This window comes from Polymorphospora sp. NPDC050346, assembly GCF_040655695.1.
GTDB classification, from domain to species: Bacteria; Actinomycetota; Actinomycetes; order Mycobacteriales; family Micromonosporaceae; genus Polymorphospora; species Polymorphospora lycopeni.
In genome coordinates, this window is record NZ_JBFAKM010000006.1 from 191,158 (window position 1) to 284,508 (window position 93,351).

Below are 93,351 nucleotides of genomic sequence, written 5' to 3' on the forward strand. Positions count from 1 at the left end.
GTGGTCGCGTTGACGTCGGTGGCGGTGTCGTCGAGCAGTGCCTGGGTGGCGTCGAGGTCGCCGATCAGGCTCGGTGCCGCCGACCAGATCAGCGCGATCGTGCCGGAGACGTGCGGGGCGGCCATCGAGGTGCCGTTGAACGCGGCGTACCCGTTGCCGTCCACAGCGGACCGGACGTTGATGCCCGGCGCGGCGATGTTCGGCTTGATGCCACCGTCCACGGCGGACGAGCCGCGGCTGGACAGGCTGCCGATGTTGTTGTTGATGTCGTACGCGCCGACCGCGTACGAGATCGGGTAGTCGCCGGGCGAGCCGGTGGTGTTGCAGCCCGGGCCGGAGTTGCCGGCGGAGAAGACGGGGAACATGCCGACCGTCCGCCAGGCGGCGACCGTCTGCAGGTACCACTCGTCGCCGCCGCCACCGCCCCAGGAGTTGTTGATGATGTCGGCGTGCAGGTCGGGGCGGGGGTTCTGGCCGTTGAGGTCGGTGGGGGCGAGCATCCACTGACCGGAGGCGAGCAGGGCGGCGTCGCTGCAGCTACGGCTCTCGCAGCCCTTCGCGGTCATCCACTTGGCGCCCGGGGCGACGCCGATCTGGTTGGCTTCGCCGTCGTCGCCGGTCATCGTGCCCATGGTGTGGGTGCCGTGGTCGTTGTTGTCACACGGCACGTCGCCGGGGCAGACGTTCGACGGGTCGAACCAGTTGTAGTTGTGGTCGAAGGTGCCGTTGCCGAGGTTGCCCCGGTAGCTGTTGACCAGCGCCGGGTGGTCGAACTGGGCACCGCTGTCGATGCTGCCGATCACGACGCCCTCACCGCGGACGCCGTACTCGCTCCAGACCCGGGGCGCCTCGACGTTGGTGATGTTCCACTCGACGGCGTTGGTGCCGGACCGGTCGGCGGTCGGAGCGTTGCGCTCCGGCTCGACCAGTTCGTACGTCCGCGCCGGCTCGATGCTCTCCACCTCGGGGCGAGCGGCGATCAGGTCCACAAGGGCCTTGTCGCCGGTGACCCGCAGCGCGTTGGCGATCCAGAACGCCTGGTAGGGCACCTTGCGCTCGTCGAGTTCGGCGCGCAGACCACGCTGGGTGCGCGACGCCGTGTCGGTGAGCTGCCGGTAGGTCTCGGCGGCCCGGGCGTCCGAGGTGGACAGCCGGGCGGCGCCGCCGAGCTGGGCGCGTTCCTTCAGGTAGACGGTGAATTCGGTGCTGCCCTCCCGGGCCAGTTCAGCCGCCAGTTCGGGGTTGACCTGGGCCTTCGAGGCGGCTGACGCGATCCCTGGCGTCCCGGTGAGGGCCAGGATGATCGCGGCGGCCACGGCCGTCGATCGGGTTACTAACGAACGGCGTCTTGAGCGATGTGACATAGGGTTCCTCTCCCGCAACCGTTTGAAGTCATGCTCTGGTGGGTAGAGGTAGTGATCAATGGATTCGGGCGGGCAGTTTTCGGGCAAGATTCTGGCCCGATTCAGGCGACCGTCAGAAAGTTGTCGCACATCGACGACAGACACTGTTGACTCTGTCGATGGAACGGCGTTGGCTGATGGTGCACGGCAGACCTGGGAGGATTCTGGGAGGACCGCGTTGGTCGATGGCGACGTTCCGCTGGTCGTTTGCGTATCAGCGGATCCGACGGTCCGCGAGCGGGTGGTACGGCGCCTCGACGACTGTGGCGCCGTCGTGCTCTGTGCCGACCTGACCGAGCTGCGCGCGCTGCTCTTCCCGGCGCAGCTCGTGACTCCGGCGGTCACCCCGGTTCCCGCCACCCCGGTGGCCGCCGCCCCGGTTCCCGCCACTGCGGCCGGCAACGGTCCGTCCCTTGTGCCATACCGGCCGGTCGGGCTGACCGGCGAGGTCCTGCCGGCCGCGGCACCCACGGTCGCGACCCTGTCCGGCCCGCCGATGCCCTGGCCGGCGCCGCCGCCCCGGCACGCCCCGGTGCCCCCACCCGGCCCGGTCACCCCGCTCACCGGCCCGCCGGTCCAGGTAGCCGACCAGGCGGCCCAAGCCGGCCCGATCCGGCTCGGCGAACTCACCATCGACGCCGCCGGGCACCTGGTCACCTGGCGCGGCGAACCGCTCGCGCTGACCCGGCTGGAACGGGCTGTACTCGCCGTGCTCGCCAGCCCGCCGCTCGCGGTGTGGACCTACGAGCGGCTCTTCGGCTCGGTCTGGGGCGGCGCCTACCTCGGCGACACCGCGATCCTGCACTCGGCCATGAAGAGGTTGCGCCGCAAGCTGCGCGCCACCGACGACGACCTGCGGGTGCAGACCGTGCGCGGGGTCGGCTACCGGCTGGCCGTACCGAACTGACCGGCCGCCGGCCGGCACCGGCACCGCGGACCCGCCGCCCGGCACCGCGGACCCGCCGGCCCGGCACCGCGGAGCCCGCCGGCACCCGGCACTGCGGGTCCGACCGGCGAACGTGCCACCATGGGCGGCGTGAGCATCGACCCGCCCCGGCAGCTTCCGCCGGTCGCACCGCCGCAAGTGCCGCCGCCCGGCGGCTGGCCCGCCCCGGCCGGTGCCCCGCCCGCACCCCGTCCCCGGCGCTGGCTCATCGCGGTCGGCGCCGCCTGGGCCGTGGTGCTGCTGGTGCTCGCGTACGTCTCCACCCGCACCGACGAGCCGACCGTCCGCGAGCAGCGCGGCATGGCCGAGGCCGGTCCGCTCGCCGACCGGGTGATCGGCGAACTCGTCGCCGCCGGCGGCACCGACGTGGTCGCGCAGCTCACCCCGATCCGCTACCGGACCGGGTGCCGGATCACCCCGATCCGTTCCGGCGCCACCCTGGAACGCGGCGTCACCTTCCGGACGACCGAGGCCGACGCGCCGGCCCTGCTCGACCGGATCGCCGACCGGCTGCCGCAGGGGTGGCGGGCCGGCACCCGGCACAGCGAGGGCGGCACCGTCCACTCGTTGCGCGCCGACGCCGGCGACTTCGTCGGCGTACGCGGCGGCGTCACCTCTCCCGGCGTGATCACCCTGACCGTCACCACCGGCTGCCGCCCCACGTCCGACGAGTACGACCCGACGGTCCGGCTGGCGATCGGACTTCCGATCGACACCGAGCCCGGCCGGATGCTGGCGGCGATCGGGGTCACCGCGGCCGGAGGGGGCGGGCGGGAGTCCGCCGTCTGCCCCGGCGGCGGGCAGGTCCACACCGCCTGGGCGACCGGAACCGGCACCCCGACCGGGCCGCTCGGCGACGCGCTCGCCGAGGTCCGGCCCGCCGACGCCGTGGTGGTGACCGACGCGCCGGACGGCTACGCCTACCGCGCCGGCGACACCGGCGTCGAGGTCCGGGTCATCGACGGCGAGGTACGGGCGACCGTGACGACGGGTTGCTGACCGACCGCCGGATCGGCGGTCAGTAGACGAGCGCCTGCGCGCCGTCGGCCAGCGACTCCTCGACGAAGACCGCCGCCCCGGCGATCCGTACGCCGGGCAGCACGTCGTCGGGGCCGATGTCGCGCCGGGCGGCGCACTGCGTGCAGACGGTGACCCGCCCGGCGGCCAGCACCGCGCCGAGCAGGTCGGTCAGCGGCGCCGAATGCGGCAGGTCGAACTCCGCCGCGCGGCCCGGCAGGGCGAACCACGACGACTCGCCGGTCAGCCACAACGACACGTCGACCCCGGCCGCGGCCGCCGTCGCGGCCACCGTGAACGCCTGCGCGCACCGCTCCGCCGAATCCGAACCCGCGGTGGCCTTTACGACGAGAGTGCGAGCCATACCGGTCAGCATAGGATGACCTTCGTGGTCACCGAGATCGGGTTCGTCAGCCTGCTGGTCGCGGGCTTCGGCGCACTCGCCGGTGGCCTGGTCTACCTAGCCGTACGCATCTCGAGAGGACGCTGGTGACTACTCCCGCGGACGAGAACCCGATCGGCCCGCCGCCCTGGCTCAACGCACCGCCGGTCGATCCGTACCCGTTCGAGGAGACGCACGACCTTCGGGTCGGGCCCGACCTGCACCCCGCGCTGCTGGGGCTGCTGCCGTACATCGGGGTCTGGCGCGGTCGGGGCCGTGGCGGCTATCCGACGATCGACGACTTCGACTACGCGCAGGAGATCCGGATCAGCCACGACGGCCGGCCGTTCCTGCACTACGAGTCGCGGGCCTGGCTGCTCGACGAGCAGAGCCGGCCGATCCGGCCGGCCGGCCGTGAGGTCGGCTGGTGGCGGCCGGTGTTCGACGGCGAACGGGTCACCGACGATCTCGAAGCGCTGATGATGACCCCGACCGGCATCATGGAGCTCTACCTCGGCCGGGTCAACGGCACCCAGGTCGAGTTGGCGACCGACGCGGTGCTGCGGACCGCCACCGCCAAGGAGGTCACCGGTGGCCACCGCCTCTTCGGCATCGTCGAGGGGGCGCTGCTCTACGCCCAGGAGATGGCCGCCGTCGGCCACGGCCTGACGCCACACCTGTCCGCCCGCCTCGTCCGCGTCGGCGGCTGACCCGACCCCGTCGGCACCCCGGACCGGTCGCCCGGCGGCCGGTCCGGAAGCCGCCAGGCTCCGCGAGCCGTCAGGAGAAGCCGAGCAGTTCGCGGATCGCCGCCGTGTGCGGCGACGGCGGCAACGCCACGCCGTCGAGCGACCGCACCTCCGCGACGCCGCGAACCGACGAGGTGAACCACACCCCGCCGGTCGAGTGCAGGTCGGCCGGCGTCACCATCCGTTCGTCGGCCGCCCAGCCCAGCTCCCCGGCCCGGGCCAGCAGCCAACCGGCGGTCACCCCGGGCAGGATGCCGGTGGCCGCGGCCGGCACCGTGCACAGCGTCGCCCCCTCCAGCCAGACCAGACTGGCGGCCGGCCCCTCCAGGGCGAACCCCTCCGTCGACGTCCACAACACGTCGTCGACCCCATTCGCCACCGCCCAGCGGCGGGTCGCCTGGCTGACCCCGTACGACGTGCTCTTGACCCCGGCGAGCAGCCACGGCGCGGCGGCGCGGGCGGTCGCGGCGACGCCGAGCGGCAGGGTCGCCACCGAGATGCCGGCGCGGCGGGCGCGCACCGCCGCCGGACCGATCCCGGACAGGGTGGCGAAGGCGGTCGGCGGCCCGCCGTGCTCCGGGCCGCGGGTGCAGACCAGCCGCACCGCCCCCTCCAGATCGGCCGGCCAGGCCGCGCAGACCAGGTCGATCAGCCCGGCGAGGTCGGGGAGCGGGGCGAGCGGCAGGTCGACCTGGTCGGCCGAGCGGGCCAGCCGGGCCAGGTGCGGGTCGCGTAGCCAGGGCTGCCCGGCACGGACGTGCATAGTCTCGAAGAGGCCGTCGCCGTGCAGCACACCCCGGTCGTCGGCGCGCACGACCGGGGCGTCCGGGGCGACCAGACCCCGGCCCAGTACGGCCACGAACTGCGGGCTGGACACGACTCCCGAGCGTAACGGGGATTCGAACTATGATCGGGCCGTGTCGGACACATCGCTCGCCGAAGTGCTGCGGTCGCGGGGGCTGCGGCTCACCGCGCAGCGGCAGCTGATCCTCGAAGCCGTGCACGACCTGGGGCACGGAACCCCGGAGCAGGTGCACAACGCCGTCCGTGAGGTTGCCGCGGGCGTGAACATCACCACTATCTACCGCACCCTGGAACTACTCGAAGAGCTGGGACTTGTTACCCATACGCACCTGTCGCACGGGTCGCCGACCTATCACCCGGCCGGCGCCGACCAGCACGCCCACCTGGTGTGCCGGTCGTGCGGCGAGGTCGACGAGATCGACCCGGCGACGCTGATGCCGCTGGCCGAACAGCTGGCGGCGCAGCGGGGGTTCCGGGTCGACATCGGGCACGTGTCGTTCTTCGGGGTCTGCGTGAAGTGTGGGGAGCAGGAATGATCGATCTACCGGGCGCCGTGGCGGTCGAGGCCATCGACGAGGAGTCACCCGACGCCGGCGTCGCCGCCCACTACGGCGACCCCAACCGGGAGCAGCGGGCGCTGGCGACCGACGTCGGACTGGTCGACCGCTCCAACCGGGGGGTGCTGGCCGTACCCGGCGAGGAACGGGTGAGCTGGCTGCACACCATCACCACCCAGCATCTCGCCGCGCTCGCCGACGGGCAGGGCAGCGAACTGCTCGTCCTCTCCCCGCACGGGCACGTCGAGCACCACGCGCTGGTCGCCGAACTCGACGGCACCACCTGGCTCGACACCGAACCCGGGCCGGCCGCCGGCGAACTGCTCGGCTTCCTGGAGAAGATGCGGTTCTTCACCCGGGTCGAGCCCCGCGACGCCACCGCCGAGTGGGCCGTGCTGTCGCTGGTCGGCCCGAGCGCGGCGCAGGCCGCCGCAACCCTCGGCGTCGACGGGCTCACCGACCCCGACACCCTCGACGTCCCGGCCGCCAAGTTCGCCGCCGGCTCCGTGCCACCCCGCCCCACCAGCCGATACGCCGTACGGCCGCTGCCCGGCGGCGGGTGGGCCCGGCGCGGGCCGCTCGGCGTCGACCTGCTCGTGCCCCGGGGGTCCGTCGACGAGGTGGTGGGCCGGCTGACCGCCGCCGGTGTGCCGGCCGCCGGGCTGTGGGCGTACGAGGCGATCCGGGCCGCCGCCCGCATTCCCCGGGTCGGCTTCGAGACCGACCACCGCACCATCCCCGCCGAGATCGACCTGGTGGCGCCGGCCGTACACCTCGACAAGGGGTGCTACCGGGGCCAGGAGACGGTGGCCCGGGTGCACAACCTCGGCCGACCGCCGCGCCGGCTGGTCCTGCTGCACCTCGACGGGGTGGCCACCGACCAGCCTCCCGCCAAGGGCACCCCGGTCACCACCGACGACGGCCGGACGGTCGGGTTCGTCGGCACCGCCGTACGCCACTTCGAGCTGGGCATGGTCGCGCTGGCCGTGGTCAAGCGCAACGTCGCCGACGACGCGCGGCTGACGGTCGGGGAGTCCGCCGCCGCCATCGATCCGGTGCCGGAGCCGAGCCGGGTGGCGTGAGATGCCAGGTGGCGGTGACCCGACATGGTTTCCGGCACCTGGGAAAACCGGCCCTAGTATCAGCGGCATGACGACAACGACGTTGATCACGGTGGCACCGACCGGTGCCGAGTCCAGCAAGGCTGACGTACCGGCGCTCCCGGTGACCATCGACGAGCTGGTGGTCACGGCGAAGGAGTGCGAGGCACTCGGCGCCGCCGTGATCCACGTCCACATCCGCGACGACGAGGCCCGGCCCACCCTCGACCTCGGCCGGCTGCGGGCCACGGTCGCCGCGCTGCGCGAGTCGACCGACCTGGTCGTGCAGCTGTCCAGTGGCGGTGCGGTCACCGACCCGGAGGCCGACCGGCTGGCCGTGCTCGACGCCGCGCCCGACATGGCGTCGTGCACGATGGGCACGGTCAACTTCGGCGACGACGTCTTCCTCAACCGCTGGGAGTTCATCGTCGACCTGCACACCCGGATGCAGGAGCGCGGCGTCGTGCCGGAGTACGAGATCTTCGACCTCGGCCACCTGACCGCCCTCCAGCGCCTCCTCGGCAAGTACGGCCTGCCGGCCGGCGGCCACGTGCACGTCGACTTCGTGATGGGGGTGCCGGGCGGGATGCCGGGCACGACCGAGGCGCTGGTGGCGTGCCGCCAGGCGGTGCGTGACCTGCCTGAGGGCACCACGTTCTCGGCCACCGGGGTCGGCCGCACCACGATCCCGGTGATGCTCGCCGCGCTGTCGACCGGCGGTCACCTGCGGGTCGGCATGGAGGACACCCTGACGTACGCCAAGGGGCGTCCGGTCGACTCGAACATGCAGCTCGTCGCGCGGGCGGTGGGCTTCGCCCGGCTCGCCGAGCGGCCGCCGATGACGGCGGCCGCGGCCCGTGAGCTGTTCGGCATCCCGGCCCGGCCGTGACTGACCCCGGCGGGTACGCCGGCGGCGTCCGGCTCGCCGAGGTGGTCCGGTCCGGCTTCGTGGAGGGCTTCCACCACGGCTCGGTCGTGGTGCTCGACGCGACCGGGGCGGTGTCCGACGCCGCCGGGGACGTACGGGGGCCGATCTTTCCCCGGTCGTCGGTCAAGCCGTTGCAGTCGGTCGGGATGTTGCGCGCCGGGTTGCCGGTGACCGATCCGGCCGACCTGGCGTTGATCTCCGCCAGTCACCACGGTGAGCCGTTCCACCTGGACCGGGTCGCCGGGCTGCTGCGCCGGGCCGGGCTGACCGAGGCGGACCTGCACTGCCCGCGCGCGATGCCGATCGGGCCGGCGGCGGCCGAGGCGGTGTTGCGGGCCGGTGGCGGGCCGACCCGGATCCAGATGAACTGCTCGGGCAAGCACGCCGGGATGCTGTTGACCTGCCGGGCGGCCGGCTGGCCGGTCGACGGCTACTGGCTTCCGGAGCATCCGTTGCAGCGGCGGCTGCGGGCGGCGATCGAGGAGTTCACCGGGGAACGGGTCGCCGCGACCGGGGTCGACGGATGCGGCGCCCCGGTGCTGGCGGTGTCGCTGACCGGGCTGGCCACCGCCTTCCACCGGCTGGTGTCCGCGGCGCCCGGCACGGTCGAGCATGCCGTCGCCGACGCGATGCGGGCCCACCCCGAGCTGGTTTCCGGGACCGCCGCGGAAGCCGAGGACAACCGACTCATGCGCGGCGTGCCCGGTCTGTTGACCAAGGTCGGGGCGGAGGGGGTGATGGCGGTGGCGCTGCCCGGGACCGGCGCGGTCGCCTGCAAGATCGACGACGGCGGGCAGCGGGCGCGCCCACCGGTGCTGGTCGCCGCGCTCCGCCGGCTCGGGATCAGCGCGCCGGTCCTGGACGAGCTGGCGGAGTCCGCGCTGTTCGGCGGTGGGGACCGGGTGGGCGGAGTCCGCGCCCTCTGGTGACCGATGCGTCTCCCGCGATTCCGCCACTTTCGGCGCGGCACCGCAGCCTTTTTCCCGTCATGCGGCGAAATGTCGGGTGAAGAGTGCGGGACTGCGGGAAACTGGAGACGCTGGCCGGGTGAAGTCGCTAACTCTGGCTAGCGTTTCGCTTGCAGGAGCAAGCAGTCGGCGCTACCTTCGGTTTCATGCCCAGTCGCAAGGACCTGCCCCGAGACATCGGCGGCTTCATCCGCGACCTGCGTCACAACGCGCGGATCTCGATGCGCCAGCTCGCCGACCAGGCCGGGGTGAGCAATCCCTACCTGAGCCAGATCGAGCGCGGGCTGCGTAAGCCGAGCGCCGAGGTGCTCCAGCAGCTCGCCAGCGCCCTGCGGGTCTCGGCCCCGATGCTCTACCTGCGGGCCGGCCTGCTCGATGCCGAGGGGGAAGGGGTGCTGGCGGCCATCGCCACCGACCCCGACCTGACGATCGCGCAGAAGCAGTCGCTGAGCCAGATCTACGAGACGTTCCGCCGGGAGAACGCCCGCCAGGCCGAGGAGGACCGGGCCGCCGGCCGGTCCGACGAGCCGGCCGACACGGAGCTGAACCGGCCCACGCCGGGTAAGGCCGACCTCGAGAAGACACCGCCCGCCGGGACACCGGCCGACGGCGTACTCGAATCCGTGGCCGTGACCGAGACCGGCGCCACGCCCGCGCCGACCACCGAGACCCCTGTGCCCGCGAAGAAGGTCGCCCAGAAGGCGATCAGCGAGGCCGCCGACCCGGCGGCCGAAGAGGAGAAGTCATGACCCAGCCGAAGACGACCCGGATTCCCACCCCGCTCTACGCTGCCGCCGGTGCGGGCGAACTCGCCTACCAGCAACTGCGCAAGCTGCCCGCCGTCGTCAACGAGCTGGGCGGCAAGGCGGTCGTCACCACCTTCGAGCTGCGCGACAAGGCCGCGGCCACCCTGCGCAACGCCAACGTGACCGCCACCACCCTGCGCGACAAGGCCACCGCGACCGACGTCGAAGTCGAGCGGCTGCGCGAGGCGGCCATGCGTAACGCCGCCGCCGTCGTGGCCGGCGCCCAGGCGGCCCAGGAGCGCGCGGTCGCCGTCTACGGGCTCCTCGTCGCCCACGGCGAGCGCGTCGTCGGCACCCGGGTCGTCCGGGCCGCCGACACGGTCAACGCCGACATCGAGGTGACCGAGGCGCCGGCCGAGGTGACCGCCACCCCGGCTGACCTCGCCACCCCGGCTGACCTCGCCGCCCCGGCCGACGTCGCCGCCCCGGCCGACGTCGCCGCCCCGGCCGCCAAGCCGGCAAAGCGGACCCGCTCCACCAGCAAGTGACGTATGGTCGACGGCCCCGGCCCGCGTGTTCCACGCGGCCGGGGCCGCCGGCATAAGCTGTTCCCATGGACCACGCCGCGCCGATCTTCATCTACGATGTGCGTACCGTCATCGAGCTGGTACTGCTCGTGTTTGCCCTGGTCGTGCAGGGGGTCGCCTTCGTCCACTGCCTCACCCAGCGCGGCGACGCGTTCCCGGCCATCGGCACCCTGCCCAAGGGCGCCTGGCTCGCCATCCTCGGCGTCTGCCTCCTGCTGACCCTGCTCTTCTTCCAGGCGATCAACATCTTCGGCCTGATCGGCATCGCCGCCTCCCTGGTCTACCTGCTCGACGTCCGGGCCGGCCTGCGGGATATGACCGACGGCAAAGGCTTCTGGTGAGGGATTTCCGCTGGCCACCGCCACCCGATGGCGGCCCGCGGACCTACGGCCCCGGGCCGAGCGCACCCCGCACCGGCCGGCCGGCGTTGCCCGAACCGGCGACCGAGATCGTCACCACCCCGCACGGCGTACGGCTCGAACGGCTGGTCACCGGCAGTGGACGGCCGGTGACCGTCTTCGCCCACGGGTTCGGCAGCGGCATCGCCACCACCCGGCCGCTGGGCAGCGCGGTGACCGGGAGCAAGGTCTTCTTCCAGTTCCGCGGGCACGGCCGCTCGGACGCCCCACCGGGGCCGTGGACCTACCGTGACCTGGCCCGCGACCTGCGGGCGGTCGCCGACCTGTCCAACGCCGGGCGGGCCGTCGGGGTCAGCCTCGGTGCCGGCGCGCTCGGCCGGCTGTTGACCGAGAGCCCCGAACGGTTCGAGCGGGTCGTCTTCTTCCTGCCGGCGGTGCTCGACGAGGCGAGGCCACCCGCCTCGACCGAGCGGCTGCACCACCTGCTCGACGCGGTGGGCGTGGGAGACATCTCGGCCGTCGCCGACGTGCTCTCGGCGGAGATCCCGCCGGCCGTCCGCAACACCCCGGCCTCCTGGGCCTACCTGCGGCAGCGCATCGACCAGTTGATGCGCGACGGGCTCGCCCCGGAACTTGCCGACCTGACCGGCGAGGTGGCGGTTCCCGACCGGGCCGCGCTGTCCCGGGTGACCGCCCGGTCGCTGGTGATCGGCTGCGTCGGCGACGACCTGCATCCGGTGGCGGCCGCCGAGGCGCTCGCGGCCGCCCTGCCGAAGGCCGAGTTGCACGTCTACGACCGGCCCGGCGTCTTCTGGACCAACCGCGCCGACCTGCGCGACCGGATCTCCACCTTCCTCAACTAGCCGGGCGGGCACCCTTCACCGGCGCTGGCAGGTGGTCGGCGCGTACGGCCAGCAGCCAGCGCTCCACGGCGGTCTCGTCCGGCCGGTCCGGCAGCGGGGTCCGGATCGCGTCGAACTCGCGGGTGGTCGACTCCAGCAGCCGTTGCGCCAGGTCGAGGTCGCCGGCGGCGACGCGCTCACCGAACTCGACGAAGCGGGCCGGCTCGGTGAGCCGGATCTCCAGCCGCCCGGTGGCGTAGAGCAGCCGTCCCTGGTGCAGCAGCCGGGCCAGGTGCCGGGCGTGCTTGGCCGTACGCCGGCGGGTGTCGGCGGAGAAGTTGCCGTCGCCCCGGCCGGCGAGTCGGCGGAACTGCTGGCCGGCGTAGCCGAGGTAGGCGTCGCGGACCCGGGGCGCGGACAGGAACGCCGTCCGGATGGCGATCAGTTCGTCGCCCCACGGCGTACGGGTGTCGTAGAGGTCATCGGGTAGCCAGGCGAGTTCGGTGGCGGTGGGGTTCCCGCTCAGGGCGAGCCGGCACCATTTGGCCGCTTCGTGCAGCGTGCTGTCGGGGGCGGTGGTCACGATCGACTCGCGGGGCGGGTGCAGCCCGTGGAAGGCGACCGTGGGGGCGGCGAAGACGCCGAGCCGGTCGACGTCCGAGCCGGGGCGGCTGAGGCCGTACGCGGTCGACCCCACCACTCCGGCAAGTAGTACGTGCATATCGGCCATGATGCCGTAACCTTCGGCACCCGAAGAACGGTGATTTAGTGTGCGTATACCACCGAAAGTGATATTCGGGATCATCGTTGTAATTGGCTTGCCGGTCGCGGTCTGGGGCGGCTGGATCTGGGCCGGTGAGGTTCCGGCGCCACCGGCCGAACGGGGCGGAGCCGGCACCATGGGCGCGGCGCCGACCCGCGCCGTGCCCCCGCCGAGCCAGCCGGTCTGGATACCGTCGCCGTCGGTGGTCCCCACCGAACCCACCCCAGACCCGAGCCCGACGGCGACCCCGGCCGAACCGTCGGAGTCGCCGGTCGAGCCGTCCCCGACACCGTCGTCGCCGGCCCCCACGACCAGCCCCGCGCCGGAGGTCACCGGCGAGCCGACCGGCACTCCCAGCAGCACGGCGTCCCCGGTGCCGTCGGCCACGCCGGCCCGGCCCTGAGTGGTCCGCGCTGGCCGAGGCGCGGGAGGATGGCCGCATGGAGATCGTCCTGACCGAGGGTGACATCACCGCGCAGCGGGTGGACGCGATCGTCAACGCGGCCAACTCGTCGCTGCTCGGTGGCGGTGGCGTCGACGGCGCCATCCACCGGCGGGGCGGCCCCGACATCCTCGCCGAGTGCCGGGCCCTGCGGGCGTCCCGGTACGGGCGCGGCCTGCCGACCGGGCAGGCGGTCGCCACCACGGCCGGCCGGTTGCCGGCCCGCTGGGTCGTGCACACCGTCGGGCCGGTCTGGTCGGCCGACGAGGACCGGTCGGCCCTGCTGCGCGACTGCTACGCCAACTCGCTGCGGGTCGCCGACGACCTCGGCGCCGCCTCGGTCGCCTTTCCGTTGATCTCGTCCGGCGTCTACCGCTGGCCGGTCGAGGACGCGGTCCGGCAGGCGCTCGCCGTGCTGCGCAACGCCGGGCCGGCACGGGTCACCTCGGCCCGGCTGGTCCTCTTCGACGCGCCGACGTACGCGGTCGCGCGGCGGGTGCACGCGGCCGACTGAGCCGCCCCGGACTCAGGCCGACTCGCGCAGCACCAGCTCGGTCGGCAGCACGACCGCGTGCCCGATGTCCTCACCGGCAGCCATCCGCAGCAGTTGGCGGGTCATCTCCCGCCCCATTTCCTGGATCGGCTGGCGCACCGTGGTCAGCGGCGGGTCGGTGTAGCGGGCCATCTCGATGTCGTCGAAGCCGACCACGGCGACGTCCTCCGGCACCCGGCGGCCGGCCTCGCGCAGCGTACGCAGCGCGCCGTGCGCCATCAGGTCGGAGGCGACGAAGACCGCGTCGAGGTCGGGGTCGTCGTCGAGCAGCTGCCGCATGGCCAGCCCACCGGACTCCCGGGTGAAGTCGCCGACCGCGATCAGCGATCGACGGCCCGAGTCGCGCAGCTCGTCCCGGTAGCCGGCGAGCCGGTCGATGCCGGCGATCATGTCCTGCGGACCGGCGATGGTGGCGATCCGCCGCCGGCCCGTCTCCAACAGGTGCCGGACCGCCTTCGCGACACCGCCGATGTGGTCGACGTCGACGTACGGCACCGGCACGGTGACCTGGCCCATCGGACGCCCGCTGCACACCACGGGGATGCCGGAGCGCACGAGGGTCGCCGGGAGCGGGTCGGCGCCGTGCACCGACGCGAACATCACGCCGTCGACGTGCCGCCCGGTCGCGTAGCGCTCGACCCGGGCGTGGCTCGCCGCCGAGCCGGCGATCATCAGCACCAGTTGCTTGTCGGCGGCCTCCAGCTCCTGGCTGACGCCGCGGATGATGCCGGGGAAGAACTGGTCGTCGGAGAAGACCCGGGTCGCCGTCTCGGGCAGCACCAGCGCGATCGAGTCGGTGCGCTGGGTGACCAGGCTGCGGGCCGCCAGGTTGGGTACGTACCCGAGTTCCTGGACCGCCCGGCGGACCGCTTCCTGGATCGGTTCGGCGACCGTGGTCGAGCCGTTGACGACGCGTGAAACGGTTGCCCGGGAGACACCGGCGCGGCGCGCCACCGCCTCCAGCGTGGGCCGTTCCCGTGCAGTCGTCATGTGGCTCTCATCCTTCCAGCCCGTTGCGGCGGATCACCTCCTGGAACCACCGCGCACTGTCCTTCGGCGTCCGCCGCTGGCTCAGGTAGTCGACGTGGACGATGCCGAAGCGCTTGTCGTAGCCCTCGGCCCATTCGAAGTTGTCCAGCAATGACCATACGAGATAGCCGCGCAGATCGACGCCCCGGGCGATGGCCTCGTGTGCCGCGCGCAGGTGTCCGTCGAGATAGCCGATCCGGTCCGGGTCCGGGACCCGGTCGCCCTCGGGCCGGTCGGGGAACGCGGCGCCGTTCTCGGTCACGAACAGCGGCACCCCGGGATAGTCGCGGCCGATGCGTTCGAGCAGCGCGGTCAGCCCGGACGGTTCGATCATCCAGCCCATGTCGGTCAGCGGTCCGACCGGCGGCAGGAACTCGATCCCCTCGGTGCCGGGGTAGGCGCCGTCACCCCCGGGGGCACCGGGGCGGGCCGCGACGTAGGTGGGCGCGTAGTAGTTGATGCCCAGCAGGTCGACCGGGCCACCGATGATCTGCTCGTCGCCGTCGCGCAGGAAGCCGAGGTCGGTGAACCGGGCGACGTGTTCGAGCACGTCGGCGGGGTAGCCGCCGCGCAGCAGCGGGTCGAGGAAGATCCGGTTGTGCAGGCCGTCGACGAGCCGTACGGCGCGCTGGTCGGCGGCGCTGTCCGGGTCGGCGGGGACCACCGCGGCCGGGTTGACGGTGATGCCGACGGTGGTCGCCCCGGCCGCCCGCAGCGCCTGCGCGCCGAGCCCGTGGGCGAGCAGCAGGTGGTGTACGGCCGCGAAGGCCGCCGCCGGGTCCTGCCGGCCCGGCGCGTGCACCCCGTTGCCGTAGCCCAGGTACGCCGAGCACCACGGTTCGTTGAGCGTGGTCCAGGTCCTGACCCGGTCGGCGAGCCGGCCGTACACGGCGGTGGCGTAGCCGGCGAAGTGCTCCGAGGTCTCCCGGTTGGTCCAGCCGCCCCGGTCTTCCAGGGGCTGCGGCAGGTCCCAGTGGTAGAGGGTGACGATCGGGTCGATGCCCCGACCGAGCAGTTCGTCGACGAGCCGGTCGTAGAAGTCGAGCCCGCGGGGGTTGACCGGGCCGCTGCCGTCGGGCTGGATCCGCGGCCACGCCACCGAGAAGCGGTAGCTGGCCAGGCCGAGCTCCGCCATCAGGGCGACGTCGTCGCGGTAGCGGTGGTAGTGGTCGCAGGCGACGTCGCCGGTGTGTCCAGCGTGCACCTTGCCCGGCGTACGGCTGAAGGTGTCCCAGATCGACGGACCGCGACCGTCGTCGCGGGCGGCACCCTCGATCTGGTACGCGGCGGTGGCTGCCCCCCAGACGAAGCCCTCGGGGAACCGGACGGCGGCCGGGGCCCGGTCGAGCAGTGCCTGGCCGGTGTCGCCGGACGTGGTCACTCGTTGGTTGCTCAAGCTTTCACGGCACCTTCCATGATGTCGCCGATGATCTGGCGGCCGAATACGACGAACACGAGCGGTGGCGGAGGCGAACGCATTGTGCCCCTTTGTCGTGGTGGTGTTCGACCTCCGGCATCGAGTATCTAGTAGGAGAGCGCTCTCACGAAAGGGTGGACCGAGCGTGGCCAGGCGTCAAGAGAGCGCTCCCAGAAAGTTGCCCGCGCGGTGCCGAAGAACCCGCCCACGAAGGGGCGGGTCCGAAGCGGGGGAAGAGGTCGGGATCAGCCGGTGCGCAGAGCGGTCAGGAGGGTCGCGTCACCGGTCACGTCGATCACGTCGAAGCCGATCCGGCCCCAGAGGGCGAGCAGCAGGTCGCTCGCCGTGCCGGTCGCGTGCAGCCGCGCGTGCGGGTCGTCACTGTCCAGGATCGTGTCGGTGTCGAGCAGTGCGACGCCCTCGCCCCGCAGCCGCAGGTACCACTCCTGGTCGGCGTCGGTCGCGACGAGTTGCGCCACACCGTGCCGCGGCTCGGTCGAGAGCCGCCGCCCGGCCGGCAGCCAGGTGTCCAGCAGTTCGGTCACCCCGTCGGCGGCGAGCTTGGCCTCGATCGGTTCGACCGAGACGATCGCCGTCTGGGCGTCCCACCGGCGAAGTGCGGTCTCGTGCGCGACGCGACGGTGCCAGAACCCGACCCGCTTCGGCTGCGGCGCCCAGTTCCACGCCGGCGCCTCGGCGTCGAGGCCGTCGAGCAGGTTGATGAGGCGGTCGAACTCCTGCTGCCACCAGTCGATCGCCGCGACCCCGGCCGGCAGGCCCTCCGGCCCGGCCGGTGCCGCCGGCTGCTCGGTGCTGCCGGAACCCACCACGCCGGCCACCCACCCGTAGAAGGATCCGAGGTGGTGCACGAGGTCGGTGACGGTCCAGTCAGGACACGACGGCACCGGCGCGGCGGGGTCGGCCTCGGTGATCGCGGCGCGGAATGCGGGGCCCTCGGCGCGCAGCCCGCCGATCCAGAAATCCTTGGTGCCGTGCAGTCTGCTCATCGCCATTTCCTCCAGGACGACCGACCGTCCGTGCCTCGCCAGGCTGCTTCCAGCCTAGGGTGAACAGCGTGCCCGACGTTAGTGCAGAAGCGCCGACCACCGGTGAACCGACCAGCCCCCGATCCCTGGCCGCCTACACGACCCTGCGGCTCGGTGGCCCGTCCCGCCGATTTTTAACCGTTGGCGACGCCGCTGAAACCGTGCAAAGCATACGAGAGGCGGCGTTCGACGATCAGCCGGTTCTGATTCTCGCCGGCGGCAGCAACGTGGTGGTCGCCGACGCGGGATTTCCCGGGCTCGTCGTGCTCGTCCGCTCGCGGGGAGTGCGGGTCGTCGCCGAGGACGCCGAGACCGTCACGGTACGGGTCGCCGCCGGTGAACCGTGGGACGACTTCGTCGCGTACACCATCGATGCCGGGCTGTCCGGTGTCGAGTGCCTGTCCGGCATCCCGGGGTCGGCCGGCGCCACCCCGATCCAGAACGTCGGCGCGTACGGCCAGGAGGTGGCCGAGACGATCAGCGCCGTCGAGGCGTACGACCGGCTGACCGACGAGGTGGTCCGGCTGGCTCCGGCCGGCTGCGGCTTCGCCTACCGGGGAAGCGTCTTCAAGCACAGCGACCGCCGGGTGGTGCTCTCGGTCGACTTCCGGCTGGCCCGCTCGCCGCTGTCGGCCCCGGTCCGGTACGCCGAACTGGCCCGGGCTCTCGGGGTGTCGACCGGCGACCGGGTGCCGCTGGCGCAGGCGCGTACGGCGGTGCTGGCACTGCGGGCCGGCAAGGGCATGGTGCTCGACCCGGATGACCCCGACACCCGCTCGGTCGGCTCGTTCTTCACCAACCCGGTGCTCGACGCGGCGGCGTACGAGGCTCTGCTGGGCCGGGCCGGCGCGGCCGGCGAACCGCCGTCCTGGCCCGATCCGTCCGGCGTGGTCAAGGTGAGCGCGGCCTGGTTGATCGACCGCGCCGGCTTCACCAAGGGGTACGGCGCCCCGGGCACCGTCGCGATCTCGTCCAAGCACACGCTGGCGCTGACCCACCGCGGCGGCGGGACGACGGCCGATCTGCTGGCGCTGGCCCGCGAGATCCGCGACGGCGTGCACGCCCGGTTCGGGGTGACGCTGCATCCGGAGCCGGTACTGGTCAACTGCGAGCTTTAAAACGGACTATTTGCTTATTTTGCCGTTGCCTGAGTTCGGTCGGCTCGTTGACGGTGGTTATGGGGAAGATCTCTGCCGTCCGTCGCGTCCTGTCCGCGACCGTACTCGCCGCCGTCGTGTCCGTACCGATCCTGCCGGTCGCCGCGGCCGCCCAGCCGTCGCCGCCCGCGCCGATCCTGCCCGGCCTCCCGGTCATCCCCGGCCTGACCGGTGACGCGCCCGCCGACGACGGGCCTGGGCCGATCCCGGGGACGGACACCGGCGAACCGGCGCGCGGCGACGGGGACCGCCCCGCCGCCACGACCGGCGACGCGGCCCAGGTGGAGGCCGCCCGTCCGCTGGTCATCACCAAGGCGGCCGACGCCGCCCAGGCCATGCCCGGCGCCAAGGTCAACTACCAGATCATCCTGCGCAGCGGGCAGGGGCTGGACGACATCGAGGTCGTCGACGACCTCACCGGTGTGCTCGACGACGCCGACTACGACGGCAACGCGACCGCCACGGCCGGCCGACTCGACTGGGCCGAACCGGAGCTGACCTGGACCGGCGACGTGCCGGCCGGCGAGCCGGTGGTGATCAGCTACTCGGTCACGGTGAAGACCGGGCAGCCCGGCGACCTGCGGATGCGCAACGTCGTCCGTGGTCCGGCCGAGAGCAACTGCGACCCGGCCTACCGGCAGGGCGGCTGCGCCGTCTCGTCGTTCGTGCTGGAGCCGGTGGCCCGGCCCAGCACCCCGCCGCCGCTGCCCAACACCGGTGCGCCGATCACCTGGCTCGCCGCCGTCGGTGGCGGCCTGCTCGCCGCCGGCGCCGTCGCGCTCGTGATCGCCCGGCGCCGCCGGGCCGCCTGACCGTCCGGTCAGCCCCCGGTCGCGGGGGCGACCGCCGACCACGGCACCGTCACCTCACCCAGCCGCCAGCGGGCTGGCCGGTCCGACACCGGCCAGCCCGCTTCGCGTATCGCCGCGACCGTGCGCATCCAGCGCTGCCGCGGCCCGAACGGCGCGTACGGCGCCGCGGCACGCCAGCCGTCGTCGAGCGCCCGCAGCAGGTCGTGCACCGGCTCGCCGGGCACGTTGCGATGGATCAGCGCCTTCGGCAGCCGTTCGGCGACCGTGCCCGGACTGTCCAGCCTGGACAGCTTGGCGGCGAGGGTCAGCGACCGGGGGCCGGCCGCGTCGAGCAGCACCCAGGACCCGAGCCGGCCCAACTCGTCACAGGTGCCCTCGACGACCACCCCACCGGGGGCGAGCGCGCCGGTCATCGTCCGCCACGCCAGCGCGACCTCGGCCTCGTCGTACTGCCGCAGGACGTTGAACGCGCGTACGACGGCCGGCCGGGCACCGGCCAGTTCGAACCCGCCCCGGGCGAACGTCAGCCACGGCGGGTCGGCGGCGCCCGCCGCGGCCGCCACCCGAACCGGATCGATCTCCAGGCCGAGCACCCGTACGTCGGGCCGTACCGCGGCGGCCAGCCGGGCACGCAACTCCACGGCGGTCACCGGGGTGGCGCCGTACCCCAGGTCGACCACGAGCGGGTCGGGGGCGTCGCGCAGCACGTCGGCGCAGTGCGCCGCGATCCAGTTGTCCACCCGGCGCAGCCGGTTGGGGTTGGTGGTGCCGCGCGTGACGGCCCCGAGCGGCCGACGCGGTCGGGTCATCAGCTCACCCGGTGCACCTTGTGCTGCGCGGCCTGGGCCAGCGGCCGGACCACGAGACGGTCGATGTTGACGTGGTGCGGGCGGGTGGCGCACCAGGCGACGCAGTCGGCGACGTCGTCGGCGACCAGCGGCTCGGCGACACCCGCGTAGACGGCGGCGGCCCGCTCCGCGTCGCCGTCGAAGCGGACCAGGGCGAACTCGTCGGTGCGCACCATGCCCGGATCGATCTCGACCACCCGGATCGGGCGGCCGTTGAGTTCGAGGCGCAGCGTGCCGGCCAGTGCGGTCTGCGCGTGCTTGGCCGCCGTGTAGCCGCCCCCGCCCTCGTAGACGCCGAGCCCGGCGGTGGAGCTGACGACGACCACCGTCGCGGCACCGGACCGTTCCAGGATGGGCAGCAGCGCCTTGGTGACCCGCAGCGTGCCGAGCACGTTGACGTCGTACATCCACTGCCAGTCGCCGACGTCGGCGTCCTCGATCTGGTCGAGGCCACGCGCCCCGCCGGCGTTGTTGACCAGCAGGGTCACCGGTCCGGGCAGGTCGCCGACCGCCTCGGCCAGGCCGGCGACCGACTCGTCGGACGTGACGTCGCAGGCCACCGTGGTCGCCCGGCCGCCAGCCGTGGCGATCTCGGCGAGCAGGCTCTCCAGGCGGTCCGTCCGGCGAGCGGCCAGGACGACGTGGAAGCCCTCGGCGGCGAGCCGCCGCGCGGTCGCCGCGCCGATCCCGCTCGACGCTCCGGTGACGATCGCGACAGGGGTCATGGCCCCATTCTTTCCCACCGGTCCGGTGCGGGGCTGCCGGGATGAGGTGGGTCACGTACGGGGTCGGCCTCGATGCATGGGGTTGCCTGAATCGGGAAGATGGCACGCGGTGCAGCGGTTGCTCTATGAGGCCGGTCGCGCAGAACGGCGCATAGCTGACTTTGAGGAGCAGATGTGGCGGAAATGCACACCGGCGTGGCGCGGCAGCGAGGTCTCCAGCCGTGGCCGACACCCAGACGGATCGCCACCCTGTCCGTGCACACCTCGCCGCTGCACCAGCCCGGCACGGGTGATGCCGGCGGCATGAACGTCTACATCGTCGAGGTCGCCCGCCGCCTCGCCGACGCCGGCGTCGAGGTCGAGATCTTCACCCGGGCCACCGCCGGTGACCTGCCCCCCACCGTCGAGATGGCCCCCGGCGTCAAGGTCCGGCACATCATCTCCGGGCCGTTCGAGGGGCTCGCCAAGGAGGAACTGCCGGCCCAGATGTGCGCCTTCACCACCGGCGTGCTGCGCGCCGAAGCGGCCCGCGCCCCCGGCTACTACGACCTCGTGCACTCCCACTACTGGCTCTCCGGTCAGGTCGGCTGGCTGGCCAAGGAGCGGTGGGGGGTGCCGCTCGTACACAGCGCGCACACCCTGGCCAAGGTCAAGAACGCCCAGCTCGCCGCCGGCGACCGCCCCGAGCCGAAGGCCCGGATCATCGGCGAGGAGCAGTTGGTCGTCGAGGCCGACCGGCTGGTCGCCAACACCCGCGTCGAGGCCCACGACCTGGTCGACAGCTACGGCGCCGACCCGACCCGGGTCGCGGTCGTCGAACCCGGCGTCGACCTCGACCGCTTCCGGCCACCCACCGCCGGGACCGAGGCCGCCACCCGCCTCGCCGCCCGCCGCCGGCTCGGCCTGCCCGAGCACGGGCACATCGTCGCGTTCGTCGGCCGGATCCAACCACTGAAGGCCCCCGACGTGCTGCTGCACGCCGCCGCCGCGCTGCGCGCCCGCGACCCGGAGATCGCCGACCGGCTCACCGTGGTGATCGTCGGCGGCCCGAGCGGCACCGGCCTGGACCGGCCGACCGCCCTGATCGACCTGGCCGCGTCGCTGGGCATCTCCGACGCCGTACGCTTCCTGCCGCCGCAGACCGGCGACGACCTGCCGGCCCTCTACCGGGCCGCGGACCTGGTGGCGGTGCCGTCGCACAACGAGTCCTTCGGCCTGGTGGCGCTGGAGGCGCAGGCGTGCGGCACCCCGGTCGTCGCCGCCGCCGTCGGCGGCCTGGTGACCGCCGTACGCGACCAGATCAGCGGCATGCTCGTCGACGGCCACGACCCGGTCGACTGGGCCCGGGTGCTGGGCGGCCTGCTCGCCGCGCCGGCCCGCCGGGCCGGCCTGGGCCGGGGCGCGGTACGCCACGCCCGCAACTTCTCGTGGGCGCGTACGGCCTCCGGGCTGATCGCGGTCTACCGTGAGGCGGTGGCCGAACACCGCAGCCGGACCCTGTCCCAGTTGACCGACGGGGCGGCGGCGATCAGCGCCGGTGCGTTCTAGTTGGGTGAGCGCGAGGAGTGCAGCGAAGCGGAGCCCCGCAGTCGTGAACCGGAAGGCAGGTTCGGTTCGCGCGAGGAGTGCGGCGAAGCGGAGCCCCGCAGTCGCGAACTGGAAGGCAGGTTCGGTTCGCGCGAGGAGTGCGGCGAAGCGGAGCCCCGCAGTCGCGAACGAAAGGCGATCCAGTTGGGTGTTCGGAGGCAGGTGGCGGCGCTGGTCGAGTCGGTGTGCACCGACCGGGAGTTGGAGTACGAGTCGACCGGCGAGTTCTCGTACGCGGTCACGCTGCCCGGCACCCACAAGCTCAAGACGGTCTGCAATCTGATCGTCGGCGAGCACTCGCTTCGGATCGAGGCGTTCGTCATGCGGCAGCCCGACGAGCGGCGCGAGGAGTTGTGGGCCTGGCTGCTCCAGCGCAATTCCCGCATGTACGGCGTCGCGTTCGCCATCGACCCGGTCGGTGACGTCTACCTGACCGGCCGGGTCGGCCTGGGTGGGGTCGACGAGGACGAACTCGACCGGCTGCTGGGCTCGGTGCTGACGTACGCCGACGAGTCGTTCGACACCATGCTCGAGATCGGCTTCGGTACCGCGATCCGGCGCGAATGGGAGTGGCGGGTCCGAAACGGCGAATCGACGGCGAATCTGCGGGCGTTCGCGCATCTCTTCGAGCCTTCGGCGGCCGGTGAGACGGGTTTGGACCGTCCCTGACGGGTATCGCTGTCGGGGCGGCCGGTGACCGTGCCGGGAACCGCCGCCCGCCGAGGACAGACTGTCGAGGGAGCGGGAAATGGCTCAGCGGAACAGTTCGGGTCGCGGCGGGTCCGCGACCGCCACGAAGAGCCGGTCGGGTTCGGCGGCGACCGAGATCAGGGAGAGCGACATCGCCCAGCGGCGGGTCGACGACCTGCGCGGGGAGTTGCGGCGCCGGGGGATCTCCGGCACGTCGGGCCTGCGCAAGGACGAACTGGTCAAGCGGGTCGTCAAGGAGATGCGGGCGGATCAGCGCCGGGGCGGTGCCGCCAAGGCCGGAACCGCGCCGAAGGCCGGCGCCGGCAAGCGTACGGAGTCCGCGGCCGGCAAGGCCACGACCGGACGGGGCGCCGGGGCGAAGAAGACCACGTCGGCCCGGAAGAGCACGTCCGCGGCCGGCAAGTCGTCGCAGGGAGCGTCCGGCCAGCCGCGGCAGGGCGGTGTCACCTCCCGGACGACGAAGTACGCCCAGCGCATCTCGTCGACCCAGGACCGGCCGGAGCGTGCGGGCCGCAGCCTGGTCACCACCGACCACGAGGTGATCAAGCGGTGGGCGCAGGCCCGCAACGCGAAGCCGGCCACCATCGAGAACACCGACCACGACGGCCATCTCGGGGTGTTGCGTTTCGACTTCCCGGGGTACCACCGTGGCCGGCCGCTGATGGAGGTGAGTTGGGCCGAGTGGTTGCGTACGTTCGACGAGCGGCAGCTCAATTTCATCTACCAGGAACAGATGCGCAGTGGGAAGCAGAGCAATTTCTTCCTGCTCGAGTCACCGTTGCGCGAAGACGGCTGAGAGTGGCCCCGCGCGCACGTACCGAGATTTTTCGGCCCTTAAACGCCGTGGATGAAAAAGTGACGGCGATCGCAGGGTGTGACCGGCAAGACATGGTATTAGGGTTGTCGGTCGCGCCGGCTCCGAACTAACGTGATCTGTACGCGCCAAGCTCGGAAATGTTCGGGGGAGCAGCGGATCGGTTCGATCCGCGCACGAGCTGGCGACGGGGACGGGTGGCATTCTGGGCCGTTGGGGGACGGCGCCACCTCAAGCCGGCGGTGTGCGCGGGCGACGCTTACGGGGGTGAGCGTCGCCCGCCGCCGCCGGGCCGACCCGTAGAGTCCCCCCTCATGAGCGGACCGCTGACCGGCCTGACCGTCATCGAGATCGCCGGTATCGGACCGGCTCCGTTCGCCGGGATGCTGCTCGCCGATCTGGGTGCCACCGTCGTACGCGTCGACCGGCCGGGTGAGCCCGGCCTGATCGCCGATCCCCGTCACGACCTGCTCAACCGCGGCAAGCTGTCGATCGCCGTCGACCTCAAGGATCCGCGCGGGGCCGCCGTCGTGCTCGCGCTGGCCACCGCCGCCGACGTACTGGTCGAGGGTTTCCGGCCGGGGGTGGCCGAGCGTCTCGGGATCGGTCCGGCCGACTGTCACGCCGTCAACTCGCGACTGGTGTACGGCCGGATGACCGGCTGGGGGCAGGACGGCCCGCGGGCGCGTACGGCCGGACACGACCTGACGTATCTCGCGGCGACCGGTGTGCTGCACGCGATCGGTCCGGCCGATGGTGCGCCGGTGCCGCCGCTGAACCTGCTCGGTGACTACGGCGGCGGCGGAATGCTGCTCGCGGCGGGCGTGCTCGCCGCGCTCTGGCAGGCCGGCCGTGGCGGACCCGGCCAGGTGGTCGACGCCGCGATCGTCGACGGCACGGCGCTGCTGGCCACCCAGCTCTTCGGACTGGTCCACGGTGGACTGTGGCAGGACCGGCGCGGCGCCAACCTGCTCGACGGCGGAGCACCCTTCTACGGCGTCTACCCGACGGCGGACGGCCGGCATCTGGCGGTCGGCCCGATCGAACCGAGGTTCTACGCGGAGTTCGTCGAGCGGCTCGGCGGCCTCGGCACCGAGCCACCCGACCAGTACGACGTCAGCCAGTGGCCACGGTTGAGGGCACTGATCGCCGAGCGGATCGCGTCGCGTACCCGGGACGAGTGGGTGGCGGTCTTCGCCGGCTCCGACGGGTGCGTGGCGCCGGTGCTGTCGCTGGGCGAGGCACCCGACGACCCGCACCTGGCCGCCCGGGACGTGTTCGTGGAGTCGTACGGCGTTCGGCAGCCGGCGCCCGCGCCGCGCTTCTCGGCGACCCCGGCCGGTCCGCCCGCGTCGCCGCCGCCCCGGCCCGGCGAGCACTCCGAGACGGTGCTGGCCCGCTGGTCGATTCCGGACGGCGCGGCACTGCTGCGGGACGGCATCGTGGTCCAGGACTGACCGCGCCGGCCGGCACTCCCCGACCCGGCACTCCCGGCCGTCAGGCGCCCCGCGGGGCGGCCGGTGCCGCCGTGGGCTTCCCGGTGGCCGGCCCGCCGGAGCGGGCGAGCCGGGCCGCGACCCGGCGCTCGCGGGGTGGTCCGGCCAGCAGGTGCCCGCCGACGGCGAGCAGTCCGGCGACGCCGGTGATGATCCAGTGCCAGTCGCCCAGGTATTCCAGGCTCGCCCCGCCGAGGGCCGGCGCGACGAACGACGCGGCCGGGAACGTCAGGTAGAACACCGCCTGGTATCGGCCGCGCAGCGCGGGTGGCGCGAGTTCGGCGTTGATCTCGGCGTTCGGGGGCGCGGCCAGCATCTGCCCGACCGTCCAGACGAACGCCGCCGCCAGGTAGGCGGCGAGATGGTCGGCGAACGCCAGCGAGCCGAAGCCGACGGCCAGCAGGCCGGTCGACAGCGCCAGCACGTGGTGCTTGCGGCGGCCGTCGATGAGCCGGGGCACGAAGAGTTGCCCGACCACGATCAGCGCACCGCCGACGGCGACGACGAGGCCGTACGCGCCGGGGCCGAGGCCGTCGGCGCGCATCGCCAGCGGCATGATCGTGGAGGTCTGGGTGACCAGCACCGCCAGTGCGAAGGTGAGCGCGACGAAGACGAGGAACGCCCGGTCGGTCAGCGCCGTACGCAGCCCCGGGCCGCCCCGGGCCCGCCGGGTCCGTCGCCCGGTCAGCGTCTCGGGCACCTTCCAGAGAATGATCGCGGCGGTGGTCAGCGTGGCCGCCGCGTCGACCAGGAACAGGGCGGTGAAGCTGGCCCCGGCGAGCACCCCGGCGAGCAGCGAGGCCGCCGCCATCCCCAGGTTGAACGCCCAGAACTGCAGGTTGAAGGCCCGCGACCGGCGCTCCTCGGGCACGATGTCGACGATCGCGGCGACGAACGCCGGGCCGGGCATCGAGTGGACGATCCCGACGAGCGTGGCGAGTACGGCGATCGTGCCGATGCCGCCCGCGAACGCCATCGCGATCATCAGGAGGCCGGCGACCAGGTGCGACCAGAAGAGCGTGCGGCGCCGCCCCCAGGAGTCGGCGAGCACCCCGCCGAGCAGCACCCCGGCCGCCCCGCCGATGCCGTACGCACCGACGACCAGGCCGGCGACCGCCGCCCGGGCACCCCGTACGTCGGTCAGGTAGAGCGACAGGAACAGCATCGCGAAGGCGCCGGTCCGGTTGATCAGCAGCCCGGTCCACAGGTACCAGTACGTCGCCGGGAGGCCGCCGGCCGTGTCGCGCAGCCAGGTACGCACGCGGCGCCCTCCGGGAAGGTTTGTTTCCAGTCGGTCGTGTAGACGTTAGGAAGTGGTGACCCGGTGCGCCAGCGTGTCGCTCGTCACCCGGTGGTGCTGACGCCCTTCCTGGTCGGCGTGATCGCCGCCGCGGTGACCTGGGCCGGTGGCAGCGGTGCCACCAGCGGCTCGGTGGCCGGTGCCGCGTCGTCGGGCGTACCGGTCGACGACGCGGCCGGGGTGTCCGGCTGCGCGGCCGGCGCCGACGCGGCGCGCAGGGCGGCGGCCCGCCGTTCGCGGGCCGGTCCGGAGAGCAGTTGGGCGATCGCGACGAAGCCGGCGAGCGCGCCGCAGCCGAGCCACAGCACCGAGTTGCCCAGGTTCTGCTGGACCCAGCCACCGGCGATCGGGGCGGCGAACGACGCGAGCGACCAGGACAGCGAGAAGACGCCGGCGTACCGGCCGCGCAGCGTACTCGGCGACAGTTCGGCGATCAGCGTGGAGTTGGACGGGGAGTTGAGCATTTCGCCGAGCGTCCAGATCAGCACGGTGAGCGCGTAGAACCAGGCGACCTCGGCGAACGCGGTGAGTCCGAACCCGATGCCGGTGATCAGGGCGGCCAGGGCGAGCACGTGGGACCGGCTCCGGCCCCGGATCAGGCGCGGCACGAAGAGTTGCCCGACCACGATCAGCACCCCGTTGAGGGCGATCACCGAGCCGTACGTCGCCGGGGACAGTCCGTCCTGGCCCATGGCGATCGGCAGCATCGAGATGTGCTGCATGAAGATCAGCGCCAGCAGCAGGTTCAGCCCCGCGAAGACGAGGAACACCCGGTCGGTCAGGGCGGTACGCAGCCCGCCGGGTGCCGCCGGCGTACCGGTGAGTTTCACGGCGGTCCGGGCCGGCGCCGACTCGCGGACCTTGCGGAAGATGATCACCGCGGTCGCCGTCGTGGTGACCGCGTTGACGACGAAGAGCAGCAGGTAGTCGGCCTGTGCGGCGAAGCCGGCGAGGATCGCGGCGCAGGCGAAGCCGAGGTTGAGGGCCCAGTAGTTGAGCGAGAAGGCGCGCAGCCGGTCCCGCTCCGGCACCACGTCGACCATCATCGCGGAGAACGCCGGCCGGGCCGCCTCGGCGAACATGCCGAGCAGGAACGCCCCGACGGCGATCGCCCACAGTTCGCGGGCGAGGCCGAGGCCCAGCATCATCGTCGCGGCGCCGAGATGTGCGGTGAGCAGCGTGGGCCGGCGTCCCCACCGGTCGGCGAGGGTGCCGCCGGCGAGGGTGCCGACCGTGCCGCCGGCGCCCCAGAGGCCGAGCACGACGCCGGCCTGCAACTCGGAGAAGCCGCGTTCGCTGGTCAGGTAGACCGCGAGGAAGATCAGGACGAAGGATCCGAGGCGGTTGATCAGCGTGCCGGCCCACAGGTACCAGAAAGTCCGGGGCAGCCCGCCGGCGGTGTCCCGCACCCAACCTCGTACGCTCCGCACGCCGCCGCCCCGTTCATTCGTACCGTAATGACCGCGTCCCGTGCGGTGCCTTACACAACCTAGTGCCGGCCGGTGTCCCGGGTCAGCGGCATTTCCACGTGGTGGTCGTCACCACCGGGTCGGGGCACCGGCGTCCGGCGGCTACGGCAGGATGAGATTCATGACTGTGGGGACGTTGGTGCTGCTGCGGCACGGCGAGAGCGAGTGGAACGCCAAGAACCTCTTCACCGGTTGGGTCGACGTCGACCTGAACGCCAAGGGTGAGGCGGAGGCCCGGCGCGGCGGCGAGCTGCTGCGCGATCATGACCTGCTGCCCGACGTGGTGCACACCAGCGTGCTGCGCCGCGCCATCCGCACCGCCGAGCTGGCGCTGCACGCCGCCGACCGGCACTGGATCGCGGTGCGCCGCTCGTGGCGCCTCAACGAGCGGCACTACGGCGCGCTCCAGGGCAAGAACAAGAAGGAAACCCTGGAGGCGTACGGCGAGGAGCAGTTCACCATCTGGCGGCGCTCATACGACACCCCGCCGCCGCCGATCGAGCCGGACAGCGAGTGGTCGCAGACCGACGACCCGCGCTACTTCACCCTGCCGCCGGAGCTGGCGCCGCGCACCGAGTGCCTGAAGGACGTCGTGGAGCGGATGCTGCCGTACTGGTACGACTCGATCGTGCCGGACCTGCTCGCCGGCCGTACGGTGCTGGTCGCGGCCCACGGCAACTCGCTGCGCGGGCTGGTCAAGCACCTCGACGGGATCTCCGACGAGGCGATCGCCAAGCTCAACATCCCGACCGGCATCCCGCTGCGCTACGACCTCGACCCGCAGCTGCGCCCGGTCACCGCCGGCGGCAGCTACCTCGACCCCGAGGCGGCCAAGGAAGCCGCCGCGGCGGTGGCGAACCAGGGCCGCTGAGCAGCCCGAACAACGGCGGGCGGTGCCGGTGGCACCGCCCGCCGCTCTATGTCCCGGGCCGTAGGTGGTCGGCCCGGATCAGTAGGGGTGTTCTCCGGTGACCAGGTAGTGCACCTGCCGGCCGGCGTTGACCGCGTGGTCGGCGTACCGCTCGTAGAACCGGCCGAGCAGCGCGCCGTCGATCGCGGTCTCCACCCCGTACGGCCACGCGTCGTCGAGCAGCGTGCTGAACAGGTTGCGGTGCAGCTGGTCCATGACGTCGTCGTCGCGCTCCAACTCGGCGGCCTGCTCGGCGTCGGGCTTCGACAGCACGGTGGCGATCTTGTCGGCGATCCGGTCGGCCACCTCGGCCATCGACACGAAGATCGGCCGCAGCTCGGCGGGCACCGCCGGCGACGGGTGCCGGCGCAGCGCCGTCTTCGCCACGTGGTCCGCGAGGTCACCCATCCGCTCCAGGTCGGCGGCGACGTGCAGCGCGGTGACCACCGTACGCAGGTCGGTGGCGACCGGGGCCTGCCGGGCGAGCAGGTCGGAGACCCTGGCCTCGACCTGCGCGTAGAGGCTGTCGATCTCGGCATCCCGGGCGATCACCGCCTCCGCCGCGGTCCGGTCGGCCGTCAGCAGTGCCCGGGTGGCGTTACGCATGGCGGCGCGTACGGCCTCTGCCATGTCCACCAGCAGTTGGCTGACGGTGTGCAGGTCGGCGCGGAACTCCTCGCGCATGATCACGTCCCTGTGCGTCGGGGCCGGCCGCGCGGGTGTGCGTGGCGGCCGTCGGGTGGGCCGGGCCAACCGTAGGTGAACGCGGCGGCGACGGAGTGAACAGCGGTGAACGACGCCGGGCGGGACAGTGAATATTCTCCGACGCGGCTGTGATTCGTCCCGTTATGCGAGGTCAAAAGGTTAACAGTGACCCTACGATCGCCTCGTGGATTGGGTGGTCGTGGCCAGTATTGCCGGCGCAGCGGTGGCCGGCATGGTGGCCGGACTCACCGTACTGCCGATTGTCCAACGCGCCTGGATACGCCACCGGACTTCCCGCCGGCCCGGCCGACCGGGCCGGTCGACCCTGGGGAGGGCTCAGATCAGCACCGACCAGCAGGCCGCCCTGACCGGGCTCGGCCGCAAGAGTCTCGATTCGCTGCGCGTCGGCGTGGTCGTGCTCGACGTCGACGACGTACCGGTCCTGGTCAACCCGGCCGCCCGGGCGATGGGACTGCTGCGGGTCGGACCGTCGCAGGGCACCGTCGCCGCCCACCCGATCATCCGCACCCTCGCCGGCCAGGTACGCCGCACCGGCGTACGCCGGGAGGTCGAACTCGACCTGCCAAGGGGCCGGGAGGGCGCCCAGGAGCCGCTCGGCGTGCACCTGCGCGCGGTCGGGCTCGGCACCAACTACGTCGCCGTCGAAGCCTCCGACGTCACCGAGGCGCACCGCGTCAGCCGGGTACGGCGGGACTTCGTCGCCAACGTCAGCCACGAGCTGAAGACGCCGATCGGCGCCCTCCAGTTGCTCTCCGAGGCGCTGCTGGACGCGACCGAGGCCGCGGAGTCCGCCGACGCGCAGGACATCGTCGAGGACGTCGCCGCCGCCCGCCGGTTCGCCGAGCGCATCCACCACGAGTCGACCCGGCTCGGCCGGCTCGTCAACGAACTGCTCGAACTCACCCGCCTGCAGGGCGCCGAGCCGCTGCCCGCGCCGGAGCCGGTCGCCATCGAATGGGTCGTGGCCGAGGTGATCGACCGTACCCGGACGGCCGCCGCCGCCCGGCACATCGAGGTGGCGGTCGAGGGCGACCGCCGGCTGACCGTCTACGGCAGCGACACCCAGGTGGCGACGGCGCTGTCGAACCTGGTGGAAAACGCCATCGCCTACTCCGGCGAGCGGACCCGGGTCACCATCACCCTCGGCCGCTCCGACGGATACGTCGAACTGGCCGTAAGTGACCAGGGCGTCGGTATCGCCCCGCACGAGGTCGAACGGATCTTCGAGCGGTTCTACCGGGCCGACCAGGCCCGCTCCCGCGCCACCGGCGGCACCGGCCTCGGGCTGGCCATCGTGAAGCACATCGCGAGCAACCATGGTGGTCGGGTCGACGTGGCGAGCACGCTGGGAGGAGGGTCGACGTTCACGCTGCGGCTACCGTCGAGCCCACCCGACGCGGCCCTTCCGCTACCACCATCGCTCGAGATCGACAACGGTCCGGCCGAGCTCCGGCAGGCCTGACGACCAGGAAAGGAAAGTCCCGTGGCCCGCGTACTCGTGGTCGAGGACGAGGAGTCGTTCTCCGACGCCCTGTCCTACATGCTGCGCAAAGAGGGATTCGAGGTGTCGGTCGCCGCGACCGGCCCCACCGCGCTGACCGAGTTCGACCGCACCGGCGCGGACATCGTGCTCCTCGACCTGATGCTGCCCGAGATGTCCGGCACCGAGGTGTGCCGCCAGCTGCGGCAGCGGTCGCACGTGCCGATCATCATGGTCACCGCCCGGGACAGCGAGATCGACAAGGTCGTCGGCCTGGAGATCGGTGCCGACGACTACGTGACCAAGCCGTACTCGCCGCGTGAACTGGTCGCCCGGGTCCGGGCCGTGCTGCGCCGGCACAGCCCGGAGAGCACCGACGTGTCGACCCCGACGCTGTCCGCCGGCCCGGTGCGGATGGACATCGAACGCCACGTGGTGACCGTCGACGGCGCGGCCGTGCAGTTGCCGCTCAAGGAGTTCGAGCTGCTGGAGCTGCTGCTGCGCAACGCCGGCCGGGTGCTGACCCGCGGCCAGTTGATCGACCGGGTGTGGGGTGCCGACTACGTCGGCGACACCAAGACCCTCGACGTGCACGTCAAGCGGCTGCGCTCCAAGGTCGAGCCGGAACCGTCCGCACCCCGCTACATCGTCACCGTCCGCGGCCTGGGCTACAAGTTCGAGCCGTGACCGGCCGCTGCCGGCCGTCGATCTGAGCACCAGAGACCTTTCCGACCCCGGATAAGGTCCCTGACGCTCAGATCGACAAAGGGCTGCCGGCTGACCGCCACGTCGCCTGGCACTCACGGCGTGACGGCGATGTTGGTCAGGCCGATCGTGGCGTTGGTGACGGTGTTGTCGGCGTACACCCGATTGAGGTTGCCGGGGCACTTCGACGTCGAGGTCACCCGGATCGCGTAGCCGCCCACGCCACCCAGGTCGGACCGGTTGCCGCGCCAGACGTTGCCGCAGCCGTAGCCGTCGAGCAGGTGGTGGGTCTGGTAGCCGTTGGCGAAGGTGCCGGGCGGGGCGTACGTGCCGGTGTTGTTCTCGAAGAGGTAGCCGTTGCCCTTGGCGTCGACCCACGAGTCGGCGGAGTTCTGTCCGGAGATGCCGCGCCCGTCGAAGGTGTTGCCGCGTACGACGCCACCCTCGGTGCCCTCCTTGGCGTCGATGTGTTCGGCGGTGACGTACGGCCCGATCCGGTTGTTCAGCACCTGGACCCGGTCGGACCGGTCGATGCCGCCGCTGTTGCCGTGGCAGCCGAAGTTGGACTGCGCCGATCCGATGTAGACGCCTTCGCCGTAGCCGGGCTGGACCAGGCCGGTGTGCTCGATGACCGAGTCGCGGATGACGCCGTCGGCGGACGAGCGGCGGAAGTGCACGCCCTCGTCGTCGACGTGGTGTACGTGCACCCCGGTGATGGTGACGTGTCCGGAGTTGTCCAGCACGATCCCCTTCTTGGATTCGGTGACGGTGAAGCCGGTCAGGTTCCAGTACGGCGCGTCGAACAGCCAGAGGCCGTACCCGGGGTCCCAGCCGGCGGTCGGCGCGGGGCAGGAGGGGCCGCTGCCGGTGGGGCCGTCGTTGATCAGGACCGCGGTGCGTGGCCCGGTCAGGGTGATGCGGGCGGTGGCGGTGCCGGGCCGGTTGGCCAGGAAGGCGCCGCGGTAGGTGCCGGTGGCGAGCCGGATGGTCTGGCCGGGCTGGGCGTTCGCCAGAGCGGTCCGTAGCTGGGCGCCGGTGGCGACGTCGATGACCGGGCCGGCCGGCGCGGTGGGCGTCGGTGTGGGGCTCGGCGTGGGCGTGCGGGACGGGGTGGGCGTGGGGGACGGGGTGCCGCCGCCGCACGGGTTGCCGTTGACCGTGCAGTTGACCGGTGTGCCCAGTCCGGTGACGTTGAAGCCGAAGGACCGCTGCGTGCCGGGTGCGACGGTGCCGTTCCAGGTGGTGTTGGTGAAGCGGTAGCGCTGGCCGGTCTGGGTGCGTACCGAACTCCAACTGCTGGTCACGGTCGAGCCGGCCGGCAGGTCGAACTCGACGGTCCAGCCGGTGGCGGTGGCGTCACCGGTATTGGTGATCACGTAGTCGGCGCCGTAGCCGGTGCTCCAGGTTGAGGTCTGGACGAACGCGGCGGTGAGTCGCGCGGTGGCGGCCCAGGCGGTGGGCGCGACCAGGGCCGCGAGGGTGACCACGGCGGCGGCGAGACCGCCGGCCACGGCGAGGCGGTGGGACGGGACGGATCTGCGCACCGGGTCCTCCGTCGGCGAGGGACCGTCGCCCGGCTGTGACGACTACCGTTAAGGTAGTTAACTGATAGTCGCCCGTCTATAACCTGCTCAGGCCGTTACGAACTGCTCAGGCCGTCCGCGTCGATGCGTCCGCCGACGGCAGCGCTCCCGCCGACGGGGCCGTGTCGCCGGCCGGCGACGCCGGGTGCGGTGCCACCATCCCGTGCGCGAGCCGGGCCGCGCACAGTTCGGCCAGTTTCGTGTATGCCGCCGATCCGATCAACGCGGTGAGTTCCGGCTGGTAGGAGACGTACATCGGCTCGGTGCCCACGTGCGCCTCCGGCGACGACGTGCACCACCAGTCGAGGTCGTGGCCGCCCGCGCCCCAGCCGCGCCGGTCGAATTCGGTCAGCGTCGACACCAGCACCCGGGAACCGTCCGGTCGCTTGGTCCATTCGTGGTCCCGGCGGACCGGCAGTTGCCAGCACACGTCCGGCTTGTACTCCAGCGGGTGTACGCCGTCGCGCAGCGCCTGGGCATGCAGCGCGCAACCGCCGCCCCCGGGGAACTCGGCGTCGTTGTGGAAGACGCACGGACCCTCGTCGCCCTGGGTGGCGGTGCGCCGGGCCGGATTCTCGCCGTCGACGGTGTCCATCTCGGTGTAGTTGTCGAACCCACGCCGATAATGCTGCCAAGTCTGCGGAGAGAGCCGCTTCGCGGCTTTCCGGACCCGCTTCTCGTCATCGGAGTCGGTGAAGAACGCACCGTGCGAGCAGCAGCCGTCGGCCTCCCGGCCGGCGATGATGCCGTGGCAGGCCTTGCCGAACACACACGTCCAGCGGGACAGCAGCCAGGTCAGGTCGGCCCGCACGAGGTGCTTGGGATCGGCCGGGTCGAAGAACTCCACCCACTCCCGGGGGAAGTCGAGCCCGACTTCCAGGCTGCGCGGGTCAGCGGGTTCGTCGACCAGGACACGCAGCAGTTTTCGGGTTGCCATCCGGCCAGCGTACGCCCGGTGTGACCGGCCGACCGGCCGGCACCGCACATCAGGGGCCTAATGTCTTTGTCCATGCGACTGGGTGTGCTCGACGTCGGATCCAACACCGTGCATCTGCTGGTGGTGGACGCGCACCGGGGCGCACATCCGTGGCCGGCGTACTCGGAGAAGGCCGTGCTGCGACTGGCGGAGCAGATCGGCCCCGACGGCGCGCTCACCCGGGCCGGTGAGGACGCGCTGGTCGCCGCCACCGCCGACGCGCGGGCGGCCGCGCTCCGGCTGGGCGCCGACGAACTGCTCGCCTTCGCCACGTCCGCGGTCCGCGACGCCACGAACTCGGTGACGGTCCTGGACCGGGTACGCCAGGAGACCGGCGTCGACCTGCGGGTGCTCTCCGGTGCCGACGAGGCCCGGATGACCTTCCTCGCCGTACGGCGCTGGTTCGGCTGGTCGGCCGGCCGGCTGCTGGTGCTGGACATCGGTGGCGGCTCGCTGGAACTCGCGGCCGGTATCGACGAGGAGCCGGACCAGGCGATGTCGCTGCCGTTGGGCGCCGGCCGGCTGACCCGGGAGTGGCTCGGGATCGATCCCGGCACGCCCGCCCCGCCACCGGCCCAGGCCGTCGAGGACCTCAGGGAGTACGTCGATTCCGCGCTCGACCCGGTCGTGGCGCGTCTCGGCGGGGTCGGCTGGGAGCGGCCGGTCGCCACCTCGAAGACGTTTCGCACGCTGGCCCGGCTGACCGGGGCGGCGCCGTCCGCGGCCGGGCTGTGGGCGCCGCGCCGGCTGCCGCTGACCGGCCTGCGGCAGGTGATCGGCTTCATCCGGCACATCCCGCCCGGCAAACTGTCCGAACTGGAGGGGGTCAGCGCCAGCCGGGCACACCAGTTGCTGGCCGGGGCGGTGGTGGCCGAGGCCACGATGCGCCGGCTGGGCGTCGAGGCGCTGGACATCTGTCCGTGGGCGCTGCGCGAGGGTGTGATCCTGCGTCATCTCGACCACCTGGGCACGGCGTGAGGCGGTAGGTTAAGGCCGATTTGCGGCTGCTTGTCCGTGGCCGGTGGGCTTCTTGGAGCTACCCTGGCAACCGTGACCTCCCGTGTTCCCGTGCTCCTGTCCAGTTCCTCGGTCTTCCCCGAGCCGACCGCCGCGGCGTTCGAGTTGGCCGCGTCGCTCGGCTACGACGGTGTCGAGGTGATGGTCTGGACCGACGCGGTCAGCCAGGACGCCGGCGCGCTGCGCGGCCTGGCCGCCCACTACGGGGTGCCGGTCCTCTCCGTCCACGCCCCCTGCCTGCTGGTCACCCAGCGGGTCTGGAGCCCCGACCCGTGGGAGCGGCTGCGGCGGGCGGCCGTGCTCGCCGAGACCCTCGGGGCGCCGACCGTCGTCGTGCACCCACCGTTCACCTGGCAGCGCGAATACGCCCGTACGTTCACCGCCGGCCTGAGTCGCCTGGTCACCAAGCACCCGGACGTCCGGTTCGCCGTCGAGAACATGTATCCGGTACGGATGGCGGGCCGGGAGTTCGTCCCCTACCAGCCGGGCTGGGACCCGACCGACACCGGATACGACTCCTACACCCTCGACCTGTCGCACTGCGCCGCGTCACACACCGACGCCCTGCGGATGGCCGACGCGATGGGCGCCAACCTCGCCCACGTGCACCTCGGTGACGGCACCGGTGAGGGCCGCGACGAGCACCTCGTGCCGGGCCGGGGCAACCAGCCGTGCGGGCCGCTGCTGGCGTCGCTGGCCGGGCGCGGCTTCACCGGCTCGGTCGCCGTCGAGGTGGCGACCCGGGGCGCCAAGAGCAGGGCGATCCGCGAGGCCGACCTGCGTGCCTCGCTCGAGTTCGCCCGGCAGCACCTGACCAGCGGCAACCCGTCGACACCGGCGGCGACCCGGGTCGACGCCTGACCGGTCAGCTCACCGCGCTGAGCTGCTTCTCCTCGACCGCCGCCCGCTTGCGGGCCCGGTGGGCGGCGACGTGTGAACGGGTCGCGCACCGTTCGGAGCAGAACCGCCGGCAGCAGTTCGACGACGTGTCCAGGTAGACGTTGCCGCACCGGTCGTCGGCGCAGACCCCGAACCGGGCGCTGCCGTACTCGCACAACCACACCGAAAGGCCCCAGACCGCCCCGGCCAGGTATTCCGCGCTCACCGACGCACCCCGGCTGCTCGCGTGCATGTGCCAGTCGCTGGAGTCGTGGCCGGAGATGCGCGGCTGCACCGGAAACGCCTCGAGCAGCCCGTTGAGTTCGACGACCGCCTCACCGTCGCGCCCGGTCGTGCCGTATTCGAACACGTCCCGAAGCCGCTTCTGGGCGCGTCGGAAGGTGGCCAGGTCGCGTTCGGCCACCTCGTCGCGCATCCACACGTTTTCGTCGGTGAACAACGATCTCAGGTCGTCTACGCCGTCCAGCGACGTGTTGACGAGGTCAACCGCGGTCCTGGCGTACGCGTCGAAATTCACTCGACAACCGTAGACGACTCACGCACCCTTCGGCGTGGACACGTAGTGGGGCAGGAACCGCGCGTAGCCGTCGGTGATGAGACTGGTGCTCTCCCGCAGCCCGGCCCCGACCGATTCGTCCCCTACGACCCAGCTCCCGAGGACCAGTCGGTTGCCGTCGAACGACGGCAGTGCCCGGAATTCCTGGTAGCACCAGCCCTCGTCGCCGTAGATGCCCGGATTCGTGATCTCTTCGGCCGGCGTGACGATCCGTACCGACGCGCCCTCCCGGCCGAGCAGCGGCTTGACGACGTACTCGGTCATCGAGCGGGGCGAGTCGAGGTAGGCGGGCAGCAGGTAGGGATGCCCGGGGTAGAGCTCCCACAGCACCGCCAGCAGCGCCTTGTTCGACAGCAGGAGCTTCCATGCCGGCTCGATCCAGGTCGTCGGGGTCCCCGGTTCGAGGGCCAGCGGGCCGTACGGCTCGGCGAGCATCCACTCCCACGGATAGAGCTTGAAGCAGGTGTTGACCGGGGTGTCGGCGGCGTCGCGGAAGCGTCGCCCGTCCCAGCCGATCTCCCGCATCGGGATCAGTTCGGTCAGCAGCCCGGCCTGGTGCGCCGTCTCGGCCAGGTAGCCGGCCGTCATGTGGTCCTCGCCGGTCTCCTCCTCGTCGGACCAGGCGACGTGCAGCAGCGGGTCGTGCAGGTCGGCGCCGATCCGCCGCCACGCGCCGACCAGCGCCTCGTGGATGCCGTTCCACTGGTCGTGCTCGGCGCGGGTGTCCTCCAGCCAGTACCACTGGGTGATCGCCGCCTCGACCAGCGCCGTCGGGGTGTCCGCGTTGTATTCCAGCAGCTTCGGCGGCCAGGAGCCGTCGTACCAGAGGTCGAAGCGGCCGTACAGGGTCGGCGGCTGTTCCCGCAGCGACCGGGCGACCGCGTCGGCCGCCCACTCCGGGATGCCGAACTCGGCGTAGCGCCGACGGTCGACGACGTGCCGCGCCGCCGCGACCGCCATCCGGTGCAGCTCCTCGGTCGCCTCCTCCAGCCGCAGCACCTCGTCGAGATCCAGCCGGTAGCAGGCCGTCTCGTCCCAGTACGACATCAGGCCGCCGTCGGGCAGTTCGGTGTCGATGTAGACCAGGCCCTGGGCGCGTACGGTCGCGTCCCAGTCCGGCCGGGGGGTCGACGCCTCCCGGCGCACCGTCAGCCGCCGCAGGAGGCGAGATGGGTGCCGAACCCGCCGCGCTCCGGCACGGCCGCGGTGCCGCGCTGCTCGCCACCGGCGGTCTTCGAGACCGGGTTCTGCAACGCCATCGCCACCGCGCCACCGCCACCGACCGGGCCCATCGCGCAGTCGTCGTCATCGTCGGAGTCACAGGCGGTCAGCGTCAGCGCGAGTGCGGTCAGGGCCCCCAACTGGACGCTGGCCGACCGCAGACGGCGGCGGGGTGTCTTGTGCACGCGTCTGTTGTAACGCATCGACGCAAGTCGGCTCGGACAGCTATCCTGCCTGGTCGCGGCAGCCACCTCCGATCGCGGGCGCTACGCTGCCGTCATGCTCCGTTCGGTCATCCTCGCCGCCTCCCGGTCATCCCGGGTGGAGCGGCTCGTCGAGACGGCACCGTTCACTCGGGATGTCGTCCGCCGGTTCGTCGCCGGCACCGCAACTGACGACGCCCTTCGTGCCAGCCAAGAGTTGGTGACGAACGGGCTGTCGGTGACTCTCGACCATCTCGGCGAGGACACCGTCACCGCGGAACAGGCCGTCGCCGTCCGCGACGAGTACCTGTCGTTGCTGGCGGCCCTTTCGGCGGCCGAACTCACCCCGGCGGCGGAGGTGAGTCTCAAGCTCTCGGCCATCGGGCAGAAGTTCGACGAGAAGTTCGCCTACGACAACGCGCGGGCGATCTGCGCCGCCGCGAGCGAGGCCGGCACGACGGTGACCCTCGACATGGAGGACCACACCACCACCGACTCCACGCTGGAGATCCTCGCCAAGCTGCGGGCCGACTTCCCGACCACCGGTGCGGTGCTCCAGGCCTACCTGCGCCGTACCGAGTCGGACTGCCGCGAGCTGGCGTCGGCCGGATCCCGGGTACGGCTGTGCAAGGGCGCCTACAAGGAGCCCGAGTCGGTGGCCTACCAGGCGGCGAACGACGTCGACAAGTCCTACGTGCGGTGCATGAACATCCTGATGTCCGGCCAGGGCTATCCGATGCTCGCCACCCACGACCCGCGACTGATCGCGATCGCCGAGGACCGGGCCCGCTGGTTCGACCGCTCGCCCGACACCTTCGAGTTCCAGCTCCTCTACGGCATCCGGCCGGAGGAGCAGGCCCGGCTGAGCGCCGACGGCTACACGGTCCGCGTCTACGTGCCGTACGGCGACGAGTGGTACGGCTACCTGATGCGCCGGCTCGCCGAGCGCCCGGCCAACATGGCGTTCTTCGCCCGCGCGCTGGTGTCGAAGAAGTAGCCGCGACGTGCTGCCGATCCGGCCGGCAACTCGACTGAACGGCCGATCCCGCTTCCGGGTGGCGCACCGTACCGTCCGCCCGTGATCGACGGGGAGCGTACGCCGCCGGCTCCGACGGGTGGCCCACCGGTGCCGGCCGGTGGTCCGCCACCGGCCCCCGGCGGCGTCCGGCCCGCTCCACCCTTCGGCGGCGGGCCGGTGCCACCTCCGTACGGGGGCCCGACCGGTGCTGCGCCGATGCCACCCCCGTACGACCCGAGCCCGCGCCGCCGGTGGCCACTGTGGGCGGGGCTCGGCCTGGTCCTCGTCCTGCTCCTGTGCTCCGCGACGGTGGTGCTCGGCGTACGGGCGCTGGACCGGTCGCCGGCCGCCGGTGCGCCCTCGTCCGGCCCGGCTTCCAGCCCGGAGCCCGGCGACCCGCTGGCGACGACCCAGGCGTGGCTGCGCCAGCGGATCGGCGCGCTGCTCGACCAGCAGGCCGGTGCGCTGCTGCGCGGCGACGAGGCGGGTTGGCTCGCGGTCGCCGACCAGACCGCCGAGCCGGTCGTGGCCGACCTGAAGCGGCGGTTCGCGGCGCTGCGGGCGATGCAGGTGACCACCTGGCGCCCGGCCGTCGCCAGCCTGCCGATGCGGCTGGAGGAGGACGGCCGGGTCGAATGGCGGGTGCCGGTCACCGTCGAGCACTGCTTCGTCGTACCGCAGTGCCGCACCGGGCCGGTCGACCTGAGCACCCGGTGGATCGACGCGGACGGCCGCCTGGCGATGGTCGCGATCGAGCCGAACCAGGCGAACGGTCCCCGGCCGTGGGAGGTCAGCGAACTCGTCGTGCAGGTCGGCGCGCGGACCGTCGTGGCGACCACCCCCGACCTGCGGTCCCGGCTCCCCGAACTGCTCGGCGAGGCCGAACGGGCGGCGGCGGTCGCCGACCGGTTCGCCGCCGGAGGCACCCCGCCCGACCGCTACCGGATCTTCTACGCCGGCGACCCGGAGTGGAACCGCTGGTACGGCGGTGGCCGTCCGGAATGGACGGCCGGGTACGTGGTGCCGGTCGGCGGTGACCACTACGAGGTCGTGCTCAACGCCAAGGACCTGCACAGCAGCGTGCTCGACGACCTGCTGCGGCACGAGTTGACGCACGCCGCGTCGCTGCCCGGCGGCGGGCACACCGACGGCGGCCAGTGGTGGCTGGTCGAGGGACTGGCCGACTATGCCGCGGCCGCCGGCCGCCCGGTGAGCCGCTACAGCAGCCTGGACGAGGTCCGGCGGTTGGTGGCCCAGGGGTCCTGGAGCGGGCGGCTGGCGGACACCGAGCCGCGCCCGACGGCCGAGGCCTGGGAGGTCAGCGCCCGGTACGGGATCGGTTACCTGGCCGTACGCCACCTCGTCGACCGGTTCGGCGAGGAGCGGATGCTCGCCTTCTACCGGGCGGTGGTGGTCGACGGGAAGTCGGTCGAGGACGCGTCGGAGGAGGTCCTGGCGGCGTCCTGGACCGGCCTGCATGACGCCTGCGTGGCCTACATCCGGAGCGCGGTCGGCTGACCGATGCGGCCGGGCCGACCACGATCGCCTGTTTCGCCGCGTCCCCGGCCCGGCGGCTGTGTCCGTGGCGGCCCGGCCTGAGATAGTGGATCCCGCTCCCAGCGCGGAGTCCCGGCCGCGTCCGGAAGCGGCCCGGGGCACCCGTCCGGTGGCTCCGGTGGCGCCGCCGGAGCCGCCGGGCGCCGCCCGGTCAGGTCCTGCGTCGGCGTCCGGACGCGAGAGGACGCACCGACGGGTGAATGTCGATGCGACCGGCGTGGCGACTTGACTGACCTGGGCGAAATGGGCGAATGGCGCCCGCTGTCACAGTCGTCTCGCTACCGTACTGGTAACACGCGCGTTGTCGCCCCGGCGCGGAAGGACCCCACCGGGCGACACGCGCCGGGGATGGATGGGTTGGTGAGCCATGGCGGGATCACCACAGGACGGCCGGCTGTCGGAGGTCAAGTTCCTGACCGTCGCCGAGGTGGCGACGCTCATGCGGGTATCCAAGATGACGGTCTACCGGCTGGTGCACTCCGGCGAACTGGCCGCCGTACGGGTCGGCCGGTCGTTCCGGGTGCCCGAGCACGCGGTGCACGAATACCTCCGGGGCGCCTTCCGGGAGTCGGCGTAACGGCGTACGCCGGGGGTCGGCCGACCATGCCGCGACCGCCGTCCATGGGGTCGCGTTGGCCCTGCACAGCCGTGCGGGCTACCCTGGACCGCGACCGTGACCCCAGTCAGGTGCCGGCATGCGCGGAACGCATCCGGACGGCTCCACATCCGGAGCCCGTCCAGATGGCCGCGTCACCCACCGGCCTGGGCCGGTTCGCTGTCCAGATCGGATGCCGGCATCACGTCCCCGTGACGTCCGGACCGACCCGCACGTTTTTTGGAAGGGCTGTCGTATGGGCTCGGTGGTCAAGAAGCGCCGCAAGCGCATGGCTAAGAAGAAGCACCGCAAGCTGCTGCGCAAGACCCGCGTCCAGCGTCGCCGCCTCGGCAAGTGACCGCGGCCGGGCTCCGGCCCGGCCCGCGTTGATCGGTCGACCTTCGGAGGCCCGGATGGAGAGGTCGCGGCAGTGTCCTCCCGAGCCGTGCCCACCGGTCGGGTGGGCGTCGTGACCGACGCCCGGTCTCCGAAGGTCGTCGTGGTCACCGGCACCAGCCGGTATCTCGGCGCCCATGTCGCGGCCCGGCTCGCCGACGATCCACGGATCGGGCGGGTCGTCGGCCTCGACGTCCACGACCCCGCTCCGGGCGTCGTTCCGGTCACCGGCACGGTCGAGCACGTACGCGCCGACGCCGGCACGGTGGGCAGCGTCATCGCCGACCTCGACGCCGAAGCTGTCGTGCATCTCTCCCTGGTGACGGCCCCCGACCCGCAGCACGGTGGCCGGGCGGGCATGAAAGAGCAGAACGTCATCGGCACGATGCAGCTGCTCGCCGCCTGCCAGCGGGCGCCGCGCCTGCGCAAGCTCGTCGTGCGCTCGTCCACGGCCGCGTACGGCGCGTCGTTCCGTGATCCGGCGGTCTTCACCGAGGACACCGAGCCGCGCCAGGTGCCCCGGGGCGGCTTCGCCCGCGACATCCTCGACATCGAGGGATACGTACGCGGCTTCCGGCGGCGACGTTCCGACGTCACGGCGACCGTGCTGCGGTTCGCGCCGTTCATCGGCTCGACCGCCGACACCACGCTGACCCGCTACTTCGCCCAGCCGCTGGTGCCGACGGTGCTCGGCCGTGATCCGCGGTTGCAGTTCGTGCACTTCGACGACGCGCTGGAGGTGCTGCACCGCTCGGTCGTCGAGACGCACGGCGGCACGTTCAACGTCGCCGGGCCGGGGGTGCTCGCCCTGTCCCAGGCGATCCGGCGGGCCGGGCGGGTCGCCGTACCGATCGTCGAACCAGGGCTGTCCGGCGCGGCCAGCGTCGCCCGGCTGATGGGCTTCGGCCGCTACGGGCTGGACCAGCTCGATCTCTTCGTGCACGGCCGGGTCGTCGACACCGGCCGGCTGATCCGGGAGTACGACTTCACCCCCCGCTCGACCGCCGAGGCGTTCGAGGACTTCATCCTCGGGCACACCGGCGGCACCGTGGTCACCCCCGCCCAACTCGCCGTCGCCGAGCAGGCGATCCTCGACGGGATCCGGCAGGTGCGTACCGAGATGCGCGGTGACCGGGCGGCGCCCGCCGAAGGGGCCGACCCGCCGGTGACGACCGGCCAGCCGGCGCCCGGCGAGGTCACCGACCGTCCGGTGGCGGAACCGGCCGGTGAGGAGCGCGTATGAGCAGCGAAGAGCCGAGCGTCGCCGACCGGGCCGCCCAGAACGGGCACGTACCGCCGCCGGTCGATCCGGCGATCGTCGACGAGCCGCACGACATCTGGGACCGCCGGGTCGCCGCCGGCCTCGCCTTCCTCCGGCGCCGGCTGGCCGGGCAGTACGAGGTCGACGAGTTCGGTTTCGACGCCGAACTGACCGACCAGGTGTTCCACCGGGTGCTGCGGGTGCTCTACCGCGACTGGTTCCGCACCGAGGTGTCCGGCATCGACAACCTGCCGGTCAAGGGCGCCGGCCTGGTCGTCGGCAACCACTCGGGCACGCTCGCGCTCGACGCGCTGATGCTCGCCGCCGCGCTGCACGACCAGCACCCCGAGCGGCGCCACCTGCGGCTGCTCGGCGCCGACCTGGTCTTCCGGATGCCGGTGCTGTCGGAGTTGGCCCGCAAGGCCGGCAGCACGGTCGCCTGCAATCCCGACGCCGAGCGGCTGCTGGGCGCCGGGGAACTCGTCGGGGTCTTTCCCGAAGGCTTCAAGGGCGTCGGCAAGCTCTACGCCGACCGCTACAAGCTGCAGCGGTTCGGCCGGGGCGGCTTCGTCTCGGCGGCGCTGCGCACCGGTACGCCGATCATCCCGGCCGCCATCGTCGGCGCCGAGGAGATCTATCCGATGCTGGCCGACATCAAGCCACTGGCCCGGCTGCTCAAGCTGCCGTACTTCCCGGTCACGCCGACCTTCCCCTGGCTGGGGCCGCTGGGCGTGGTGCCGCTGCCCAGCAAGTGGCTGATCGAGTTCTGCCCACCGATCCCGACCGAGCATCTGGTCGACCACGCCGACGACCCGCTGGTCGTCTTCAACCTCGCCGACCAGGTGCGTGAGACGATCCAGCAGACCCTGCACGAACTGCTCGAACGCCGCCCCGACCCGTTCGGTCGCTGACCCGTCCGGACCCGGCGGGCCGGTGCGGCCGGCAGTCAGGTCAGGGAGCGCAGGTCGAGCGAGTGCCAGGTGGCGGTCTCGTTGTCGCCGGTCGACCACCACAGCATCCCGTCGCGGCACTGCACCATGCCGACGCCCTCGGCCACCACGAGGGTCTGCCGGTCGCGTTCGTCGTAGAGCATCAGGCGCTGGCTGGCCACGGCCACGTCGGGCGCCCCGGCCAGCGACAACACCTCGAACCGGTCGAGTACGGCGACGTCGATGACCGCGGCGGCCGTCATCCCGCCGGCGACCTGCCGGCGGTCTGAGCCGTCGGGGCGGACGAGGTCGATCCGGGCCGGCTCGGCACCGGGCAGGACCAGCATCCGGCACCACACCGGACTGCACGTGACCACCTCGTCGGCGGTGGCGTCGACCTCGAGCCCTTGCCCGGTAGCCAGGTTGTGCAGGCGTACCGGGCCGTTCTGGCCGCTGCCGGCGCTGACCAGCCACGGTCGGGCGGACATCGCCCAGGGGCCGGGTTCGGTGCGGACCTGGACCGGACCGCCGGCCAGCGGTGCGGAGCGCAGTTCGGTGGCGACCTCGGCGCCCGGCGCGACCGCCGCCCAGTGCAGCACCCCGGCCTCGATCACCATGTCGTACTGGGAGTTGAAGAAGACGACGTCGCCGCTGTCGGCGGTCACCCGGCGGGCCGGTGCGGCCGCGTCGACGGCCGCCGTCCACATTTCGGTGCGGCCCAGCCCGTCGTCGTCGGCGACGGTCTCGGCCCAGGCCACCTGGCCACCGGCGACGGTGAAGCCGGTGAACTGCGGGATCAGGTCCAGCGGCAGCCGGCGCAGTTCGCGTGTCGTCCCGTCGGCCGACCGGGTGATCAGGCGCAGCGCGCTGCCGTCCGGTGTCGGCGCCGTGCCCAGCGAGGACCGTACGTCGAGGTAGTGCACCGGGCTGTAGGCGGACCCGTCGGGCAGGGTGGCGGCGAGGTCGGCGCGCTGGGCCGCCGGCCATCGCGACTCGACGGTCCTTATCCGCTCGCCGGCCGGCGCGCCGTCGTCGACCGGGGGTAGGGCGAGCAGCAGTGCGGCCGCGCCCAGCGCGGTCATCAGGCCGACCGTGCTCCGTAGCCGGCCGGGTGGGCGGGCGGACGGGGACACGGCCGACTCCGGGCGGTCGGCGGTGAGGGTCACCGGCCGCGCCAGCGGCGGTGAACCGCCCGGCCGGCGGTGACGGCGCCGATCAGCAGGCCGGCGGCGACGGTGGACGGGATCGCGATCCGGGCGGCCCGGCGTCCGGTGCGGAAGTCGTGGATCTCCCAGCCGCGGGTGCGGGCCTCCGCCCGTAGCGCGCTGTCCGGGTTGACGGCGGCCGCGTGCCCGACGGCCGACAGCATCGGGATGTCGTTGGCCGAGTCGCTGTAGGCGGTGCACCGGCTCAGGTCGAGCCCTTCGACCGACGCGAGCTGGCCGACCGCCTCGGCCTTGGCCGGGCCGTGCATGAGTTCGCCGGCCAGCCGTCCGGTGTAGGCGCCGTCGCGGATCTCGGCGACGGTGCCGATCGCGCCGGTGAGCCCGAGTCGTCGGGCGATGACCCGGCCGATCTCGACCGGTGCGGCGCTGACCAGCCAGACCCGCTGCCCGGCGGTCAGGTGGGCGGCGGCGAGCGCCCGGCTGCCGGCCCAGATCCGGGGCGCCATCAGCTCGTCGAAGATCTCCTCGGTGAGGCGTTCGATGTCGTCGACCCGCCAACCCTCGACGAAGGCGAGTGCCGCCTCCCGGGCCTGGGACATGTCGCCGGCGTGCTCCCTGGCGAGCACCCGGAACCGCATCTGCTGCCAGGCGAAACGGGTCAGGTCGCCGGTCGTGAAGTATCTGCGGGCCGCCAGCCCGCGGGCGAACCAGTAGATGGAGGCGCCCTGCATCATCGTGTTGTCGATGTCGAAGAACGCCGCCGCGGTCGGGTCGGGCCGGTCCACCACTCCGGTCCCGAGGCCGGTGGTGGCCCAGCCGGTGGTGTGGCCCTGCGCGTCGGTGCTGACGGTCCGGGACACCGGGGCGCGGCCTCGGCGAGCGGGACGGATGCGGGCCACGCGCTGACCTCCTTGCGCCGTCGGAGCCGGGCGGCCTGACTCCAGCGAGGGTATCCGGCCGGCCTGACAGCGCACGGGGCTCCGACCATGGCGCAGGTCGGAGCCCCGGAGCATGCGGGATCGGTCAGTTGAGGATGCCGTCGAGCAGCCGGCCGAGGCCGCCCAGCAGGCCGCCGTCGTCGCTCGGTGCCGGGCTGGGGGAGCCGGACGGTGACGTGCTCGGCGCGGGTGTCGTCGGGCCCGCCGAGGGTGCCGTGGACGGGTTGGCCTCGACGGTGGGTGTGGTGCCCACGGAGGGGCCGGCCGACGGGGTCGGCCCGGTCCGCCCGGCCGTGCCGGCCTCACTCGCGGCGGGACCCGGCCCCGCCGACGGTGTCGAGGCGCAGGAGCCGGGCAACGGCCCGAGGGCGTCGGTCCCGGTGGGCGCGGCCCCGCAGGCCAGGGCGGCCCGCAGCCGGTCGGTGCGGTCCTCGACGGCGTCGAGCAGGGCCAGGGACGCCGAGGCGCGTTCCCGGTCACCCGCCGGTCGCCCGTCGATCAGCCCGTTGACGCCGGTGCGCTGGCCCTCCACGAAGGAGGTGATCGCGTCGAGCGCGGTGGCGCCGGTGCGGCCGGTCGACGCGGTGGTCAGGAGCTTGACGCCCTCGCGGGTGTCGCCGTCCATGTCGTCGAGCACCGCGGCGAAGCCGGCGTTGTCGCCGCGTACGGCGCCGGCCTCGGTGAGCCGGGTGCGGGCGAAGTCGAGGAAGAGTTGGCCACGGCTGAGGTCGGAGCCGGTCAGCGCCAACTGGGCGCGTTCGGTCGACCGCTTCATTCCATAGAGGGCGTCGCCGGGCAGGGCGTCCACACTGGCCGCCGAGATTCCGGAGACGGCGACCGCGCCGACGGCGACGCCGACGACGATGGCGCCCCTGGTGCGGGCCCGCCGGCCGTTGAGCGCGGGCCGGAACAGCCGCCAGCCGGTGCGGGCCGGTTGGGCCGGTTCCGGGGTCGCGGTGGCGCCGATGCCCTCGCGTTCGGCGGTGGCGACGAGCATCGCCCGCAGCCCGCTGCGGAACTCGGAATCGACCTCCACGGTCGGGGTTGCAGCCGGTAGTCGGTGGCCGATGGCCACCAGGTCGGCGAGGTCACGGTCTTCGGTCGACCGGACGTGCTGGCGACGGCCGCCGTTTGCTTCTTCGAGCAGTTGCGCGAAGCGCTCGGCGCGCCGGCGGTGGAACACGGTCGTATTCACCGCGGGCACCTCCCTTCGCTGGTCACGGCTAGGAGATCGGCCCCGTCGCCGACCGCTGCGACCACGGTTCCGGCCCGGACCAGCACAGCCGTCACCGGATGCCGTGCCCGGCCCGCCCCCTTGTGAGGGGATGCGAGGGTCACCACCGGTCGCACCCGGACAAACGCCCGGCGGGGCCGGGCGGTTACGGGTCGGGGCGAAGAATAATTACCAAGAGTGAGCGGCGTCACCGGTGCCGCCGCGGGCGGGTACCGGTCGGTCACGGTTGGAACCCGTCCGGCAGCAGCCGGGCCAGGGCGCGTACGGCGCGGTATTGCAGGGCCTTGATCGCACCCTCGTTCTTGCCCATCGCCTTCGCCGTCTCCGCGACCGAAAAGCCTTGGAGGAAGCGGAGCACGATGCACTCCTGCTGCTCCGGGTTGAGTTGCTTGACGGCGGTCAGCAGGGCGACGTTGGTGATGTGGTCGACGACCGCGGCCTCGGGACTTCCCTCCGGCCCACGGTCCTCGCGTTCCGCATCCAGAACGTCACCCGTAGTGACTTCGAGCCGGTAGCGGCCGGACTTGAAGTGGTCGGCCACCAGGTTGCGGGCGATCGTCACCAGCCAGGCGCCGAGGTCGCGGCCCTGCCAGGTGAAGCTGCCGATCCGCTTGAGGGCCCGCAGGAACGTGTCGGAGGTGAGGTCTTCGGCGAGTTGCCGGTTGCCGACCCGGAAGTAGACGAAGCGGAAGACGGTGTCGACGTAACGGTCGTAGATCAGTCCGAACGCCTCGGCCTCGCCGGCCTGGGCCCGCTCGACCAGCTTCCACACCTCGGTGGCCGGATCGGACGGGTCGGGCCGGCTCGGATAGCCGGGCGGCGGTCCGCCGCTGCCGGTCGACTTCTCGGCCGGTACGGCCGGGATGACGACCGTGTCGGTGGCCGTGACCGCCGGGATGACGACGGTGTCGGTCGTCGGCACGGCCGGGATGACCGCCGTGTCGGTGTCCGTGCCGCCGGGGCGCAGCCCCGCGTCGGCCGGTCCGGGCTGGGCCGGCATGGTGGGCCGGGCCGGTGTGGCGACCCGGCCACCGACGGTCTTGGCGTTGCCGCCCGCCGGCGTGTGGCGACCGGGTGTCTCGTTCGGATGCGGTCGGTTGCGGCCGGGCTTGGTGCTCCCGTCGCCGCGCACCGCGAGGCTGAACATGTCGTACATCTCCAGCCGGAGTCTGGCGAGCCCCTCGTTGAGGGCGTTACGCGCCGCCAGGATCTCGCGGCTGACCAGCCCGTCGCCGTAGGCGTATCCGCTCACCGGCTCTCCTCCGCCCAGCCGGACACCGGTCCGGACGTCGGGCCGTACGGCAACCGCGACCCGGCACCCGGAATGGAGGTGTGTCCGCTCGGGCCGACGTGGCCCACCGCGGTGTCGGCGGTGCGACACACGTCGTTGAGGTGCTGGTGCAGTGCTTTACCGGGCACTGAGGCCTCCTCAGGCTGAGGGGTGTCGACTCACGGCAAAACGGGTGGGTCAACCCTGGTGATGATAGGGGCAACGTCACCGATGCGTGCGGAGTCCGTTACACAGAGCCGAAGTATTTACCGCACGTGGATCGACCCGTCGCACAAAGTGTGCGGCGCCAAGAAATTGACGTACTTCTGGTGGATGGCGATGACCAGCGCAAACGCGGAGGCGCGCCGACGGGTGGCACGCGATCTGGCGAGCCACCCGAGCTTCTGGTATTCACGGTCCGCTTCACCCGGATGAGTGGTGCCCGGACCCTGCCACGGTGATCGTTCTGCGGCCGGCACCGGCGAGTCGATCAGTCCCGTGCACGGTACCGCGCCTTCCGAAGGCCGTCGAATCGGAACCGGGTCCGCTGGCCAGCCGACCCGCCCCGGCACCGGCCGTCCATCGACGATCGGGCGTAGTCGGGACGGGTGGCACTGTGCCAGACTCAGCGACCGTGCAGGAACCAGCCAGCACCCCCGACCCCGTCGTCGCGCGCCCCGGCGGCACCCTCGCCGAACGCGTACGGCGGGCCGCCGCAGGTGGCCCCGAACGTCCCGCCCTCGTCTGGCGCGACCAGACGATCACCTGGGGCGACCTCGACGCCCGCGTCGACACCGCCACCGCGGCTCTGACCCGGCTCGCCCCGGCGACGCCCGGCGAACCGCCGCCCCGCGTCGCCATCGCACTGCCCAACTCGCCGGAATTCGTCGTCAGCTACTTCGCCGCCCTGCGCGCCGGCCGGATCGCCGTACCGGTGAACCCCGCGTTCACCGCCCGCGAACTGCGGCACGTGCTCGCCGACTCCGGAGCCACCCTGCTGATCTGCACCGAAGAGATCAGGGAACTCGTCGACGGCATCCGCGCCGAACTGCCCGCGCTCACCGGCGTACACACCGGTCCGCCGCCGGTCCCCGACGGCGCGGCACCCACCCCGACCGGGCCGACCGGCCGCGACGAGGTGGCGGTACTGCTCTACACCTCCGGCACCGAGGGGCAGCCGAAGGGCGCCATGCTGACCCACCGGGCGCTGATGGCCAACCACGAGCAGATCGCCCGCATCCGGCCCGCCGTCGTAGGCACCGACGACCGGCTGCTGCTCGCGCTGCCGCTGTTCCACGCGTACGGACTCAACACCGGTCTCGGCGCGGTCGCCTACCACGGCGCGTGCGGCGTACTGCTCGACCGGTTCGAGCCGGCCGAGGCGCTGGCGGCGATCACCCGGCACCGGGTCAGCGGGGTCGTCGGCGTGCCGTCGATGTTCGCCGGCTGGGCCGACCAGCCCGACCTGCGCGCGGCCATGACCTCGGTCCGGGTCGCGGTCTGCGGCGCGGCGCCGCTCGACCCGACCACCGCGCGGCGGTTCACCGCCGCCGCCGGGCGGCCGGCCTTCGTCGGGTACGGCCTGACCGAGACCGCGCCCGTGCTCACCGCCACCCTGGCCAGCCCGGCACCGAAGAGCGGCTCGATCGGGCAGCCGATTCCCGGCGTCGAACTGCGACTCGTCGGGCCGGACGGCGCGGACCTGTGGCGCGACGGTGCCACCGAGGCCGGCGAGGAGGACGAACTCGCCGTCGAGTACGGCTCACCCGGCACCGATCCCGGCGAGATCGTCGTACGTGGCGCCAACCTCTTCTCCGGCTACTGGCCCGACGGGCACGACGGCCCCGACCCGGACGGCTGGTGGGCGACCGGCGACATCGCGTACGCCGACGCCGACGGCGACCTCTTCCTCGTCGACCGGGTCGGCGAGCTGATCATCGTCAACGGCTTCAACGTCTACCCGCACGAGGTCGAACTCGTGCTCGACGCCCACCCGGACGTCGCCGAGTCGGCGGTGCTCGGGATCGCGCACCCGACCGCCGGGCAGGCCGTCGCGGCGTACGTCGTCCGTGTCCCCGGCAGCACCGTCACCTCCGCCGAGTTGGGCCGGCACTGCGCTGACCGGCTGGCCCGCTTCAAGTGCCCCGCCAGGCTGGAGTTCGTCGACGCGCTGCCACACTCGGCGATAGGAAAGGTACGCAAGACCATGCTGAGATCGGAGTACGCCGGTGGCTGAGCCACGCCTGACTCTCATCACCCGCCCCGGCTGCCACCTGTGCGACGACGCCAAGGCCGCCATCGACCGGGTGGTGGCCGTCACCGGCGACCGCTGGGTCGAGGTCGACGTCACCGGCGACCTCGAACTCGAACGCGACTACGGCGACCGGCTGCCCGTCGTGCTGCTCGACGGCCGCGAGCACGGCTACTGGCGGGTCGAGGAGGAGCGGTTGCTGGGCGACCTGCGACGGCCTCGACCGGCGCCGCCCGGCTGAGTAGGGTGCTGCGGTGACCACCGCACCCACCCACCTCGTCTGGGACTGGAACGGCACCCTGCTCAACGACCTCAACCTCGTCGTCGAGTCGACCAACGTCGTCTTCGCCGCGGTCGCCGGCCCGGCGGTCTCCGCCGACGAGCACCGGGGCCGGTTCCGCCGGCCGATCTCCGACTACTACGCCGAGGTCCTCGGCCGGGCCGTCGACGACGACGAGTTCGGCCGGCTCGACCGGATCTTCCACGACGCCTACCGCACCGGGCTGACCACCTGCGAACTCGCCGCCGACGCCACCAGCGCGATGCGGAACTGGTCCGGCAGCCAGTCGCTGCTGTCGATGTGGTTCCACGACGAGCTGGTGCCGGCCGTCGAGACGTACGGGCTGTCCGGCCTGTTCAACCGGGTCGACGGGCTGCGCGGCACGGTCGGCGGGGACCGTAAGGCCGGACATCTCGAAAGCCATCTGGCCGAGCTGGGTGTCGATCCGCGTTCGGTGGTGCTGATCGGCGACTCGCTCGACGACGCCGACGCCGCCGAGTCGGTGGGCGCCCGCTGCGTCCTCTACACCGGCGGGTTCACCGACCCCGGCCGGCTGCGGGCCTCCGGGCACCCGGTCGCCGAGTCGCTGACCGAGGCGGTCACCCTGGCCGGCGGGCTTCAGCCGCGCAGGTAGGCGAGCACCGCCAGCACCCGGCGGTGCTGCTCCTCGTCCGGCGGCAGCTGCAGCTTGGTGAAGATGTTGCGGACGTGCTTCTCCACCGCGCCGTCGCTGACCACCAGGGATCGCGCGATGGCGGTGTTCGACCGGCCCTCCGCCATCAGCGACAGCACCTCGCGCTCGCGGGGGGTCAGCTCGCGCAGCGGGTCGTCGCGGCGCCGACGTACGAGCAGCTGGCCGACGACCTCGGGGTCCAGGACCGTACCGCCGGCGGCCACCCGGGCGACCGCGTCGAGGAACTCCTCGATCGCGGCCACCCGGTCCTTGAGCAGGTAGCCGATCCCGCCGCCGCCCCCGCCGGCCCCGGCGGCGGTGGCGAGCAGGTCGTCGGCGTACGACACCTCGACGTACTGGGACAGCACCAGGATCGGCGTACGCGGCACCCGCTGGCGGGCCTCGACGGCGGCGCGCAGCCCCTCGTCGGTGTGTGACGGCGGCATCCGTACGTCGACGATCGAGACGTCGGGCTTGTGGACGACGACCGCCTCGACGAAGGTGTCCCCGTCACCGACGGCCGCCACCACGTCGTGGCCGTGTTCGGTCAGCAGCCGGATGATCCCCTCGCGTAGGAGCACGGCGTCGTCGGCGATCACTACCCGCATCTGGCTGGCGTCTTCCGTTTCGGCAGGGTCAACACGGCAGCTCGGCCCGGATCTCGGTGGGTCCGCCCGGCGGGCTGAGCACACTCAGCATGCCACCGTTGGCCCGCAACCGGTCGGCGATGCCGGCCAGCCCGTGCCCCTTGGAGACATGTGCCCCGCCGACCCCGTCGTCGACCACCTCGATCCGCAGGTCGTGGTCGGTCCGGGAGACGGTCAGCCAGCAGTCCGACGCGGCGCTGTGCTTGGCCACGTTGGCGAGCGCCTCGGCGACGACGAAGTAGGCGGTGCTCTCCACCGCCGGGTCGAGCCGGCCGCCCGGGGTGCCCAGGGCGGGGTCGACGGTGAGTTCGATCGGGATGACCCCCCGGCTGGCGAGCGCCGCGAGCGCGCTGGGCAGCCCTCGGTCGATCAGGATCGGCGGGGCGATCCCACGGGAGAGGGCACGCAGCTCGTGCAGGGTCTCCCGGGTCTGCACCAGGGCCTCGTCCAGGGTCCGGCGGGCGGCGTCCGGATCGTTGGCGAGCTGCTGCTGGGCCCGGCCGAGGTCCATGGCCAGCCGGACGAGCCGCTGCTGCGGCCCGTCGTGGATGTCGCGTTCGAGCCGGCGCAGCGCGGTCGCCTCGGCGGACACCGCGGCCCGCTTCTGTTCCTCCAGCACGGTGATCCGGTTGCGCATCTCGGCCACCCCGGTCAGCAGGGCCCGGCCGAAGCTGGCCTGGAGCAGGGCGCAGCCGCGTACCACGATCGGCAGGGTGACGAGGAAGAAGACGCCGATGGCGGTGTTGAGGCCGATCCGGGCCAGGCCGGAGCCGCCGAGACCGAGCAGTTCGTTGAGCGAGCCGCCCTCGGTGGGTCGCGGCAGGAGCCAGTCGTACGCCCAGTAGAGGCTGCCGGCGACGGCTCCGGCCCACCAGACCACGGTGATGACGAAGGCGATCAGGGAGACGAAGACCTTGAGGCAGCCGTGTGCCAGGTCGAGCCAGGACTGGGCGTCGGCGATCGGGACGAAGATCCGCCGCCAGGCGTTCGCGCCCGGATCCGGTGTCCGGTAGTGCGGCCGGATCCGTGGCTGGTGCAGTACGGGCGGCAGGCGCAGGCGCTCGATGTCGGCGAACCCGCGCGCCGCGTACAGGACCCCGGCGAGGATCGGCAGGCCGATCACGGTGACGGCCAGTCCGGTGCCGACCGCGAGCCCGGCGATCAGCACGATGAAACTGGCCAGGGCGAGGGGGAAACCGAGCAGGATGTAGCCCGAGTCGACCCCGAGCTGGCGCACGATGCTGCGCGATGCGGCCGGATCGACGGCCGAGGTGGTGGACAGGCTGGCGGCGCTCATGTCGTCGACGCTAGGCATAAGGCCGTTTCGCCCCCATCCCGTCGGCCGGCCTCTTCACGGTAGGGCTGCCCCTACCGGAGCCGGTCTCCGGGGCGCTCGGTCGCGGACCGTTGTCGATGTCGGTGGCATCACGGTCGGTTGGTTCAGAATTGCGCAATAATCGACGGGCGACCCTGATGCCGGTCTGCCAGGTGATCTACGAACCGCAGGTGGGGTGGATCACCACGGTGGTCGATCAAGATCGCGATTTGTGCACGCCTTCACAAGCGCCTACTCTGTAACCCCGACGAGCCCTGCTAGCACAGCCGGTCACGGCGGTTGCCGGAGGGTTGCCGATCTGACCCGCCGGCCCGGTCGCCTCAGCCGCCGGCCCGGCTGGTCCATGAGCGCACCGCACGGAGTCCCATGAGTCAGCACCGCCATCCAGGCGCGTCCGGTCACACCGGCGCTGTTCCGGCGCTCCCGGACCTGCCTGAAGCGACGGTCGCCAGGCTCCCCGAATACCTCCGTGCCCTGCACAATCTGGCCGAGACCGGTCACGACACCGTCTCCAGCGAGGCGCTGGCGACAGCCGCCGGGGTCAACTCGGCGAAACTGCGTAAAGATCTTTCCCACCTCGGCTCCTACGGCACCCGCGGGGTCGGCTACGACGTCGCCCTGCTGATCGACCAGATCGAATACGTATTGGGGCTGACCCAGCGCCGTGCCGTCGCCCTCGTCGGCGTCGGTAACCTCGGTCACGCCCTCGCCGGCTACGCCGGTTTCGTCAGCCGGGGATTCCGGATCGCCGCGCTGTTCGACGCCGACGAGTCGCGGGTCGGCGAGGAGATCAACGGTCTCGTCGTCCGGCACATCGACGACCTGGCGACCATTGCCGCGCAGGAGGCGATCGCCATCGGCGTGATCGCCACCCCCGCGCCCGCCGCGCAGAGCGTGGCCGACCGGCTCGTCGCGGTCGGGGTCACCAGCATCCTCAACTTCGCGCCGTGCGTGCTCTCGGTGCCCGACGGGGTCGACGTACGCAAGGTCGACCTCGCCATCGAGCTGCAGATCCTTTCCTTCCACGAGCACCGCAAGGCCTCGCTGACCGGGATTCCGGCCAGCGGACCGGCGGCGGGTCTCACGGCCCTGCCCGGCGGGCTCGCGGCAACCGGCACGCAGGAGGCGGTCGGCTCGTGAACCTGCTCGTCGTCGGCGCGTCGTACCGCACCACCCCGGTCGCGACCCTGGAGCGGCTCGCGGTGGCGCCGGCCGACCTCACCCGAACCCTGGACCGGTTGCTCGCCCAGCCCTACGTCGGCGAAGCCGTCGTCGTCTCGACCTGCAACCGGGTCGAGGTCTACGCCGCGGTCACCGGCTTCCACGGCGGTCTCGGCGACATCTGCGAGGTGCTCGCCGCCCACGCCGGCTGTGCCCAGAACGACCTGGCCAACCGCCTCTACGTGCACTACGACGGCGCCGCCGTCGAACACGCCTTCCGGGTCGCCGCCGGGCTGGACTCGATGGTCGTCGGCGAGGCACAGATCCTCGGACAGCTCCGCGACGCCTACCACGCGGCGACCGAGGCCGAGGCCACCGGCCGCCTGCTCCACGAACTCATGCAGCAGGCCCTGCGGGTCGGCAAGCGGGCACACTCCGAGACCAGCATCGACCGGGCCGGCCAGAGCGTGGTCACCGCCGCGCTCGACGTCGCCGCCACCCACCTCGACGGCGGGCTCCCCGGCCGGCCGGCGCTGGTGATCGGGGCCGGCGCCATGGGTGCGCTCTCCGTTGCCACGCTGTCCCGCGCCGGGGTCGGCCCGCTGTCGGTGGCCAACCGGGGCAACGACCGGGCCGTCCGGCTCGCCGAGTCGTACGGCGCCAGCGCCGTGCCGTACCACGACCTGGCCGCCGCGCTGACCGGCGTCGACGTCGTCGTCGCGGCCACCGCCTCGACCCAGCCGGTGCTGACCCGCGACATGCTCGCGACCGCCCTCGCCGACCGGGACACCCCGCTGGTCGTCCTCGACCTGGCGGTGCCCCGTGACGTCGAGCCGGCCGCCGCCGAACTGCCCGGTGTGGTCGTCGTCGACATCGACAACCTCGCCACCGCGCTGCGCGACGGTCCCGCCGCCGCCGACCAGCTCGCCGTGACCCGGATCGTCACCACCGAGGTCGAGGCGTTCCTCTCCTGGCTGCGCGGCGCCGACGTCGCCCCCACCGTGGCCGCCCTGCGGGCCCGCGCCGACGACGTGGTCACCGCCGAACTGCGCCGGCTGGCCCAGCGCCGCCCCGACCTCAGCGAGGAACAGCGCGCCGAGGTGGCCCACACCGTCCACCGGGTGGTCCAACGGTTGCTGCACTCGCCGACCGTACGCGCGCGTCAACTGGCCGCCGAGCCCGGTGGCGACCAGTACACTGCCCTGTTGCGCGAACTGTTCGACCTCGAGGTGCCCGGCAGCGCCCAGGCCGACTCCGTGCCCGACATCGGAGAACGGTGATGAACGCACCACTGCGCCTCGGCACCCGGGGCAGCGCGCTGGCGCTCGCCCAGTCCCGGCTGGTCGCCGCCGCCGTACACGCCGCCACCGGCCGTGAGGTCGAGCTGGTCGAGATCGTCACGGCCGGCGACCGCTCCTCCGCGCCCGTGCTGCGGCTCGGCGTCGGGGTGTTCGTGTCCGCGTTGCGCGACGCGCTCACCGACCACCGGATCGACTTCGCCGTGCATTCCTACAAGGACCTGCCGACCGCCGGTCACCCCGGCCTGCACATCGCGGCCGTACCGCCCCGCGAGGATCCGCGGGACGCGCTGATCGCCAGGGACGGCCGTACCCTGACCGAACTGCCGGCCGGGGCCGTCATCGGCACCGGTGCGCTCCGCCGGATCGCCCAGCTGCGGGCCCTCGGCCTGCAACTGGAGGTCGTCCCGATCCGGGGCAACGTCGACACCCGGATGGCGCGCGTGCTCGGCCCCGCCGCCGACCTCGACGCGGTCGTACTCGCCCGCGCCGGACTGGCCCGGCTCGGCCGCGCCGGTGAGATCACCGAAACCCTCGATCCGATGCTGATGCTGCCCGCGCCGGCCCAGGGCGCGCTGGCGGTGGAGTGCCGGGCCGAGGACATTGACCTGGTCGAGTCGCTTGCCGCGCTCGACCACGCACCGACCCGGGCCGCGGTCACCGCGGAGCGGGCGTTGCTGGCCACGCTCGAAGCGGGGTGCAGTGCCCCGGTCGCGGCCTACGCCGAGATCGCCGAAGGCGACGACGGCGATGAGATCTACCTGCGCGGGGCGGTGATCAGCCCGGACGGTGTCCGTGACCTCCGGCTGTCCCGCACCGGAACGCCCGCCGACGCGGCGGAGATCGGCAAGGCGCTCGCCGCCGACCTCCTCGACGCCGGCGCCGACACCCTATTGGGGAGCACAGAATGACCCGCACCCGTAAGCCCGCAGGCCGCATCGCGTTCGTCGGGGCCGGCCCCGGCGACCCCGGCCTGCTGACCCGCCGGGCGCACGACGCCCTGGTCGACTCCGACCAGGTGATCTACGACCGGGGCGTGCCGGAGTCGCTGCTCGACGCGATCCGTGCCGAGGCCAAGGAAGACGCGCAGTTCACGCCCGCCGAGGGAGCGCCCGGCGACGTCGCCAAGGTGCTGATCTCCGCGGCCCGGTCCGGCCTGTCCGCCGTACACCTCGTCGCCGGTGACCCGTTCGGCCACGACTCCGTGGTCAAGGAGGTGCAGGCGGTCGCCCGCACCGCGGTCCACTTCGAGGTGGTGCCCGGCGTCGGCCAGGCCGAGGGCGTCGCCGCCTACGCCGGCGTGCCGCTGCCCGGCGTACGCACCGCGGCCGACATCGACGACGTCAGCACGCTCGACTTCGAGGCCCTCTCGGCGGCGGTCAACCGCGGCTCCCTCGCCCTCGCCGTCGACGCCGGTGATCTCGCCGCCGTCCGTGACGGGCTGCTCGCCGCCGGTGTCGACGGCACCACCCCGGTCGCGGTGACCGGTGACGGCACCGGCGAGACACAGTACACGACCAGTTCGACCGTCGACAGCTTCGTCGCCGCCGCCCTCGGCTTCACCGGCCGCGTCGTGCTCACCCTTGGTGTCGGCGTGACCCAGCGCGACAAGCTGAGCTGGTGGGAGAACCGCCCGCTGTACGGCTGGAAGGTGCTCGTACCGCGCACCAAGGAGCAGGCCGGTGCGATGAGCGCACGGCTGCGGGCGTACGGGGCGATCCCGTGCGAGGTGCCGACGATCGCGGTCGAGCCGCCGCGTACCCCGGCCCAGATGGAGCGTGCGGTCAAGGGCCTGGTCGACGGCCGTTACGCCTGGGTGATCTTCACCTCGGTCAACGCCGTACGCGCGGTCTGGGAGAAGTTCGCCGAGCACGGGCTCGACGCCCGGCACTTCGGCGGCGTCAAGATCGCGTGCATCGGTGAGGCGACCGCCGACGCCGTCCGCGCCTTCGGCATCCAGCCCGAGCTGATCCCCTCCGGTGAGCAGTCCTCGGAGGGCCTGCTCGCCGAGTTCTCGCCGCACGACGAGATCCTCGACCCGGTCGGCCGGGTGCTGCTGCCGCGTGCCGACATCGCCACCGAGACGCTGGCCGCCGGCCTGACCGAACGGGGCTGGGAGGTCGACGACGTCACCGCCTACCGCACGGTCCGGGCGGCGCCGCCGCCGGCCGAGATCCGGGACGCGATCAAGTCCGGCGGGTTCGACGCGGTGCTCTTCACGTCGTCGTCGACCGTACGCAACCTGGTCGGCATCGCCGGCAAGCCGCACGCCCGCACCGTCGTCGCCGTGATCGGCCCGAAGACGGCGGAGACCGCGACCGAGTTCGGGCTGCGGGTCGACGTGCAGCCCGCGCACGCCTCCGTGCCCGACCTGGTCGAGGCGCTCGCGGCGTACGCCGTGGAGTTGCGTGAGAAGCTGGCCGCCATGCCGGCCAAGCAGCGCCGTGGCTCGAAGGTGCAGGGGCCGACCGCGCTGCGGTTCCGCTGACGCCGAGGAGTTCCTGATGTCTTACCCGGACATGCGTCCGCGCCGCCTGCGGCGCAACGCGGCGATGCGCCGGCTGGTCGAGGAGACCCGGGTCGCACCGGCCGAGCTGGTGCTGCCGATGTTCGTCAAGGAGGGGCTCGCCGAGCCCCGTCCGGTCGCCTCGCTGCCCGGCGTCGTCCAGCACTCCCGTGACTCGCTGCGCAAGGCGGCGGTCGAGGCGGTGCGGGCCGGGATCGGCGGCATCATGCTCTTCGGCGTGCCGGCGACCCGCGACGAGACCGGCTCGGGCGGCATCGACCCGGACGGCATCCTCAACGTGGCGATCCGCGACGTGGTGGCCGAGATCGGCGACTCCACCGTGGTGATGAGCGACCTCTGCCTCGACGAGTTCACCTCGCACGGGCACTGCGGGCTGCTCACCCCCGGTGGTGAGGTCGACAACGACGCCACCCTGACGGCCTACGCCGAGATGGCGGTCGCCCAGGCCGCCGCCGGGGTCGGCGTGGTCGGGCCGTCCGGCATGATGGACGGCCAGGTCGGCGTCGTACGCCGCGCGCTCGACGCGGCCGGTTACCAGGACGTGGCGATCCTGGCGTACGCCGCCAAGTACGCCTCGGCGTTCTACGGCCCGTTCCGGGACGCGGTCGAGTCGGCGCTGGAGGGTGACCGGCGCAGCTACCAGCAGTCGCCGGCCAACCTGCGCGAGTCGCTGCGCGAGGTCGAACTCGACGTGGCCGAGGGCGCCGACATGGTGATGGTCAAGCCGGCGCTGCCCTACCTCGACGTGGTGGCCGCGGTCCGCGACCGGGTCGACGTGCCGGTCGCCGCCTACCAGGTGTCGGGCGAGTACGCCATGGTCGAGGCGGCCGCCGCCAACGGCTGGCTGGACCGCGACCGGGTCATGCTGGAGACGTTGACGTCGATCCGTCGTGCCGGGGCGCAGGTCATCCTCACCTACTGGGCGGTGGAAGCCGCCCGGCTGCTCCGCGCCGGATACTGACCCGCTGTCGCGACTGTCATTTCTGCCGCCGCGGGTTGTCGCAAAATGTCGTAACCCTGTGGAGCCCAGGTTCAAAGCCCCTGGTCCGGCCGCCTGGCGTGCCACGATGAGCGCGTGAAGATTCCACTTCAGCGAATCGACAGCCTGGAATCCGAGGCTGCCCGGTTCCACCAGCGGTTCGAGTTGGTCGACGCACGTCTGTCGCATCTCACCGACGCTGTCGGGGACCTGTCGCAGGGGCAGCGCGAGCTGCGCCTGGACATCCGGGAACTGCGCCAGGGCATGGGACAACTGCGTGACCAGGTCGTCGTACTGGACGGCCGAGTGACGGCACTGGATGGCAAGGTGACGGCGCTGGACGGCCGAGTGACGGCGCTGGACGGCAAGGTCACCGTGCTGGACGGCAAGGTGACGGCGTTGGACGGCAAGGTCGATGCGGTGGCCGTGCAGGTGCTGGCGATCGCGCGGCATCTCGGCATCGCGGACGGTGCGCGCCCAGGCGGCTGACGGCGTACCCCCGAACGCGAAACACGACGCGGCCCCCGTCGCCCTGCGAGGCGACGGGGGCCGCGGTGTTGGTACGGATCAGTCGTCGTTGACGATGGTGCCGGTGGCGGTCGCCGTCAGCGTCCGCAGCCCGGGCACGCCCGCGACCACGAAGTTCAACGTCTCGTTCCGCTCCTTTGCCCGCTCACCACGCACCTGCACGGTGAACGTCACCGACGTCTGCCCCGCCGCCAGCGTCTTGCAGCCGGCGAAGAGGTTGAAGTCGAACAGCGGCAGCGCGGTGCCGGGCAGCGCGGTGGCGCAGAGCAGCACCGGGTGGCTCAGCGGCCGCGACACCTCGACGGTGAAGGTCATCGGGGTGGTGCCCGAGTTGCCCTCCACGACCGACACGTCGGCCACCGACAGCGCCGCCCGCGAGTGGAACCGGGCCACCTGCGGGTCGTGGTCGCTGGCGCCGCGCGAACCGTCGCCCTCGTAGTCGGCCGGGAAGTCCGCGTTGACGTGCGCGGCCCGCATCTCGATCAGGTCGCCGTAGAGGGCGTCGTTGACGAGGATGTGGTCGAGCGTCTGCACCTGGCCCTCGAAGACGTACGAGTACGCCGCCGACGGGTTGGCCGCGTTCAGGTCGTCCCACAGGTTGTGCAGGCCGCCGTCGTACAGCGGGCCCAGCTGGTCCGACGGGGTCGGGTTCTGCGCCGTCGCGATCGGGTCGTCCGGACGCGGGAACACGTTCAGGTCACCGCCGTACGCCACCCGGGCGTGCGGGTCGGCGGCCTCGATCGCGGCGACGATCGCCGCCCCGTACGCGGCCTGCTCGGTCCGCTGCCCGACCCGCGCGTCCGGGGTCGACGAGAAGTGGTTGCTGACCGCCCAGAGCGCGAACCGGTCGTTCGACCCCGGCGCGGCGGCGACCAGGAACTTCGCCACCTGCGGGGCCCGGGTGTAGACGTTGGACCCGTCGACGCCGGTGGAGCGGTCGACGTCGGCCGGCAGCACCGCGTTGAGCGTCTTCGGGTTCTGCACGTCGGCGTTGCTCGGCAGCCCGGCGGACCGGTACTGCACGGTCGGCGCGGAGCCGAGCACCGCGTCACCCGCGGTGGCCTCGGCCAGCGTCAGCCGGTCGGTGCGGTACATGAACGCCGAGACGATGCCCCGGGCGTCGGCGCCGTTCCGGTCGTACGCCGCGGCGTACGCCGGTCCACCGGCGGCCTTGATCCGCAACGCCAGTTCCTGCAGCGTGTCGGGGGCGCCGTCGGCGTTGTTGGTGTCACCGCAGACGAGCTGGTCGCCGGAGACGGTGCAGATGTCCTGGTCCTCGGCCTCCTGGATGAGCAGCAGGTCGGGGGAGTGCAGGTCCTTGATGATCTGGTCGGCCAGGTCGCCCAGCTGCGCCTGGTAGTCGGCCTCGCTGGCCGGCACGTAGTCGAACGGCGGGCTGACCCCGGTGCAGCCGGAGTTGCCGGCGAAGTCGCAGCCGTCGAACGGGTCGTCGCGGAAGTCGTACAGGTTCTCGACGTTGTAGACGGCGACCGAGAACTCCTCGGACCGCTTCGCCGGCCGCGGCGCGTGGTTCTTCGCCGGGTCGGTGCCGGCGGTGAACGCCGCCTGCTCCACCTGTACGCCGTACTTCTCGAACGAGTAGTAGAGCGCGCCGACGGCGTCGCCGGTCAGCTTGTCGAAGGCGCGGGCCGGCGGGAGCAGCGCGGTGTTGTCCTGCGCGGTCCACTTGACACCCATCGTGCCGAACATGATGCGCTGGCCGTTGCCGTCGTTGAAGCCCTGGCCGGGCTGGTTGTCCAGCTCGTGGGTGTCGCGGAAGACCCGGCGGGCGTACGGGTCGGCCCGGTCGAGCAGCGGGTCGTCCCGGTCGACGAGCCAGATCTCCGAGTCGGCGGTCGACGCGAAGACGTTGCGGCCGCTGATCGCGCCGCTGCCGGCGCGTACCCGGATCCGCTCACCCTCGTGCCGCTCCCAGAACCGGTCGGCCTGCGCCAGGTCGGCCGGCGGGATCGCGTCGGTCACCTTGACCGCCGTGTTCACATCGAGTCCGGAGGCGAGCTTCTCGACCAGCGAGGCGCTGGAGAGCTGGGTGAGGTTGAAGTATTCCGACACCCGGGCCCGGACGACGATCTCGTCACCGACGGTCGGCGCGTAGCCGCCGATCAGGGTGTCGAAGCCGCCCATGAAGACGAAGATGCCGTCGGAGCTGTTCGGGTCGCCGTCCTCGGTGCCGAGCCGGCTCTGCATGAAGAAGCCGTACTGGTTGGCGCCCGAGCTGTTGCGGGCCAGGGTGCGCTGGGTGACGACACCGCGTACGTCGTGCAGGGTGCTGCTCGTGCCGTTGCCGGAGGCGGGGGCGAGCGGCGACCGGTGCAGCCGGGCGTTGGCCGTGTCCGAGACGGGGCCCTGCACCTCACCGATCGACAGGACCGAGGTCACCTGCACGTTGAGGGTGCAGGTGGCGGTGGTGCCGTCGGCGTCGGTCGAGGTCAGCGTCACCGCGTAGGTGCCGCCGGGCAGGTCGGCGCTGGCGGTGACGGTCGCGGTCGCGGTGCCGCCGACACCGGACGCGGCGGTGAACGCCGTACGGGAGATGCTGCCGGCCGACGGGGCCGGGCTGACCGCGGTGACGGCCAGGTCCACGATGGTGTCGTCGACGTCGGTGGCGGTCACCTCGCGGCTGGCGGCGGTGCCGGCCTGCGTGACGAGGGCGCCACCGCAGTTGAGCGTCGCCGGCTGGTCGACCGGGCCGCCGCCGTCGACGGTGTGCGAGCCGAGGCCGTCGAACGTGTCGACCGGGTAGCCGATCCACTCGGCCGCCGGGTCGAACGCGTCGTCGGGGTTGGTGTCGCCGGTCGTGACCGACGGCTTGCGACGCAGCGTGTTGTCGGCCGTGCTGGTCAGCCCGCTGCCCCACTCGGTGCCCGGGTCGTTGCCGACCTGGCCGATCGAGTCGACGACGGTGCCGCCCTTGCGCAGCACGATCGCGTCGTCGCCGTTGAACAGCCCGGCGGTCGTGATCTGGTCGGCCTGGGCGAGGATCGCCGTCCCGGCCGAGGCGTGGGCGAAGACGAACACGTCTCCGTTGGCCACCGTGCCGGTCAGCGGGAAGCTGGTGCCGGTGGTGCTGCCGTTGAAGAAGACCTGTAGCGAATAGCCGGCGGCGGCGAGGTTGACCGCCGCGCCGGTGCCGTTGTAGATCTCGATCGCCTTGTTGTTGGACGAGCCCTCGATGTATTCCGAGATGAGCAGCTCGGTGGGTGCGGCGAGTGCCGCAGTCGGTGCGAGACCGGCCGCAGCGGTCAGGGCTGCGGTCGCGGTGAGTACGGCGCACAATCGGCGCGGGCGCATCAAGCCTCCACGTTGGGTGAATGGGAGTCAACGCACGTTAAGGCCCGTCGCTGGCTGACGTCTATCCCACAGTGGTCCGAAGGGTGAACTCACCCGACAGGCCGGGGCGACAGACCGCCGCCGCGGCGCCCCGTTCAGTCGCGGTTGTTGAACCGGTGTACGAGTTCGGCCACGTCGATGCCGTATTCGCACCACTCACGGTCGGCGAGGAAGCCGAGTTCGGCGTTGACCTTGAGCATCGGCTCGTTGGCCTGCGCGTTCCAGGTCTGCACCTCGGCGAGTTTCGGCTCGGCGCCGCGTAGTTCGAAGAGCATCCGGGCCTTGATCGCCCGGTCGATGCCGTATCCGCGGTGGTCCTGGGCGACGATCGTGTCGTACTGGTCGGCCCGGGTCGGGTGCTGCGCCGGCACGACGACCTCGGTGAGGCCGGCCACCTCGCCCGTCTTCTCGTGGATGGCCAGCACGATGTAGGGCTGTAGGCCGCGGCGGCCCAGGCAGGCGAGGCTGTCCCGCAGCCGCTGCGGGTCGTAGGAACTGGGGCGCAGGTCGAGGTCGCCGTCGTCGATGTCGCGGACCTCTGCCTTCGCCTTCGCGTACGGCTCGATCAGCTCGTCGGGCGGCCCGCCCGGATAGAACTCGACCCGGTAGCCGGCGGCGATTCCCCTGGCCATCTCGCCCAGCGTCAACCAGTCCACCGTGGACAACTTCAGTACGCTGCGCGTTTCGACGTATTCGCGGATGAACCCCAGCGACTCGTAGAAGGCCACCGCCGGCGTGTTGCCGACGACCTCGACGCCGATCGACGAGAACCCCTCGTTGTAGGCCCGCCGGGCCGCCTTGGCGAGCAGCCGCTGACCGAGCCCGGTGCGCCGGACGGACGGGTGGACCAGGAGTTCGACGACGCCGATGTCACCCAGGAGCAGGACATTGACGTGACCGAGCAGCCGGCCGGGCCGCCCGTCGGGGCCTGCTTCCTCCTCCGCGATCCAGCAGATCCGTCGTTCACCCGGCATCGTTTCGGCCAGGTATTCGCGCAGGAAGCTGTCCTGCCACAACGGATCTTCCGGCACGTCCGCCGCGACGACCGCGTTGAGCGTGTCCAACATCGACCCGATCTCGTCGGCCGGCGCTGTTCGTGGATCCCACTCGCGCACAATCACCCGTCTAGCTTGCCGCTAACCGGACCCGGACGAAAGTGCTCAGTCCCCGAATGTGTGCGGGCGGTGACGCCGGCTCAGGCGCGGCTGGCCGCCCCGTATTGGTTTGCCGCGTCGAACACGGCCTGTGCGTACTGTCGGACGTCATTGTAGGAAAGGATCGCGTTCCACCAGTCCTGCGACGTCGACAGGTTGCGCCCGTTGCTGCACAGGTAGTTGGCGGCGGCCAGGGCGGCGTCGTCGATGTCGTGCGGGTCCTTGACCCCGTCGTTGTCGGCGTCGACACCGCTGATCGCCCACGTGCTCGGGATGAACTGCATCGGTCCGACCGCCCGGTCGAGGACCGGGTCGCCGTCGAGCCGGCCGCCGTCGGTGTCGGCGATCCGCTGCCGTCCACCCTGGCCGTCGAGCGGCAGGCCGATGATCGGCGGCATCGCCTTGCCGTCCGGGCCGAGCGACGCCCCGTTGGCCCGGCCGTGGTTGGACTCCACCAGCCCGATCGCCGCCAGCGTCGTCCAGGTCAGCCGGCAGTTCGGCGTGGTGCGGCTGACGACGAGTTCGGCGTAGCCGTATGCCTGGACCGCGACCGCCGGCACCCCGATCCGTTCGCCGGTCTGCTGCGCCCAGCCGGCGAGCACGTCGGCCGGGCGGCCGGTCGGTTGGGGCAGTCCCGGCACCGCGCCCGGTGAGGTGGTCGGTGCCGTGGTGGGCAGGGTCGGCAGCAGTTCGAGGTCGGGGTCGGGCGAGACCTCACCCGGGCCCGCGACCGGCGTGGGGTCTGGCGCGATCGCCGGGACGATCACGGCGCCCGCGGTGCCGGTGGCGGCGACGACCAGCAACAGCAACAGCGCGGGCAGGGTGAGCCGGCCGCTCGGCCGGCGCGACCAGGCACCGACCGACCGGGCCGCGGACGCCGCGGCCTGCCGGGTCGGCCGGCGTACGGCGTGTGCGAACGGGACGCGTATCCGGCTGCGGCGTTTGGGTGCGACGGCGGCGACGGGTGCTGTCGGAGCGTCGCCGGCGGGTGCGGCTGCCGCGACGGGAGTCAGATCGATCTTCGTGTCGGTGTCGCCGGGCTTACCGGTGCTGGTCGGCGCGGTGGCGGCGGGTTCGACGCCGCCGGTCCCGGCGACCGGGGTGGGTTCGACCGCGCCGGTCCCGGCGGCCGGGGCGGGATCAGCGGCGCCGGCCCCGGCGGCCGGGGAGGGATCAGTGGCCGGGGTGGGATCGGGGGTGCCGGTCCCCTCGGCCGGGGTGGAACCGGCGGCGGTCGCGGCGGGCGGGGTCGCCGTGTCGACGGCGGCCGGGGTGCCGGCCGGCTCCGGTCCGCCGGTGGCGGGGCTGCCGGCCGGTGCGGGGACGGCGGTGGCCGACGCGCCACCCGCGGCCGGTCGGTCGGTGTCGTCCTTGCCGTCCGTAACCGGTGCCGGGTCGGCACTCTCGGCGGTCGCCGGCCGGTCGGTCGTGGCCGGGTCGCCCGCCGGTGGTTCAGCCTGCGCGGCCGGTGCGTCCGGCCCGGTCGTCGGGTTCGGCGACCGCGGCGCCTCGGCCACCGGAGTGGTATCGGAGGTGGTCGATTCGGTTGCCGGCTTTCCCGGCTGGGCGGGCACCGGTGGTGGCGGTGCGTCGTCGGGCGCGGCGCCCGAACTGGCCAGCGGTCCGGCCGCCGCCAACTCGGCGGATGCCGGTACGGCCGGACGTAGTCGTCGTGCCACCGGTGTTTCCTCCCCGCCTGTCACGCTGTCGAGTATTACCCATCGCGCGCAACTCGTCAGGTCCAGCCGTACCCTGGCGGCATGCCCCGGTACGAGTTCCGTTGCCGCGCGTGCGGCAGCACCTTCGAGGTCAACCGCCCGATGGCCGAGTCTTCCTCGGCCGCGACCTGCCCGCAGGGTCACGACGACACGGTGAAGCTGCTTTCCACCGTCGCGTTCACCGGCCGGGGTGGCACAACCGCTGGCAGCGGCCCGGTTCCTGCCGGTGGGGGCGGTTGCTGCGGCGGCGGCTGCGGTTGTTGACGTACGACCGATACCCGGCTTTTGCTGGTATTTGAGGCTGTTTCTGGGCAGATCCCGCTCGGGCCGATCATCCGTAAGGCTCCGAGATCTGACCTGTCGTGCCACAACCGGGGCCACCCGTTGTCGTTACGCCACCCGTAGCATCGCCCCCGTACGCCGCACGTCGAACACCGGTCGATGACATCGTCCCAGGCCCTGGCGTCTGGGATGGAGTCGTGCTGTCCTTTTCTACGATGCGCGGACCGTGGGGCGTACGGAAGCATGAAGCCGACTTCCATGGGGGCGGAGGTTCACCGTGTCGGCACGGAATCACCTGCCGAGTGGCCTGGTGACTTTCATGTTCACCGACATCGAGGGCTCGACGAGGTTGGCCCAGATGCTCGGTCCGGGCTACCGCCCGGTGCTCAGCGAGCACCGGCGGCTGCTGCGGTCCATCCTGTCCGCCAGCGAGGGCATCGAACTCTTCACGGAGGGTGACTCCTTCTTCGTCGCGTTCGCCGACGCGGCCGCCGCCCTCGACGCCTGCCTCGGCGCCCAGCGGGCGCTCGCCAGCCACGACTGGCCGAGTCCCGAGTCGGCACCCCGGGTCCGGATGGGACTGCACACCGGACACGCGGTGCCACTGTCCGGTGAGTACGCCAGCCCCGAGGTGCACCGCGCCGCCCGGATCGCCGCCGCCGCCCACGGCGGCCAGGTGCTCTGCTCGGGCGCGACCGCCCAGCACGCCGCGCCGCTGCCGGTCGGGGTCTCCCTGCTCGACCTGGGCCTGCACCGGCTGCGCGGCTTCGACGACCGGGAGCGGCTGTTCCAGCTCGTGGCGCCCGGGCTCGAACGGCAGTTCCCGCGCCCGCGCACCGCCGACGCCGTACCGCACAACCTGCCCACCCAGATCACCTCGTTCGTCGGGCGGCAGGCCGAACGCGCCGAACTGCACGAACTCGTCGCCGAACAGCGGCTCGTCACGGTGGTGGGCGCCGGTGGCGCCGGCAAGACCCGGCTCGCCGTCGAACTGGCCGGCGGTGTCGTGGAGTCGTACCCGGACGGGGTCTGGTTCGTCGACCTCGCCCCGGTGACCGATCCCGGCCTGGTCGCCTTCGCCATCGCCGCGGTCCTCGGGCTGCGGCCCGAGCCCGGCCGGCCGATGGTCGACACGCTGGTCGAATACGCCGCCGCGCGCCGGATGCTGCTGCTGCTCGACACCTGTGACGCCCAGCCGGCGGCGACCGCCGAGGTCATCTCGCGGCTGCTCACCGGTGGTGGCGGCGTCCGGGTGCTCGCCACCAGCCGGGAACCCTGTGGCCTGCCCGGCGAGGTGGTCTGGCGGATACCGCCGCTGTCCGCCGACCCGGGGCCGGACGGCGGCCCGAGCGAGGCGGTCGCGCTGCTGCTCGCCCGGACGGTGGCGGCGCGCGGCGGCCGGCGGGCCGGCGTGGTCGAGACCGACGACCTGCGGCGGGTGGTCAGCCGGCTGGACGGGCTGCCGCTCGCCATCGAACTGGCCGCGGCCCGGCTGCGGGTGCTGTCCGCCAGTCAGCTCGCCGAGCGCCTCGACGACGTGCTCGGCACCCTCGACGCCGGCCGCGACGAGCCGGTCGGCGCCGCCTCGACCGACGGCCGGTTCGTCGCCAGCCAGGTCGACACCATCGACCTCGGCGGTGCCGGTGCGGTGGCGCCGGCCGTCCACGGCCGTACGGCCACCCAACGGCACGTCACCATGCAGGCCACGGTCACCTGGTCGTACCGGACGCTGGGGCCTCGGGCGGCCCGGCTGCTGCGCTGGCTCGCGGTCTTCTCCGGGCCGGTCGACCTGACGACGGTGGAGTGGCTGTTCGACGACGACGCCCTGGACCCGCTGGCGGTGCTGGTCGACAAGTCGATGCTCCAGGTCGAGCCGCACGCGGCGGGCAGCACCTACCGGATGCTCGACCCGATCCGGGCGTACGCGGCCCGCCGGCTGGTCGACGCGGGCGAGGAGCGGGCCGCCCGGGACCGGCACGTGGCGTGGTCGCTGCACGCGTTGCAGCGCGCCCACCTGGGGTCGGACGGCCGTCCGGTGACGCTGTCGCTCTACAGTCTCGACCCGCTCGCCGACGAGTTGCGCGCCGCGTTGCGCTGGACGGCGACCGGGGGCAGCGCCCGGCTGGGGCTCCAGATCGCCAGCGGCCTCGACCAGTGGTGGCGCGAACGTGGGCTGGCCCGCGAGGGCCGGCTGTGGCTTTTCCGGCTCTACGGACGGATCGCCGAGACGGGCGAGCGGATTCCGGAGGCGGAGCTGGCGGCGGCCTACCACATGCACTCGCTGCACGCCGGCGCCGACGGCGAGTTCGCCGAGGAACTGCGCTTCTCGCAGCAGGCCGAGGCGGCGGCGCGGCAGGCCGGCGACGCGGCGTTGCTGGCCCGGGTGCTTTCCGGGCGGGCCGCCCCGCTGGTCGACATGGGTCGGCTGGCCGAGGCCGAGCAGATCTGCCGCGAGCTGCTCGACTGGGCCGGCCGGGAGGGCGTGACCGGGGAAACCCTATTCGCCGTCTACGGCCTCGCCGAGCTGCTCTGGCAGCGGGGGGCGCTGGACGAGGCGGCGGAGCTGCTGGGCGCGGCCCGCCCGGTCGAGGCGTCCCGACCGGTGGAGCGGGGCCGGCGTACGGTCGACATGCTGCTCGGCATGGTGGCGCTGGCCCGGGGTGACCTGGTCGCCGCGCACGACCACCTGGTGGTGGCGTTGCGGTCGCGGATGCTGCACGGTTTCCACCGGCGGACCTGCGACGCGCTCAACGCGATGGCGGTCCGGTGTGCGCTGGGCGGCGATCCGTCGACCGCCGCACTGTTGTTCGGTGCCGCCCAGGCCAACCGGTCGGTGCTGCGTACGACGGCGGGCATGTTCGGCGGCTACTGGGCGCAGCAGCAGGCCGACCTGCGAACCGTGATCGGTGACGGGGAGTTCGACCGGGCCTACGCGCAGGGGGCGAAGCTGTCCCTGGATGAGGCGGTCGAGCTGGCACTCGGGATCGAGCATCCGGATCTCGCCGCCGGATCGAGCCGGTTCGCGGCCGGCGCGGGGCAGTTTCCGGGACTGCCGCCGCGGTTGCCGGCCGAACCGGCGCCGCACCGGTCGGGAGCCTTCGGGTACGTCTCCGACGTGTCCCGTGAGGTCCTCGACCGGCGCGAACTGCCGTGAATCAGCGGGCGTCGGCCTGGGCCATCCGCTTCTCGCCGGCGGCCTTGAGGCTGGCCGCCTTGTCCAGGTCGGCCTGGCTCAGGACGACCTTCCCGAAGGTCCGGACCGCCTGGTAGTAGGTCCAGGCCAGGCTGGTGCAGGCCGGCCGCACGAACGAGTTGTACGTCGCGCAGACCCGCTTGAGGTCCTCGTAGAAGGCGCTGTCCAGGCGGGCCTTGTGGGTGGAGAACTGGCCGACCGCCTTGTAGTTGCGGTAGCCGAAGTCGTGCCGGTAGCACGACAGGTTGAACGTGAAGCCGAGCGGGTTGTCCGGGCTCGACGAGCAGTAGTCGGTCGTCCAGTTGAAGTTGTACGCGGCCCAGGCGCCCTGGTTCAGCCGGGCGGAGTTCCACGAGTTGTAGCTGCTGGCGCTGGTCTGGGTGAAGCTCGACAGGACGGAGAGCTTCTGGGCCTGGGTGACGGCGGCGGCCGGGGTGGACATGCCGATGGTCGTCAGGACGGCAAGGGTGGTGCCGGCGAGAATCGTCAGAAGCCGACGTCGCATTGCGTACCTCCGGGGGGAACGGGGGAGCCCGTCGTTCGGGCGGGGCGGTCAGCCCTGGTGACCGGTGGGTAACCAGGGGGTCACCAGTCTCGGGGGATAGGCTGGCGCCGATGTATAGGCGAAGTAGATCTTTTGCGTCTTCCGGGTAAACGGACAGATGCCCCGGAATCAATGTGATCCCGGGGCATCCGGTCCGGCGATGTGTCCGATTTGCCTAGTCAGATCGGCGGTCTGCCTGGTCTGGCGGGCAGCGGTCGGTCAGGTCAGCGGACGACGAACCGCGGCGGGCTCGGGATGCTCTCGTTGTAGAGTCGGTCGAGCGTGCTCACGTAGTACGTGTAGCGCTGGCCCGGCACCGCCGTCGGGTCGACGTAGGACTGGGTGCCGGAACCGGTGGCCCGCAGCGTGGCGACCAGGTTCGAGGCGTCGGCGAAGTCGCAGGCGGTCGGCAGGCCGAGGCCGTCGAAGCGGTACACGGCGTACGACGTGGCCTTGCCGAACGGGCCGACCCCGTCGGCCGGCTGCCGCCAGCTCAGCTTGACCCCGTCGGCCTGCCGGGTCGCCCCGGTCACCACCGGGAACATCAGCGGGCGGCTCGGCAGGTGGTCCATCGTCGGCACCAGCGCCGGCCGCGAGTAGTGCTCGGCCGCGTAGATGTCGGCCGAACCGAGCCGGTTGGCCCGTACCTGCACCGCGCTGAAGTGGATGTTGCCGGCCACGTTCGGGTAGTCGCGGTTGAAGGTCAGGTGCTTCGACATCTCCCGCGGGTCCTGCCACGCCGCCGGCTGGGCCGGGTCGGCGATCTTGTAGTCGGCCTGACCGATGTAGAGCTGCACGTCGGTGCCGTCGACGACGTCCGACCACCACGGCACCAGCTTGGCGTAGTCGGCGACCGCAAGGCCGATGTTCCAGTAGACCTGCGGCACGATGTAGTCGATCCACTCCTCCTTGACCCACTTGCGGGTGTCGGCGAAGTTGGCGTCGTACGACTGCGAGCCGCTGGTCTCCGAGCCGAGCGGGTCGGCCGCCTTGTTGCGCCAGATGCCGAACGGGCTCACGCCGTACTTCACCCAGGGCTTGGCGTCCTTGATCTTTTCGCCCATCTCCTTGATCAGGAGGTCGATGTTGTTCCGGCGCCAGTCGGCCTTGTTCGCGAACCCGTCGCCGTACTCCTCGAACGTCGCCGCGTCGCCGAAGTCCTGGCCGGCGGCCGGGTAGGGGTAGAAGTAGTCGTCGAAGTGCACGCCGTCGATGTCGTACCGCAGCACCGCGTCCATCATCGCGGTCTGGACGAACTCGCGGACCTCCGGGATGCCCGGGTTGTAGTAGAGCCGCGACCCGGCCGCGTTGACCGGGTAGGCCACCGCCCAGTCCGGGTTCTGGCGGGCCGGGTGGCCCGCCGCCAGCTTGTTCAGGTCCGCGCCCGCCCCGTCCGGCATCGAGATCCGGTACGGGTTGAACCAGGCGTGGAACTCCAGGTTGCGCTTGTGCGATTCGGCGACCAGGTAGGCCAGCGGGTCCCAGCCCGGATCCTGGCCACGGGTGCCGGTCAGGAACTCCGACCAGGGCTCGTGCGGCGACGGCCAGAACGCGTCGGCGGTCGGGCGGACCTGCACGATCACGGCGTTGTGGTTGAGCCGCTCGGCGAGGTCCAGCCAGCCCTGGAACTCCGCCTTCTGCGTGGCGATCCGGTCCGGGGCGGTGTACGAAGCCTTGGTCGGCCAGTCGATATTGACCACGGACGCGATCCACATGGCTCGGAACTGGCGTTTCGGGGTTGCCGGATCGGTCTCGCAGGCGGCGTTCGAGGGGGTGTGGGTCACGACCGGCGCGGCGCTCGCTGGGGTGGCGGCGACCGCGAGCGAGCCGAGCAGCGCCACGGCCAGCCCGGCGGCTCTGAGTCGATGTGCCTTCATGCGGTGCGTCCCTTCGTTGGGGCTCCCGTGTCCTGTGTGGGCGCGGTGACCGCGGACGGGGACGGGCCGGGCGGTTCCGGCAACATCCGTCGCTAGCGATGCATCGCTAGAAGGAAATTTTCACAAGTGCCCGGCGAGCGCAAGACCCGACTCGGCCCGGCCTTCCGCCACCGGGCCACCCGCCCCCCGCTATGTTGTGGACGTGCACGCCGACGAAAGGGCGGGGCGAGACCAGCAGTGATCCACTTTCCCGCCATCAACAAAGGCCCGCTGCGCGCCCTCAGCCTGCGGCTCGCCGCCGCGATCGGCCTCGTCCTGGCCATCGTCGCCGTCGTGTACTTCGACCGCGACGGCTACCGCGACGTCAACGAGGACGAACTCAACCTCATCGACTGCTTCTACTACGCCGTGGTCACCCTCTCCACCACCGGGTACGGCGACATCACCCCGATCACCGACACCGCCCGCCTGGTCAACGTCCTGGTGATCACGCCCGCCCGGGTGCTCTTCCTGATCATCCTGGTCGGCACGACCCTCGAGGTCCTGACCGAGCAGTACCGCACCAACCTGCGCCTCACCCGGTGGAGGAAACGAGTGAAAGACCACGTCATCATCTGCGGCTACGGCACCAAGGGGCGCAGCGCCATCAGTGCCCTGCTCGAGAACGGCGTCGACAAGCAGCGCATCGTCGTCGTCGAGCGCAACGCCACCGGCGTACGGCAGGCCACCGCCGCCGGCCTCGTCGCCATCGAAGGCTCCGCCACCCGCTCGTCCACCCTCAACGAGGCACACGTCAAGCACGCCAAGGCCGTCATCATCGCCACCAACAGCGACGACGCCGCCGTACTCGTCGCCCTGACCGTCCGGCAACTCACCGCCGGCCAGGTACGGATCATCGCCGCCGTACGGGAAGCCGAGAACGCGCCCCTGCTCAAACAGAGCGGCGCCCACCACGTCATCGTCTCCTCGGCAACCGCCGGTCGCCTGCTCGGCCTGTCGACGTCCGCCCCGCCGCTCATCGACGTCGTCGAAGACCTGCTCACCCCCGGCCAGGGCATGGCACTGGCCATGCGTTCGGCCGAACGCGCCGAGGTCGGCTCCTCCCCCCGCGACCTCGACACCCTCGTCATCGCCCTCGTACGGCGTGGCAAGGTCGTGTCGCTGGCCGAACCCGGCGCCACCGCCATCGAAACCGGCGACCTCCTGGTGTACGTCCGCGACGACCGGAGCTGATCGGCCCCGCCTCTGGTTCTTTGGCCTCGCCTCTGATTCTTTGGCCTCGCCTCCGGCTCGGCGGCTCGCTCCGCTTCGCGCCGCCCTATGCACCGTCTTCGCCCTGCGGGCCGCGACCGCTTCGCGGCGTGGTCCTCGGGCTCCAGACGGTGCGGCGGCGCTCGGTCGACTCGCGACTTGGGCCACGGTCAAAGCGGTCCGCCGATTGCTTCGCCGATCTGTGTCTGGTTGGGAAGGGGTTGCGGGTCAAGGGGCTGTCCGAGTCTGGTGGCCGGGCAGTCGCGCCCAAGCCGACCCGACAGCCCGGCTGGCTGGCGAGGTGAGCGCGGGCGGGGTTATTCCGGCCGGATAACCCCTCCCACGCTCAGTTCGTCCTGCGGGATATCCGTCCAGCGGGGCGATATGTGCTGAAAGTCCACCCTGGGCCGGGAGTGGGTCGTGGAGTCACGTAGTTGATCTGGGCGGGAGGAACCTTATCGAGCGTGGATAAGGTTCCTCCCGCCCAGATCAACGAGGGTGATCACTAACGACGCTTCCGGCACCGGGCGGCTCCCGGCATCAGGCGCTCCCGGCCGCCGCCGTTCGGCGGGATCTGCGAAGCGTCCGGCTGCCCGTCGGCCGTGCCGACCACCAACCGCACCTGGCCGGCGAAGCAATCGGCGGACCGCTTTGACCGTGACCAGGGTCGCGAGTCGACCGAGCGCCGCCGCACCGTCTGGAGCCCGAGGACATGCGGCGAAGCCGTCATGCCCGCAGGGTGAAGACGGTGCATTCAGGCGGCGCGAAGCGGAGCGAGCCAGCCCCGCCGGAGGCGGGGCCAGCAAACTCAGCAAACTCAGCGGCGGCGCATCAGGACGGTGGTGACGGTGCCGGCCACGATCAAGGTGAGCAGGACGCCCAGGATGATCAGAAACGGGCCGGCGGGTAGGCCGGCGAGGTAGACGGGCTCGGTGCGGTAGACGACGTCGCGGTGGTCGTCGTCCGTCCCGGCGGCCACGAATCGGTAGTCGTCCGTGATCGACTCGGGGGACTCGATGCGCTGGTCGAAGCGGGTCAGGAACCTGCGGCCGTCGACCAGGCCGGCGAGTGTGGTGCCGGCGACGGCTTCGGGGCCGATCCAGCCGGCGAACCGTACGTGCGAGTCGGTGGGCCCGACCGGACCGGCGCTGCGGACCCGATGGTCGGTCAGCACGTAGAGCCGGACGCTCTGCGCGTCGCGGGCGAGGGCGGTCAGCCGCATCGGGTAGACGATCTCGGTGCTGGCGAAGCTGACCCGTAGCGGGGGCAGTTGCCGGCTGAGCCGTTCCCGGTCGTCGGGGGCGGTCAGTTTCACCGCCACGTAGCGCCAGCCGGCCGCCGCGTACGGGGCGAAGCCGCTGGCGAGCGCCGGATCGAGGCGGTAGCCGTGCCCGTTCAGCCAGTTGGCGAGGGCGTCGCCGTCGGTGGCGGCCAGGGTGGTGACGTCGTACGGGCCGATGGTGATCTGGTCGAGCACGGTGGCGCCGTCGCCGGGCGCGCTGCCGGCGGTGGCGCCGCCCCGGCCCCAGGGCGGGAACCAGTCGCGGACCACGACGGTGCGTGGCCGGGTGAGGACGGCCAGGTCGGCGAAGAGGTCCTCGGGGCCGAGTTCGAAGGACGGGTCGGCCGGTACGGGCAGGATCCAGGCCGCGTCCCGGGGCTCGTCGGTCATGGTGAGCCCCATGACGATCTCTTCGGTCCGGCCGTCGTGCCGGATGAGGGCGGTTTCCTCGTTGACCCGTACGCCCTCCTGGGTGACGACGGCTCCGCAGGCGCACGCGGCGGCTGGCGGGACGACGAGGAGGAGGCCGGTCAGCGCGAGGATGGTCAGCAGGGCGAGTCGACGCACGACGTCACGCTGCCACAGCGGGGCAACCGCCGTCGATCGGCGGTCGCCCCCGTCGTCGCGCGGGTTACAGGATGGTCCAGGTGTCGCCGCTGCCCAGCAGGCCGGCGAGCTGCTCCTCCGGGGTGCCGCTGGCGCCGGACACGGCGGTCGCCAGTTGCTCCTGCACGACGCTGTCGTAGGACGGCCGGTCGACGTTGCGGAACACGCCGATCGGGGTGTTCCGCAGGGCGAAGCCGGGCAGCCGGGACAGTGCGAAGGCGTACGCCGGCTCGGCCACCGTCGCGTCGTGCACCACGATGTCCTCGGCCGGGGTGGAGGCGGTGTCGCGGACCTCCAGACCGAACGCGCCGGGCGGGTGTACGACGCAGAACTGGCCCTCGCGACCGAAGGTGATCGGTTGCCCGTGCTCGAGCCGGATCAGGTAGTCGTCGCGGGTCTCCGGCTCCTTGAGCTGGTCGAACGCGCCGTCGTTGAAGATGTTGCAGTTCTGGTAGATCTCGACGAACGCCGAGCCCTGGTGTTCGGCCGCCGCCCGCAGCACCGACTGCAGGTGCTTGCGGTCGGAGTCGATGGTGCGGGCCACGAACGACGCCTCGGCGCCCAGCGCCAGCGAGAGCGGGTTGAACGGGGCGTCGGCCGAACCGACCGGCGTCGACTTGGTGATCTTGCCGACCTCGGAGGTGGGCGAGTACTGCCCCTTGGTCAGCCCGTAGATCCGGTTGTTGAACAGCAGGATCTTCAGGTTGACGTTGCGGCGCAGCGCGTGGATCAGGTGGTTGCCGCCGATCGACAGGGCGTCACCGTCACCGGTCACCACCCACACCGAAAGGTCCGGCCGCGACACCGACAGGCCGGTGGCGATCGCCGGCGCCCGCCCGTGGATCGAGTGCATGCCGTACGTGTTCATGTAGTACGGGAAACGCGACGAGCAGCCGATGCCGGAGACGAAGACGGTCCGTTCCCGCGGGATGTTCAGCTCCGGCATGAAGGACTGCACCGCCGCGAGGATGGCGTAGTCACCGCAGCCGGGGCACCAGCGCACCTCCTGGTCGGACTTGAAGTCCTTGGCGGTGAGCTTGAGGGCGACCGGCGTTGCCGCGCCGCCACCGGTGGTGTTGGCCTCAGGCATTCTTGACTACCTCTTCCAGCATGATCTCCAGCTCGGCGGCGGTGAACGGCAGGCCGCGGACCTGGTTGTAGCCGATGGCGTCGACCAGGAAGCGGGCCCGGATCACGTGCGCGAGCTGGCCCAGGTTCATCTCCGGGATGACGACGCGGTCGTAGGAGCGCAGCACCTCGCCGACGTTGGCCGGCATCGGCGCCAGGTGCCGCAGGTGCGCCTGGGCGATCGAGAGCCCGTGCTGGCGCAGCCGCCGGCAGGCGGCCCCGATCGGCCCGTAGGTCGAGCCCCAGCCGAGCACGAGGACCCGCGCGTCGCCGTCCGGGTCCTCGACCTCCAGGTCCGGCACCGGGATCGACTCGATCCGCGCCGCCCGGGTGCGGACCATGAAGTCGTGGTTGGCGGGGTCGTACGAGATGTCGCCGGTCTTGTCGGCCTTCTCCAGCCCGCCGATGCGGTGCTCGAGTCCGGGCGTACCCGGGATGGCCCACGGCCGGGCGAGCGTCTCCGGGTCGCGCAGGTAGGGCAGGAAGGTCTTGCCGTCCTCGCCGTTGGGCGAGGTGGCGAACTCGACCCGCAGGTCGGGCAGCGAGTCGACCTCCGGCAACAGCCACGGCTCGGAGCCGTTGGCGACGTAGTTGTCGGAGAGCAGGATGACCGGGGTGCGGTAGGTCAGCGCGATCCGGGCCGCCTCGATCGCCGCGTGGAAGCAGTCGGACGGCGACCGCGGCGCGATCACCGCCACCGGAGCCTCGCCGTGCCGGCCGAACAACGCCATGTTGAGGTCGGCCTGCTCGGTCTTGGTCGGCATGCCGGTGGACGGGCCGGCCCGCTGCACGTCGACGATGACCAGCGGCAGCTCCAGCGCCACGGCCAGCGAGATCGTCTCGCCCTTCAGCGCCACACCGGGGCCGGACGTGGTCGTCACCCCGAGCGCACCGCCGTACGAGGCGCCGAGCGCGGCACCGATGGCGGCGATCTCGTCCTCGGCCTGCATGGTCGTGATGCCGAACCGCTTGTGCTTGCTCAGCTCGTGCAGGATGTCCGACGCCGGGGTGATCGGGTAGGCGCCGAGGAAGACCGGCAGCTTGGCGCGTACGCCGGCGGCGACCAGGCCGAGCGACAGGGCCGCGTTGCCGGTGATGTTGCGGTAGGTGCCCGGCTTCATCTGGGCCGGCTTGACCTCGTAGCGGACGCCGAAGTCCTCGGTCGTCTCGCCGAAGTTCCAGCCGGCCTTGAAGGCGGCGACGTTCGCGGCGACCAGTTCGGGCCGCTTCGCGAACTTGCGCTCGAGGAACCGCAGCGTCGACTCGTACGGGCGCGAGTACATCCACGAGAGCAGGCCGAGGGCGAACATGTTCTTGGCCCGCTCGGCGTCTTTCTTGGAGATCTCGTGCTCGGCGAGCGCGCCGACGGTCATCGAGGTCAGCGCGACCGGGTGCAGGGTGTAGCCGTCGAGGGTCCCGTCGTCGAGCGGGCTCACCTGGTAGCCGACCTTGGCGAGGTTGCGCTTGGTGAACTCGTCGGTGTTGACGATGATGTCGGCACCGCGCGGCAGGTCGACCAGGTTGGCCTTGAGCGCGGCCGGGTTCATCGCGACCAGGACGTTCGGCGCGTCGCCCGGGGTCAGGATGTCGTAGTCGGCGAAGTGCACCTGGAAGCTCGACACGCCGGGCAGGGTGCCGGCGGGGGCCCGGATCTCGGCCGGGAAGTTGGGCAGCGTGGAGATGTCGTTGCCCAGTTGCGCCGTCTCCGAGGTGAACCGGTCACCGGTTAGCTGCATGCCGTCGCCGGAGTCGCCAGCGAAACGGATGACCACCCGATCCAGTTGGCGGACCTGTTTGGTCACGAAGCTGACCTCCTTGCAAGCCGACGGCCGCGGGCCGCCCCCGGAATGGCCGACCCGCAGTCTTGTTCACCGCAAAGCGTACGTCGGATCGCCCGTCCAACCCCGCCCCGGGTCCAACGTGTGACACAGCCCTACTTCGCCGGCGGCGGATACCCACCCAGCGGCCGGCTACACGTACGGCCCATCGAAACGCCCTGATCGCTCAGTCGGCGGCGGCGACCGGTGTCGATGCGCCCGTCCGGTCCTCGGGCCGCAGCCGGCGGCGCAGCGAGGTGGTCGCCAGGGCCAGGGCCAGCACCACCAGCAGGGAAGACACCGTGATCAGCGCGATCGCCGTCTTCCCCACCCTGGTCAGCGGGCCGGATCTCGGCGGCGCTCCCGGCGGCGGCAGGACGCCCTGCGAACCGGTCGGTCCGGCGCCGTCGAGGACCGGCGGGGTGGCGGTCGCCGCCGCGGCGACGATCCGGAAACTCATCTGCATCCGCCGGGTCGGGCCGTACGCCGCGTCGATGATGCCGATCACGGCCCCGGACAGTGGCGCGGTCCGCTGGGCGTCCGGGGTGGCGGCGACCGGCAGGCGTAGCGACCCGACCCCGCCGGCCGGGACGGTCCCGAGCGCGCACCGGGTACGGGCGGCGTCGACCGCGCTGCAGTTGGCCGGTGGTGCCGGTACGGTCACGCCCGCTGGCAGGATCACCTCCACCGTGCCGGTCGAGTCCGTGTCGCCGGTGTTGCCCAGCCGTACGTCGAGCGTGCTGGACTGCCCGCTGATGTCGAAGCTGACCTCGTCGGCGTCGAGGGACACCCCGACGGCCGGCGGGCCGGGTGGGAAGAGGACGGCGAAGCCCTCGTCGTCGGAGACGGCGGGCAGATCCGGGTTTCCGGGGGCGGTCGCGGTCACCCGGACCGATCCGCTGAGCGGCATGTGCCGCCAGGCGTCCGGGGCGATCCGGAGCCGGATGAGTGTCGTCCAGTGCGCGCCGGGGTCGGCCGTCCACGCGCCGCAGGCGTGGCCGTCGCCGGCCGGTGCGCACCCGGCGGTGCCGGCGTCGGACACCCCTGCCGGCAGCCGGTAGCCCAGTCGCATCACCTGCCGGGTCCCACCGGTGTTGGCCACCGTCACCCGCAGGTCGGCGACGGCGCCTCCGCCCGTCCAGTAGGCGGCGGTCAGCGGTAGGTCGCCGGTCGAGACGTGGACGCCGAGCCGGGGCCGGCCGGGCAGGTCGGGGCCGGGCGGTGCGGTCTTCGGCGTTCCGGCCGGGGGCATGGTGGCCGGGGCCTCGGTCGGCGGCGCCCCGGTCGGTGACGCCGGGGTTTCGGCCGCCGGCGTGGTGGGCGTCGGCTCCGGTACGGGTGACGCGGACTCGGTGGCGGCGGGTGCCGAAGGGGTGGGTTCCGGCTGCGGTGTCTGGTTCTCGTCCGGCTCGGTCGCGGCGCGGGCGGCAAGCACTCGGGCGGCACCCGCGTGGTCGTCGACCGCGGGGTCGGCGGCCCCGGCCGGGACCGGACCGGTCACGAGCGCGAGCAGGGCGACGAGCCCCGCGGCGCCGGCCCGGGCGAGTACGGGCCCTGCCGTGACGCGTGACATCGAACCTCCGGGGCGGTGGGCTGCCAGGATCGGCGATGCTTGCACTTGTGCACTAGTCCCCGCGCGAAACAAGTCCGTAACAGCGAATCGTGCCGCAGGTGGGCGGCGATCGTTGTCGTTGATCGGTCACCGTCGCCGGTAGGCTGCCGGCCATGAGCGGATACCTGGGGTCGTACGCGACGCTCGGGCTCCTGTTGCTCGCCAGCGTCGTCGTGTTCGTCGGCGCCTTCTCGGCGAACCGGCTGCTGCGTCCGGCGCGGCCCGCGGAGCCGCCCGGCAAGCGGGAGACGTACGAGTGCGGGCTCGACCCGGTCGGCGGCGACTGGGCACAGGTGCAGATCCGCTACTACGTCTACGCCTACCTCTACGTGCTGTTCGCCGTCGAGGCGGTGTTCCTCTTCCCGTGGGCGGTGGTCTTCGACCGTCCGGGCTTCGGGCTCGTCACCGTCGCCGAGATGGCGATCTTCGTGGCCGTCCTCGCCCTGGGCATTCTCTACGCCTGGCGCAAGAACATCCTCCGCTGGACCTGATTCTCTTATCGGGCAAGGCGGACAGGGAGTGCTCGCTCAGGCGAGCGCCCGCCGCGACACCGCCGGTGGCCGGTCACCACGGATCGACGCGACCATGTCCAGCACCCGCCGGGTCTCGCGTACCTGGTGGGCCCGGAAGACCCGGGCACCCAACCAGGCCGACACCGCCGTCGCCGCCAACGTCCCCTCCAGCCGCTGATCCACCGGCAGGTCCAGGGTCTCCCCGACGAAGTCCTTGTTGGAAAGTGCGACGAGCAGCGGCCACCCGGTCGCGGCCAGCTCCGCCAGCCGTCGGGTGATCTCCAGCGAGTGCCGGGTGTTCTTGCCGAAGTCGTGCGCCGGGTCGATGAGGATGCCGTCCCGACGTACCCCGAGGTCGGCGGCCCGGTCGGCGAGCCGGGTGACGGTCGAGACGACGTCGGCCACGACGTCGTCGAAGGCCGCCCGGTGCGGCCGGGTCCTGGGGCGCAGCCCGCCTGCGTGCGAGCAGACCAGCCCGGCACCGGTTCGGGCGGCCACCTCGGCCAGCTCCGGGTCGGCCCCCGACCAGGTGTCGTTGAGCAGGTCGGCGCCGGCCGCGACGGCCTCCACCGCCACCGCCGCCCGCCAGGTGTCGATCGAGATCACCACGTCCGGGAAGGCGGCCCGTACGGCGGCGATCGTGGCGACCGTACGGCGGATCTCCTCGGCGACGTCCACCTGCTCGCCGGGGCCGGCCTTCACCCCGCCGATGTCGATGATGTCGGCGCCGTCGGCGACGGCCGTCTCGACGGCCCGCAGCGCCGCGTCCGCCGCGAACGTCGCGCCCCGGTCGAAGAACGAGTCCGGCGTACGGTTCACGATCGCCATGACGGCGAGCTGCCCGGGCCCGAACGTGCGTGCGCCGAGCCGTAGCGTTCCCGGCATCCGGTCCTCCTTGATCACCGTCGGCTGGCCGTCCCCGACGCTAGACGACGCTGACCGTGCCGGGGCATCCGACCGCCCCCCCGGCGCCTCCTTGATCGACAACCATGAAGGCTTGTCCGGCCCGCCCCGGCACGCTCGGCTTTCGCCGGTCCGGCGCCCGCTCGTGGGGTGGCGGGGTCGCCCCGCACCGGTCGCACGTGCCACGATCCTTGTCATGGGTCAGTTTCTGCTCCTTCTGGTCGTGGCGTTGACGGTCGGTGCGGTCGTCTTCGGCGTGACGGTTCTCGTCTCCGGTGGCGACCAAGGCCTCGCGCCCGCCGAGCCGGACGGTCGCGCCGTCCCGTTACCCGGCACCCGGCCGCTGATCGAGGGCGACGTCGCCGAGGCCCGCTTCGACACCGCCCTGCGCGGCTACCGCATGGAGCAGGTCGACCAGGCGTTGCGCCGGGCCGCCTACGACATCGGCTACAAGGACGAGCTGATCGGTGTGCTGGAGGCCGAGGTCATCGCGTTGCGCGACGGCCGCACGGCGGACGCCGACCTGCTGCGTCAGGCCCGCGAGGCGGCGCTCGGTCCGGCCGCGGCCGGCGGCGCCGGCTCCGGTGCCGCCGTGCCCGGCTCCGGTCTCGCGAAGGCCGGCTCCGTCGACGCGGGCCAGTCCGGGGCAGCCGCGCCGAAGGGTGCCGCCGTGGCGCTCCTCGACCCGCCGGCCGACCGGAACTCGACCGGCGACGCCGGCCCGTCCGCGGCCGCCGATGACGTCGCCGCGTCGACCCCGGCCGGGGCCGGCGGCACCGCCGACACCGACGCGATCGCGGCCAACCGCTCCGGCGACACCGACGAGGACGCCGGCGGCAAGGCCGCGGCCAGCGAGGACGCCGGCGGCAAGGCCGCGGCCGACAGCGGTACGTCCGGCGACGACGCCACGGGCGCCGCCCGTGACGACACCGCCGCCGCCCGCGCCGCCGAGGCGACGGAAACCGGCCCCGACCCGGCCGACAGCGGCAAGGCTGCCGTGGACCGCAAGTGAGTGGATCCGGCGACCCACAGGAGGCGGCGCAACCGGGGGCAGGGGAGGTCACGGCGACCGTCATCGTCAACGCCCCCGCCGAACGGGTCTACGCGGCCTTCACCGCCTGGGAGCGGCAGTCCGACTGGATCCCGTTCACCACGGTGCGGGTGATCGAGGGCGACGGCGGCGAGGGCAGCCTGATCGAGGCGGTCACCGCGGTCGGCCCGGCGGTGCTCCGCGACCGGATGCGGGTCGCCCGGCTCGACCCGCCCTACGAGGTCCAGGTCGTCCACCTCGGGCGGGTGCTGCGCGGACCGGGGGTGCTGCGCTGCACCCAGATGGAGCACGACCGCACCCAGGTGGTCTGGCACGAGTGGTTCCACCTGCCCGGTGGTGTGGCGGGGCGGGTGGCGTGGCCGGTGATGTGGCCGGGGTCCAAGGTCAGCCTCACCCGGGCACTGAAGAAGTTCGGCCGGCTCGTGGAGACCGGCGCCCTGCCCTGACCGCACCCGTCCGCCCCGGCGTCGACATTCCCGCCGGCGGCAGCCCAGTGGTACGCAGCACGCACCCGCGGGCCACGCACCCCCGGAGCAGACACCCGCGGTGCACGCGTCTGCGCTGAGCACGGCTTCGGGCCGGTGTCGTGGCGCCGACCTAGAGTGGTCCGGTGACAGACCTGGTGATCGGTGCCGACGGGCTCGCCCGGTGCGGCTGGGGCGGTAGCACCCCTGACTACGCGGCCTACCACGACGACGAGTGGGGGCGCCCCGTCCACGGCGACGACGCCCACTTCGAACGGCTCACCCTGGAAGCCTTCCAGTCCGGGCTGTCCTGGCTGACCATCCTGCGCAAGCGGGCCGCCTTCCGGGCCGCCTTCGACGGCTTCCAGATCAAGACGGTCGCCGGCTACGACGACTCCGACGTCGCCCGGCTGCTGGCCGACGCCGGCATCGTGCGTAACCGGGCCAAGATCGAGGCGGCCATCGTCAACGCCCGGGCCGCCGCCGATCTGCCCGACGGCCTCGCCAGCCTGCTGTGGTCGTACGCGCCGCCGCCACGGGCCGGGCGTCCGGCCGGGTTCGCCGACGTACCCGCCGTGACGCCCGAGTCGACGGCGATGGCGAAGGAGCTGAAGAGGCGCGGCTTCCGCTTCGTGGGGCCCACCACGTCGTACGCCCTGATGCAGGCCATCGGGATGGTCGACGATCACCTGCTCGGCTGTCACGTCGGGCCGGCCACGCGCGGCGTGATGGGATGAGGGCATGAGCGCCTGGGCGGTGACGATTCCCGAGGGCCGGTTCGCGGCCGAACGCCTTTACCACCACGAAACGCTGGAGTTGACCGGTCTCGACAGCCGGCTGCGCCCCGGCGTCGGTGACCCGGTGCTGGTGGTGAGCGAGGAGAGAAAGCCGCAGGTGGTGGCCCTCGGTCGGGTCGCCCAACCGGCCGGTGCCGGGGTGCCGACCGATCCCGACGATCCGGAGTCGGACACGGGCGAGGCCACGCTGGTGGTGACGTACACCCGGCGGGCCTTCGACGAGTCGGTGCCGGCCGATCCGGTCGTCGTGGACGGGCCGGTGGTGGAGATCGACCGGGCGACGTACGACGAGGTCGCCGGGCGGTTCGCTCCACAGCCCGACCGGCGGACCTGGCTGGTGAGCCTGGACCTGCCGATCGAGGCGTCGACGCCGGCCGAGGCGGTCCGGATCTTCTGGTCCTACGTGGCCGAGCTGGGCCCGCGCGAGCTGCCGACGTTCGTCTCCCCGTCCAGCGACGAACTGGCGATGCAGGCTTTCGTCCTCGGCGAGGAGGCCAACCAGGACCCCGAGGAAGACGACGACTAGCCGGCTCCCGTTCCAAGATTCGCGTGATCAGGGACCTGGCCGGGCGGCGCGCCGGCGACACGCCCGTGCCGGCCCCTGATCACCGCGATCTTGTGAGAAGTGCGGTCAGCGGCCTTCGAAGACGGGCTTGTCCTTGTTGACGAAGGCGAGGGTGGCGTTGCGGTGGTCGGCCGTACGGCCACAGATCGTCTGCGCCTCCGCCTCGGCGGCCAGCGCGTCGGACAGCGTTCCCGCGTCGCCGATGGACAGCTCACGCTTGATCGCCCCGTACGCCACGGTCGGCCCGGCCGCGAGCCGCGCCGCGAATTCCTGGGCGACCGGCAGCACCTGCTCGTCGTCGTCGACCAGCCGGGTGAGCAGCCCGAGCCGCTCGGCCTGCGCCGCGTCGACCGGCTCGGCCAGCATCAGCAGCTCGACCGCCTTGGCGTGACCCACCAGCCGCGGCAGCGACCACGAGGCCCCGGTGTCGGCGGCGAGGCCGACGTTGGCGAAGGCCATCACGAACTTCGTACGCGGTCCGCCGATGCGGAAATCGGACAGGAAGGCCAGGCCGGCGCCGGCACCGGCGGCCGTGCCCCGGACCGCCGCGACCACCGGCTTGGGCAGGTGCGCCAGCCGGGCCGCGATCGGGTTGTAGTGCGTGCGGACGGTGTCGAGCGGGTCGGATCCGCCGGCCGTGAGGGTGTCGACGTGTTCGCGCAGGTCCTGCCCGGCGCAGAAGGCGCGGCCCGAACCAGCCAGCACCACCGCGCGGCAGCTCCGGTCGCCCTCCAGGCTGGCCAGCGCGTCCCGCAACGCCTCCTTCAGCGCGGTGTCGAGCGCGTTGAGCGCGTCGGGCCGGTTGAGGGTCAGGGTGACCACTCCGTCGGCGCGGTCGACGAGCAGCGGCTCAGTCATGGTTCAGGTGCCCTTCTGTCGGGTCGGCCGGGTGCAGGCGTCGAGGCACTGGTCGACGTAGCGGTCCGCGGCCGGCCGCAGCCGGGCGGCGTGCCGGTCGAAGAACGCCGCGGCGCTGGTGCCGGGCCACCGTTCGGGCAGCAGCGCCGGAGGGAGCTGCGGGTCCCGGAACAGGAAGGTACGCCAGGCGTGCACGAGCCGGAACCGGGCGGCGTACGCCTCCTCGTCGTCGCTGCGTACGGTGATCGCGGCGAGGAGGGGCCGCTGCTCGGCGATGAATCCCTCGTACGCCTCACCGATCTCGCCGAGGTCCCAGGCCTGGCGGACGACGGCCATCGCGCCCGTGGTGCCGGCGGCGTGGGTGGCGGTGAAGCGCTCGAAGCGGACGCCGGACTCGGTCAGCACCACGTCGATGTCCTCGCCGGGCCGGGTGGCCACCCAGGTGCCCTCGGTGAGCATGCCGTAGCCGAGGAAGGTGAGGTTGGAGTTCAGCCGGAGCCGGTCGCGGCGGTTGGCGGGTACCTCTAGGGTGATCAGATCGAACCGGCCGTCCCAACCGATCTTGGTGGTCCGGTAGATCCGGGCGGCGGCCTCGTCCAAACGGCGGGCGGCCTTCGGGGTGAGCAGGTAGCCGGGTCCGGCGGAAAGTCTGAGCGGATGGAGCCAGCCCTGGCGGACCATACGGGAGACTGCGGTGCGTACGGCCGGGGGTGCGATCCCGAGCGGTGCGAGCAGCTTGACCAGCGCGGCAACCGGTGCGCGGCCACCTCTCGGGCGGAGGTGGTCGCCGTAGAGGTCGAAGAGCGCCGACCGTGCCTGCATGACCGCACATTGTGACAGTGAACGACAGGTTATGCTAGATGTTGTCACATCAATGCTGGTTCGGTTTGGGTCCGGCGGGTTTCATCAGGGAAAATCGTTGGTCGGCACCGCGGGCCGTGTAGTGCGGTGCCTGCGAAACGAAGTGGCTGTGGGGCAACCCACCGACCCTGGTGTAGGTCTGAGGGGAGACAACATGGCGGCGATGAAGCCGCGGACCGGAGACGGTCCGCTGGAGGTCACCAAGGAGGGCCGGGGCATCGTCATGCGTGTTCCGCTCGAGGGTGGTGGCCGGCTCGTCGTTGAGATGACGCCCGACGAGGCCAATGCGCTCGGTGATGCGCTGAAGGCTGCCGCCGGCTGATAACCACGAGGCCCGCCGGCACGGCACTGCCGTACCGGCGGGCCTTCTATGCACAAAGACCTGGAGGTCATCGCACCGTGCTCGCCATCCGACTCGCGGTGGATCCGGACCTGTCCGGTGTGGTCGCGCTGCCCGTGGGTGCCGCGGACGACGACGGCCGGGCGGCGCTCCTCGCGCCGTTGCCGGGCGTGCCCGACGACCTGGTGGCGGAGGCCGCCGCGCTGATCGAGCAGGTCGAGCACGACGGGGCGCCGGGGGTAATGCACCAGTTGCCCCGGCCGCTGCGCACGCCGTACCGGTTGCTGTTGGTCGGCGTCGGGGACGGTGGAGAGGGCGGCTGGCGGGCCGCCGGTGCGGCGATCGCTCGATCCGCGGCAAGTGAGACATACGTCACGACTGTTATGCCTGTCGATGCCTCCGTGGGTGTGCTCCGCGGGCTCGCCGAAGGGCTCTGGCTCGGGTCCTACCGGTACCGGCTGACCGACGAGTCGGCGGGCGACGGAAAGACCCTGACCGAGGTGGTCGTGGCGGTGAACGACGCCGACCGTTTCCGGCCGACGCTCGCCGCCGCGCGGATCACCGCCGAGACCACCCGGCTCGCCCGCGACCTCACCAACACGCCGTCGTCGGTGAAGAACCCGGCCTGGTTCGCCGACCGGGTGACCGAAGCCGCCGCCGGCACCGGGCTCGGCATCACCGTCCGCGAACCGGACCAACTCGCGGCCGAGGGCTTCGGCGGCATCCTCGCCGTCGGCAAGGGCTCCGCGCAGGGGCCCCGGCTGGTCGAGGTCGAGTGGCGGCCGCCCGCGGCGACCCGGCACGTCGTACTCGTCGGCAAGGGCATCACCTTCGACACCGGCGGCGTCTCGATCAAGCCCCGCGAGGGCATGAAACTGATGCGCAAGGACATGGGCGGAGCGGCCGCCGTCGTCGCCGCGGCCATCGGCGCCGCCCGGCTCGAACTGCCCGTACGCGTCACCGCGCTCGCCCCGCTCGCCGAGAACATGGTCAGCGGCTCGGCGTTCCGCCCCGGCGACGTCATCGCGCACTACGGCGGCACGACCAGCGAGACGACGAACTCCGACGCCGAAGGCCGGCTGGTCCTCGCCGACGCCATCGCGTACGCCGTCGACCGGCTCGCCCCCGACCTGATCATCGACCTCGCCACCCTGACCGGCGCCAACGCCGTCGCGCTCGGCAAGCGCACCGCCGCGCTCTACAGCGACAGCGACGAACTGGCCGAGTCGATGGTCGACGCTGCCGCCGAAGCCGGCGAGTTCGCCTGGCGGATGCCGCTGGTCGGCGACTACGTCGAATACCTCGGCAGCGAGATCGCCGACTACTACAGCGCGCCCGAACGCGGCGCCGGATCGGTCACCGCCGCCCTCTACCTGCGCGAGTTCACCGGCGACCTGCACGACCGCTGGGTGCACATCGACATGTCCGCCCCGTCGTGGGCGGACAGCGACGACCGCGAGCTGAGCAAGGGAGCCACCGGGTGGGGCGTGCGGACCCTGCTCCGCTGGCTCTCCCGGCCGTAGCGCTCTCCCGGCCGTATAGCGCTCTCCCGGCCCCAGCGCCGTTCCGGCCCTAGCGCTCTCCGGGCCCTAGCGCCGTTCCGGCGCGTCGCGCAGCGCCTCCGCGCTGTGCGACGCCCCTAGCGCTTCACCGCGGTCAGCAGGCCGGCGCCCGCCGGGAGCAGCGCGGGAATCCACTCCTCCGACTCCCGTACGGCCTTGACCACCTCGCGCACCGCGACCGTCTCCAGGTCGCGGGCCGCCGGGTCGGCGATCCGCCCGCCGGCCAGCGCACCGTGCACCGCCAACACCCCGCCCGGGCGCAGCAACCGCAACGCCGCGTCCACGCACGGGGCGTACTCGGCGGTGTCGGCGTCGACGAAGACCATGTCGTAGACCCCGTCGGCCAGCCGCGGCAGCACGTCCAACGCCCGACCGGTGATGATCCGGGTACGGCCGGCCACGAAGCCGGCCTCCACGAAGATCCGGCGGGCGATCCGCTGGTGCTCGTGCTCCAGGTCGATGGTGGTGAGCACCCCGTCGGGGCGCATGCCGCGCATCAGCCACACCCCGCTGACACCCGTACCGGTGCCGATCTCGACGACCGCCCGGGCGTTCCCGGCCGCCGCCAACAGGCGCAGCAGCGCGCCGGTCCCGGGCGTCACGGCGTCGAGGCCGACCTCCTGGGCCAGGCTTCGGGCCGTACGCAGGACGACGTCCTCCGCGACGTATGTCTCGGTGAACTGGACGGCCTGGGCAGTCGTCGCGGCGGCTGAGCCGGCAACCGTGGCGATGGGACACCTCCAGCGGCGGGGGTGGGCGGACGAGGTTGGGGTAGAGCCTAGATCCGGTGGTACAGGATTGGCAGTCAGGACATGGGTGGCCGACGGAGCCGTGCGGGATCCGCCGACCGGCTATCGAGCATCCGTGCAATCCTGGAGGCGGGCCGGGGCCCTCCGGGGCGGTTCGCCGCCGGCGTGGCGCACCCGGGCTCCGGGGATGGGACTGGGAGGCACCAACGTGACCGACGGCTGGAACTGGCGCCAGCCTGACGGGAACGCGGCTTCGGCATACCCGCCGGCGCCGCCGCCGTCAGCAAACCCGACCAGTGCTGCGGGCGCGAACTCCTCGCCCTGGTGGTCCGACGCCCTGCACGACCCGTGGCGCGATCCGCAGGCGCCGACGGCGATCGTCGTGAACCCCGTACCCGCCCCCGGCACCCCCGGCCCCGAACCGGTCGTCGACCCGGACGCGCCGCGTCCCCGCGGCCTCGGCCGGGTCATGCTGGTCTCGCTCGTCACCGCCCTGCTCGCCGGCATGCTCGGCGGCGCGATCGGCTACGTCGCCGCCGTCCGCGGCGGCCTCGGCGGCGGTACGGTACTCGGCGCCCCGACCGGCGGAGAGGCGCCAGCTGCCGCCCAGCGTCCGCCCGAATCCCTGGCCGGCGTCGCCGAACGGCTGCTGCCGAGCGTGGTGACCGTACAGGCCAGGACCGGGCGGGGCGTCAGCGTCGGGTCCGGGTTCGTCGCCACCGCCGACGGCTACGTCATCACCAACGACCACGTGGTCGAGGGCAGCACCGGCCCGGCCACCGTGGTCTTCGACGACGGCAGCACGGCCAGCGGCCCGGTCGTCGGGCAGGACCCGGAATCCGACATCGCCGTGATCAAGATCGACCGGGGTGGGCTGGTGCCGGTCGAGTTCGGCGACTCGGACGCCCTCGCCGTCGGCGACCCGGTGCTGGCCATCGGCTCGCCGCTGTCGCTGGCCAACACGGTCACCGCCGGCATCGTCAGCGCCCTCGACCGGACCATCCAGGCCGGCGAACCCGGCGGCCAGGTGCGCTACTACGCGGCGATCCAGACCGACGCCGCCGTCAACCAGGGCAACTCCGGCGGTCCGCTGGTCGACTCCGCCGGCCGGGTCGTCGGCGTCAACTCGGTGATCAAGTCCCTGGCCGCCGACGAGGAGACGGCCGGCAACATCGGCCTCGCCTTCGCCATCCCGATCAACCAGGCCAAGCGCGTCGCGCAGGACATCATCGACACCGGCAAGCCACGCCGTACCGTGATCGGCGCCCAGGTCGGCGGCGGCCGGGCCCCCGGCGGGGCCGGCGGCGTACGACTCTCGTCCGTCGAACCCGGCGGACCGGCCGAAAGCGCCGGGCTGCGCGGCGGCGACGTCGTGCTCAAACTCGACGGGCGCCCGCTGGCCGAGGCGACCGACCTGATCGCCCTGGTACGCAAGTACGCGCCCGGCTCGGTCGTCACCGTCGAATACCGGCGCGGCACCGCCCAGCAGACGGCATCCGTCACCCTGGCCGCCGACGTCAAGTAACGACCGTTCACCCCCTGCCGGACCGGGGATGACGTGCGTACTCTGGCCGGGAGCGACGAGGAGGGCGGGACCGTGTTCGAGAACCTGAACTGGTGGGAGATCGGAGCCCTGCTGCTCCTGGCCCTGTTGATCTTCGGCGACCGGCTGCCCAACGTGATCAACGACGGCCTGCGCATGCTGCGCAACCTCCGCCAGATGGCGACCAACGCCACCGGCGACCTCAGCCGCGAACTCGGCACCGACATCCAGCTCGAAGACCTCCACCCGAAGGCGTTCATCCGCAAGCACGTCCTCAGCGAGGAAGACGAGGCCCTGCTGCGCAAGCCGCTCCAGTCGGCGTACGAAAACGTCCGCTCCGACCTGACCGGTGTGCACGACGAGCTGAAGGACGTCGCCAGCGCGGCCGACCTGAGAAAGTCGGCCACCAGCCTCCAGAAGCCGAGGCTCACCAAGTCGGCCACCCGCACCGCCGAAGCCAACGGCACCGTGACCGCCCCGGCACCGGCCCCCCGGTCATTCGACGTCGACGCGACGTGATTTTGGTCCTCGCTGAGCTGATTGGTCCTCGCTCCGCTCGGACGGCTCGCTCCGCATCGCGCCGCCTGAATGCACCGTCTTCACCCTGCGGGCATGACGGCTTCGCCGCATGTCCTCGGGCTCCAGACGGTGCGGCGGCGCTCGGTCGACTCGCGACCTGGGTTGCGGTTTAGGGCTGTCCGTCGATTGCTTCGCCGAACCTTGCGGTTGCAGGTCCACAAACTGCACCCGCCAACCGTCGGCGGTGGAGCCGCCGCTGACGGTTGCGGTGGGTTCGGGGAACAGCCCCGCCGGCGCCCTAACTCACGGTCGGAACGCTCGCGCGGCCGTGTCGGAGGGCGAGGGACAAGCAGACCCTGGGGGGCATCTTGCCTGGCCGACGTGGGCGGTGGCGTTGATCTGAGCGGGAGGGACCTAACCCGGGCTGGATAAGGTCTCTCCCGCCCAGATCAACAACGGCTGCTGGCCGTAGTTCCGGCAAATCCGGCAGGGACTGGTCGGGTGCCCTCGTGCCTCGTGCCTCGGGCCGAGCGGCCATGCTTACGGCCACCCGAGCCGGCGGCCATCTCTACGGCCACCCGAGCCGGCGGCCATGTCTACGGCCACCCCGTGCCGGTGGTGCACACGGGCGGGGCGACCGGCGATAAGCGGTAAGGCCCCGGCGAAGCAATCGGCGGACAGCTTTAGACCGCGACAAAAGTCGCGAGTCGACCGAGCGCCGCCGCACCGTCTGGAGCCCGAGGACATGCGGCGAAGCCGTCATGCCCGCAGGGTGAAGACGGTGCATTCAGGCGGCGCGAAGCGGAGCGAGCCGTCCGAGCGGAGCGAGGACCAATCAGCTCAGCGGGGCCGGCTCGCTCACTCCATCAGGCGGGCCAGGCCGGCGACGTTCAGGGCGTGGCGGACGTACGGCTGGGCGCCGGTGAGTCGTAGCCGTACCCCGGTGCTGCGGGCGGCCTCCTGGCCGGCGAAGAGTGCCGCTATGCCGGTGGCGTCGAGCAGTGGTACGTCGCCCAGGCCGACGACGACCTCGGCGGGCCGGCCGGTGGTGACGGCCTCGACGACGGTCTGCCGGAGCCGGTGCGAGTTGTCGCGGTCGATCTCGCCGCCGAGTTCGACGACGACGTGGTCGCCGGTACGGCGGGTGGTGACGCGCAGGTCGTGCGGGTCGGTGTCGGTGGGGCTGGCGTGCCAGGGCGGTGGGGCCTCGTTGAGCATCGCCTGCCGGAGCCAGGTGAGGGCGCGTGACAGCAGCCGGGAGACGTGCATCTGGGAGATGCCGAACCGGGCGGCGATCTCGGCCTGGGTCTGGTTGCCGTAGAAGCGCATGGCGAGGATGCGTCGTTCGCGCCACGGCAGCCGGTGCAGCAGCCCGCTGACGGTGACCCGGTCGTCGACGGATTCGAGGTCGTTGTCCCATTCGCCGACGAGGTCGCCGAATTCGGCGGAGCTTTCGCCGCCGACGGGTGCGTTGAGCGAGGCGGGGCTGTACCCGGCCGCGGACTCGAGGGCGGCGAGGATCTCCTCCTGCGGGGTATCGAGCCGTCCGGCGACCTCGGCGATCGTCGGTGCCCGGGACAGTTCGCTGGTGAGGGCGGCCGTGGTCTGGCCGACCTCGAGGATGAGGTCGCGCAGCCGGCGGGGTACGTGCACGCCCCAGGTGCGGTCGCGGAAGTGTCGTTTGATCTCGCCGACGATGGTGATGGCGGCGTAGGCGGTGAACGAGCCGCGTTCGGGGTCGTACCGGTCGACGGCGTTGACGAGGCCGAGCCGGGCGACCTGTTCGAGGTCCTCGAGTGGTTCGCCGCGGCCGCGGTAGCGGCGGGCGAGGCGGCCGGCGAACGGGAGCGCGAAGCGCACCAGGTCGTCGCGGGCGGCCTGGCGTCCGCTGGGCGGCAGGCCGGCGATGCGGGCCGCGTACGCGAGTGCGGCGCTGTCGAGGTCTTCGAGCACCCGTTCGTTCGGTGGCGGTGCGGTCGTGGTGCCGGTGCCCGCGTTGCCGGTGGTGCGAGCCGTGCCGGTGCCGCTCTTGACGGTGCCGGTCGTGGCGGTGGTTCCGAACATTCGCGCCCCCTGGAAAGGTTGCCCGCCCAGCATGGATCCGCCTTGGCAGTCGGCAGACCGCGACAGCCGGGCTGGTAGCGAATTGGTGTCGGGTTAAGCGTTCGAGCACCGGCCCGTGGCCGCCGTGCTCCACCCATGAAGCACGCTACTTCCCGATCCGGGGGGTCGTATTCGGGCCAAGATAAGTTTCGCCAGTCAGAAAATCCCCCAGGAACCACCTCAAGCGGCGACAAGTCAGCATATGAGGAGGCCCTGTTGCGTACCGCTGTCCCGCAGGCCGGTAAGCGCGTCCACGATCCGCAGGCGCTGGGGCGCCGGCAGGTCGTACGGCTGGTTGCGGAGCACCTCGGTGGCATGCCTGGTAGGTACGGCCGAGGTGGGGTAGCCACGGGCGGCGAGCCGGTCGACGGCGCCCCGGCGGCGGCCGAACGAGGCGGCGGCCCGCCACTGCGGCAGTCCGGCGAGCACCGGTGACGTCATGCCGGGCGGGTCGGGCAGTACGTCGACCGAACTGAACGCCGAACTGCCGGCGAGCCACAGTTCGGCGCCGGCGACGCTGCGCCGGGTGGCGTTCTCGCACCAGTACGGCACCAGACCCGCCCGGACCACCTGCCACGGGTCGAGCTGCCGCCCGCATTCGACGACGGCGCGGTCGCCGCTCTTGCCGGCGGAGCGCAACCACAGGCGGTAGACGTCGGCGGTGGCCGCGCTGAGCGCGTCGGGGCGGGTGAACAGCACCCGGTGCAGGGGGCGGCCGGCGCCGGCCAGCCAGTCGCGCAGGCTGGTCTCCAGGCCGGGGTCGATGCCGTGTTCGGCGTACGCGTCGGGGCAGGACGCGGCGGGCGGGTCCCAGCGTGCCCCGTCGCCTCC

The 93,351-nt window shown here is 72.4% G+C and carries 86 protein-coding genes and 5 pseudogenes (1 of these 91 only partly in view); 52 read left to right on the plus strand and 39 right to left on the minus strand.

What is annotated here, in order from left to right:
* Positions 1-1,364, minus strand: the start of a protein-coding gene (locus AB0I42_RS08870; RefSeq protein WP_357535685.1) for a S8 family serine peptidase. The gene continues 3,016 nt to the left of window position 1, outside the view; 1,364 of the gene's 4,380 nt are visible here — the first part of the coding sequence; the start codon lies at positions 1,362-1,364; its stop codon lies beyond the left edge, outside the window.
* A gap of 646 nt (positions 1,365-2,010) precedes the next feature.
* Here AB0I42_RS08870 and AB0I42_RS08875 point away from each other — a divergent pair.
* Positions 2,011-2,310, plus strand: a pseudogene (locus AB0I42_RS08875) (winged helix-turn-helix domain-containing protein); the annotation flags it as partial.
* A gap of 129 nt (positions 2,311-2,439) precedes the next feature.
* Positions 2,440-3,348, plus strand: a complete 909-nt coding sequence (locus tag AB0I42_RS08880; RefSeq protein WP_357535521.1) for a hypothetical protein — start codon at positions 2,440-2,442, stop codon at positions 3,346-3,348.
* 19 nt (positions 3,349-3,367) lie between these two features.
* Here AB0I42_RS08880 and AB0I42_RS08885 read toward each other — a convergent pair whose 3' ends face one another.
* Positions 3,368-3,742 carry a DsrE family protein gene (locus AB0I42_RS08885; protein WP_357535523.1) on the minus strand — a complete coding sequence of 125 codons (375 nt, stop codon included), beginning with the start codon at positions 3,740-3,742 and terminating at the stop codon, positions 3,368-3,370.
* 12 nt (positions 3,743-3,754) lie between these two features.
* Between AB0I42_RS08885 and mtfM the strand changes: the two genes are divergently transcribed.
* Positions 3,755-3,859, plus strand: a complete 105-nt coding sequence (mtfM, locus tag AB0I42_RS08890) for a small membrane protein MtfM (protein ID WP_269746704.1) — start codon at positions 3,755-3,757, stop codon at positions 3,857-3,859.
* Positions 3,856-4,458, plus strand: coding sequence for an FABP family protein (locus tag AB0I42_RS08895; RefSeq protein WP_357535525.1), 603 nt, complete (start codon positions 3,856-3,858; stop codon positions 4,456-4,458). Before mtfM ends, AB0I42_RS08895 begins: the two co-directional genes overlap by 4 nt.
* Before the next feature lie 70 nt (positions 4,459-4,528).
* On the opposite strand, the gene AB0I42_RS08900 is transcribed toward AB0I42_RS08895, so the two are convergent.
* A complete protein-coding gene (locus AB0I42_RS08900) occupies positions 4,529-5,374 on the minus strand; it encodes an aminotransferase class IV (RefSeq protein WP_357535526.1) in 846 nt (281 codons plus the stop codon).
* A gap of 40 nt (positions 5,375-5,414) precedes the next feature.
* Here AB0I42_RS08900 and AB0I42_RS08905 point away from each other — a divergent pair, with 40 nt between their 5' ends.
* The 8 genes from AB0I42_RS08905 to AB0I42_RS08940 all read left to right on the plus strand — a co-directional run bounded on the left by AB0I42_RS08905 (position 5,415) and on the right by AB0I42_RS08940 (position 11,409).
* Positions 5,415-5,837, plus strand: a complete 423-nt coding sequence (locus AB0I42_RS08905) for a Fur family transcriptional regulator (RefSeq protein ID WP_357535528.1) — start codon at positions 5,415-5,417, stop codon at positions 5,835-5,837.
* Complete coding sequence (locus tag AB0I42_RS08910) at positions 5,834-6,940, plus strand: folate-binding protein (protein WP_357535529.1); 1,107 nt, start codon at positions 5,834-5,836, stop codon at positions 6,938-6,940. Before AB0I42_RS08905 ends, AB0I42_RS08910 begins: the two co-directional genes overlap by 4 nt.
* Before the next feature lie 67 nt (positions 6,941-7,007).
* Entirely contained in the window at positions 7,008-7,847 is an 840-nt protein-coding gene (locus AB0I42_RS08915; RefSeq protein WP_357535531.1) for a 3-keto-5-aminohexanoate cleavage protein, read from the plus strand.
* Positions 7,844-8,815 carry an asparaginase gene (locus tag AB0I42_RS08920; RefSeq protein ID WP_357535533.1) on the plus strand — a complete coding sequence of 324 codons (972 nt, stop codon included), beginning with the start codon at positions 7,844-7,846 and terminating at the stop codon, positions 8,813-8,815. Before AB0I42_RS08915 ends, AB0I42_RS08920 begins: the two co-directional genes overlap by 4 nt.
* Before the next feature lie 185 nt (positions 8,816-9,000).
* The gene (locus AB0I42_RS08925; protein WP_357535535.1) at positions 9,001-9,603 is read left to right on the plus strand and encodes a helix-turn-helix transcriptional regulator; all 603 of its coding nucleotides are present in this window, start codon (positions 9,001-9,003) and stop codon (positions 9,601-9,603) included.
* Positions 9,600-10,148, plus strand: coding sequence for a hypothetical protein (locus AB0I42_RS08930; protein ID WP_357535536.1), 549 nt, complete (start codon positions 9,600-9,602; stop codon positions 10,146-10,148). The genes AB0I42_RS08925 and AB0I42_RS08930 overlap by 4 nt, the downstream gene beginning before the upstream one ends.
* Before the next feature lie 65 nt (positions 10,149-10,213).
* On the plus strand, positions 10,214-10,528 hold the full coding sequence (locus tag AB0I42_RS08935; protein ID WP_357535538.1) for a DUF2516 family protein: 315 nt from the start codon (positions 10,214-10,216) through the stop codon (positions 10,526-10,528).
* Positions 10,525-11,409 (plus strand): alpha/beta hydrolase, encoded by an 885-nt coding sequence (locus tag AB0I42_RS08940; protein ID WP_357535540.1) that lies wholly within the window; start codon positions 10,525-10,527, stop codon positions 11,407-11,409. Before AB0I42_RS08935 ends, AB0I42_RS08940 begins: the two co-directional genes overlap by 4 nt.
* Here the strand turns inward: AB0I42_RS08940 and AB0I42_RS08945 are convergent.
* Complete coding sequence (locus AB0I42_RS08945; protein WP_357535542.1) at positions 11,402-12,109, minus strand: nucleotidyltransferase domain-containing protein; 708 nt, start codon at positions 12,107-12,109, stop codon at positions 11,402-11,404. The two genes, AB0I42_RS08940 and AB0I42_RS08945, sit on opposite strands and share 8 nt — an antisense overlap.
* A 97-nt stretch (positions 12,110-12,206) precedes the next feature.
* Here AB0I42_RS08945 and AB0I42_RS08950 point away from each other — a divergent pair, with 97 nt between their 5' ends.
* A complete protein-coding gene (locus AB0I42_RS08950; protein WP_357535544.1) occupies positions 12,207-12,554 on the plus strand; it encodes a hypothetical protein in 348 nt (115 codons plus the stop codon).
* Between the two features lie 37 nt (positions 12,555-12,591).
* The gene (locus AB0I42_RS08955) at positions 12,592-13,107 is read left to right on the plus strand and encodes an O-acetyl-ADP-ribose deacetylase (RefSeq protein WP_357535546.1); all 516 of its coding nucleotides are present in this window, start codon (positions 12,592-12,594) and stop codon (positions 13,105-13,107) included.
* Between the two features lie 12 nt (positions 13,108-13,119).
* Here the strand turns inward: AB0I42_RS08955 and AB0I42_RS08960 are convergent, their stop codons facing one another.
* The 3 genes from AB0I42_RS08960 to AB0I42_RS08970 form a co-directional block, all read right to left on the minus strand.
* Positions 13,120-14,136: a LacI family DNA-binding transcriptional regulator gene (locus AB0I42_RS08960; RefSeq protein WP_357535548.1), complete on the minus strand. Its 1,017-nt coding sequence runs from the start codon at positions 14,134-14,136 to the stop codon at positions 13,120-13,122.
* Positions 14,137-14,143: 7 nt separating this feature from the next.
* Positions 14,144-15,526 (minus strand): GH1 family beta-glucosidase, encoded by a 1,383-nt coding sequence (locus tag AB0I42_RS08965; RefSeq protein WP_357535687.1) that lies wholly within the window; start codon positions 15,524-15,526, stop codon positions 14,144-14,146.
* A gap of 311 nt (positions 15,527-15,837) precedes the next feature.
* A complete protein-coding gene (locus AB0I42_RS08970; RefSeq protein WP_357535549.1) occupies positions 15,838-16,599 on the minus strand; it encodes a maleylpyruvate isomerase family mycothiol-dependent enzyme in 762 nt (253 codons plus the stop codon).
* 68 nt (positions 16,600-16,667) lie between these two features.
* Between AB0I42_RS08970 and AB0I42_RS08975 the strand changes: the two genes are divergently transcribed.
* Positions 16,668-17,756, plus strand: coding sequence for a UDP-N-acetylmuramate dehydrogenase (locus AB0I42_RS08975; protein ID WP_357535551.1), 1,089 nt, complete (start codon positions 16,668-16,670; stop codon positions 17,754-17,756).
* 59 nt (positions 17,757-17,815) lie between these two features.
* Positions 17,816-18,607 (plus strand): LPXTG cell wall anchor domain-containing protein, encoded by a 792-nt coding sequence (locus tag AB0I42_RS08980; RefSeq protein WP_357535553.1) that lies wholly within the window; start codon positions 17,816-17,818, stop codon positions 18,605-18,607.
* Positions 18,608-18,615: 8 nt separating this feature from the next.
* On the opposite strand, the gene AB0I42_RS08985 is transcribed toward AB0I42_RS08980, so the two are convergent.
* Both AB0I42_RS08985 and AB0I42_RS08990 read right to left on the minus strand, forming a co-directional pair.
* On the minus strand, positions 18,616-19,416 hold the full coding sequence (locus AB0I42_RS08985) for a class I SAM-dependent methyltransferase (RefSeq protein WP_357535555.1): 801 nt from the start codon (positions 19,414-19,416) through the stop codon (positions 18,616-18,618).
* The gene (locus tag AB0I42_RS08990; RefSeq protein ID WP_357535557.1) at positions 19,416-20,180 is read right to left on the minus strand and encodes an SDR family NAD(P)-dependent oxidoreductase; all 765 of its coding nucleotides are present in this window, start codon (positions 20,178-20,180) and stop codon (positions 19,416-19,418) included. Before AB0I42_RS08990 ends, AB0I42_RS08985 begins: the two co-directional genes overlap by 1 nt.
* A gap of 174 nt (positions 20,181-20,354) precedes the next feature.
* On the opposite strand from AB0I42_RS08990, the gene mshA reads away from it, so the two are divergent.
* The 4 genes from mshA (at position 20,355) to AB0I42_RS09010 (ending at position 24,749) form a co-directional block, all read left to right on the plus strand.
* A complete protein-coding gene (mshA, locus tag AB0I42_RS08995) occupies positions 20,355-21,728 on the plus strand; it encodes a D-inositol-3-phosphate glycosyltransferase (RefSeq protein WP_357535558.1) in 1,374 nt (457 codons plus the stop codon).
* Positions 21,729-21,911: 183 nt separating this feature from the next.
* Positions 21,912-22,436, plus strand: a complete 525-nt coding sequence (locus tag AB0I42_RS09000) for a YbjN domain-containing protein (RefSeq protein WP_357535560.1) — start codon at positions 21,912-21,914, stop codon at positions 22,434-22,436.
* Between the two features lie 79 nt (positions 22,437-22,515).
* On the plus strand, positions 22,516-23,274 hold the full coding sequence (locus AB0I42_RS09005; RefSeq protein ID WP_357535562.1) for a hypothetical protein: 759 nt from the start codon (positions 22,516-22,518) through the stop codon (positions 23,272-23,274).
* 332 nt (positions 23,275-23,606) lie between these two features.
* Positions 23,607-24,749 carry a CaiB/BaiF CoA-transferase family protein gene (locus AB0I42_RS09010; protein ID WP_357535564.1) on the plus strand — a complete coding sequence of 381 codons (1,143 nt, stop codon included), beginning with the start codon at positions 23,607-23,609 and terminating at the stop codon, positions 24,747-24,749.
* 40 nt (positions 24,750-24,789) lie between these two features.
* Here AB0I42_RS09010 and AB0I42_RS09015 read toward each other — a convergent pair whose 3' ends face one another.
* Positions 24,790-26,049 (minus strand): MFS transporter, encoded by a 1,260-nt coding sequence (locus tag AB0I42_RS09015; RefSeq protein WP_357535566.1) that lies wholly within the window; start codon positions 26,047-26,049, stop codon positions 24,790-24,792.
* An 83-nt stretch (positions 26,050-26,132) separates the two neighbouring features.
* Positions 26,133-27,518 carry an MFS transporter gene (locus tag AB0I42_RS09020; protein WP_357535568.1) on the minus strand — a complete coding sequence of 462 codons (1,386 nt, stop codon included), beginning with the start codon at positions 27,516-27,518 and terminating at the stop codon, positions 26,133-26,135.
* A gap of 151 nt (positions 27,519-27,669) precedes the next feature.
* Between AB0I42_RS09020 and AB0I42_RS09025 the strand changes: the two genes are divergently transcribed.
* Complete coding sequence (locus tag AB0I42_RS09025; RefSeq protein ID WP_357535570.1) at positions 27,670-28,428, plus strand: phosphoglyceromutase; 759 nt, start codon at positions 27,670-27,672, stop codon at positions 28,426-28,428.
* A gap of 78 nt (positions 28,429-28,506) precedes the next feature.
* Here the strand turns inward: AB0I42_RS09025 and phoU are convergent, their stop codons facing one another.
* Positions 28,507-29,151 (minus strand): phosphate signaling complex protein PhoU, encoded by a 645-nt coding sequence (gene phoU, locus AB0I42_RS09030; RefSeq protein WP_357535572.1) that lies wholly within the window; start codon positions 29,149-29,151, stop codon positions 28,507-28,509.
* Between the two features lie 214 nt (positions 29,152-29,365).
* Here phoU and AB0I42_RS09035 point away from each other — a divergent pair, with 214 nt between their 5' ends.
* Together AB0I42_RS09035 and AB0I42_RS09040 are read left to right on the plus strand one after the other, a co-directional pair.
* The gene (locus AB0I42_RS09035; RefSeq protein WP_357535689.1) at positions 29,366-30,655 is read left to right on the plus strand and encodes an ATP-binding protein; all 1,290 of its coding nucleotides are present in this window, start codon (positions 29,366-29,368) and stop codon (positions 30,653-30,655) included.
* Between the two features lie 21 nt (positions 30,656-30,676).
* On the plus strand, positions 30,677-31,360 hold the full coding sequence (locus tag AB0I42_RS09040; RefSeq protein ID WP_357535574.1) for a response regulator transcription factor: 684 nt from the start codon (positions 30,677-30,679) through the stop codon (positions 31,358-31,360).
* Positions 31,361-31,473: 113 nt separating this feature from the next.
* Here AB0I42_RS09040 and AB0I42_RS09045 read toward each other — a convergent pair whose 3' ends face one another.
* Positions 31,474-32,922 carry a cellulose binding domain-containing protein gene (locus tag AB0I42_RS09045; protein ID WP_357535575.1) on the minus strand — a complete coding sequence of 483 codons (1,449 nt, stop codon included), beginning with the start codon at positions 32,920-32,922 and terminating at the stop codon, positions 31,474-31,476.
* Between the two features lie 106 nt (positions 32,923-33,028).
* Positions 33,029-33,898, minus strand: coding sequence for a hypothetical protein (locus AB0I42_RS09050; protein WP_357535577.1), 870 nt, complete (start codon positions 33,896-33,898; stop codon positions 33,029-33,031).
* 72 nt (positions 33,899-33,970) lie between these two features.
* Here AB0I42_RS09050 and AB0I42_RS09055 point away from each other — a divergent pair, with 72 nt between their 5' ends.
* Together AB0I42_RS09055 and AB0I42_RS09060 are read left to right on the plus strand one after the other, a co-directional pair.
* Positions 33,971-34,915: a Ppx/GppA phosphatase family protein gene (locus tag AB0I42_RS09055; RefSeq protein WP_357535579.1), complete on the plus strand. Its 945-nt coding sequence runs from the start codon at positions 33,971-33,973 to the stop codon at positions 34,913-34,915.
* 72 nt (positions 34,916-34,987) lie between these two features.
* Entirely contained in the window at positions 34,988-35,815 is an 828-nt protein-coding gene (locus tag AB0I42_RS09060) for a sugar phosphate isomerase/epimerase (RefSeq protein ID WP_357535581.1), read from the plus strand.
* Positions 35,816-35,819: 4 nt separating this feature from the next.
* On the opposite strand, the gene AB0I42_RS09065 is transcribed toward AB0I42_RS09060, so the two are convergent.
* From AB0I42_RS09065 to AB0I42_RS09075, 3 genes are read right to left on the minus strand one after another with little or no spacing between them, the layout of a single operon-like run.
* A complete protein-coding gene (locus tag AB0I42_RS09065) occupies positions 35,820-36,371 on the minus strand; it encodes a CGNR zinc finger domain-containing protein (protein WP_357535583.1) in 552 nt (183 codons plus the stop codon).
* Positions 36,372-36,389: 18 nt separating this feature from the next.
* Positions 36,390-37,556, minus strand: a complete 1,167-nt coding sequence (locus AB0I42_RS09070; RefSeq protein ID WP_357535585.1) for a glutathionylspermidine synthase family protein — start codon at positions 37,554-37,556, stop codon at positions 36,390-36,392.
* Positions 37,557-37,558: 2 nt separating this feature from the next.
* The gene (locus tag AB0I42_RS09075) at positions 37,559-37,816 is read right to left on the minus strand and encodes a hypothetical protein (protein WP_357535586.1); all 258 of its coding nucleotides are present in this window, start codon (positions 37,814-37,816) and stop codon (positions 37,559-37,561) included.
* A 94-nt stretch (positions 37,817-37,910) separates the two neighbouring features.
* Here AB0I42_RS09075 and AB0I42_RS09080 point away from each other — a divergent pair, with 94 nt between their 5' ends.
* From AB0I42_RS09080 to AB0I42_RS09105, 6 genes and pseudogenes are all read left to right on the plus strand, one after another.
* Positions 37,911-38,831 carry a proline dehydrogenase family protein gene (locus AB0I42_RS09080; protein ID WP_357535588.1) on the plus strand — a complete coding sequence of 307 codons (921 nt, stop codon included), beginning with the start codon at positions 37,911-37,913 and terminating at the stop codon, positions 38,829-38,831.
* Positions 38,832-39,068: 237 nt separating this feature from the next.
* The gene (locus AB0I42_RS09085) at positions 39,069-40,370 is read left to right on the plus strand and encodes a hypothetical protein (protein WP_357535590.1); all 1,302 of its coding nucleotides are present in this window, start codon (positions 39,069-39,071) and stop codon (positions 40,368-40,370) included.
* 406 nt (positions 40,371-40,776) lie between these two features.
* Positions 40,777-40,986, plus strand: a complete 210-nt coding sequence (locus AB0I42_RS09090) for a helix-turn-helix domain-containing protein (protein ID WP_357535592.1) — start codon at positions 40,777-40,779, stop codon at positions 40,984-40,986.
* 274 nt (positions 40,987-41,260) lie between these two features.
* Complete coding sequence (locus AB0I42_RS09095; protein ID WP_007465623.1) at positions 41,261-41,362, plus strand: AURKAIP1/COX24 domain-containing protein; 102 nt, start codon at positions 41,261-41,263, stop codon at positions 41,360-41,362.
* Positions 41,363-41,473: 111 nt separating this feature from the next.
* Positions 41,474-42,517: pseudogene (locus tag AB0I42_RS09100) on the plus strand (NAD-dependent epimerase/dehydratase family protein); the annotation flags it as partial.
* Between the two features lie 122 nt (positions 42,518-42,639).
* Positions 42,640-43,572: a lysophospholipid acyltransferase family protein gene (locus AB0I42_RS09105; protein ID WP_357535594.1), complete on the plus strand. Its 933-nt coding sequence runs from the start codon at positions 42,640-42,642 to the stop codon at positions 43,570-43,572.
* A gap of 35 nt (positions 43,573-43,607) precedes the next feature.
* Here the strand turns inward: AB0I42_RS09105 and AB0I42_RS09110 are convergent, their stop codons facing one another.
* From AB0I42_RS09110 to AB0I42_RS09130, 5 genes and pseudogenes are all read right to left on the minus strand, one after another.
* On the minus strand, positions 43,608-44,756 hold the full coding sequence (locus AB0I42_RS09110; RefSeq protein WP_357535596.1) for a hypothetical protein: 1,149 nt from the start codon (positions 44,754-44,756) through the stop codon (positions 43,608-43,610).
* On the minus strand, positions 44,753-45,655 hold the full coding sequence (locus tag AB0I42_RS09115; RefSeq protein ID WP_357535598.1) for an HAD-IB family hydrolase: 903 nt from the start codon (positions 45,653-45,655) through the stop codon (positions 44,753-44,755). Before AB0I42_RS09115 ends, AB0I42_RS09110 begins: the two co-directional genes overlap by 4 nt.
* A gap of 376 nt (positions 45,656-46,031) precedes the next feature.
* Positions 46,032-46,889 (minus strand): annotated as a pseudogene (locus AB0I42_RS09120) (DUF5667 domain-containing protein); the annotation flags it as partial.
* A gap of 259 nt (positions 46,890-47,148) precedes the next feature.
* Positions 47,149-48,084, minus strand: a complete 936-nt coding sequence (locus tag AB0I42_RS09125; protein WP_357535691.1) for an ECF subfamily RNA polymerase sigma factor, BldN family — start codon at positions 48,082-48,084, stop codon at positions 47,149-47,151.
* 92 nt (positions 48,085-48,176) lie between these two features.
* The gene (locus tag AB0I42_RS09130) at positions 48,177-48,347 is read right to left on the minus strand and encodes a hypothetical protein (RefSeq protein WP_357535600.1); all 171 of its coding nucleotides are present in this window, start codon (positions 48,345-48,347) and stop codon (positions 48,177-48,179) included.
* A 485-nt stretch (positions 48,348-48,832) separates the two neighbouring features.
* On the opposite strand from AB0I42_RS09130, the gene AB0I42_RS09135 reads away from it, so the two are divergent.
* Genes AB0I42_RS09135 through AB0I42_RS09145 form a run of 3 tightly spaced genes read left to right on the plus strand, consistent with a single transcriptional unit; the run spans position 48,833 to position 51,363 of the window.
* Positions 48,833-50,434, plus strand: a complete 1,602-nt coding sequence (locus AB0I42_RS09135) for an AMP-binding protein (protein WP_357535601.1) — start codon at positions 48,833-48,835, stop codon at positions 50,432-50,434.
* Positions 50,427-50,690, plus strand: a complete 264-nt coding sequence (locus tag AB0I42_RS09140) for a glutaredoxin family protein (RefSeq protein WP_357535603.1) — start codon at positions 50,427-50,429, stop codon at positions 50,688-50,690. The genes AB0I42_RS09135 and AB0I42_RS09140 overlap by 8 nt, the downstream gene beginning before the upstream one ends.
* Positions 50,691-50,703: 13 nt before the next feature.
* Positions 50,704-51,363, plus strand: coding sequence for an HAD hydrolase-like protein (locus AB0I42_RS09145; RefSeq protein WP_357535604.1), 660 nt, complete (start codon positions 50,704-50,706; stop codon positions 51,361-51,363).
* Here the strand turns inward: AB0I42_RS09145 and AB0I42_RS09150 are convergent.
* Both AB0I42_RS09150 and AB0I42_RS09155 read right to left on the minus strand, forming a co-directional pair.
* Positions 51,348-52,010: a response regulator transcription factor gene (locus AB0I42_RS09150; protein ID WP_357535605.1), complete on the minus strand. Its 663-nt coding sequence runs from the start codon at positions 52,008-52,010 to the stop codon at positions 51,348-51,350. The two genes, AB0I42_RS09145 and AB0I42_RS09150, sit on opposite strands and share 16 nt — an antisense overlap.
* Positions 52,011-52,038: 28 nt before the next feature.
* Positions 52,039-53,346, minus strand: coding sequence for a sensor histidine kinase (locus tag AB0I42_RS09155; protein WP_357535607.1), 1,308 nt, complete (start codon positions 53,344-53,346; stop codon positions 52,039-52,041).
* 405 nt (positions 53,347-53,751) lie between these two features.
* On the opposite strand from AB0I42_RS09155, the gene AB0I42_RS09160 reads away from it, so the two are divergent.
* From AB0I42_RS09160 to AB0I42_RS09185, 6 genes are all read left to right on the plus strand, one after another.
* Complete coding sequence (locus AB0I42_RS09160) at positions 53,752-54,525, plus strand: redox-sensing transcriptional repressor Rex (protein ID WP_357535608.1); 774 nt, start codon at positions 53,752-53,754, stop codon at positions 54,523-54,525.
* Complete coding sequence (locus tag AB0I42_RS09165; RefSeq protein ID WP_357535610.1) at positions 54,522-55,826, plus strand: glutamyl-tRNA reductase; 1,305 nt, start codon at positions 54,522-54,524, stop codon at positions 55,824-55,826. The genes AB0I42_RS09160 and AB0I42_RS09165 overlap by 4 nt, the downstream gene beginning before the upstream one ends.
* Positions 55,826-56,755, plus strand: coding sequence for a hydroxymethylbilane synthase (gene hemC / locus AB0I42_RS09170; protein ID WP_357535611.1), 930 nt, complete (start codon positions 55,826-55,828; stop codon positions 56,753-56,755). The genes AB0I42_RS09165 and hemC overlap by 1 nt, the downstream gene beginning before the upstream one ends.
* The gene (locus AB0I42_RS09175; RefSeq protein ID WP_357535613.1) at positions 56,752-58,332 is read left to right on the plus strand and encodes a uroporphyrinogen-III synthase; all 1,581 of its coding nucleotides are present in this window, start codon (positions 56,752-56,754) and stop codon (positions 58,330-58,332) included. Before hemC ends, AB0I42_RS09175 begins: the two co-directional genes overlap by 4 nt.
* A 16-nt stretch (positions 58,333-58,348) precedes the next feature.
* A complete protein-coding gene (gene hemB, locus AB0I42_RS09180) occupies positions 58,349-59,332 on the plus strand; it encodes a porphobilinogen synthase (protein ID WP_357535615.1) in 984 nt (327 codons plus the stop codon).
* A 114-nt stretch (positions 59,333-59,446) separates the two neighbouring features.
* Positions 59,447-59,839: a hypothetical protein gene (locus AB0I42_RS09185; protein ID WP_357535617.1), complete on the plus strand. Its 393-nt coding sequence runs from the start codon at positions 59,447-59,449 to the stop codon at positions 59,837-59,839.
* A 78-nt stretch (positions 59,840-59,917) separates the two neighbouring features.
* On the opposite strand, the gene AB0I42_RS09190 is transcribed toward AB0I42_RS09185, so the two are convergent.
* The 3 genes from AB0I42_RS09190 to AB0I42_RS09200 all read right to left on the minus strand — a co-directional run bounded on the left by AB0I42_RS09190 (position 59,918) and on the right by AB0I42_RS09200 (position 66,062).
* The gene (locus tag AB0I42_RS09190; protein ID WP_357535618.1) at positions 59,918-63,190 is read right to left on the minus strand and encodes a lamin tail domain-containing protein; all 3,273 of its coding nucleotides are present in this window, start codon (positions 63,188-63,190) and stop codon (positions 59,918-59,920) included.
* Positions 63,191-63,324: 134 nt separating this feature from the next.
* Complete coding sequence (locus tag AB0I42_RS09195; RefSeq protein ID WP_357535693.1) at positions 63,325-64,347, minus strand: GNAT family N-acetyltransferase; 1,023 nt, start codon at positions 64,345-64,347, stop codon at positions 63,325-63,327.
* A gap of 77 nt (positions 64,348-64,424) precedes the next feature.
* On the minus strand, positions 64,425-66,062 hold the full coding sequence (locus AB0I42_RS09200) for a lytic murein transglycosylase (RefSeq protein WP_357535620.1): 1,638 nt from the start codon (positions 66,060-66,062) through the stop codon (positions 64,425-64,427).
* 81 nt (positions 66,063-66,143) lie between these two features.
* Between AB0I42_RS09200 and AB0I42_RS09205 the strand changes: the two genes are divergently transcribed.
* Positions 66,144-66,365: a zinc ribbon domain-containing protein gene (locus AB0I42_RS09205; protein ID WP_357535621.1), complete on the plus strand. Its 222-nt coding sequence runs from the start codon at positions 66,144-66,146 to the stop codon at positions 66,363-66,365.
* 295 nt (positions 66,366-66,660) lie between these two features.
* Positions 66,661-69,537, plus strand: a complete 2,877-nt coding sequence (locus tag AB0I42_RS09210; protein ID WP_357535623.1) for an adenylate/guanylate cyclase domain-containing protein — start codon at positions 66,661-66,663, stop codon at positions 69,535-69,537.
* A gap of 1 nt (position 69,538) precedes the next feature.
* On the opposite strand, the gene AB0I42_RS09215 is transcribed toward AB0I42_RS09210, so the two are convergent.
* Together AB0I42_RS09215 and AB0I42_RS09220 are read right to left on the minus strand one after the other, a co-directional pair.
* On the minus strand, positions 69,539-70,081 hold the full coding sequence (locus AB0I42_RS09215; protein ID WP_357535625.1) for a phospholipase: 543 nt from the start codon (positions 70,079-70,081) through the stop codon (positions 69,539-69,541).
* Between the two features lie 263 nt (positions 70,082-70,344).
* Entirely contained in the window at positions 70,345-71,997 is a 1,653-nt protein-coding gene (locus tag AB0I42_RS09220; protein ID WP_357535627.1) for a family 10 glycosylhydrolase, read from the minus strand.
* A 237-nt stretch (positions 71,998-72,234) separates the two neighbouring features.
* Between AB0I42_RS09220 and AB0I42_RS09225 the strand changes: the two genes are divergently transcribed.
* Positions 72,235-73,230, plus strand: a complete 996-nt coding sequence (locus AB0I42_RS09225) for a potassium channel family protein (RefSeq protein ID WP_357535629.1) — start codon at positions 72,235-72,237, stop codon at positions 73,228-73,230.
* A gap of 835 nt (positions 73,231-74,065) precedes the next feature.
* On the opposite strand, the gene AB0I42_RS09230 is transcribed toward AB0I42_RS09225, so the two are convergent.
* The 4 genes from AB0I42_RS09230 to AB0I42_RS09245 all read right to left on the minus strand — a co-directional run bounded on the left by AB0I42_RS09230 (position 74,066) and on the right by AB0I42_RS09245 (position 79,654).
* Positions 74,066-75,097 (minus strand): DUF2330 domain-containing protein, encoded by a 1,032-nt coding sequence (locus AB0I42_RS09230; protein ID WP_357535631.1) that lies wholly within the window; start codon positions 75,095-75,097, stop codon positions 74,066-74,068.
* 64 nt (positions 75,098-75,161) lie between these two features.
* The gene (locus tag AB0I42_RS09235) at positions 75,162-76,226 is read right to left on the minus strand and encodes a 2-oxoacid:ferredoxin oxidoreductase subunit beta (RefSeq protein ID WP_357535633.1); all 1,065 of its coding nucleotides are present in this window, start codon (positions 76,224-76,226) and stop codon (positions 75,162-75,164) included.
* Complete coding sequence (locus AB0I42_RS09240) at positions 76,219-78,066, minus strand: 2-oxoacid:acceptor oxidoreductase subunit alpha (RefSeq protein WP_357535635.1); 1,848 nt, start codon at positions 78,064-78,066, stop codon at positions 76,219-76,221. The genes AB0I42_RS09235 and AB0I42_RS09240 overlap by 8 nt, the downstream gene beginning before the upstream one ends.
* Positions 78,067-78,268: 202 nt before the next feature.
* Positions 78,269-79,654, minus strand: a complete 1,386-nt coding sequence (locus AB0I42_RS09245; protein WP_357535637.1) for a hypothetical protein — start codon at positions 79,652-79,654, stop codon at positions 78,269-78,271.
* Positions 79,655-79,806: 152 nt separating this feature from the next.
* On the opposite strand from AB0I42_RS09245, the gene ndhC reads away from it, so the two are divergent.
* On the plus strand, positions 79,807-80,184 hold the full coding sequence (gene ndhC, locus AB0I42_RS09250) for an NADH-quinone oxidoreductase subunit A (RefSeq protein WP_212826131.1): 378 nt from the start codon (positions 79,807-79,809) through the stop codon (positions 80,182-80,184).
* Between the two features lie 36 nt (positions 80,185-80,220).
* On the opposite strand, the gene folP is transcribed toward ndhC, so the two are convergent.
* Positions 80,221-81,090 carry a dihydropteroate synthase gene (gene folP, locus AB0I42_RS09255; RefSeq protein ID WP_357535639.1) on the minus strand — a complete coding sequence of 290 codons (870 nt, stop codon included), beginning with the start codon at positions 81,088-81,090 and terminating at the stop codon, positions 80,221-80,223.
* A gap of 214 nt (positions 81,091-81,304) precedes the next feature.
* Here folP and AB0I42_RS09260 point away from each other — a divergent pair.
* The 4 genes and pseudogenes from AB0I42_RS09260 to AB0I42_RS09275 form a co-directional block, all read left to right on the plus strand.
* Positions 81,305-81,658, plus strand: a pseudogene (locus AB0I42_RS09260) (DivIVA domain-containing protein); the annotation flags it as partial.
* A 458-nt stretch (positions 81,659-82,116) separates the two neighbouring features.
* Positions 82,117-82,605, plus strand: coding sequence for an SRPBCC family protein (locus AB0I42_RS09265; protein ID WP_357535641.1), 489 nt, complete (start codon positions 82,117-82,119; stop codon positions 82,603-82,605).
* Between the two features lie 164 nt (positions 82,606-82,769).
* A complete protein-coding gene (locus tag AB0I42_RS09270; protein ID WP_357535643.1) occupies positions 82,770-83,360 on the plus strand; it encodes a DNA-3-methyladenine glycosylase I in 591 nt (196 codons plus the stop codon).
* 4 nt (positions 83,361-83,364) lie between these two features.
* Positions 83,365-83,946 carry a hypothetical protein gene (locus AB0I42_RS09275; RefSeq protein ID WP_357535645.1) on the plus strand — a complete coding sequence of 194 codons (582 nt, stop codon included), beginning with the start codon at positions 83,365-83,367 and terminating at the stop codon, positions 83,944-83,946.
* 105 nt (positions 83,947-84,051) lie between these two features.
* Here the strand turns inward: AB0I42_RS09275 and AB0I42_RS09280 are convergent, their stop codons facing one another.
* Entirely contained in the window at positions 84,052-84,843 is a 792-nt protein-coding gene (locus AB0I42_RS09280) for an enoyl-CoA hydratase-related protein (protein WP_357535646.1), read from the minus strand.
* Between the two features lie 3 nt (positions 84,844-84,846).
* Positions 84,847-85,665 (minus strand): PaaX family transcriptional regulator C-terminal domain-containing protein, encoded by an 819-nt coding sequence (locus tag AB0I42_RS09285; protein WP_357535648.1) that lies wholly within the window; start codon positions 85,663-85,665, stop codon positions 84,847-84,849.
* A gap of 193 nt (positions 85,666-85,858) precedes the next feature.
* Between AB0I42_RS09285 and AB0I42_RS09290 the strand changes: the two genes are divergently transcribed.
* Both AB0I42_RS09290 and AB0I42_RS09295 read left to right on the plus strand, forming a co-directional pair.
* Entirely contained in the window at positions 85,859-86,026 is a 168-nt protein-coding gene (locus tag AB0I42_RS09290) for a DUF3117 domain-containing protein (protein WP_007455245.1), read from the plus strand.
* 77 nt (positions 86,027-86,103) lie between these two features.
* Positions 86,104-87,567 carry a leucyl aminopeptidase gene (locus AB0I42_RS09295; RefSeq protein WP_357535650.1) on the plus strand — a complete coding sequence of 488 codons (1,464 nt, stop codon included), beginning with the start codon at positions 86,104-86,106 and terminating at the stop codon, positions 87,565-87,567.
* A 116-nt stretch (positions 87,568-87,683) separates the two neighbouring features.
* On the opposite strand, the gene AB0I42_RS09300 is transcribed toward AB0I42_RS09295, so the two are convergent.
* The gene (locus AB0I42_RS09300) at positions 87,684-88,253 is read right to left on the minus strand and encodes an O-methyltransferase (protein WP_357535695.1); all 570 of its coding nucleotides are present in this window, start codon (positions 88,251-88,253) and stop codon (positions 87,684-87,686) included.
* Positions 88,254-88,548: 295 nt separating this feature from the next.
* On the opposite strand from AB0I42_RS09300, the gene AB0I42_RS09305 reads away from it, so the two are divergent.
* Positions 88,549-89,880: a trypsin-like peptidase domain-containing protein gene (locus AB0I42_RS09305; RefSeq protein ID WP_357535697.1), complete on the plus strand. Its 1,332-nt coding sequence runs from the start codon at positions 88,549-88,551 to the stop codon at positions 89,878-89,880.
* A 72-nt stretch (positions 89,881-89,952) separates the two neighbouring features.
* Complete coding sequence (locus AB0I42_RS09310) at positions 89,953-90,417, plus strand: preprotein translocase subunit TatB (RefSeq protein WP_357535652.1); 465 nt, start codon at positions 89,953-89,955, stop codon at positions 90,415-90,417.
* Positions 90,418-91,275: 858 nt separating this feature from the next.
* On the opposite strand, the gene AB0I42_RS09315 is transcribed toward AB0I42_RS09310, so the two are convergent.
* Together AB0I42_RS09315 and AB0I42_RS09320 are read right to left on the minus strand one after the other, a co-directional pair.
* Positions 91,276-92,481, minus strand: coding sequence for a SigB/SigF/SigG family RNA polymerase sigma factor (locus AB0I42_RS09315; RefSeq protein ID WP_357535654.1), 1,206 nt, complete (start codon positions 92,479-92,481; stop codon positions 91,276-91,278).
* Between the two features lie 234 nt (positions 92,482-92,715).
* Positions 92,716-93,351: pseudogene (locus AB0I42_RS09320) on the minus strand (hypothetical protein); the annotation flags it as partial.

What these genes read in the sequence shown, in the direction of transcription:
- AB0I42_RS08885 (WP_357535523.1), bottom strand. Translation starts at nt 3,742, where the DNA reads ATGCTGACCGGTATGGCTCGCACTCTCGTCGTAAAGGCCACCGCGGGT.
- AB0I42_RS08910 (WP_357535529.1), top strand. Translation starts at nt 5,834, where the DNA reads ATGATCGATCTACCGGGCGCCGTGGCGGTCGAGGCCATCGACGAGGAG.
- AB0I42_RS08915 (WP_357535531.1), top strand. Translation starts at nt 7,008, where the DNA reads ATGACGACAACGACGTTGATCACGGTGGCACCGACCGGTGCCGAGTCC.
- AB0I42_RS08925 (WP_357535535.1), top strand. Translation starts at nt 9,001, where the DNA reads ATGCCCAGTCGCAAGGACCTGCCCCGAGACATCGGCGGCTTCATCCGC.
- AB0I42_RS08930 (WP_357535536.1), top strand. Translation starts at nt 9,600, where the DNA reads ATGACCCAGCCGAAGACGACCCGGATTCCCACCCCGCTCTACGCTGCC.
- AB0I42_RS08935 (WP_357535538.1), top strand. Translation starts at nt 10,214, where the DNA reads ATGGACCACGCCGCGCCGATCTTCATCTACGATGTGCGTACCGTCATC.
- AB0I42_RS08945 (WP_357535542.1), bottom strand. Translation starts at nt 12,109, where the DNA reads ATGCACGTACTACTTGCCGGAGTGGTGGGGTCGACCGCGTACGGCCTC.
- AB0I42_RS08955 (WP_357535546.1), top strand. Translation starts at nt 12,592, where the DNA reads ATGGAGATCGTCCTGACCGAGGGTGACATCACCGCGCAGCGGGTGGAC.
- AB0I42_RS08960 (WP_357535548.1), bottom strand. Translation starts at nt 14,136, where the DNA reads ATGACGACTGCACGGGAACGGCCCACGCTGGAGGCGGTGGCGCGCCGC.
- AB0I42_RS08970 (WP_357535549.1), bottom strand. Translation starts at nt 16,599, where the DNA reads ATGAGCAGACTGCACGGCACCAAGGATTTCTGGATCGGCGGGCTGCGC.
- AB0I42_RS08980 (WP_357535553.1), top strand. Translation starts at nt 17,816, where the DNA reads ATGGGGAAGATCTCTGCCGTCCGTCGCGTCCTGTCCGCGACCGTACTC.
- AB0I42_RS08985 (WP_357535555.1), bottom strand. Translation starts at nt 19,416, where the DNA reads ATGACCCGACCGCGTCGGCCGCTCGGGGCCGTCACGCGCGGCACCACC.
- AB0I42_RS08990 (WP_357535557.1), bottom strand. Translation starts at nt 20,180, where the DNA reads ATGACCCCTGTCGCGATCGTCACCGGAGCGTCGAGCGGGATCGGCGCG.
- AB0I42_RS09005 (WP_357535562.1), top strand. Translation starts at nt 22,516, where the DNA reads ATGGCTCAGCGGAACAGTTCGGGTCGCGGCGGGTCCGCGACCGCCACG.
- AB0I42_RS09010 (WP_357535564.1), top strand. Translation starts at nt 23,607, where the DNA reads ATGAGCGGACCGCTGACCGGCCTGACCGTCATCGAGATCGCCGGTATC.
- AB0I42_RS09025 (WP_357535570.1), top strand. Translation starts at nt 27,670, where the DNA reads ATGAGATTCATGACTGTGGGGACGTTGGTGCTGCTGCGGCACGGCGAG.
- phoU (WP_357535572.1), bottom strand. Translation starts at nt 29,151, where the DNA reads ATGCGCGAGGAGTTCCGCGCCGACCTGCACACCGTCAGCCAACTGCTG.
- AB0I42_RS09050 (WP_357535577.1), bottom strand. Translation starts at nt 33,898, where the DNA reads ATGGCAACCCGAAAACTGCTGCGTGTCCTGGTCGACGAACCCGCTGAC.
- AB0I42_RS09055 (WP_357535579.1), top strand. Translation starts at nt 33,971, where the DNA reads ATGCGACTGGGTGTGCTCGACGTCGGATCCAACACCGTGCATCTGCTG.
- AB0I42_RS09080 (WP_357535588.1), top strand. Translation starts at nt 37,911, where the DNA reads ATGCTCCGTTCGGTCATCCTCGCCGCCTCCCGGTCATCCCGGGTGGAG.
- AB0I42_RS09085 (WP_357535590.1), top strand. Translation starts at nt 39,069, where the DNA reads ATGCCACCCCCGTACGACCCGAGCCCGCGCCGCCGGTGGCCACTGTGG.
- AB0I42_RS09090 (WP_357535592.1), top strand. Translation starts at nt 40,777, where the DNA reads ATGGCGGGATCACCACAGGACGGCCGGCTGTCGGAGGTCAAGTTCCTG.
- AB0I42_RS09095 (WP_007465623.1), top strand. Translation starts at nt 41,261, where the DNA reads ATGGGCTCGGTGGTCAAGAAGCGCCGCAAGCGCATGGCTAAGAAGAAG.
- AB0I42_RS09105 (WP_357535594.1), top strand. Translation starts at nt 42,640, where the DNA reads ATGAGCAGCGAAGAGCCGAGCGTCGCCGACCGGGCCGCCCAGAACGGG.
- AB0I42_RS09125 (WP_357535691.1), bottom strand. Translation starts at nt 48,084, where the DNA reads ATGTACGACATGTTCAGCCTCGCGGTGCGCGGCGACGGGAGCACCAAG.
- AB0I42_RS09150 (WP_357535605.1), bottom strand. Translation starts at nt 52,010, where the DNA reads ATGCGGGTAGTGATCGCCGACGACGCCGTGCTCCTACGCGAGGGGATC.
- AB0I42_RS09155 (WP_357535607.1), bottom strand. Translation starts at nt 53,346, where the DNA reads ATGAGCGCCGCCAGCCTGTCCACCACCTCGGCCGTCGATCCGGCCGCA.
- AB0I42_RS09160 (WP_357535608.1), top strand. Translation starts at nt 53,752, where the DNA reads ATGAGTCAGCACCGCCATCCAGGCGCGTCCGGTCACACCGGCGCTGTT.
- hemC (WP_357535611.1), top strand. Translation starts at nt 55,826, where the DNA reads ATGAACGCACCACTGCGCCTCGGCACCCGGGGCAGCGCGCTGGCGCTC.
- AB0I42_RS09175 (WP_357535613.1), top strand. Translation starts at nt 56,752, where the DNA reads ATGACCCGCACCCGTAAGCCCGCAGGCCGCATCGCGTTCGTCGGGGCC.
- hemB (WP_357535615.1), top strand. Translation starts at nt 58,349, where the DNA reads ATGTCTTACCCGGACATGCGTCCGCGCCGCCTGCGGCGCAACGCGGCG.
- AB0I42_RS09190 (WP_357535618.1), bottom strand. Translation starts at nt 63,190, where the DNA reads ATGCGCCCGCGCCGATTGTGCGCCGTACTCACCGCGACCGCAGCCCTG.
- AB0I42_RS09205 (WP_357535621.1), top strand. Translation starts at nt 66,144, where the DNA reads ATGCCCCGGTACGAGTTCCGTTGCCGCGCGTGCGGCAGCACCTTCGAG.
- AB0I42_RS09215 (WP_357535625.1), bottom strand. Translation starts at nt 70,081, where the DNA reads ATGCGACGTCGGCTTCTGACGATTCTCGCCGGCACCACCCTTGCCGTC.
- AB0I42_RS09220 (WP_357535627.1), bottom strand. Translation starts at nt 71,997, where the DNA reads ATGAAGGCACATCGACTCAGAGCCGCCGGGCTGGCCGTGGCGCTGCTC.
- AB0I42_RS09235 (WP_357535633.1), bottom strand. Translation starts at nt 76,226, where the DNA reads ATGCCTGAGGCCAACACCACCGGTGGCGGCGCGGCAACGCCGGTCGCC.
- AB0I42_RS09245 (WP_357535637.1), bottom strand. Translation starts at nt 79,654, where the DNA reads ATGTCACGCGTCACGGCAGGGCCCGTACTCGCCCGGGCCGGCGCCGCG.
- ndhC (WP_212826131.1), top strand. Translation starts at nt 79,807, where the DNA reads ATGAGCGGATACCTGGGGTCGTACGCGACGCTCGGGCTCCTGTTGCTC.
- folP (WP_357535639.1), bottom strand. Translation starts at nt 81,090, where the DNA reads ATGCCGGGAACGCTACGGCTCGGCGCACGCACGTTCGGGCCCGGGCAG.
- AB0I42_RS09275 (WP_357535645.1), top strand. Translation starts at nt 83,365, where the DNA reads ATGAGCGCCTGGGCGGTGACGATTCCCGAGGGCCGGTTCGCGGCCGAA.
- AB0I42_RS09280 (WP_357535646.1), bottom strand. Translation starts at nt 84,843, where the DNA reads ATGACTGAGCCGCTGCTCGTCGACCGCGCCGACGGAGTGGTCACCCTG.
- AB0I42_RS09285 (WP_357535648.1), bottom strand. Translation starts at nt 85,665, where the DNA reads ATGCAGGCACGGTCGGCGCTCTTCGACCTCTACGGCGACCACCTCCGC.
- AB0I42_RS09290 (WP_007455245.1), top strand. Translation starts at nt 85,859, where the DNA reads ATGGCGGCGATGAAGCCGCGGACCGGAGACGGTCCGCTGGAGGTCACC.
- AB0I42_RS09315 (WP_357535654.1), bottom strand. Translation starts at nt 92,481, where the DNA reads ATGTTCGGAACCACCGCCACGACCGGCACCGTCAAGAGCGGCACCGGC.